This is a genomic window from Streptomyces sp. NPDC002935, from assembly GCF_040611295.1.
GTDB lineage: Bacteria > Actinomycetota > Actinomycetes > Streptomycetales > Streptomycetaceae > Streptomyces.
The window spans coordinates 1-113,588 of record NZ_JBEXNW010000030.1; the positions used below are offsets into that span (position 1 = coordinate 1).

Here is a 113,588-nt window from a genome sequence, read left to right on the forward strand (position 1 = left end):
CTTTCACACGGGTCACGCTGCTGCGCAACTATCGCAGCGGAGCTCAAGAACCCTGGACTGAGTGCGGTCTCCTACCGTCAAAGAGACAGGCTCTAACCCACTTTGGTGCCCACTCCGTAGCTCACCCGGTATGCCGGTCGGTGGAGAGTAGCCACTGCCAGCGTTGACGTTCCGTGACGAGCGTGGCGGCCACGAGGAGAGACACGAGGACTGCCGCATAGACGGGCCATACCAACCATGCGGCGATCGCGGCAGCAGTGAGCTGGAGCACCACTAGCAGGATCGTGACCGTACCCGAGACAGGGATGATCACCTGCGCCTTGTCTCCGGGAGTGGAGAAGACGGTCGGGAGGCCGATCAGTACCACCACCGCCAAGACGGCAAGCAGCCATGAGTACTTGGACAAGGCCCAGGGAGTGGCCACCCAGGCGACGAGTTCTGCGGCGAAGCGCAGGACGGATGCGATGCGGTCGTCCGGTCTCTCCATGTTCGCCCCCCGCAAGCTGTGTCGACCACCAGCGGGAGATCATACGACCACGGATGGGGCTGTGAACGCGGCTCGGTGATCCATGTCAAGGCGCGTTCACAGTCCTTTCCAGGGACTGTTCAAGAAGTCGACCCGACCGGCAGAGGGCGCCCCTCACCAGCCGAGCTGGGCGCCTCCCAGCACGGTGCTGCCGAGGTGTGCGGCGAGTTTCTCTGCCCGTGGAAGATCGCCCCACGTGCCGACGTGAACGAAGACGGTGTGGTGGTCAGCCGGCTGCAACCAGCTGACGTCGTCGCAGTTGAAGAGAACCTCCACGCCGTCGTACTTGGCAACGCCGTACGAATCCGTCTCTGTGTCGTCAGGCCACCTGCCGTGCCAGCCGATCGAGGCCATTCCCTTCCCCACGGCTCGCACGAACCGGTCCTCCACGGTGCCCGGTTGAACGTAATACAGGACGGCCAGAGGCAGTTCTGGCTCCAGTACGGAGTCCTCTGCGGCGGAGATGTCCATGCCGAACTCCAGAAAGTCACGTGTCACCGGGTCCACCCGGGGATCGGCGTAGTCGAACTCGGCCTCGGGCAGCACCGCCGCCATCCGCCGCGCGTCCTCGACGGTCAGCAGGTCGGCCATCAGGATCACCTCGCCGTCGCCCTCCTCCAGCAGAGCGTTCAGACGCAGTGCCTGAGTCCACGCCTCGACGGCGTCGGTGGTACGGAAGACGGGATACGCCCGCGAGTTACCCATGCGCCCCACCCTCACACGGGGCAAAGGGATGCGCTGCGAGCGGGCCTCTGTCCGGGGGTCCTGCCGGCTTCGGCCGTGGAAGGGGTTGATCTACCTGCGGCGCGATGGGCGCTGGTACCCGCACGGGGGTTGATGTCCATAGCGATGTCCATAGCCGCTCTGTCGGGATGAAGCGGCTACGGCGGAAACAGCCATTCCATCGCCGCAAGGCTCTTGTCGACGTACTTGCCTTGTTCTGTCTCGATGCCGTGTGCGAGGTCCTCGAAGACACTGCACCTTGCATAGAACACGGCGCGCTCGCTGAGAGCCGCGAGGTCGTTGGCGTCGGTTCGATAGCTGCTGACGGCGGCACGGGCAGCGGCAGGGCCGAGATCGCGGTAGAGCAGCCCGAAGTCGCAGGCCGGATCGACGACGGCTGCATCGCTCCAGTCGATGATGCCGGTCACCGTCCATGTGACCGGGTCGATGAGAACGTGCTCGATCCCCAGATCGTTGTGGGAGAACGTCGGGGTGCATCCATCGTGCGGTGGTGCGGCATCCAAGAACGCCTCGACGGGTCGGCGGTGCGCTTCCGGTACCTGCCCGGCTACCGTCACATAGTTCTCCGCGGCCTCATGCCGCCACTCGGCCGGCGGCTGGTGGTCAGCGTCCACCAGATCGGCCAGCCGATCGATCGGAACAGCATGCAGCGCACTGAGCAACTTGCCCAGCGTGGCGGCGATCGACGTGCCGTGGGCCGACCGCTGGTGCCGCGGCATATCCAACAGTGACGCACCCGGGAGCTTGTGGTAAGCCAGACATCCCTGCTCCGCGACCGTGAACGTCGGTTCGGGCACGGGCAGCGGCGAGATATCGGCGACGGCAGCAAGCACGCGGGCCTCGTGGCCCACCAGGGCGGTCCGCCGTGCCAGGTCGGGCTCCTTGCTGAAGCGCACGATCAGCTCACCGTTGACCTCGTACGCCAGGTTGTCCAGGCCCTCGCCAAGCGGCACAACGGACTCGATCCGATAGTCGATCATGTGCGCGACCACGACGCTGCGGACGTCTGCGACGCGGTCGCGGCTGCGACTGGTCATTGACCGACTTTATCAATCGATCGCACGAGGTCGGCGGCGTTCATCGGGTGGCAGCGCAGTCGCCGTCCAGGCATGATCCGGAAGGGGTGGTCCCGTCGATCGGGTGTTACCTCGCAGCTGCCGGACCCCGGCGTCAGCGCGTACTGCGAAACACCGCGGTTGATCCAGGGTGGCGCCAATCCCGCCGCCCTCAACGGGTACGGATCACTCGTCGTGAATCTTTCCCGTGCCGGCGTCGAGGACCGTGTTCGTCGGGTCGCAGCCGCCGCCGTCCTCGTCGGGCGTGCACCCCGTGTCGGTGACGCTCACGGACCACACCACGAGCCAAGGTCCCTGCCAGCCCTTTGCGCGTTCGGTCTTCAACACGTCGGCGTGGATCCGCAGGCCACGGGGATCGGCGCCGTTCCGTTGCTGCTCCTTGCGGACGATGTCCTCGGCTTGTTCGGCCGGGATCAGCCGCGCCGGGAGTTTCACGTGCCTGGGTCCGAGGTCGACCAGCATCTGGGAGACACGGCCCGAGCGGTTGATCTGCACGTCGAGGCTTCGTGGCATGGCCACCCCGCGTTCCTTGAATCTCCATGACGTGAGCCATCCGAACTCAGCTTTGCTGCCGACGGGTTGCGTCTCATGCCTGGAGGCAGTCGCCGCCCACGGGTAGTGGGTCTTCATGTAGGAGCGGGCGATGCGGTACGCGTCCCGGGCGTCATGGGGTGTGGTGGCGCCGGGGACGGGGAAGCTTGCCCGGGTCGGGTGCGTGGAGTCCTCGAAGCTCACGCTCAGTTGGCGCCCGCCTGGCCACATCAGCTGCGCGGGAAACGAGTCGGCGATCTGGATGGACATCCAGCCGTTGTAACCGTCGAGGCCGGGGCTGACTCGCACGGCATCGACGCGGTAGTGATCGCCGAAGGCCTGACGTATGGCACGCTCGGCGGCCTTCCGTTCGTCGCCCCGTGCGTCGTGACTGGTGGAGCCGTCCACGTGGTCAGCGGTGATCGCCGCCTGGAAAACGGTCGTCCCGGCCACGGCGAGCACTCCCGCCACGAGCAGCGTGGGCTTGGCCCATGAACACCAGTCGACGCGGCCCCGCACCAGCATGAGCGCGGCGGCCGCGCCCATTACGCCCCCGCTGACGTTCATCTCGACATCGGCGCTGTCGCAGATGCCGCTCACGAACGGGGCCAGGGCCTGGGCGAGCTCGATGGCACACGGCAACACGAGCACACCGGCAAGCACGGGTAGCGGACGCCGCAGTGCCAGAACACCGAACAGGCCGAGCGGGACGAACATGGCCAGGTTCCACAAGCCTTGCGTGGTGTTCAGCGGTTCGGTGATCTCATGGTTGATCACGCATGAGGCCGGCCCCGACTCGCCGCCCCGCAGTGCGAAGGTGACGCCGAAAACGCCGGTCAGGCAGAACACCAGGAGAAACCACCAGACCGCGTGATGCACTTCGCGGCGACGGGCGACAGCCGACGCGGTCAGCCCCACAACTGTGGCGACGACAGCGAGCCCGGCCAGGAACCACACGTCGTCACCGAAGACAGCGCCAAACAAATCCTTGCTCTTCTCTCGCTCGGTGCCCAAAGCGCCCCCGAGGCGGACCCGGGGGCGCACACGAAGTACCGTCAGGTCAGCACTTGGCGATAGGGGTCTGGCGCTTGTGGGGCGGGCCCGCCCTCCTGGCCCCGCTGCGGCAGGAGTCCGATCGACGAAGTGCACTCCAAGTTCATGCGACCGAAGTTCCAGGACTTCACCTTGGAATCACCGGACCTCATCGTGAAGTAGCTGCTCCAGTGCTCACTGCCGTTGCGGGTGTAGCCGAGTTTGAGCGAAACACTGCCACCGCCGCTCTTCTCGTAGCGGGTGTAAGCGCGTGTGCAGTTGTCGACGGTCTTCTTGCCGTGCACCATCCATCCGTTTTCCAGCTTCGTGCAACGTTCCCGCGGATCTCCGGTGTGCCCGCCATGATCGCAGTCAATGTGCTGCACGGAAGAAAGGCCCGACGGCTCTTCGGGCAAGGTGTCGACATCGTCGGTCCGGTCGGCATCGCTACCGGAGTCAACGGTCGTCGCAGTACTGGTCGGAACGCTGTCAGCGGCGTATCCGCTGGCCGGGGCCATGGCGAAAGTGAGCGAGATAAAGAGAACGGCGGATCTGCCGCCCTTACGCACGGAGCGCATCGAAGAATCCTCCCCTGAATTCCATTGGGACAGGTGACGCCCACGGCCGACACTGAAGTCGGGACGGAACGCGGGAAGTGGTCAAGGCCGATGGCATGCAGGAATGGCCGATCAAGCTGTACAAAAACGTACTCCCCCGAAAAGACGCCCCCGATGCCTTCGGTGGGCGCACGCTCCGATGGCCTGGTCAGGGCCCCGAGCATCATGTTGATGATAAATCATCAACAGGGCTATATCGAGGAGCTCTTGATCACACGTCAAATGCCGTTGTTGTAAAGTGGAGCCCTGAATTCCGCTCGGTAGTTGCGGAGGTATCCGCTTCTCTGTCAGAGGCCGGTCGGGGGGCTGGAGAGCCATTCGGGGTGCAGCGCGCGGAGTCGGTGTCGCTCCTCGGGCGTGGTGAGGATGACGTCTGCCCCGCCGTCGTAGGGATGGTGGATGCGTCGTAGTTCCGGTGAGGAACACTTCGACGAGTGTTTCGTCCGCGACGGCGCGCAATAGGTCATCGACGCAGCCGTGTTCCCACGGGCGCCGGTCGGCGTAGAGACGTGTGTGGGTGTGGAACACCGGGTCGGGGTCGTCCTCATCCGACTCGATCCACCGGCGAATGCCGTCGGGGTGGAGTGTCGGTCGTGGTGTCGGGTACCCGGCGGGCCCGGTCGGTGTGGCCGACCAGTCCATGGTCCCCACGAACACGTCCGTGCCCGCGAACAGTTCGTCGAGGATCGTGTTGTACCGGTTCAGCACGATCGCGTACTCGTCCTGGGACTCCGGGTAGCGCTTCGAACCGGGCAGGCTGTGGAAGCGTACCCAGAGGTCCGCGTACAAGGTGCGGAACGTGTGGGCGAGGGGAGGGCCCGACGGATGCCGGTTCCTCCACAGGGAAGCCAGAGGGTCAGGCACTACGCCGAGACTCATCCGGCGGCCGGCGCCACGCCGATCGGGCACGAGCCCCCCGTCCCGGCGAGCCTGTGCTGCCATGTGACCCGCCTGCTGTGCGGTCACCTGTCGGGTGAACCGGCCCGTCGTCCAAGGAGGTGGGCAAGAGGTTCGTCTCCGGCGGGATAAGGGCGTTCCTGGGGCAGCAGGCGGGTGGCGGAGTCCGAGTCACCGCTGCTGACGCGGGCGTGGATCTCGTGGGCGAGCGGGGTCACATCGCGGATGGCGACCGTCCACTCGTCCGCGTAGCGTCGTACGGCCTCACCGGGAGAGACCCAGTTGCCAGGACCGTTACGGCAAGGGCTGGAGGTGCAGGTCCCGCTCGGGGTCCCACTGCACGCGAGCGGACGCACGCTTCAACTGACGCTGCCAGGTAGCTCGGCCGGGGTGCACCCCGCGGACGTAGCTGGACAGACATGCGTTGCGCAGGGCCCATTCGAAGCCGTCGCGGGTGATCTCGACAGCGAGGACGTTCTCCTGCCCTTCCTTGGCGCCCCAGCCGCAGCGGTACATCATCCACAGGAACGACGGCTTGATCCATGTCAAGCCGCGTTCACAGACCTTTTTCGGGCTGGCATCACACATCCCTGGCCGCACACGAGGCCCGATGCCAATCCTGGGCGTCGTAGCCTTTGCCTCGTGACCAGCGAGAACCAGCAGACAGGCGATCTGACGCCTGATGAGCTGCCCCATCACCAGTCGTTGTTGGAGGGCACGGCTTGGGCCTCACTCGGCACCGCGAGAGGGAACGGCAGATTTCTGTCGGCCACGCTGCCCCGCCTCCTCGATGCCGACCCGACGGTTCAGATCAGGGCCATCAGCGAACTGGAGCCGGTATGTCATCAGAACAGCTTCTACGAAGCCACGCTCCCCGTGGCGCTGTACGTGGCCGCGATCCTCGCCCACCCCGCGACGGCGGCCGTCGGACCTGGCCGTCGGGCTGACTCTGAAAGAGACTGTCCGGTGAGGGCGGCCCTGCTGGACTGGCTTGGATCACTCGCCTACGACGCCGCCGACGAGTGCCTTGCCATCGCCGAGCGTCACTTCAACGGTGACGACCTAGACGACTATCCAGAAATGCGCGTTTTCCTGGACCACCGCCCCACGTTCTACCGTGCCGTTTCAGCTTTCCTGGGCCACGAAAACACTGCTGTTCATGAGGCCGCGATCGTTGCCGCCATCCCCTTGATCGAGCATCCCGCCCTTATTTGTCACAGAGACGAACTCGGACGCCGCGTCCACCGCCTCCTCGCCACCAGTACCAACCGCTACAACCGCAACCGCTGTCTGGACACACTCAAGAACTGGGGCTACGACATCGCTGCCCTGGAGAGCCCCGCCGACATTGCAGCACGCGCTCGATATATCCGTGATGTCTGGACTGGCGGTTGCACGAAGGAACCTCCGTTCTGACTCCGGACGCTACTTGGCCCGCACGGGCAACTGCCTGCCGCCCGCGTGCTCCGTCGGATCGGGCAACGGGTCGAAAATCGGTGGTCACCTGAGCTGACCGAGCCCACGCTGTACGCCATGGAAGAACCGCTCCGCAGGATCCGCGCGCTCCACACGGCGTCCACGATCACCGTCTACCAGGCGTACCGCCCGGAGATCGGCGGACCCGCCGCCCGCAAGGGTCGTTTCCCCGCCGCGTGGAAGCCTGACCGCATGACGTGGATTAAACCCAGCTTCATGTGGATGATGTACCGCTCCGGCTGGGGCACGAAGGAGGGTCAGGAGACCGTCCTCGCCGTCGAGATCACTCGCGACGGCTTCGACTGGGCGCTGCGTCATGCCTGCCTGTCGAGTTACGTTCGCGGCCTGCATCCCGATCGGGTCACCTGGCAGCGTGACCTCAAGCGCGCACCGGCCCGTGTGCAGTGGGATCCCGAACGGGATCTGCACCTGCGTCCCCTGCCTCACCGCTCGCTGCAACTGGGGCTCTCGGGTGAGGCATCGTCGCGTTACGCGGACGAGTGGATCGTGTCCATGAGCGACGTGACCCCGCTCGCCAACGAGATCCACGCACTCGTCAGAGACGGCGAACTGGACTCAGCTACCCAACTGCTTCCCCAGGAGCAGGAATACCCCGTCAGCGCAGAACTCCTGGCCCACCTGTGTCCCTGACCGGCGATCCGGACACAACCGCCGGCATCACTCGCGGGTCACCTGGCGGCGGCACAGGTCTGTGAACGCTGCTTGATGATCCATGTCAAGCCGCGTTCACAGACCTTGGGGACGTCTCGCTCGGCGGGGCCGGTCCACATGCCGCGGTCCGGGCCGTAACTGACGCACATGTGCTCGTCGGGTGCCATGGGCAGGTTCTCCAGCATCACGGGGCCATGATCCACGCCCCGGCAGGCCGGTCCCGAAGGTGACTCCGGTCCACCGCGCAGGCGCAGCTCGCATCCACCGTCATCGGGGTGGGCGCCAGTTTTCTTTGGAGGGGTGTACGTTCTGCACGGCCGGCGGCTACCACCAGCAGTATCTTGACCGCAACATCAACGGCCACGCCGGGACCCGCGTTTCCTGTCCGATCGGTGTGGCTCTGGCCAAGGGGTGAGTTTCGCCATCGACACTGCCCTCCTGGCGGCTTTGTGGAGGGAACGGCATCCGTCGGGCCCTCCCGTCGCTCACACATTCCGCACCAGGTACGCGGATCGCTGGGTGCGCTTCCACAGCCTCCCCGGCTCGAAGCGCTACCCGGAGTCCGAGGACGAGTACGCGATCGTGCTGGACCGGTACAACACGATCCTGGACGAGTTGTTCACGGGCACGGACGTGTTCGTAGTGACCATGGACTGGTCGGACACACCGACCGGTCCTGCGGGCTACCCGACACCACGACAGACACTGCACCCCGGCAGCATCCGCTGGTGGACCGAGTCGGACCAGGACGACCCCGACCCGGAGTTCCACACCCACACACGGCTGTATGCCGACCGGCGCCGGTGGAACCGCGGCTGCGTCGACGGGCTGTTGCGAGCCGTCGCGGACGAGGCGCTCGTCGAAGTCTTCATCGCCGACGGGGAACTGCGACGCATCTACCACCCCTACGACGGCGGCGCAGACGTCATCCTTGCCACGCCTGCAGAACGTGACGGTGTGCGTGACCGACACACAGACTGGCTTTCCAGCCACCCGGCCGGCCTCTGAGAGCCGGGCGGGCCCCCTTTCCCCGGCCGACCGCGCAAGAGTCCGTGAACGCTGCTTGACGACTCACGTCAAGCCTGGCTCACAGACCTCTTGAGACTGTTGGCCCGCGGCAGCCAGGGCACCGGAAGCCGATGTCCGGTCTCGTCCCGGGCAGCCCTTGGAAGGTGAGAGGGCCGGTAGGGTCGCTACAAAGCGTCGAACGGGGGAACGATGCGGACAATGATGATGAGTGGCTCGCGCGGGGCCACGAGGAAGTAGAACCATCCGCCAGCAGCGTCCATGCGACGCAGACCGCCCGGTCTTGGGCCGTTGCCGAGATCACTGACGTCGATTCCCGTACCGGCGAGCTCGACGAGTTGGGCGGCCAGGCGTTCGACTTCCGCCACGACGTGGGCTGGGAGGCCGCCTGCCACGTGGTCGTGATCAGGGTCGTACTCCCAGTGCCAGTCCGCGCTCACCGGGTCGAGAGACCGACGGCCGTGTGAGCTTCGTCGAGAAGTCGTCCGATCTCGGCGGCGGCCTGTCGTGCCTGCGTGGCGTCGCCGGCTTCGGCGGTGTTCTCCCAACGGAGGAAATCCGCTGCCAGGCCGGGCTGGCGTTGGATGTGGACGTAGACGGCCCACTGGGTGATGAATCGCCGGAGAGGGGCGAGATCGGAGCCCTGCCGGGACTGGTCGGCCGCCTGGTCCAGCTCCCGCGTGAAGGCGGGAAGCGAGGCAGGCGCGATCTGACTGATGGCCTGCCGTAGCGCGGCGACTGTTGCAGGCGGCTGAGGAATGAGCGGTTGCTCAGCGGCTGGGGTGGTCATGGCTGCTCCCATGGGCGCGATTCTGTCCCACGCCTCAGCCTAGCGGGCAGGAGCACTTTCGCTCCGCTCGAACGAGTGAGGGAGAAGCGATTCAGCTGTCGCCCGGACCGGCCCGAGGGCGGGAGACCAGGTGAGCCCGTTCCTCATTCCCGCAGGTGGGCGATGAGCTCGTCCTGTCCGGAGCAGGGGTCTTCCTGGGGCAGCAGCCGGGTGGCTGAGCCCAAGTCACCGCCCCTGACGAGGGCGTGGATCTCATGGGCGAGTGGGGTGACGTCTTCGATCGCGACGATCCATTCGTCCACGTAACGTCGCGCGGCTTCACCCGAGAGGCCGAGTTGCAGGGACCGGTACGGGAGGGGCTGCAGCCGCAAGTCCCGCTCGGGGTCCCACTGCACCCGTGTTGGCGCTCGCTTCAGTTCCCGCTGCCAGGTTGCCTGGTTCTCGTGCACCCCTCGTACGTAGTGCGACAGGCACGCGTTGCGCAGTGCCCACTCGAACCCGTCGCGGCTGATCTCGACGGCCAGAGCGGTCTCCTGGCCCTCCTTCGTGCCCCAGCCGCAGCGGTACATCATCCATAGGAACGACAGCTTGATCCATGTCATCCCGTCCCGCATCCACGCGGCAGGGAACCTGACCCTCGGTGGCAGGCGAGCCGCTGTTGATCTCGGTCGATCGGCACAACAAGCCTGCGCAGGCCACACCTTGATATCCGCTCGCTCCGAGCAGGCGGGCGTCCTACCCTCGCCCCATGAACAAGCCCCTCGTCGCCATCCTCAGTGGCGCCGGTATCTCGACCGACTCCGGAATCCCCGACTATCGCGGGCCCAACGGCCTGTGGCGGCGCGACCCCGAGGCCGAGAAGCTCGTCACGTACGAGTACTACATGGGCGATCCCGAGATCAGGCGCCGGGCGTGGCTGATGCGGCGGGAGACCCAGGAGCTCGGGGCCGAGCCCAACGCCGCGCACCGGGCGGTGGCCGAGCTGGAGCGGTCGGGCGTGCCCGTGCGGGTCATCACGCAGAACGTCGACGGACTCCACCAGCTCGCCGGCATGCCCGCACGCAAGGTCCTCGAACTCCACGGCACCGCAAGGAGTTTCGTGTGCACCGGATGCCATGCACGCGGGCCCATGGAGGACACCCTCGCACGCCTCGACGCCGGTGAGGACGACCCGGTCTGCCTGAAGTGCGGCGGCATCCTCAAGTCGGCGACCGTGATGTTCGGCGAACGCCTCGACCCCGTCGTCCTCGGCGAAGCCGCCGCCATCACCAAGGCCTGCCAGGTCTTCATCGCCGTCGGCAGCAGCCTCCAGGTCCAGCCCGCGGCCGGCCTCGCGGGCGTCGCCGCCGACCACGGGGCCCGGCTCATCATCGTCAACGCCGAACCCACCCCCTACGACGAGATCGCCGACGAGGTCGTACGGGAGCCGATCGGCACCGCCCTGCCCGAACTGCTAGGCCGACTGTGCGGGGACAGCGGTCAAGTGCGGTGACCTGAAGCGTTGTTCGCGGGACTGCTCGCGGGCGGCCCGCTAGGGGGTGTCCGGCGGATCAAGTCGGAGGAAACCTGCGGCGCCTGATCAGCGCACGTGAGCGGGGTCTGGTGCGTCCAACTGCAAGGCGGAGGAGGGCGTCGATGCGGAGCATCGGCAACCGACGACAACGCCGCAGGTGGGGGTGCCAGACCCCGCGTCTCCGGCATGATCCGCCGGACAGGCCCTAGGCACGGATCCCGTCGCAGGCGACGTGCAGCTGCCGCGGCCCGCGCAGCACGGCGTTCTTCCGGTACGGGGGCGGGTCCTCCAGCAGACGCGGGTTCTCCAGCCTCCGGGCCAGCTCCGACAGGGCGAACTGGGTCTCCAGCCGGGCGAGCGGTGCGCCGAAGCAGCTGTGGATGCCGCTGCCCAGGCCGAGGTGCTGGATGTCCGGGCGGTCCGGGTCGAAGCGGTCCGGGTTGTCGAAGCGCTGGGGGTCCCGGTTGCCCGACGCCAGGACCAGCCACAGGGTGGCTCCCTTGGGGATGGTGACCCCGCGGACCTCGATGTCGGCGAGGGTGGTGCGCTGCGGCACCAGTTGCACCGGCGGCTCGAACCGCAGCAGCTCCTCGACGATGGGCACGGCCAGCCGCGGATCGGCACGCAGCCGCTGGAGGACGCCGGGATTGCGCAGCAGGGTCAGCATGCCGTTGGTGATCAGGTTGACCGTGGTCTCGTGTCCCGCGATGAGCAGCAGCGCCGCGGTGCTGAGCAGTTCCATCGTGGTCATCGGGCCGTCCTCGCCCTTGGCCGTCGCCAGCTGGGAGAGCATGTCCTCCCCGGGGTTCTTGCGGCGCTCCTCGATCAGGCCTGCCAGATACATGCCCAGCTGCATTCGGGCGTCCTGCGCGCCCTTGCCCCGCTCGGCGGGATCGGCGTCCGGGTCGGGATCGAGGTTGGCGGCGAGGGTGTCCGCCCAGGTGTGGAAGCGCGCCTCGTCCTCGCGCGGCACCCCGAGCAGCCGGCAGATCACCGTCACCGGGAAGGGGTACGAGAACTGTTCCACCAGGTCGATCCGGTCCGGGTCGCCGATGCCGTCGATGAGGCCGGTGACGATGTCGCGGAGCTCTCCCCCCATCGCGTCGACCCGGTGGGGGGAGTGCGGCGGGCCGAAGGGGCGGTTCGTCATGCGCCGCAGCCGGTCGTGCTCCGGCGGGTCGAGCCGCAGGAAGCCCGGCGGCAGAGTGCTCTCCTCCCGCGGCGCCTCGGCCAGGGGGTCGGCGGCGTTCGAGGCCAGGTTGCGGGCGTCGGAGCTGATCCGGGGATCGTGCAGAAGGCTGCGGATCTCGTAGTACGTGCTGACCACGTACGGCCCGTCGGCCTCGTGGTGGACCGGAGTCCTCCGCAGCTCCTCGTAGATCGGGTACGGGTCGGCCCGGTTGGCGTAGTCCAGGATCTGGTGCAGCAGGGATTGCGTCATGGCGAGTCCTAGGGTCCTCGTGGCCTTGCGGTCAGTGCGCCGGGGTGAACGTCATCCGGCGGTCGGCCGGCGAGTATCCGCTGAGGGCCACGGTGGGGCCGTGGCTGGGGACCGAGGGGTCGGGGAAGTCCGCGTCGAGCGGCCGCTGTCCGTCCGGGCGCCGGTCGACCGTGGCGAACGGCGGCGGGAACGGCGCGGTGGTCTCGATCAGCCCTTGGTAGAACGGCAGCCACCGGCCCTGGTCGAAGGCGACGGCGCCGATGACACGCCCCTGGTACCCGTACACGCCGAGGAACCGGTGATCCGCCAGCGAGCCCTGGGAGATGAGGATCTCCGTCCCCATCGAGGGGATTCCGACGGACTTGATGTTGACTCCGAACTGCGAGGACCAGAAGGCCGGCACCTCCATGTGGGGCAGGCGGTCGGTGCTCTCGCTGAGCATGTTGTGCGCCGCGATCCGGGCCTGTGAGACGGCGTTGCCCCAGTGCTCCAGGGACAGGAACTGGTAGCCGAACAGGGGGTGCGGGCACCGGGCGACGTCGCCTGCCGCGTAGATGTCGTCGGTGACGATCCCGCGGATGTCGAAGGCGCGGCAGCCGGCGTCACAGGCGATGCCACGGGGACCCGCGCCGAGTCCGGACCCGGCGAGCCATTCGGTGTTGCGCAGGGCGCCGAGCGAGACGACCACCACGTCGGCCTCCACGGAGGAGCCGTCGGACAACTGGGCCGCGCGCACCCTTCCCGAGTCGTCGCCCTCCAGGGCGGTCACCATGACCCCGGTCCGAAGGTCCACGCCGTGCTCGCGCTGCATCTCGGCGGCGACCGCGCCGACCACTCCGCCGAGTGCGCCGACCAGGGGCGCGGCGCCGCGTTCGGTGACGGTGACGGGCAGGCCGCGCTCACGGCAGGCGGAGGCGATCTCCGAGCCGGTGAATCCGGCCCCGACGACCAGGACCCGCTTGGGGCCCGCCTCCAGCCGCCGCGCGAGCGCGGCACTGTCGTCCCGGCCGCGCAGCACGAAAACTCCGTCGAGGTCCGCCTCGGCCTCGTGCGGCCACGGCCGCGCCCGTACGCCGGTGGTGATCAGCAGCCGGTCGTACGGCACCTCGTCGCCGTCGGCCAGCCGCACCCGTCGGGCGGCCATGTCCAGGCCGGTGGCCGGGGTGCCGAGCCGCCAGGTCGCGTCGACGGACCGGAGCCTGGGCAGTGCGGTACGGTCGGCGCTCGCCCGGCCCAGCAGCACCTGCTTGGACAGCGGGGGCCGGTCGTACGGTTCGCAGGGCTCGTCGCCGATCATGGTCAGCGAACCCGCGAAGCCCTTTTCCCGCAAGGTCTCGGCGGCCCGCAGGCCGGCCAGCGAGGCGCCGACGACGACGATGCGGCCGTCGCGTTTGAGCCGGTCCAGGGATCCGTCACCCAGCATGGGACACCCCCTCGGCCGGTACGTCCACGGCGTCGGGTTCCACGCCGTCGGGTTCCACCGCATCGACGAGGACGGCCTGGACCGGGCAGGCCGCGGCGGCCCGGTCCAGCTTCTCGCGCGGCGCCTCGTCGGGCTCCGGGTCGTACAGCAGCGCCTCGTCGCCGTGCATGGTGAAGATCTCGGGAGCGAGGAACGCACACTGCGCGTACCCCTGACAGCGGTTCAGATCGACGGCAATCCTGACCACGGGATCGCTCCTCTCCAAGGGCCCGGTCAAGCCTCCTGCGACCACTCTCGGCGGCCGGGCGGGAAGCGGCGACGAGGAGCGGACCGTTCGAGTGAGCGGTGCGGCCGGATCAGGCCGGAGGGGCGGGCGGTGCGGTGGAGGGGCGACGGCCCCACAGGATGTTCAGGCTGAGGAGCAGCGCCCAGGCCGGGAAGACCAGCTCGGACCAGGGCACGCCTTTTCCCGCCACGAGCAGCGTCAGGCCCGCGAGATAGCCGACGACGACGAGCGGGCGCGGGAACACGCCGAGCCGGCGGCCGATGGTCGAGGTCGTGATGATGAACACCGCCGCCATCCGCATGGCGTACGTGGTCAGCAGGGCGTAGGCGAAGTGGCTGCCGAAGGAAGAGCTCTGCCGGCCTTCGCCGAGCACGGTCCCGGCCGCCGCGGCGGCGCCGAACAGCGTGGCGACGAAGACCACGCCGCTGCCCAGGAACACGGTGGCGACGAACCGGTCCTCGGCCCGGCCGGCCTGCTCGCGGAGGGCTCCCATGAACCACAGGAACGCGATCCCGGCGAACGGCACCAGCTCCAGCGCCGTCCGAACGCCGCTCCGCTGTCCGGCGTCGAGGGTCACGCCGTCCCCGCCGCCGGGCAGAGCGATGCGCACCAGAACGATCGCCGCGGCCATCAGGACCGCGAACACCACCCCGGCCGCCCCGGCGGCCCGGGGTGTCGCGAGGCGCTCGTGCTTCCGCTCCATGGTCTCCCGCTTTCTGCCGGCTCTCCCTTCGTCCAGACACCAGTGATCGCGGGGCTCACGCCACCGGGGTCACCCGGGAGGAAGACCGCGGTGCGCCATACAGGTCATGGCCGCCGGTCGAATCCGGGCCGCCCCTTACGATGAGCTGCCCGCACCTGGCCGACCCGTCGCGCCTAGAAGTGCGGCGGCGTCCTGAAATCGGCGACCGTGCTCTTCGGCGAGCGCCTCGACCCGTCGTCCTCGGCCAGGCCGCCGGACTCGCAGGCGTCGCCGCCGACCACGGGGCCCGGCTCATCATCGTCAACGCCGAACCCACCCCCTACGACGAGATCGCCGACGAGGTCGTACGGGAGCCGATCGGCACCGCCCTGCCCGAACTGCTAGGCCGGCTGGGCGACCAGGCGGAAGCCTGAGAGGGGTCAGAAGAGCGACGACCCGCTCTCGAAGTCGAGGAGTTGCCTCTTGCGGTCCAGGCCGCCGCCGTAGCCGGTGAGGCTGCCGCTCGCGCCGATCACGCGGTGGCAGGGCACGATGATGCCGATCGGGTTCTTGCCGTTGGCGAGGCCGACCGCGCGTGAGGCGCCCATGTTGCCCAGGGCTTCCGCGAGTTCGCCGTACGAACGGGTCTCGCCGTAGGGGATCTGCCGCAGTTGCTCCCACACGCTGCGCTGGAAGGGTGTTCCCGTCAGCCGCAGTTCGAGAGTGAACTCCTTCAACTCACCCTCGAAGTAGGCGTACAGCTGCTCCGTCGCCTCGTCGAAGAGTGTGTCGTCGCGCTCGCCGAAGCTCTCCTCCGCGGGGCGGTGACGCTGGCCGACCATGTGGAGGCCGCACAGGACGCCGTCGTCGTCCGCGACGAGCGTGAGCGGGTCGTAGGGGCTGTCGATGACCGTGTGCCGTTTCACTGAGGGTCCTTGATGCGTGGAGTGCGGAGAGTGTGGGGAGCGCGGGGAGTTCGTGGTGCGGGCTTCGTGGCGTGCGCGGTGTTCGGGGTGCCGGCCTGGGTGGGGAGGAAGTTGATCGGGTGGGTGTCCGTCGCCCACAGGTACTGGACCGCGTACGCCCGCCAGGGGCGCCAGGCCGCGGCGCGGGCCGTCAGGGCGGCGGGTGTGGACGGGAGCCCCAACTCCTGGGCCGCGCGCCGGATTCCGAGGTCGGTGGGGAGGAACGCGTCCGGGTCCCCGAGAGCGCGCATCGCGATCACGTCGGCGGTCCAGGGGCCGAAGCCGGGCAACGCGAGGAGCCTGGCCCTGGCCTGTGCCCAGTCGCTCTCCACTCCCAAGTGAAGTGTTCCTTCGGCGAGTTGGCCCACCAGCGTGGTGAAGGTGGTGCGTCGGGTGCGGGGCATCGCGAGCGACTCGGGGTCGAGTGCGGCGAGTGCCTCGGGCGAGGGGAAGAGATGTGTGAGGCCGCCTTCCGGGTCGTCCACCGCTTCACCGTGCGCGGTGACCAGGCGGGCGGCGTGGGTACGCGCGGCGGCCGTGGAGACCTGCTGCCCCAGTACGGCCCGCACGGCGAACTCGGCCTCGTCGACCGTGCGCGGCACCCGGCGGCCGGGGGCCTTGTCGACCAGTGGTGCCAGCAGCGGATCCGTACGCAGCTGGTCGTCGACCGCCACCGGATCGGCGTCCAGGTCCAGCAGGCGGCGGCAGCGGCTGATCGCGACGGACAGGTCGCGCAGGTCGCTGAGGGTCAGGCGGCACGCGATGTGGTCCGGCATCGGCGTCAGACCGGCGATCCCGTGCCCGTACGGCAGCCGCAGGGTCCGCCGGTACGCGCCGGCGCGCCACTCCTCCACCCCGGGTACGGCGGTCGCCGCGAGGTGTCCGAACAGGTTGTCGGGGTTGAGCGGGGCCCGGAAGGGGAGCCGGAGGTTCAGTACGCCGGGCGTGCCCGGGGTTCCTGCGGCGGCTCCGGCCCGGTTTCTGGGCAGGCGGGCGCGCAGCTCGCTCGGGGACAGCGCGAAGACCTCGCGGACGGTGTCATTGAAGGTGCGGATGGAGGAGAAGCCGGCGGCGAAGGCGATCTCCGCCATCGGGAGCGGTGTCGTCTCGATGAGCAGCCGGGCGGTCTGGGCCCGCTGGGCCCGGGCGAGCGCCAGGGGGCCCGCGCCCAGCTCCGCCAGGAGCTGCCGTTCGATCTGGCGGGTGCTGTAACCGAGCCGGGTGGCCAGGCCCGGGACGCCGTCGCGGTCGACGACGCCGTCGCCGATCAGCCGCATCGCGCGGGCCACCAGGTCGGCGCGGTGGTTCCATTCCGGTGAGCCGGGGCTGGTGTCCGGGCGGCACCGCTTGCAGGCCCGGAATCCGGCCTGCTGACAGGCGGCCGCGCTCGGGTAGAAGGTCATGTTCTGCGGCTTCGGCGGCACGACCGGGCAGCTGGGGCGGCAGTAGATCCTCGTGGTCGTCACCGCGGTGAAGAACCATCCGTCGAAGCGCGCGTCCTTCGACTGGACGGCACGCACGCAGCGCTCGGTGTCCGTGTGCATCCCGTTCTGCATGCCTCAAGCATCGGGTACCCCGCAGGACGGGGCTGGCGAGAATCCGACATCTACCTTGCCCGGCCTGCGACCGGGCCGCGCATATGCGTGCGCGAAGCCGTCAGCGGGGCTCCTCGCCCTGCGCGACCTCCACCTCATGGTGGAAGGCGAGCACACCCGCCCCCGAAGCACCGGCCGAGACGGCGGCGCAGGCGGCCAGGAGGAGGGCGATCCAGGCGGCGGCGCGCGGGCGGCGCTGGGGCGTGGAGAGAAGTGCGGCGACGCGCCGGGGGACGGGCCCCGTGGTGGCCGCGGGGGCGAAGTCGGGGCGGTCGGAGCGGGCGTCCCCGATGGCGAGGGCGGCGCGGGCGATGGCCCGGGCGGTCAGTCTCCGGTCCCCCACGGCTTCGGCGGCGACCTCGTCCGCGGCGCGCTCCGCCGCGAGCGCGACGCTCGCCCGGACCGTGCGCAGACCCGGGTGGCAGTGGGCCGCGAGTTCGGCCACGACGAGGAAACGGTGGTGGCCGCCGGCGTTGTGGGCCCGCTCGTGGGCGAAGAGGGCCTCGCGCTCGTCGGCTCCGAGGCTGCGCAGCATCGCGGTGGTGACGACGATGCGGTGCGGTCGACCCGGCAGCGCGTAGGCGTCCGGGTGCGGCGATTCGATGACGCACAGGTCGCCGGCGGCGGGGCGGCGGTCGGCCTGGATGCGCGCCGAGCGGAAGGCGCGGAGCTGGCGCAGGACCGAGCGGACGACGGTCCAGGCGCCGACGGTGAGCACCCCGGTCGCGGCGGCGGCCGCGGGCAGGACGACAAGGTCCGAGGCCGTACGCAGGGGGTGGACGAGGTCGCCGAGGCTCGCGAGGAAGGGCAGCTTGAGCAGCCCGGTCAGGACCAGCGCGCCCAGCGAGGCCACGGAGGCGCCGGCCAGCACCGTCATCGCGAGGGTCACCGACCACAGCGCGGTCACCGGGGTGAGCCGGTCGAGGCAGCGACGGGCCAGCGGCCCCAGCGCGAAGGGGACCAGCAGGGGAATCAGCAGCAGGAAGATCATCCCTCACCCGGTTCCGGACTCGCGTCGGGACCCGGCTCCAGCAGATCCCGCAGGAGCCGCTCGTCGTCGGGGCTCAGCTGGGCGACGAACCGGGCCAGCGCGGTCTCCCGGTCGTCGTCACGGTCGAGCTCGCTGTGCATGCGACGCGCGGTGAGGCCGTGCGGGTCCTGGACGGGGAAGTACGCGTAGCCCCGGCCCAGCCGCTCGCGGCCGACGATGCCCTTCTCGTGCAGCCGGGACAGGATCGTCGTCACGGTCGTCCGGGCCAGACCGGAGTCCAGCTCCCGTTGCACCAGTCCGGGCGTGAGCGGCACGCCGGCGGCCCAGAGAGCCGCCATCACACTGGCCTCCAGCTCACCCGCCGGTCGGCGTTCGTCCTTGTCACTGCTCATGGGAACGATCCTCACCCCACCATCGTCTACAGTTCAGTAGACCGTCTACAGAATTGTAGTCAGTCGGGTACGCGTTCTGGACCGTGCCCGCCCATCCAGTATGAGAGGGCCCGCGACGATGGCCGCATCATTGTTCACAGCGTCACAGCTCGCCGTGAACATTCTCAGCGCCCAGTCCCTGCTCGCCGCCTTCGGCGTACTGGGGGTGGGCGTGGTGATGTTCGCGGAGACCGGCCTGCTGATCGGCTTCTTCCTGCCCGGGGACTCACTGCTCTTCACGGCCGGTCTGCTCTGCACCGGCTCGGGGCCCGACGGCCTGAAGCTGTCGCTCGGCCCCTTGCTGGTCGCCGCCGCGGTGGGGGCGCTGGCCGGCGCGCAGACCGGCTTCCTGATCGGGCGGAAGGCGGGCGGCGCGCTCCTCTCCGGCGATTCCTCCCCACGGCTGCGGGCGGGCGCGCACCGCGCCGAGGAGCTGCTGGAGCGGTACGGCTACGCGAAGGCGATCGTGCTGGCCCGCTTCGTCCCCGTGGTGCGCACGGTGCTCAACCCGATGGCGGGCGCCCTGAACGTGCCCGTACGGACCTTCACCGTGTGGCAGGTGATCGGCGGCCTCGTCTGGAGCCTCGGCCTCACCCTCGGGGGGTACGCGCTGGGCTCCTCCATCCCGAACGTCGACCGCTATCTCCTCCCGATCATCGCGGTCATCGTCCTCGTCTCCCTGGCCCCCCTGGCCGCCGAGCTGTACCGCTCCCGCCGGAAGGGCGCCGCACGGAACGAGGTCCAGGAATGATCCTCGCTGTCGACGGCTCCTGGATCGACGGCTCCGCCTACCGGTATGTGGCCGATCTCGCCGAGGACTCACCCTCGTGGCTCGACACCCTGGTGTCCGCCTGGGCGACGTACGGCCTCTGGCTGTTCGCCGTGCTGATGGTGCTGGGCTGGTGGCGTGCGCGCCGCGAGGGACCGCGGGCCGCGCTGACCGCGCTCGCGGTGCCGGTCGTCGTGGTCATGGCGTACGGGGTGGATCTCGGCCTGAAACTGCTGGTGCGCGAGGACCGGCCCTGTCAGAGCCTGCGGGTGGCGACGCTGGAGGCGTGCCCCGCGCCGGGCGACTGGTCGTTCCCGAGCAACCACGCGGCGATCGCGGCCGCGGCGGCCGTCGCGCTGCTGTCCGTCTCACGCCGCCTCGGCGGCGTCGCCGTCGTGGCCGCCTGCGCGATGGCCGTCTCCCGGGTCTGGGTGGGGGTGCACTATCCGCACGACGTCGCGATCGGTGTGCTCGTCGGCACCCTGGTCGCGATGGCGACAATGGCGCTCCTGCGCAGGCTGCCCGACGTGTCGGGGCACCCGCTGGCCTCGTCGCGGCTCGGAGCCCTGCTGATCGCGCCCCGGCTCGCGAAGAGCAGGTGAGCGGGGAGCATGCGCCGTCGGATCCTGGTCGTCGAGGACGACCACGCCCTGCGTGACGTACTGCGGCGCGGGCTGCGGGACGAGGGCTTCGACACGGTCCCGGCCCAGGACGGCGCGACCGCGCTGCGGCTCGCCGGGGACGGCATCGACGCGGCCGTCCTCGACGTCGGCCTGCCCGACGCCGACGGACGGGACGTGTGCCAGGCGATCCGGGCGAACGGCTTCCTCTCCCCCGTGATCTTCCTGACGGCCCACCACCACCTCACCGACCGGCTGGCCGGCTTCTCGGCCGGGGGCGACGACTACCTGCCCAAGCCGTTCCATCTGACGGAGCTCGCGGCCCGGCTGCGGGCGGCCCTCAAGCGGTCCGGACCGGGTCCGGCCGGCACAGCCGGTGACCTGGCGCTGGACCCGGTCGCGCACAGCCTGACCGTACGGGGCCACCGCGTCGCCCTGACGCCGACGGAGTTCCGCCTGCTGGCGGCGCTGATGACGGCGTCCGGGGACATCGTGCGCCGACGGGAGCTGATCAGGGCCGGCTGGCCGGAGGGAGCCCAGGTCAGTGAGAACACGCTCGACCAGTATCTGACCCGGCTGCGCCGCAAGCTCCGGGACGGCGGGAGCGAGCTGACGGTCACGACCGCGCGCGGTATCGGGCACCGCCTCTCATGAGGCCGGGCCCTCCGAGCCGTTGGAGCCCTTGGAGCCCTCCGAGCCCCTCGCCCGTACGGCGGACCGCTGCGGCCAAGTGCGCGGCGCGTGGCAGGTGCCTATGAGGACGTTCACTTCACGGTGGCGGCCGCACACCCTGCGCGGCCGCCTCTCGTTGGTCGCGCTGACCACCGCCACCCTGCTGATGGTGATCCTCACGGTCGCGTTCAACACCGTCGTCCGCCGGCACCTCCAGCACCAGGCGGACGACGAACTGCGCACACGCGCCACCGCCGTCGCCGCGACGGTCGACACCAGCGGTGCCCGCGTGCGGGTCCTCGAGACGCCGGGCGAGGAACTGCTCGACACGAACGTGTGGATCTACGCGGGCGACCGGCTCCTGGAGAAGCCGCCCTCGGCCACCGCCACCGGCCCGTTGACCCGAGCGGCCGGCGAACTCGCCGCGCGGGGCGGGACGCGCTGCGCCACCGCGTGGGCTCACGGCCCGGTCCGGCTGTGCGCGCGACCGGTGCCGGGCGACGACACCGGCGCCGCGACCGTCGTCACCGCCCTGGACCTGTCCCCGTACCGCGGTTCGGCCGACACCCTGCTCCTCGCGTCGCTCGCCCTCGACGCCGCCATGCTCGCCTGTACGTACGCGCTGACCCGCCTCGCGGTCGGGCGCGCCCTGCGTCCCGTGCGCACCATGACCGACCACGCCACCCGGTGGAGCGCCGTGGCCTCCGACGAACGCTTCGGGAGCGTCGCCCGGCCCGCCGAACTCGCCCGGCTGGGCGGGTCGCTGGACGCGCTCCTGGACCGCATCCGGGCCCTGCTGCGGCATGAACGGCAGCTCACCCGGGAGTTGTCGCACGAGCTGCGCAATCCGCTCGCCCGGATCATCGCCGAGCTCGACTGGTGGCAGTCCCGGTCGCGCTCCGCCGAGGAGACCCGGGCCACGCACGAGGCCATCGCGGACGCGGCCCGGTCCATGCGCACGATCTGCGACACGCTCCTCGACGACGCCCGCGACAGCGCGTCCGCCGCACCGGGCACCAGCGAGGTCGTGCCCGTGCTGCGCCGGCTCGCGGACCGTGCCGGCGCAGCACGGCCGGAGGTGGAGGTGGAGGTCGTCGTCTCCGGCCCGGAATCGGATCTGGTGGCCGGGGTGCCGGACGCCCTGCTGGAGCGCATCGTCAGCCCCCTGCTCGACAACGCGCTGCGGCACGCGTGCGACCGGGTCCAGCTCCGGGCCCGCGCGCGGCCCGGTGGTGTCCGCGTGGAGGTCACGGACGACGGGCCCGGCGTACCCGCGTCGTTCGCGCCCCAGCTCTTCCAGCCGGGGCGCCGTGCCGATCCCGGGGACGGACACGGCGGAGCGGGCCTCGGGCTGCCACTCGCACGACGTCTGGCCCGCTCCGCCGGAGGCGAGGTGCGCCACGAGGAGGCGGGCGCTACGGGCGCTACGGGCGCTACGTTCGTGGTCGGCCTGCCGTCGGGGTGAAGGGGCGGGTCGGTCGGCCGTCTGAGTCGAAGGGCGGGGTCGGTCGGCCCGGCGGGGTGACGGTGACCCCGCCGCGATCCGGCCCGACTCACGCGTGATCCGTTCGGCGGTCGGCCCGCCGGTCAGTCGCCCCCGTCGGCCCCCGTCGCGAGCCCCCGAGCGAGCCGGCCGAGCGCCGGCCCACCTCGGAGTGAACCGGCCCGACACCGGCCCACCCTCCTCGTGAACCTGTCCGCGGTCAGCCCGCCCGAGGGGTGAGCCGGTCGTCCTCGCTGATGTCGCGGCGGGTGATCGAGAGGTACACGACCAGGCCGAGGATGACCGTCAGGAACAGCACGCTGGTGACGACGGTCCCGAAGCCCAGGCCACCGTCGCCGGTCGGCTGCGAGAGGTAGTCGCCGATCGACGCGCCCAGCGGACGGGTCAGGATGTACGCGATCCAGAAGCTCAGCACGGCGTCGAGTCCAAGTGCGAAGTGCGCGACGGCGACCGCGGCGATGGCGAGACCGAACAGGACGGCGGAGACCCAGTACCCGAGAGCCATACGCTCGGCGACCAGGTCACCGGCCGCCGTTCCGAGCGCGAAGGTGAACAGCACCGCCAGCCAGTAGTAGGCCTCGCGGGAGACCGTGTCGACACTGTGGATGGACAGGGTCCCCTCGCGGCGGTACCAGACGAAGAACGTCACGGCGAGGGCGACGGCGAACACGGCGGTGCTGGTCTCCAGCGGCACACCCAGGTTGTCGGTCAGGTTGTCGCTGATCAGGGTGCCCACGACGCTGATCAGCGCCACGGCGAGCCAGTACACGCCGGCGCGGTAGGCCGTCGTGCGGAACTGGACCACCAGGACCACTGCCAGCAGCGCGCTCATCAGCAGCGACACACCGGTCAGGCCGAGGCCCAGCTTCTCGTTCAGGAGGTCCGCGGCGGTCTCGCCGACCGTCGTGCACAGCACCTTGATGATCCAGAAGTACGCGGTGACTTCGGGCACCTTGTTCCAGCGCAGGCGTCCGGGGGAGGCCGGGGCACCGGTGCGGCCGTGCGCCTCGGGGGTCCCGGAGGTCTCTGTTGTCTCGTAGGTCATGAGGCCCGACGGTGTCAGCGGAATCCTGAACAGATCCTGACTGCCGTACGCCCCCGAGCACGCCGTATGCCCCAAGCACGCCGTACACCCCCGAGCGCATCGCTCGTTCACAGCACCCGGCGGCGGATCAGCATGCCCAGCGTCACCAGCCCCGGGAGCAGCGGAAGCCAGACGGTGAGCAGTCGGTAGCCGAGAACCGTGGAGGCCGCCGCGCCGCCCGGCGCCCCGGCGAACGTGAGGGCCAGCACGAGGGCGGCGTCCAGGGAGCCGAGGCCGCCCGGGGTGGGCAGCAGGACGGCGGCGCTGCTCGCGACGAGATAGGCGAGGGCCACCCGCGCCGGGGACACCGGCAGGCCGACGGCCTGCGCAACGGCGACGACCACGGCGGCGTGCAGCGCGGCGAAGGCCAGCGAGCCGCCCCACAACGCGGCTGCCCGCGCGGGAAGTTCGTGTACGGCGCGGACGTCCAGCAGTACGGAACGCAGCGCGCGCCGCAGCGGTCCCGCCAGGAGAACCGCGGCGACGGCGGTCACGACGACGGCCGTCGCCGAGGCGGTCACGGTCCAGGCCGTGAGTGTCCCGGCCGTCGCCGGCAGCGGCGGGAGGCGGAGCGCGCCGGGGCAGGTGAGGGCGAGCCCGCCGATCAGGCAACCGCGCACCGCGGTCCCGGCGCAGGCCTTGACCGCGAGCGCGGTCGCGGAGCGGGCGACGGGCAGTCCGCACCGGGTCAGGAAGCGCAGGTTGACGGCGCCCGCGCCGAGGCCCGAGGGCAGCACGTGGTTGGCGGCGGCGGCCGCGAACTGCACCGCCACCAGTCGCCCGGCGGGCAGCGGCTTCGCCACCGCGCCCTGTTGGGCGAGCGCCGAGCAGGCCCAGGTCGCCAGGGTGGCGGCGGTAGCGACCAACAGCCAGCCACGGTCGGCGTGGGCGAGCCGGCTCGCTCCCACCTCGATCACCGGCCAGTGCCGGCGGGCGAGAAACCCGGCGCACACCAGCACGAGCAGCGACACCCCGGCATGCCACGACACCCGCCCGTCCCCCACGGACAGCCGCCGCCCGACGGCCACCACGCGAGACGACACCCCACCATCCCCGGACACCGCTTCGAACGCCGCCACCCCACCACCGGAGACCGGCTCGGGCGCCGGGAACCCACGGCCGGACACCGGCTCGGTCACCGGCATCCCAGCACCGGTCGCCGACCCGAGGCCTAAGCCACCGCTGACGGCAGTCGCCGGTGCGTGGCCGGGCGGCCCGCCCGCAGCCGCTCCCGGCCCACCCGCGGCTGATCCCGGCCCACCCGGGGCCGATCCGCGCGCCGGGGCGCCCACCGGTTCGCTGTCGGGTGGCTGTCCGCGGCCGACCGTTCGCCCGCTGTGGGCCGTCTGTCCCCCGCTCGCCGGAGGGGGCGCGTCCGGCGGGACGGTCATGGTGTGCGGCTCCCCGCTCCCGGGGCGACATACACGTTCAGGTCACCGGCGCGGTGGGGTGCCCAGTCGTGGGCGTACCCGGGCGGCTTGATCCCCGGCCTGGTGACGACGGCGACCGGCATGTGCCGGGCGGCCCGCGTGATGCTCTCCCGGGTGGCGTTGCCGTTGTGGCCGCCGATCGCCGCGGAGGAACAGCCGGCGTAGAAGGCGATCGGGACGGCTTCATGGCCGATCAGCCGGCAGGGTGGCCGTACGCCGAGCCGGTGCAGCTCCGCCGCCGTCACCGCCCAGCCGCGGTGCCCGTCGGTGGTGCGCCGCACCGTGGCCTGGAGGACCGAGAACTGCACGGCCAGATGACCGGCGAGACCTAGGGCCACCAGGGTCACGATCACCGGCCGCCACGGTCGGCCGGGGACGGTGACCAGGTGGACGAGGGCGTCGGCGACGGGGATCGCGACGAGGGCGTAGAGGGGCAGCAGGAAGCGCGGGGCGGCGTATCCGATCATGAAGAGGTACGGGACCCCGGCCGTCGTGGCGCAGGCCAGGAGCAGCAGGGTGGCCGCCGGGCGACGGGCCTTGACCGCGATCACCAGGCCGAGGGCGGCGATCAGCGGCAGGACGAACCACCACGCCGTCACCGCGGGGCTCGGCATCCCGGCGGTGCACGGCCGACACAGCACGCGTCCGCCGAGGCTGCGCAGTTGGTCGCCGACGGCGATGTTCCAGCCGAGGCCGCCCTGGATGCGCGAACCGTCGGCGAGCCGTTGCCCCAGGCCGCCGTAGCCGACGTACGCCTCGACGATCCACTCGGCCGCCCCGGCCAGCAGGCCCACGACGAGGGCGAGCAGCGGCCGGGCCCTCCGCCACCGGGGGACGGCCACGGCGAGGACGAGGAGCGGCAGGGTCACCCAGACCGCGTCCGGGGGGCGCATCCACGCCATCAGCGCGGCACTCAGGCCGACTCCCCACAGTGCTGCCCGGTCGCGGCGGTCCGCCTGGGCGCGCAGGAAGCACCCGACGCAGACCAGGGCGCCGATCGCGACCCAGTAGTTGGGCATGGCCTGCGGGCCGTAGAAGAGGGTCACCCACAGCGTCGCGAACAGGGCGCCCGCCAGGGCGAGGACCCGCGCCGGGAACAGTGCGCGCCAGACGCGCAGGGCCACGAACAGGCCGAGTCCGGACAGCAGCGCGAGGTAGACCCGCAGCAGCGTGGTGGACGACGACCAGGAGGTGATCGGCGCCACGAGCAGGGAGACGCCGCGGGCACGCGGCGCGCTGAAGAACGCCGCAGGGGCATGCGGGGAGACCTGGCTGACGTACACCGTCTCGTCCCAGCCGAGGCCCATCGTGGGGTGCACGAGGAGCAGTTGAGCCAGGACGAAGGCGCCCGCGACAAAGGCGAGCAGGCGCGGGTCACCGGGGTGCCGGGACGAGCGGGCCGGCCGGGTCGGCGGCCCGTGGCGCCCGGCGCCGATGAGCGGGACGTTCAGTGTTCTGGCCATCGTCCACCCTTCAGCCCTACAAACTGTAGGGTTTCCTCACCCTACAAGACGTAGGGTGAGACGGGAGCCGGGGAATCGTGGACAAACTACCGCGCACCGCTACAAGACGCCGAGCTGGACGGGCATTCGAGGGAGTACCCCAGGGCGGTATGGGGAGCTTCACGCCGGGGGCGTGCGCCCTGCTTCGGCACCCTTCCCGGCCCCCCTACGCGCTGTAAGGTGACGGGCATGGCTGGCACAGGTCCCCAGGGAAGGGCGGAACGGCGCAGCGCGGGTGAGCTGGAGAGCGAAGTTCTCGCCGCCCTGTGGGCCACCGCCGACGCGATGACACCCGCCGAGATCCAGGCCGAGATCGGCGGCGGACTCGCCTACAACACCGTGCACACCATCCTCAAGCGTTTGTACGACAAGGGTCTGGTGCTCCGTGACGTTGACGGCCGGCGCGGTGCCTACCGGCCCGCCAAGAACGCGGCCGAGCTGACCGCCGAGGCCATGCACCAAGCGCTCGACCGCGGACCCGACCCGATCGCGGCCCTTCAGCAGTTCGTCACCGGGCTCAGCCGCCAGGAGGAGAAAGCCCTGCGCGACCTCCTCGGAGGGAACGGGCCATGAGGATCGACGTCTACCTTCCACTCGTACTGGCGTTGCTCCTCGCGGCAATCGCGCCGCAGGTCGGCCGGCGGGTGTCACCCGCTCTGGCGGCCCGCGTCCTCACGGCGGCGGCCGTGCTGACCGCTGCCGCCTCCGCCTGGGCACTGCTGCTGCTCGCGGCGACGCTGATCGACCAGACGCCGGCGGTGATAGCCGAGGCCAGTGAGGAGGGCCAGTCGCTGCCCGAGCCCGTCCCGGAGAGCGTCGCCGTCCTGGCGGTGGCCGCCCTCGCCGTGATCGCCCACCGGCTGTTTCATGTCGTACGAGCGCACATCGCGACCCGCCGCATGCTGCTCAGGCTCTGCGAGGGGCACCCGCCGGACAGTGAGCTCGTCGTCGCCGCCTCGCCGACCCCGCACGCCTTCACCATCCCCGGCAAGCCGGGCAGGATCCTGGTCACGGCCTCGATGCTCGGTGCGCTGGAGCCCGCCGAGCGGCGCGTTCTGCTCGCCCACGAACGTGCTCATCTCGCCCACCGGCACGCGGCGTTGTCGACCGCCGTGACCCTGGCCGCGGCGGCGAACCCCCTGCTCGTGCCCGTGCGCACCACCGTCACTTTCCTGCTGGAGCGCTGGGCCGACGAGGAGGCCGCGACCACGGTCGGCGACCGGCGCACGACGGCCCGCGCCCTGGCGCGTGCCGCCCTCGTCTCCCAGCGCGCCCGCCCGGGATGCGCCCTGCACTTCTCCGAGCACGCCGTCACCCGTCGGATCGCGGCCCTGCAGACCGCTCCGCCGCCCGTCGTCCGGTCCATCGGTGTGGCCGTCCTCGCGCTCGGTGTCCTGCCCGCGGTGGGCGCGGTCGACGCCACGGGCGATCTGCTGCGGCTGCTGGCCGAGACGCTGCCCGACCTGTAGGGAGACGAGGCCACCGCTCGCGGCTTCCGCTGGATACGGTCGCGGTCATGACTTCTCCCGAGTCGGCTCACCCCGGCCTCTCGCACTCCGGGCGGGTGCGGTTCGCGACCTTCAACGTGCTGCACGGCCGGCCGATGGTGGACGGCAGGCCCGTTTCCGTCCCGGCCGCGGGTGGCCCCGAGGCGCCGCTCGTCCGGGCCGTCGCGTCGCTGGACGCCGATGTACTGGCACTTCAGGAGCTGGACCGGCTGCAGGAACGGTCGGGCGGGGTGGACCAGGCGGCGGTCGCCGCCGCGGGGTCGGGCGCGCGCCACTGGCGTTACGCGTCGGCGTTCCACGGCACCGCGAAGGCAGGCGGCGGCTGGATCCCGGAGCCGTCCGAGCCGGGGCTACGGGTGTACAGCCCGGGCGAGGCCGACGCGATCGGCGGTGTCCCCTCGCACGGCATCGCTCTGCTGTCCCGGCTGCCCGTACAGCTCTGGAGGGCACGGCGGCTGGCCCCGGCGCCGCTTCCCATGCCGCTGCGGACGCCCGGGCGCCGCGGACTCACCGTGGCCAGGGACCAGCCGCGGGCAGCGCTGGCCGCCGTCCTGGAAGGGCCTCGCGGGCCGTTCACCGTGGTGGCACTGCATCTGTCGTTCGTGCCCGGCTGGAACATCCGTCAGTTGCTCACCGTCCGCGCCTGGATCGCCGACCTGCCCCGGCCCCAGGTGGTCCTCGGCGACTTCAACCTGACCGGCGTGCTTCCACGGGCGGTCCTCGACGCGCCCGGACCGACGGGGCGCCGCACCGGGCTCCGCCGGTCCCGACAGGGAAACACCCCGCCGCTGCCGCGCGGGTGGCGGGATCTGGCCCGCACGCCCACCTATCCGGCGCACCGTCCCCTGGTTCAGTTCGACCATGTCCTGGCGACCGGAATCGAGGCGCCCACGGCCAGTGCGGCGCACACCCCGAGGACCGCGATCTCGGATCACCGGCCCCTGGTGGTCGACCTATCCCTGTGACCGGACCGCACGGCCTCTGTCACAGGACCGCACGGCGCACTGCCCCTGTGGACCCCGACGGCCCCCCGGACGCGAACCGACCACCCCCGGACGGGTCAGCGCAGCTGCCCGGCGAACGCGTCGTACGCCCGCTCGTCGAAGAGGACGAACCGGACCTCCTCGACATCGGTCTTCGCGGCCCGGACGGTCTCCACCGCGATACGGGCCGCGTCGTCCATCGGCCAGCCGTAGATGCCCGCGGAGACGGCGGGGAAGGCGACGGTACGGGCGCCGAGCTCGTCGGCGACCCGCAGCGACTCCCGGTAGCAGGACGCCAGCAGCTCGGACCGGTCCTCTTCCTGGGCGTAGCGAGGACCCACGGTGTGGATGACCCAGCGGGCGTCGAGTTCGCCCGCGGTGGTGGCGATCGCCCGGCCGGTGGGCAGTCCCTTGCCGTAGTGGCCAGCGCGCAGCTTGCGGCATTCGGCGAGGATGGCGGGACCGCCGCGGCGGTGGATGGCCCCGTCGACGCCGCCGCCGCCGAGCAGCGAGGAGTTCGCGGCGTTGACGATGGCGTCGGTGCTCTGCCGGGTGATGTCGCCCTGGACCAGCGTGATCGTGGTCATGACTGTCTCAGCCTCCTCCAGACGGCCTTCGCGGCGTTGTGTCCCGACATTCCGTGCACTCCGGGTCCGGGCGGGGTGGCCGAGGAGCAGAGGAAGACGGAGGGGTGCGGAGTGCTGTACGGGAACAGGGACACCTTGGGGCGGAGCATGAGCTGGAGTCCGGAGGCGGCGCCGCAGGCGATGTCGCCGCCGACGTAGTTGGCGTTGCGGGCCGCGAGTTCGGGCGGGCCTGCGGTCGCGCGGGCCAGTACGCGGTCGCGGAAGCCCGGCGCGAACCGCTCCAGCTGCCGCTCGATCGCGTCGGTGAGGTCTCCGGTCCAGCCGCTCGGGACATGGCCGTACGCCCAGAAGACCTGTTTGCCCTCGGGGGCCCGGGACGGGTCCATGACGCTCGGCTGCACGGTGATCAGGAAGGGCGCGTCGGGTGCCCGGCCCTCGCGCGAGGCCGCCCGCAGCGCGGTGCCGATCTCCGCTCTGCTCGCCCCGACCTGCACCGTCCCGGCGACGCGGGCCTCCTCGGCGGTCCAGGGCACGGGCCCGTCCAGCGCGTAGTCGATCTTGAAGACGCCCGCCCCGTACCGGTAGCCCTCGTAGTAGCGGCCGAATCCCGCGATGCGGGCCAGCGCCGTGGGCGAGGTGTCGAAGACGTACGCGCGCGCGGGCGGCAGATCGTCCAGGCGCTTGACCTCGTAGTCGGTGTGGACGGTGCCGCCGAGGTCCTTGAGATACGCGGTGAGCGCGTCCGAGACGGTCTGGGAGCCGCCGCGTGCGACCGGCCAGCCACGGGCGTGCGCGGCCAGCGCGAAGACGAGGCCGACGGCGCTCGTGGCGATGCCCTCCAGCGGAGCGATGACGTGGGCCACGAGACCGGCGAACAGGGCTTTGGCCCGCTCGTCGCGGAAGCGGCGCATCAGCCAGGTCGACGGCGGCAGTCCGGCCAGGCCGAAGCGGGCGAGGGTGACGGGGTCCCGGGGCAGGGCGGTCAGCGGCAGCGACATGAAGTCGTGGGCGAGGGTGTCCCACTTGGTCAGGAAGGGTGCGACGAGCCTGCGGTACGCGCCCGCGTCGCGTGGCCCGAACGAGGCGGCCGTCTCGGCGACCGACCGCGAGAGCACCGCCGCCGAGCCGTCGAGGAACGGGTGTGCCATGGGGAGCTCGGCGTGCAGCCACTCCAGGCCGTACCGCTCCAGGGGCATCGCCCGGAACGCGGGTGAGTTGATTCCCAGCGGATGCGCCGCCGAACACGGGTCGTGCCGGAATCCGGGCAGGGTCAGCTCTTCGGTACGCGCTCCCCCGCCCACCGTGTCGCGCGCCTCGAACACGGCCACGGAGAAGCCCCTGCGGGCCAGCTCCACGGCAGCCGTCAGTCCGTTCGGCCCCGCACCCACCACGACGGCATCGAGCATCGACGGCACCTTCGGACTCCTTTGTCAGCCGACGGCCACTGAGGATCAGGATATGCCGGAGGACTGACAGCCTTGACGGCCCGGGGCGTTGGAAGGCGTACCCGCGGCACCGCGCGCCGGCCGCCGGACGGGAACCGGAACCCGCGCGCGGACCGCGGTGCTCCCGCTCAGGCCCCGGCCGGCACCTGTTCGGACCGTGCCGCCAGCAGGGCCACCACCCGGCGGGCCGTGGCCTCGTCGCGGGCGGCCGTGAACGGCAGCGCGTTGCCCCCCGTGATGCGGAACGGCTCGCCCCGCAGCGTCAGATGGGCGCCGCCCGCCTCCTCGACCAGCAGCAGTCCCGCCGCGTGATCCCATGCCGCCTCCCACGAGAAGGCGACCGCGTCCAACTCACCGCGGGCGATGGCCAGATATTCCAGGCCGGCCGAACCGCAGGGGCGCGGGACGACGCCCTCGACGCGCAGGCCGAGGAGGGCGCGCTTCTGCTCGTCCGTGGTGTAGTCCGGGTGGGAGGTCGCGATGTCGAGGTCGCGGCCGGACTCGGGCGATCCGGAGCGCAGCGGCACTCCGTCGAGCACGGCGCCCCGGCCCCGGATCGCGGTGGCGAACTCGTCGCGCGCGGGCGCGTACGTCCACGAGGCGTGCACCACCCCGTCCAGCGCGAGCGCGACCAGTGTGCAGAACCCGGAGTCGCCGTGCACGAACTGCCGGGTGCCGTCGACGGGGTCGACGATCCAGACCGGCCCGGTGCCGCGGATCGCCTCGTAGGTCGCCGGGTCGGCGTGCACCGCCTCCTCGCCGACCACGACCGAGCCGGGCAGCAGCTCGGTGAGGGCCCCGGTGAGGTATTCCTCAGCCAGCCGGTCGGCGTCCGTCACGAGGTCGTGCGGGCCGGACTTCTGGTCGATCTCGTGCGCGGAGAGCTGCCGGAAGCGGGGCATGATCTCGGCGGCGGCGGCCTTGCGGATGGCGTCTTCCACGTCGGACGCGCGGTGCGCGAGAAACTCGTCGATGGTTTCGATCATGGCTCCATGACAGCACGCGTCACTGACAATCCCCACCCCTCCGGGGTACTGCGGGTGGAATCACCATGAATTCCCGGGGCGGACGATCACTGCCGCAGGCCCGTGATCACTGGCCCTCCCCCGGGCCCGGGCGCCGGGCGGCGGCATCGGGCGGGCCGCCCTGCGCCGCCTCACGATGCCGGGCCGTACGTCACCGTCCGACCGCGTACCCCTGCATCCCGCGCGCGTTCGCCGCCGCCGACAGGACTCCCGTCCCGGGATTCCGGGCGACCGCGCACAGCCGCCCCTCGGACCAGGCCTCGGCGACCGTGACGTCGTGGCCCCGGCGGCGCAGTTCCTCGACGACCGCCTCGTCCGTGCGGGACTCGACGGTGAGGCTGCCGGGCCGCATGCCGCGCGGGTGGAAGGAGCTGGGGAAGCCGTCGTTGTGCCAGTTGGGGGCGTCGATCGCGCCCTGGAGGTCGAGCCCGCCGCGCACCTGCGGGCGCAGCGCCACGGACAGGAAGAAGTGCGTCTGCCACTGGTCCTGCTGGTCGCCGCCGGGTGTGCCGAACGCCATGACGGGCACGCCGTCGCGCAGTGCGAGGGACGGCGTCAGCGTGGTGCGCGGTCGGCGGCCGGGGGTCAGGGAGTTGGGCAGCCCCTCCTCCAGCCAGGCCATCTGGAGCCGGGTGCCGAGCGGGAAGCCCAGTTCGGGGACGACCGGGTTGGACTGGAGCCAGCCGCCGCTCGGGGTGGCGGCGACCATGTTGCCCCAGCGGTCGACGACGTCGAGGTGGCAGGTGTCGCCCCGGGTGCCGCCGTCCGGAGCCACCTCGGGTTCCGCGGCGGCCCGTGCCACGGTGGGTTCACCGGCGCCCGGTACGGCCAGCGCGTCGAAGCCTGACTCCCGGGCGGCCACCACGCGCGCGTGCCCGCTGATCCGCGGATCGCGGCCGCCCGGGCTGCCGGGGCGCAGCTCGTACGACGCCTTGTCCCCGACGAGCGTCCGCCGGGCGGCGTTGTAGGGCTCCGACAGCAGTTCGTCGAGCGGCACCCGGGCCGCGTCCCCGTACCAGGCCTCCCGGTCGGCCATGGCGAGCTTGCAGCCCTCGACGAGCAGGTGGACGTAGTCGGCGGAACCGTAGCGGGGCAGTTCGGGCGGGAGCAGCGCCAGTTGCTGAAGGAGGACAGGGCCCTGGCTCCAGGGGCCCGCCTTGCACAGGGTCCAGCCCCGCCAGTCGTACGTGGCCGGGGCCTCGTAGGCCGCGGACCAGCCGGCCAGGTCGGCGGCCGTCAAGGTGCCGCTGTGGCGTTCGCCGCTGGTGTCCATGGTGGGCCGCCGGGCCTGCCGGACCAACGCCTCGGCAATGAAGCCGGAGCGCCACACCTCGCGTGCCGCGTCGATCTCGGCCACCCGGTCCCCCGCGCCGGCGACCTCGGCGAGCAGTCGTCGCCAGGTCGCGGCGAGAGCCGGATTACGGAACAGCTCGCCGGGGCGCGGCGACCTGCCGCCCGGCAGATACACCTCGGCCGACGAGGTCCACTCCGTCTCGAACAGCTCGCGTACGGCCTCCACCGTCTCGCCGACGCGTTCCACGGGCGCGTGGCCGTCCTCCGCGTACCCGATGGCGTACTTCAGGACGTCGGCGAGCGGCCTGGTGCCGTGGTCGCGCAGCAGCATCATCCAGGCGTCGAACGCTCCCGGCACGGCGGCGGCGAGCGGGCCCGTACCGGGTACGAGGTCCAGTCCGAGTCCCCTGTAGCGGGCGATCGTCGCTCCGGCGGGCGCGACGCCCTGTCCGCACAGCACCCGCACGGCACCGTCCGCGGGGGCGAGGATGATCGGGACCTCGCCCGCGGGTCCATTGAGGTGGGGTTCGACGACGTGCAGGACGAAGCCGGCCGCGACCGCGGCATCGTAGGCGTTGCCGCCGTCCTCCAGCACGGCCATCGCGGACTGCGAGGCGAGCCAGTGCGTGGAGGACACCATGCCGAAGGTGCCCTGGAGGGTGGGTCGGGTCGTGAACATGCCTGCCACCTCACGGTACGGAGCGATCGGCCTCGGTCCGACTATGACATTTGCCCGCCGACGGCCCCCAGGGGGCGGGCGGTACGGGCGCGATCAGGTCACGCGCGTCCACGCCGTCGTGCCCAGCGTGTTCTCCGGACCGATGTCGAACGGGTCCGCCAGCGGCAGGGTGACAACGCCCTGCCCCTTGTGCGGCGCCACGCGCAGGTACGTGCCGTCCTCGGCGGCCATCCGCCAGTAGAGGCCCGCCCGGGCGCTGTCGCCCGGCCGGAGTGTGAAGGGCGAGGGGCCGGGATCCTCGGGCGCCATGGGCACCTTGTCCGTCCCGACGACGTCGTGGACGCCTGTGATCGGAGCGCCCTCCGGGCCGAGGACGCCGACGACATCCGGGTAGCCGTCCACCGCGTACGGCCGCTTGCCGCAGTTGGTGAGGACGAGTGTCGTGGCGCGCAGCCCCATGGCCGCGTTGACGGGGCCGGTGGCGAGGCGCAGCCCGGACCGTGGGCAGCCGCTGCCCTGCAGGCCCGGCACACTGCCCGACGGGGAGGGCACCGGCACGGACGACGGGAGTTCCGGCGGCTCGATGCGGAGAGGGTCTGACGCGTCGGTCCCGACCGCGCTCGGCACCGGAGCGGCCGTACGCTCGGGGTCGCGCTCACGGTCGAGTTCGGCGCCCAGTCCGCACCCGCTCGTGACCGTCACCATCAGGCAGGCGAGGACGACCGGGCGAACCCACCTGGCCTTCGCGCGCGAACTGCCGGCCGAGCGGGAGCCGGACCCTCGCGGACGAACGGCGGCGTCACCGCCGCGCGGCGGACGCGCGGCATCTGCCTCCGCGCCGGGCTTCTTCGGGCGTGTCGCGATCACCGGCAGATCATGGCACGGGCGTCCGGCGGACGGACTCACTCCGCCTGCCCTCGTGCCGTCACCAGGCCCGACTCGTAGGCGAAGACGACCAGTTGGGCCCGGTCGCGGGCGGCCAGCTTCGTCATCGCACGGCTGATGTGGGTCTTGGCCGTCAGGGGGCTGATGACCATGTGCGCGGCGATCTCCTCGTTGGTCAGGCCACGCGCGGCGAGCGCGGTGACCTCGCGTTCGCGGCGTGTGAGGCCCTCCAGGCCCGGCGCGGTGGCCCGGTCGGGGGGTCGGGCCACGAACTCCCCGATCAGGGTGCGCGTCACCGAAGGCGACAGCAACGCCTCCCCGTGCGCGACGACCTCGATGGCCTGGAGCAGATCGGCGGGCTCGGTGTCCTTGAGCAGAAAGCCGCTGGCCCCGGCCCGCAGCGCCTCGAAGACGTACTCGTCCAGGCCGTAGTTGGTGAGGATGACCACGCGTACCCCGGACAGCTCCGGGTCGGCGGCGATACGGCGGGTGGCCTCGATGCCCGTCATCACGGGCATCTGCACGTCGACCAGGGCGACATCCGGCACCGCGGCGCGGACCAGGGCCAGCCCCTGGGCCCCGTCGGCCGCCTCGCCCACCACCTCGATGCCCTCCTCCGCCTCCATCAGCGCGCGGAATCCGGCGCGCATGAGGGCTTGGTCGTCGACGAGGGCGACCCTGATCGGGCGGCCCGCCCCGGTCGGCCCGTCCAGGTCGCTCATCGCGCCTCCTCCGGTATGCCCAGGGGCAGTTCGGCCCGTACCGAGAAGCCGCCCTCCGCGCGCGGGGCGGCGTGCAGGGTGCCGCCGAGGGCGGTGACGCGTTCGCGCATGCCGGTGAGGCCGATGCCCGGAGTGGGCGGCCTGGACTCCTGGGCGATGCCGTCGTCGTGCACGCCGATCGTCAACCCGTCGGCCGCATAGCCGAGTTCGACCGTGACGCTGGCCGGGCCCGCGTGCCGGGCGGCGTTCGTCAGGGCTTCCTGGACGATGCGGTAGGCGGCCCGGTCCACGGTCGCAGTGAGCGGGCGCTCCTCGCCGCTCACCCGCAGATCGACGGCGAGCCCGGCGGCACGGGCCCGTTCCACCAGCAGCGCGGGTGTGCCGGTCGGCTCGTCGGTGCGCAACACCTCAAGTGTGGCGCGCAGTTCACGCATCGCCTCGCCGCCCGCCTCCTGGATGGCGAGCAGCGCGGGCGGCACCTCCTCGCCGCGTTTGCGCGCCAGATGGACGGCGACTCCCGCCTGGAGCTTGACGATGGAGATGCTGTGCGTGAGCGAGTCGTGCAACTCTCGTGCGATACGCAGGCGTTCCTCGCCCGCCCGGCGCAACGCCGCCTCCTCGCGGGTCCGTTCGGCCTCCAGGGCGCGCTGTTCCGTCTGGCGCAGATAGGCCTGCCAGTTGCGGTCGGCGAGGCCCGTGACCAGGGCGCACAGGAACCAGCCGGCGAGCAGCAGCGTCCGCTCCACGATCTCCCGCGTCTGCGGTCCCGTCGTCACGAATCCGGCCAGGAACACGGCGCTCGCGAGCGCCGCGACGCCCCGGTGGCCTGCTCGGGCGGACGTGTGCACGGCGCTCAGGACGGGAAGGGCGGACAGGGTGCCGGGGTGGGCGTGCACGACGTACCCGGTCGTGGCGGCGGTGGTGATCGCCAGTACGGCGCGCGGAGCGCCGCGATAGGCCGCGAGCGTCAGCGAACCGACGGCGATCAGGGCGTAGTCGAGGGCGGTCGTGCCGTCGTCGAACACGGCCGCGGTCAGCACGAGGGCGCCGACCACGACCGCGAGGGCCGCGTCGGTCAGGCGCCTGCGGACGGCCTGGTCGAGCTGCATGTCCGGCACTCTATGCGGCTGTGCCTGGCGCCGCGTCAGCCCTGTGGACGGATGCCCGGCTACTCCCGGTGGAGTAGTCGGGGCAGGGCACGGGACCGGCGGAGGTAGCCCGGATCGTCTTCCGCCGTACGACGCTCGCGATGCCCCGTCCGGGCCATGGTTGCCACTGGTTGCCGACCGCCCGGCCGCCACCCGTGAACTCTCAGGAGGCACCCCATGGCCATGTCCCTCCCCACCCCCTTCCGGTACACCGCTCCGCCGCCCCGGAAGTCCGCCACCGGCGCGACCGCCGAGGTCTACGCCCAGCTCGCCTCGGACTTCGGCATGGAACGCCCGGCCACCTTCGTCGTCCTGTCCTCCGCGCCCGAACTCCTCACCGCCACCTGGGCGTTGATGCGGGAGTCGTTGATCGCCGGAGAGGGCGACCGGACCGGGAAGGAACTCGCCGCGCTCGGGGTGTCGCTGGCCAACCGGTGCCCCTTCTGCGTGGACGCGCACACGATGCTGCTGCACGCGACCGGGGACCATTCCCTCGCCGAGGCGATCGCGCGCGGAGAGACACCGTCCGACGAGGGGCACGCGCGCGTGCTGGCCTGGGGCCGGGCGAGCCGGAACCCGGGGGCGCCGGAGCTGACGCCGTACCCGTTCCCCGCCGCGCACGCCCCCGCGTACATCGGCACCGCGCTCACCTTCCACTTCATCAACCGGATCGCGTCGGCGCTGCTGACCGAGAGCCTCCTTCCGGGCAATGCGCAGAGGTTCCGTGCGGTACGGAGCCTGGGCGGGCGATCACTGGCCAGGACGGTGCGCCGCCGGCCCGCCCCGGGTGCGGGTCTCACGCTGCTCGACGCTCCGGGGCCCGGGCCCGACTGGGCGCGGGGCACCACCGTCGGCCCGGCCTACGCCGCCCTGCGCGACGCCGCCACCACGGGCGAAGGCCTGCTCGACGAGGCGGACCGTGCCCTCGTACGGGAAACGCTCCAGGGATGGGACGGCGCGCATCCGTCGCTCGCGTGGGAGTGCCTCCCGGACCGTTCGCGCCCCGGTGCGCGGCTGGCACTGCTGGCCGCCCTCGCCCCGTACCGGATCACCGACGAGGACGTGGCGGCCTGGCGCAAACCCGACCATTCCGATCACTGTCTCGTGCATCTCGTGGCCTACGGGGCCTTCGCGGCCGTCGACCGCATCGAGCGGAGCCTCCCGGTCCGTACCGCGAAGTGGCGGCCGTGATCACGATGCGGCCGGCGACCGAGAAGGCGGTGATCAACGGGACGAACAAAACAGACATCTTGGCGCAGCATCGGCCAATCGACGCCAAGGTGAGTCACTGTCATCACACGGGCACGGAGCCGGTTGGCCCTTCCGCACCACAGCGTCACGTGTGACACTGGCGTCCCGTCCGCAGTGCGGACCATCTCCGCACCATCCCCCACGAGAAGTGCGCTTTGGGTTCTCTTCCTCTGCCGCTCGCGCTCGCCGCGCGCCTGTTGCCGGTCGCTCTGCTCGCCTCCGCGGGCTGGGCCCTGGCGACCGGCCCGTCCGCAGCGACCCCCACCGCCGAGGACAAATCGACGCAAAAGAAGACAACCGACTCGGCGTCGGCCCCGTCGACCTCGAAGGCCACCAAGACGTACAGCGCGTCGCCCGCCCCCTGCGACGGCGTACCTGACGCGACGATCAAGTCTTTGGTCCCCGGCGCCAAGACGGCCGGCCAGGAGATAGCGTCGACCGACAAGTCGGTGCGCCGTACCTGCTCGTGGAACGCGCTGAAGGGCTTCGACTACCGCTGGCTCGACGTCTCGTACGAGATAAAGGCGTCGGACGCCGCGGCGGAGAAGGCCTACAAGGAGCGCGTGGCGGACAAGAGCGGCGGCGGGGCGGTGCCCGGTCTCGGCGACTCCGGCTACTCCGTCGTCAATCTCAGCACCGAGGACAAGCAGCAGACCCGCGAAGGTGTGGTGATCGTCCAGGCGTCCAACGCCCTGGTGGTCATCACCTACAACGGCAGCGACTTCGAGACGAAGAAGGCGCCCGGCACCGACGAGATCAACAAGGGCGCCATCAAGGCGGCCAAGGAGGCGACGGCGGCGCTGGAGGACGGCCAGAAGAGCTGACCGTCCCCCGGAACAACCGCCGTCAGACCGCGGTCCTGCCCTTCCCGCGCAGCAGCATCAGCACCACGTAGAGCAGCATCGACGTGCCGAGCCCGACCGCCCACCCGTAGTCGGCGAGCGACTCCAGGGCGGGGACGGGCCGGCCGTCGATCAGCGGATGGAAGTCCGCGCCGCCGACGGCCAGGACGCCGCCGGTGACGAAGGCGACCACGGCCCGCCAGTTCCAGCCGCCGTCGTACCAGTAGCGGCCGCCCGTGCGATACAGGTCGGCGAGGTCGAGCTTGGTGCGGCGCAGGATCCAGTAGTCGGCGATGAGGATGCCGGCGACCGTTCCGAGCAGACCGCCGACCAGGCCGAGCCAGGTGAAGATGTAGCCCTGCGGGTCGGAGTACAGCTTCCACGGGAAGATCAGCACGCCGAGGACACAGGTGGCGAGCGCGCCGGTACGGAAATTGATCTTCCGGGGCGCGATGTTGGAGAAGTCGAAGGCCGGGGAGACCAGGTTGGCCGCGATGTTCACGGACAGCGTCGCGATCAGCACGGTGACCAGCGCGAAGAGGATGCCGAAGACGTTGTCCGCCTTGGCGGCCAGCTGGACCGGGTCCCAGATCGCCTCGCCGTACACCGCCTGCGAGCCCGAGGTGACCATGACGGACAGGAACGCGAAGAGCGTCATCGTGGTGGGCAGACCGAGCGCCTGACCCCAGGTCTGCGCCTTCTGGCTCTTGCCGTACCGGGTGAAGTCCGGGATGTTCAGCGACAGGGTGGACCAGAAGCCGATCATGCCCATCAGCGAGGGCCAGAACAGCTTCCAGAAGTCCGCGCCCCAGCCGAGCTTCGACGGCTGGTCGAGCAGCGGCCCGAAGCCGCCGGCCTTGCTGCTCATCCACCACAGCATCACGCCGGCACCGACGAGCACGAAGGGTGCCGCCCAGTTCTCGAACCGGCGGATGGTCTCCATGCCCCGGTAGATGATGGCGACTTGGAGCGCCCAGAAGATCGCGAACGACAGCCACATGGTCCAGGCGTGGCCGCCGACCTGCGAGGCGTTCTTCCAGCCGTCACCGAAGAGCTTGCCCGCGAGGAAGTAGATCGCCTCGCCGCCGATCCACGTCTGGATGCCGAACCAGCCGCACGCCACCAACGCCCTGACGACAGCGGGGAGGTTGGCCCCGCGCACCCCGAAGGAGGCGCGGGCGAAGACCGGGAAGGGGATGCCGTACTTCGGCCCCGCGTGCCCGGTGAGCAGCATCGGGACCAGCACGATCAGGTTGGCGAGCGCGATGGTGAGGACGGCCTGCTTCCAGTCCATGCCGACGGCTATCAGACCCGAAGCCAGCGTCCAGGAAGCGGTGTTGTGGGCCATGCCGACCCAGAGAGCCGAGAAGTTGTACGTGGTCCAGGTGCGCTTCTCGACCGGAACCGGGAGCAGGTCCTCGTTGGCGTAGGGACCGGTCGGCGCGGGCGCGTCGGGCGCGATCTCCACCCGGCCGTCGGGGAGGGTGACTTGTCTGGCCGGTGGGCTGTCCGGGGAGACGGTTTCTGTCATGAGCAGGCCAATCAATGAGGAGTGACGGGAGAGGCCGTGCGGGGACATCCTGGGGGGTGCGCGGGGAGCGCCCTGGTCCCCTTCCCGGGACGGCGGGAAGGGGAGAACTGGGGGACCTTCAGCTACTGTCCGTTGACACCCGGGATGACCTGCGTCCCGTACGCGTCGATGGTGGCCTCCTGCGCGTCGTGCATGTCGTAGACCGCGAACTGGTCGACGCCCAGCGCGCGCAGCGCGTTCAGCTTCTCGATGTGCCGCTCGGCCGTGCCGATCAGACAGAACCGGTCGACGATCTCGTCGGGGACGAACGCGGTGTCGGGGTTGTCGGCGCGTCCGTGGTGCGAGTAGTCGTAGCCCTCACGGGCCTTGATGTAGTCGGTGAGTTCGTCGGGTACGGCGGCCGAGTGCTCGCCGTACTTGGAGACCAGGTCGGCGACGTGGTTGCCGACCATGCCGCCGAACCAGCGGCACTGCTCGCGCGCGTGGGCGAGTGCCTCGGGCGAGTCGTCCTCGGTGATGTACGCGGGCGCGGCCACGCAGATCTTCACCTCGGAGGGGTCGCGCCCGGCCTCGGCCGCCGCGTCCTTGACGGCCTTGACCATGTATTCGGTGAGGTAGAGGTCGGCGAGCTGGAGGATGAAGCCGTCGGCCTCCTCGCCGGTCATCTTGAGGGCCTTCGGACCGTACGCGGCCATCCAGACCGGCAGTTCGGCACCCGGCTTGACCCACGGGAACCTGATGACCGTGCCGCCCAGGTCGGCCTCGTCGCCCCGGCCGAGGGCGCGGATGACCTTCATCGCACCGCTTATGCGGGCGAGCGTGTTGGGCTTGCGTCCGGCGACGCGCATCGCCGAGTCGCCGCGCCCGATCCCGCACACCGTGCGGTTGCCGTACATGTCGTTGAGAGTCGCGAAGGTGGAGGCGGTGACCTCCCAGGTGCGGGTGCCCGGGTTGGTGACCATCGGGCCGACCGTCAGCTTCTCGGTGTTGGCGAGAATCTGGCTGTAGATCACGAAGGGTTCCTGCCACAGCACGGCCGAGTCGAAGGTCCAGCCGTACGTGAAGCCGTTGGCCTCGGCCCGCTTCATCAGCTCGATGACGCGGGAGGCCGGGGGGTCTGTCTGCAGGACGAGTCCGAAGTCCATGGCGCCACTCCTGGTCGCTCAGAGAAGGTACTGACAGGTGGAACGGGGGGTGTAGACGCCGTGGCCCGCGCGCCCGGTGAACTCCCGCTCGGTGATGACCGGTTCACCGCGTGAGAGCACGGTCTCGACCCGTCCGGTGACCCGCTTGCCCTCGTACGCCGAGTAGTCGACGTTCATGTGGTGGGTCTCGACCGACATGATCTGCTCGGCGTGCGGGTCGTAGATGACGACGTCGGCGTCGGCGCCCGGCGCGATGGTGCCCTTCTTCGGGTACAGGCCGAACATCCGGGCCGGGGTGGCACAGGCGATCTCGATCCAGCGGCGGCGGGAGATGTGTCCGTCGACGACGGCCTGGTGGAGCAGGTCCATCCGGTTCTCGACGCCGGGAAGGCCGTTGGGGATCTTCGAGAAGTCGCCGCGGCCGAGCTCCTTCTGGCCGACGAAGCAGAACGGGCAGTGGTCCGTCGAGACGACCTGGAGGTCGTTGGTGCGCAGGCCGCGCCACAGGGCCGCCTGGTGCTCCTTGGGCCGAAGAGGCGTACTGCACACGTACTTCGCGCCCTCGAACTCCGGTTCCGCGAGGTTGTCGGTCGACAGGAAGAGGTACTGGGGGCAGGTCTCGCCGAAGACGTTCAGGCCCTCGTCACGCGCCCGGGCCAGTTCGGCGACCGCCTCCGTCGCCGAGACGTGCACGACGTAGAGCGGGGCGCCCGCGACCTGGGCGAGCTTGATGGCGCGGTGGGTGGCCTCGGCCTCCAGGAGCGCCTTGCGCACCTCTCCGTGGTAGCGCGGGTCGGTCTCGCCGCGGGCCAGTGCCTGTTCGACGAGCACGTCGATCGCGATGCCGTTCTCGGCGTGCATCATGATGAGGCCGCCGTTCTCGGCGGAGCGCTGCATGGCGCGCAGGATCTGGCCGTCGTCGCTGTAGAAGACGCCCGGGTAGGCCATGAACTGCTTGAAGGAGGTGACGCCCTCCTCGACCAGCAGGTCCATCTCCTTGAGCGTCTCCTGGTTGACGTCGGAGACGATCATGTGGAAGGCGTAGTCGATGGCGCACTTGCCGTCGGCCTTGGCGTTCCAGGCGTCGAGGCCTTCGCGCAGGGAGTGGCCGACGCTCTGGACGGCGAAGTCGATGATGGTGGTGGTGCCGCCCCAGGCGGCGGCCCGGGTGCCCGTCTCGAAGGTGTCGGAGGCGAAGGTGCCGCCGAAGGGCAGTTCCATGTGGGTGTGGGCGTCGACGCCGCCCGGAATGACGTACTTGCCGGTGGCGTCGATGGTCCGCTCGGCCGTCCACGACTCGGCCGCGGGGGTGCCCGTCGCGGCGAGGGCGGCGATCCGGCCGTCCTCGATCAGGACGTCGGCGTGGATCTCGTCGGACGCGGTGATGACGAGACCACCACGGATGACGGTACGGCTCATGCTCCCTCTCCTTCCGGTCGTGCGTGCACTGAGGGGACTCCGAGGTTGTCAGGGGCTGGGGTCAACGCTGTTTCCTGGCGAGGAAGCTCGTGGGGCGGTTCGCGGGAGGGGCCGTGCCGACCGCCGTGGCGCGGGTCCGGCCGGCTCCGGGCACCGCCGTCCGGCGCCCGGAGCCGGTCCGGGCCCGCTGCACGGGGTGCCCCTACGGCGCCGTCAGAGGCCCGTAGGTCCCCGGGGCGCGGTCGCGGTAGAACTGCCACCGGTCGCGGACCTCGCGGAGTTTGGCCATGTCCAGGTCGCGGACGACGAGTTCCGTCTCCTTGTCGCTCGCCACCTCGCCGACGAACTGGGCTTCGGGGTCCACGAAGTACGAGGTCCCGTAGAAGTCGTTGTCGCCGTACTCCTCGACGCCCACGCGGTTGATCGCGCCCACGAAGTACTCGTTGGCGACGGCCGCGGCCGGCTGCTCCAGCTGCCAGAGGTAGCCGGACAGTCCGCGTGAGGTGGCCGAGGGGTTGAAGACGATCTCGGCACCCCCGAGGCCGAGGGCCCGCCAGCCTTCCGGGAAGTGCCGGTCGTAGCAGATGTAGACACCGATGCGGCCGACGGCGGTGTCGAAGACGGGCCAGCCGGAGTTTCCGGGCCTGAAGTAGAACTTCTCCCAGAATCCGGGGACTTGGGGGATGTGGGTCTTGCGGTACTTGCCCAGGTAGGAGCCGTCGGCGTCGATCACGGCCGCGGTGTTGTAGAGGACGCCGGGCTGTTCCTCCTCGTACATCGGCAGGACGAGGACGAGGCCCAGTTCCTTGGCCAGCGCCTGGAAGCGCCGGACGATGGGGCCCTCGGGGATCTGCTCGGCGTACGCGTAGAACTCCTTGTCCTGGACCTGGCAGAAGTAGGGTCCGTAGAACAGCTCCTGGAAGCACAGGACTTGGGCGCCCTGCGCGGCCGCGTCGCGGGCCGCCTGCTCGTGGACCTGGATCATCGATTCCTTGTCGCCGGTCCATGCGGTCTGGAAGACGGCGGCGCGGATCACTCTGCTCATCGGGACCTCCGGTCGCTCGGTGTCCCAGGAGCCTAGAAAGCCCGGACCGGCTCTTTGAGTTGCACCGTGTCACGTCCGAAGCGCTGTGCCGTTCCACGGTGTCACCTCCGCGTTGTCCCGCGTTTCAGCCGAGTCGTCGTGTGTTTCACCGTGGTTGCCCATCGGGTCCTGCGCGTTGTTGCGCACCGGGTGGTCACCGTTGCCGCGCATCGGAATTCCCGTTGGTGCGCCGGGGGCCTCACCGTTGTTCTGCATGGAGCTTCACCGTTGTTGTGCGTCGTGCGCGAGCAGGGCGATGTGGACGGAGGCGGCTTGCTCGAAGTCGTCGAGATCGACGCCGAGGCGCACCTGTATGGCCTCCAGACGGCGGTAGAGCGCGGGCCGGCTGACGTGGTGGAGCTGGGCGGTGCGCGACTTGTTGCGGCCGGTGGCGAGGTAGGTCCGCAGGACGGGCAGCAGGTGCGGATCCGCCTGCGCCCCGCAGAGCAGCCCGTCGAGTTCCCGTTCCGCGAAGGACTGGACGTTCGGGTCGTCCCGGAGCAGCCGGACGAGGCCGCGCAGGTGGACGTCGCGCAGGCGCACCAGCGCCGGCTGGTCCTGGTCGGCGGGTGTGTCGGCGGCGGCCTCGGCGACGTGCAGGGCTTCGCGCAGTCCGGCGGGGACGTCGTCCCAGGCGGTACGGGGTCCCGCCGCGGCAACGGTGGTGGGGACGCCGGTCTCGTGCCGCAGCCGCAGGGCGAAGTGCGCGGCCAGGGCGTCCGCGTCCTGGTCGCGGGCGAGGCTGAGCAGCAGGGCGGTGGCTCCGTCCGACAGTTCGGCGACGAGCCCCGGCAGCCCCAGCAGCCGCAGTACGCGGTCGAGTTGGGCCGGGTCGCCGTTGCGTACCACCAGGGGTACGAAGGTGCGGCGGTTGACGGGCAGTCCGGCGGCCCGCGCTCGCGGCAGGAGCTGGCGGGCCGGTACGACACCGCTCACCAGGTCGGTCAGCAGGCCTTGCGCGGACTCCTCCTCCCAGGTGTGGGCGGAGCCGCCGAGCATGCGGTGCAGGACCAGGGCCTCGGCGGCGCGGTCGGCGAGCAGCCGCCCGGTTCCCGCGTCCCCCCGGTGGCCGCACAGCACGATGCGGCCCCATCGCTCCCCCCGTCCGCCCAGTTCGGCGCGGATCCAGCCGTCGCCCTCGCTGCCGCCCGCCTGCCGGGCGATGCGGTCCCAGTCGCGCAGGACGTCGTCGACGGCGGAGCGTTCGCCGGCGGTGGCGAGGACCCGGTGGGCGAGATTGGTGACGACGACGGGGCAGGCGGCGTGCACGGCGATCTCGTCGAGCATGCGCTGGAGCGGGGCGCCGGTGGTGATGAGTCCGGTGAGGGCGGTCCGTACGGCCTCGGAGAGACTCACGGCGGCGAACTTGCTGCGCACCAGCCGGGACTGCACCTCCTCCGTCAACTCGGCGAAGGGGAAGGGCCGGTGGAGCACCACCATCGGCAGTCCGCAGCGCTCGGCGGCCCGGCGCATCACCTCCGGGGGCGCGGGGAACGCGCGCCCGAGTCCGAGGACGACCGCCGCGGCCTCGGCGCGGTGGAGCGAGCGGATGTACTCGGCCTGGGCGTCGGGGTCGCCCGCGAGCAACACCCCTGTGGTGAGGACCATTTCACCGCCGCTGAGCATGACGCCCACGTCGGCGGCCTCGGCGACGTGCACCCAGCGGACGGACCGGTCCAGGTGGCCGGCACCGGCCACCACCTCGGGCTCTCCGGCGAGCACCCGGTCCAGGGCGAGGACCTGGCGTACCGACAGAGCGGGTTCCAAGGCGGTGGTCATGGCGGTGTTCCCCTTTGTCCGTGGCTCGGTTCGCCTCCGGAGCGCTGCGGTCGGTGTCGAGGATCCGACGCGTATCCAGCCCTTCGGGCCTCGCACACCGGGGTCTTCGACACCGCGCTCCCCTTCGGCTCGCTCGCCCTTGCTCGCGATCCGTTACTGGGCCCGCCTCAGGGCGCGTTCCAGGATCGCCGCGCCCTCCTCCGCCTCCGCGACGGTGAGGGAGAGCGGCGGTGCGATCCGCAGCACGCTGGTGTTGTGTCCGCCGCCCTTGCCGATCAACAGGCCTTCCTCGCGGGCCGCTTCGAGTACGGCCGCGGCTGCTTCGGGGTTCGCCCGGTCGGTGCCGGGCTGGACCAGCTCGATGCCGATCATCAGTCCGCGTCCGCGTACCTCGCGTACGCCGTCGAACTGCGCGGTGACCGCGCGTAGCCGTTCGATGAGCAGGCCGCCGACGCGCCGGGCGTTGCCCTGGAGGTCGTGTTCGAGGAGGTAGGTGAGGTTCGCGAGACCCGCCGCCATCGTGACCGGTGAACCGCCGAAGGTCGAGATGGAGTTGGAGTCGAGGCAGTTCATGATCTCGGCGCGGGCGACGACGCCGCCGATGGACATGCCGTTGCCGATGCCCTTGGCGAAGGTGAGTATGTCGGGAGGGCCGGAGGCGGCGTGGGCCTGCCAGCCCCAGAAGTGCTCGCCGGTGCGTCCCCAGCCCGTCTGCACCTCGTCGGCGATCCAGAGGACGCCGTGCTGCTGGAGGACTTCTCGGAAGGCCGCGTACAGGCCGTCGGGCGGTGCGGTGAAGCCGCCGACTCCCTGGACGGGTTCGGCGATCAGTGCGGCGGGCGGGCGTCCGTGGCCGAGCAGGTCCTTGAGGTCCTCGACACAGGCGGCGATGAACTCGGCGTCGCCCAGGTCGGCGTAGGGGCCGCGGGTGCGAACTCCGCCGTGCACGTACAGCGTCTGGAGCGGTGACAGGGAGGTCGGGGACCATCCCTTGTTGCCGGTGATCCCGACCGCGCTGAAGGAACGGCCGTGGTAGCTGTTGCGCATGGCCAGGATCTGGTTGCTCTGCCGGTGGGCGGTGGCGAGCATCAGGGCGGTGTCGTTGGCCTCGGTGCCGGAGGTGGTGAAGAAGACGCGGGCGTCGGGGATGCCGGACAACTGGGCGATGCGTTCGGCCAGTTCGACCATCGGCCGGTTGAGGTAGAGCGTCGAGGTGTGGATGATCCGGCCGGCCTGCTCGCTGACCGCCTTCGTCACCTCGGGCAGGGCGTGTGCGGTCATCGTGGTGAGGATGCCGCCGAAGAAGTCCAGGTACTTGTTGCCGTCGGCGTCCCAGACGTGGCGGCCCTCGCCGTGGGTGATCTCGATCGGGTCCTCGTAGTAGAGGGCGAGCCAGTCGGGCAGGACGGCCTGGTGGCGGGTGTACAGGTCGGTCATGGCTGCACCAGCCCTTCGTAGGCGTCGGGGCGCCGGTCGCGGTAGAACGCCCACTGTTGGCGTACTTCCTCGATGAGGTCGAAGTCCAGGTCGCGGACGATGAGTTCCTCGGCCTTGTCGCTCGCCCTCTCGCCGACGAACTGTCCGCGCGGGTCGACGAAGTACGAGGTTCCGTAGAAGTCGTTGTCGCCGTACTCCTCCTGCCCGACCCGGTTGATCGCGGCGATGAAGTACTCGTTGGCGACGGCCGCGGCGGGCTGCTCCAGCTGCCAGAGATGGGCGGAGAGGCCGCGGGAGGTGGCGGAGGGGTTGTAGACGAGCTGGGCGCCGTTCAGGCCGAGCTGCCGCCAGCCTTCGGGGAAGTGGCGGTCGTAGCAGATGTAGACGCCGATCCGGCCGACGGCCGTGTCGAAGACGGGCCAGCCGAGGTTGCCGGGCTTGAAGTAGTACTTCTCCCAGAAGCCCTTCACCTGCGGGATGTGGTGCTTGCGGTACTTGCCGAGGTAGGTGCCGTCGGCGTCGATCACGGCCGCGGTGTTGAAGTAGAAGCCGGACTGCTCGACCTCGAACACAGGTACGACGATCACCATGCCGGTCTCGCGCGCGAGCTCCCGCATACGGGTGACGGTGGGCCCGTCGGGGACCGGTTCCGCCCAGCTGTAGTGCTCGGGCTCCTGGACCTGGCAGAAGTAGGGGGCGTTGAAGACTTCCTGGAATCCGATGACCTTGGCACCCTGCCGGGCCGCCTCGCGGGCGTGTTCCTCGTGCTTGGCGACCATGGATGCGGTGTCACCGGTCCAGGTGGCCTGGACCAGGGCGGCACGTACGACGTTGGCCATGAGCTGCTCCTTCGACGGGACGTCAGAGAGCCTCTACGCCCGTAGACAAAGGCTGTAGAGGCTCGAAAGTAAGCCCCCCGGACAGCCTTGCCAAGACCATCGTCGTTAACCCGCTGAGTCGATCACGTTTCTGACCCCCACGGGTGAGTGACGTGGCCGGTGGACCCGGGCGGTGCGGCCGATCGGGGGACGGTGCGCTCCCCGGCGCCACCCGCCCGCCCTAGCGGGTGGGCGGGTGGCGTGGCCGCCTTCCGGGGCGAGCGGTCACGCCGTGAGGCCGGCCACACGCAGGGCGTGGACCAGGTCCCAGTGGCATTCGTCGGACACGCTCCGGGCCGCCTCCAGGAGGAGCGGTACGAGGCGCTGGGGGTCCGCTTCGGCGCTGCGGGCGGCCTCCTCCGGGGAGCGCATGCGGACGTACGCGTCGAGGAGCGCGCCGGCCTCGCGCAGGCGGCCCTTGTCGGCGAGGTCGAGTACGGCGGCCCCGATCTCGGACGAGGGCCGGGTGACACCCTGGCGCAGCATCTGCCGGCCGTCGGCGGTGCGGCCGGCGGCAGTGAGCGCGTCGGCGGCGGCGACCAGCCGGTCCGCGGGCAGCGAGGCCGCCTCCCACAGCAGGGTGGCCCAGTCGGCGTCGAGGCCGGCGCGGTGCAGTTCGGCGGCGAGCAGCGGGAAGCGTGCGGGGGGCCAGTACGCCGCTTCGACGAGCAGGGCGTGCGCCTCGCCGCTGCGGCCCTCGCTCCGCAGTCGGGTGAGGGTCCCGACGGTGTCCGCGGTGAGCCGTCGCGTGTCCTCGTCCGGTGGCTCCGTCACCGTCCGCGGGCGCACGGGTTCTTCGGCGGCCCCGGCGAAGCGTGCGCCGCGCGGTGTTCGTCTGCCGGGCGCGGCCGGGGCGGGCGGCATCGGTGCCGCCTCGGGCAGGACCGTGGGTGCCGTGTCCGGCTCCGTCATCCCGGCGAAGCGTGCGCTGCCCCGGGGGCGGCGCTTGGAGCGTTGCTTCGGGGCGGGAGGCGCGGCGGGCGCGGTTCGCTCGGAGGTGGGGCGGGCGTGGTCGGCGTGGTCAGCGGGCGCGTAGGCGTCGTCACGGCGTGGGGTCGGGTCGCTCGCGCCCCCTTGCTGTTGCGGGACCCGGGGCGCGCTCCCGCTGTCACGCCCGCCGTCCCCGACGTCACTCCCGGATCCTGCGCCGCCCCGCCCGGTCCCCCTGCCGTCCTGCCCGGCGTACGGCCCTTCGCGCCCGGCGTACGGGGCATGCGGGTCGGCGTACGGGGCGTGCGCGGCGGCGCCGGAGCTCGGGGCGGGTCGCTCGGCCGGGGCGTATGCGCCGGGGCGCGGCGGGGTCCAGTCGCCCACCGGGGCGGGCGCGGCGGCTTGGGTGTACGCCCGCTCGGCGCCCGGGGCGTGGTCCGCCAGCGGGGACCGGGGCCCCGCCTGTTCAGGGACCGTCGGGTGGGGGCCGGGGCCGGGGTCCGGGGGGCGCTCCGGGTAGCTTGCGCCGGTGTCGTTCACGCCCGCTCGCGCGCCGGAGTGCATGCCTGGAGCGCCCGCGTCGGGGCCGCTCGGGGCCCCTCGCGTTCCGTACGGGTCCGCCCAGCTCTCCGGCTGCCGGGGCCATACGCCGTCCCCGGGGGCAGGGGCCGGGAAACTCAGCGCGCCCTGCGCGCGGGTGCGCGGGGCGCGACGGTCGACGTTGTCCATGCGGTGGCGCAGTTCGGTGCAGCGGGCGGTGGCGCGTTCGTGATCGTCGTGCGCCCAGGCGAGGTCCAGGCGGATCGCCTCGGCCTCTTCCCGGGAGGCCGCCGAGGGGAGCAGCCTGCTCAGTTCGGCCTGGCGTTCGGCGGCGTACCGCTGCTCGCGGAGCATGACGTCGAGTCGGTCACCGAGGGCGTCCCGGCCGCCCGGTCGGGCGTCGTACGCGGCCAGTGAGGCGTCGTGCAGGGCGCGGGCCCGTTGCGCCTCCTGAGCGGCGGCGCGCTCCCCGTATTCCGCGACGACGTCCTGGAGGATGGCCTCCACGACGTCCCAGGGCGGCACCTCCCAGCCGTCGAGGCAGGCCCGCATGCCGTCGGGGTCTCGTTGCCAGAAGACTCCGCACCAGCCGCCGCTCTGGTCGAGTCGTCCCATCAGCCCGTTCAGATACCTGGCGAACTCCAGTACCTGTCCCGGGAGTTGTTCTACCGCCATCACCCAACTCCCCGCCCGATATGAGTCCTCCGGTCCGATAGAAAACACCAGCCGTGTTACGGATCGGCTACAGGGAGTTTTCGGCGCTGACGCGGAGCCCTCAGGGATGGACACATCGGCGTGCTCCCGTTCGGGCGCGCCGAATGCCAGGGACCCTACTCCCCTCCCCCATCTGCTTGTTGAAAGGCGACCTACCACGCCCGGCGCGAAGGCCCGACTCCCGGCACACGCGACAGGCCGCGCGCCGCAGACATGAAGGCCCGCGCCCTGCCCACACGAAAGCCGACACACGCGCAGGCACCCGCGCGCGTTCACCGCCTGCGGGTCGGCAACCCCCGCGCACATGGGTCGCGCGACCCGCCGGGCAGGGTCGCCCATCGGGCCTTCCGGCAGCCCGCGCGCAGGGGCCGCGCCCACGCGCGTGGGCGCCGCGGCCCGAACTCGCCCGGGAACGGCGGGCCTTGAGGCACTCTCAGATGCGGCAGGCCTCCCCCGCCGCCGTGCGGGGCAGGACGAGCCGGATCAGGGCGGCGACGCCTTCGTCGTCGTTGCTGGGCAGCACGATGTCGGCGGCTCGCAGGGTGTCCTCGTGGGCGTTGGCGACGGCGGCGGCGAGCCCGGCCAGGCGCAGCATCGGAATGTCGTTGGGCATGTCGCCCACGGCGGCGGTGTGTTCCAAGGGGAGTCCACGCCGCTCGGCGAGCAGGCGCAGCGCCTCCCCCTTGTCGACGCCGGGGGCGGACAGTTCGAGGAAGTCGCCGGTGGACCTGGTGATCACCGCGCGGTCGCCGACGACAGTGGCGAGCACGGTGGCGAGTTCGTCGACGAGCAGCATCGGGTGCGCGGCGAGGATCTTGACCACCGGATCTCCCTCCACCGGTGCGGACACGTCCTCCAGGGGCAGGTGGAACCAGGGGTTCGGCACCAGTCGCGCGAAGGCCTCCTCCAGACGGAGTCCGGACACGGAGTCGACGCCCACCGCGACCCCGGGCATCGCCTCCCGCACCGCGCGCAGGATCTCCGCCGCGTCGCCGGGGCCGAACCCCCGGCAGTCCAGCAACCGCCCCGACGCGACGTCGACGGTGACGGCGCCGTTGCTGCACACCACGGGCCCGGTGAGCCCGTAGCGCCGGGTCAGGTCCAGGGTGTCCCGGACGGGCCGTCCGGTCACCCCTACCACCGCGAGGCCGGCCCGCCCCGCCTCCGCGAGCGTGCTCAGGGTGCGCTCGCGGATGGCGCCGGCCGAGTCGAGCAGGGTGCCGTCGAGGTCGGTGCAGACGAGACGCACGACCGTGCGCGTGCGGCGTCCGCGCCCGGTCGCGGGCTCCGGACCGGTGGCTGGCTGCGCCGCGCCGAGCGGCGGCTCCTGCGAAGTCGCCACGCCGGAGCGGGCGTTGGTGTTCGACATGGCCGGAGGCTAATGACTACGCGCGTAGACGACAAGGGGTTATTCCATGAATTCAACAATTCCGCGATCGCGCCCGGCCTACGACCTCAGACACACGACGAGCAGCCGACGGGGACGACGGGAACGACGAGGGCAACGCGGTACCGCCCCACACGGCGCGAGGCGGTACCGCCGCCGGTCGGCGCGACGCGCGGACGGCACGCGGAGGCCACTCCGGGCACTCCGCCGGGCCATCGGGCCGGTACCGGCGGCGTGGGCACCGGCCGTCAGACCACCGGCACGAACTCGCATCGCACGACGAGGTCGTCCATCGAGAGCCCGAGGGCCCGCGCCAGCGCCGCGACCGTGAAGAAGGCGGGCGTGGGCGCCCGCCCGGTCTCGATCTTGCGGAGGGTCTCCGCGGAGATCCCGGCCACCCCCGCGATGTCCGCCATGCTGCGGCCGCCGCGGGCCTCGCGCAGCAATCGCCCGAGACGCTCGCCGCGTTCGCGCTCTTCGGGGGTCAGGGGGGTTCGCACCATGACCCCATTCTAATACCGGTATAGTAATTGGAATGGTGGAACTGAAGACGGACACATCGATCGACGAGATGTACACGGCCGGCCAGGTCGTGGGCAGGGCTCTCACGGCGGTGCGGGAGGCGGCCGACGTCGGCGTCTCCCTCCTGGAGCTGGACGAGGTGGCACACCAGGTCCTGCGCGAGGCGGGCGCGAGTTCACCCTTCCTCGGCTATCACCCCTCCTTCGCGCCCACGCCCTTCCCCGCGGTCATCTGCGCCTCCGTGAACGAGGCGATCGTGCACGGCATCCCGACGGGCCTTCGACTGCGCGACGGTGACCTGGTCTCCATCGACTTCGGCGCCGAACTGGGCGGCTGGGTGGGCGACTCGGCGATCAGCTTCATCGTCGGCGAGCCGCGCGCCGCCGATGTGCGGCTCGTGGAGACCGCCGAGCGCGCCCTCGCCGCCGGTATCGAGGCTGCCGTCGTCGGCAACCGCATCGGGGACATCGCGCACGCCGTCGGCACGGTCTGCCGCGCGGCGGGGTACGGAATCCCGGACGGCTTCGGCGGGCACGGCGTGGGCCGCCGGATGCACGAGGACCCGGCCGTCCCGAACGAGGGCCGCCCGGGCCGCGGACTGCCCCTGCGGCACGGCATGGTCCTCGCCATCGAGCCCATGCTCATCGGCGGCGGCACGGACGGCTACCACGCGGCCCGCGACGGCTGGACGCTGCGCACCGACGACGGCTCCCGAGCGGCCCACGCGGAGCACACGGTGGCCATCACGGATGCGGGGCCCCGCATCCTGACGGCACGCTGACCGCTCGGGGCATCGGCCGCCGCGGGGCGAGGGGACCTTCCCGCCTCCCCGCGGCACGACCGCTACGGCGTGGGCCGCACCACCATCGCCGATCCTCCGCCCCGCCGTACCTTCTCGGCCGCGGCCAGCCACGTGCCGTTCGACAGGCGCTGGACGCCCGTTGCCGCTCCGATCTCCGGGTTCGCCTTGAAGGAGTGGCCGATGGCTTCGAGCTGCGCCTTCAACGGGCTGTCGTACAGGCCGGGTTCGAGCTCCGTCTGGGCGGCGTTGCGCTGGCTGGCGCGTGGTGTGGCGATGGCGTCGACCAGCGGGAGACCGCGGTCGACGAACTCGGTCAGGGTCTGCAGAACGGTCGTGATGATGCTCGCGCCGCCCGGCGAACCGAGCGCCACGACGGGCCGGTCGTGCCGGTCGAGCACGATGGTCGGCGAGATCGACGAGCGCGGGCGCTTGCCGGGTCCCGGCAGGTTGGGGTCGTGCACGGCCGGGTTGGCCGGCGCGAAGGAGAAGTCCGTCAGTTCGTTGTTGAGGAGGAAGCCGCGCCCCGGGACGGTGATGCCGCTGCCGCCGGTCTGTTCGATGGTCAGCGTGTAGGCGACGACGTTGCCCCACTTGTCGGCCACCGTCAGATGGGTCGTGTTCTCACCCTCGTACGTCGTCGGGGCGGCGATCCCGGCGGTGGCGCAGGCGGCGGGACGGCTCGGGTCGCCCGGCGCGAGCGGGCTCGTCAGCACGGCGTCGTCCTTGACGAGGCAGGCCCGCGCGTCCGCGTACTTCTGTGAGAGCAGGCCCTTGGCGGGTACGTCCTCGAAGGCCGGGTCGCCCACCCAGCGGCCCCGGTCCGCGAACGCGATCCGGCTCGCCTCGATGTAGTGGTGCAGGTACTGCGCCTCGCTCGCCTTCGAAAGGTCCGTCTTCTCCAGGATGTTGAGCGCTTCTCCGACGGTGGTGCCGCCGGAGGAGGAGGGTGCGATCGAGTAGACCTTCAGGCCGCGGTACGAGACCTTGGTGGGCGCCTGACGCTTCGCCCTGTACGCCGCCAGGTCGTTCAGGGACAACTTGCCGGGGCGGGCGTTGTAGCCGGACGCCGGGTCCACGGGCGGCTTGTTGACGGTGTCGACGATCTCCGGGCCAAGGTCGCCGTCGTAGATCGCGTCCGTCCCCTTCCTTCCCAACTCTTCGTACGTGCGAGCCAGATCGGTGTTCTTGAAGCTCGATCCGACGACCGGCAGCGAGCCGCCCGGAAGGAAGAGCTTCGCGGTGTCGGGGAAGTTCTTGAAGCGGGCCTGGTTCGACTCCGTCTGCGAACGGAAGGTCGCGTCGACCGTGAACCCGGCCCGGGCGATGCGCTCGGCCGGCTTCAGGACACTGCCCAGACGCTCGCTGCCCCACTCGTCCAGGGCCCTCTGCCAGGTGGCGGGTGTGCCCGGTGTGCCCACGCCCAGCCCGCTGGTGACCGCGTCCGCGAAGGCGAGCGGCTTGCCGTTCTCCAGGAAGAGACCGGAGTCGGCGGTCAGGGGTGCCGTCTCGCGCCCGTCGATCGTGTGCACCGTACGGGACTTGGCGTCGTAGTAGACGAAGTAGCCGCCCCCGCCGATGCCGGACGAGTAGGGCTCGGTGACGCCGAGGGCCGCCGCGGTGGCGACGGCGGCGTCGACGGCGTTGCCGCCCTTCCTCAGCACCTCGATGCCGGCGGCGGAGGCGTCCGCGTCGACGCTCGCCACGGCGCCTCCGGAGCCGACCGCGACGGGCACCTTGGCGGCGGGCGTTCTCGCGGCCGCGCCCGCGGCCGGTGCCCCGGGTGGCGCCGCCGCACCGACCAACACCGTCGCGGCCGAAACCGCCAGGACCGTCAGATTCCGCGCAAGAGGGCGACGCATCCGTACCTCCAGTCAACAGGTGTCTGCGCAGCGTAACTTCACCGCCATGCGCGCGTCAGGCCCCCTCGAACGTCGTTTCGTGAGCCCGCTAGCATGCGCGCCCATGACTGACGACGTCCGCAACATCGTCCTCGGCGTCCTGGCGGCCGGCATCAGTGCCGCGCTCGGCTGGCTCGCCCGTACCTATCTGTGGAGGCGCAAGCTCCGTCGCAAGCAGGCGTTCTTCGGACTGCCCGACAACTCCGAGTCCCTGCTGGTGGTGAACCGCGAGGCGGGTGGCCCCGAGCTCACGGTGATGCGCCACGACGTGTTCGCGCTCCTCGAACTGTCCGCGTTGATCAAGGACTGCGGTGCGCACGCCCAGGTCATAGCGCACGACGCGACGCAGCAGGGCTTCGGGGAGCGGACGGAGTTCTGTGTGGGCGGTCCGGCGTCGAACCGGCGGATGGCCGCGCATCTGCACTCCCTGCTGCCCGGCATACGCGTCAACGTCGACTCCGAACCGGGGCCCGACCGGGGCGCCTTCCAGATCGGCAGCGAGCGCTACCGCATGGAATCGGGCAAGGCCGAGTACGTGATCCTCGCCCGGCTCACCGCGGGCCAGAGCCGAGACGTGAGACCGGTCTTCCTCTTCTGCGGCCAGCGCGCGATCACCAACCAGGCGGCGACCCGCTATCTCGCCCGCAACCACGCGCGGCTCGCCCGCAAGCACGGCGGCAGCAGTTTCGCCCTGCTCCTGAAGGTCGTGAACTCGCAGGCGTACGGCCCCGATGTCGTCGAAGTCGTCGCGGACATCACCCGCGCCGCCCAGACCCCGCTGCCGACCCTGACGGTGCCGGACCCCGAACCGGACGCGGAGCCCCCCGCGAAGGCGACCACACCTCGGCCCCGTCGGCGCACATGACGCGTGTCGCACAGATGGCCGGGCCAGCACGGCACCGAAGTTTTCCCGCTGTCCGCGGGCACAGGCCGACGGCGTCCCAGCCAGCGGATATGAACACTTCAACAATCGTTACCCGCACGTAACTTACCGACGGGTTACTTAAGGTAAGTCACTGAGGTTACCGTCGGGTCACTTTGCACTGACCGAGTGAGGAGTGACCCGTTGGGAAACGGTCGCAATCCCCTGCGCACATCGGCCGTCGGTGCCGTCTCCGCGACACTGATCGCCGCCGCGGGCCTGGGCCTCGCCCCCGCCGCCCAGGCCGCCGGCGGCACGAGCGGCGTCCGCTTCGTCGACATCTCCGGAGACGGAGGCACGACCCTCAAGGCCAACGTCGTCACCCCCGCGGAAAGCGACGGCACCCGCGCCTACCCGCTCATCGTGCTGCCCACGAGCTGGGGCCTGCCGCAGGTCGAGTACCTCGCACAGGCCCAGAAGCTCGCGAACTCCGGCTACGTGGTGGTCGGTTACAACGTCCGCGGCTTCTGGCAGTCGGGCGGGGAGATCGAGGTCGCCGGACCACGCGACACGGCCGACGTGTCCAAGGTGATCGACTGGGCGCTCGCCAACACCCCGGCCGATCCCCGCAAGGTCGGCGTGGCGGGCGTCTCCTACGGCGCCGGGATCAGCCTCCTCGCCGCCGCGCACGACAAGCGCATCAAGGCGGTCGCGGCGCTGAGCGGCTGGGCGGACCTGACCGATTCGATCTACTCCGGCCGCACCGAGCACGTCCAGGCGGCCGCCCTGCTGGACGGCGTCGGACATATCACCGGCCGTCCCGGCGCCGAGACCCAGCAGGTGTTCAAGGACTTCTTCGCCTCGAACCTCTCGAAGGAGCAGGATCTGATCGACTGGGGGAAGAAACGTTCCCCCGAGACGTATGTCGATCAGCTCAACAAGAACGGCGCCGCCGTCTTCATGGCCAACGCCTGGGGCGACACGGTGTTCTCACCCAACCAGTACGCCACGTTCTACGAGAAGCTGACCGGGCCCAAGCGGCTGGAGTTCCGCCCCGGCGACCACGCCACCGCCGAACTGACCGGCCTGTTCGGGCTTCCCAACGACGTATGGACCGACACCGGCCGCTGGTTCGACCACTATCTGGCGGGCGAGGACAACGGCATCGACCGTGAACAGCCGGTCCAGCTCACATCCCGTTCCACGGGCGGCTACGAGGGCTACCCGGACTGGAAGTCGGTCGGCGCGACGACGAGGAAGATCGCTCTCGGGGGCACCACCAGGATCCACACGAACGTCGACTCGGGCGCGGACGGCGGGGTCATCTTCCTGTCCAGCATTCTCGACCAGCTCACCCGGATTCCGCCGATGGCCTCGATCCCGCTGCTGCCGCGCTGGTGGGCGGCCGTGTGGCAGTCGGAGCAGTACCCGAGCGCCCAGCACGTGCGCGGCACCGCCAGGCTGCACACCACGGTCACCGGCACCAAGGAGAGCGGCACCCTCGTCGCCTACCTCTACGACGTGGGCCCGCTCGGCCTCGGCAAGCTGGTCAGCAACGCGCCGTACACCTTCCACGGGCAGACGCCCGGCAAGCCGTTCGCTGTGGACCTGGACTTGTTCTCCACGGCCTACGACGTCCCGGCAGGGCATCGTCTCGCCCTGGTCGTCGACACGGTCGACCCGCTCTACATCGAGCACAACCCGTCCGGCGCGCAGCTGACCTTCTCCTCGCCGGAGCACGACCCGTCCTATGTGTCGGTGCCCCTGCGCGAGCAGTGATCTCCGGCTGGCGCCGGCCGGGCCTGGCCCTGTGAGCTGCTGCTCCCCCTACAGTGTCGGGGCTGTGGGGGGAACCCCACCCGGCAGCAGCGTCCCTGGTGCGGCCGGAGCCACGTCCACGGCCTCGGTCTCGGGACTGCGCCGCTCCCACCGGGACGCCCACGGGGCGACCCAGGAGAACAGCACGCACATCCCGATGCAGATCGGCAAGATCACCGTCACCACGGGGATGAACGGCAAATCGTAGTCGAGGTTCGACACGATCAGCTTCCCGGTGGGAAGGAACTCTTCGTGGGTGAAGGGCGCGGGCAGTCGCCGCGCCTCGCATGCCAGGAGGATCAGCACCAGTACGAGCCCCGGCGGCAGCGACTGGACGGCGGGGCCCGGCACGTTGCCCCCACGCGGGACGCGGATGCCGTACGGCCGGGCCTTCTTGCTCCCGGCGGTGAGGCGTTCGCGTCTCCACGCCCGCCTCCGGGCAGGTGAGTCCAGGTGCTGAATCCTGTGCTCCACTCGGCAGTTGGGGATCTGTTCGACAGGTCCCCGGACGGGCGGGCGGTCCGGTGCGCCGCACGCGGTGGTCGCGGCGGGCGGCGCGGTGAGCGCTCGCGGGCGGGCGGGCACACGTGAGGTACGGATCATGCGCTGTGCTCCCCCGGTCAGTGCTTGAGGATCTTGGAGAGAAAATCCTTGGCACGGTCGCTGCGCGGGTTGATGAAGAACTCCTCCGGGGTGCGATCCTCGATGATGCGACCGTCCGACATGAAGACGACGCGGTTGGCGGCGGAGCGCGCGAAGCCCATCTCGTGCGTGACGACGAGCATGGTCATGCCGTCGCGCGCGAGTTGCTGCATCACCTCCAGGACTTCGTTGATCATCTCGGGGTCGAGGGCCGAAGTCGGTTCGTCGAACAGCATCGCTTTGGGGTCCATGGCGAGCGCGCGGGCGATGGCCACACGCTGCTGCTGTCCGCCCGAGAGCTGGGCGGGGTACTTGGGTGCCTGTGAGGCGAGGCCCACGCGGTCCAGGAGTTCGCGCGAGCGCCTGTCGGCCTCCGGCTTCTTGCGACCGCGGACCTTCGTCTGGCCGAGCGAGACGTTCTGCAGCACCGTCTTGTGCGCGAAGAGGTTGAATGACTGGAAGACCATCCCCACTTCGGCTCGGAGCCGCGTGAGGGACCTTCCCTCGTCAGGGAGCAACTGCCCGTCGAGCTTGATCGTCCCCGACTCGATGGTCTCCAGCCGGTTGATCGTCCTGCACAACGTCGATTTACCGGACCCCGAAGGGCCGATGATCACGACCACCTCCCCCTTGCCGACGGTGAGGTTGATGTCCTGCAGAACATGCAGCTCCCCGAAATACTTGTTCACGTCGTGCAGCTCGATCAACGGATCGACGGCCATCCCGGTCCTGCCCACTCTCGGCTGTGTCGGTCAGCGCAAACTATCGACGCAAATCGGCACGAAAGGGGCGACACGCACGCAGGGTAATTAACCGTATTTGAGGCTGCATGACGAGCACATCACGACACTCCGGCGACCTCTTGCATACCGGGACCGCCATGATCGCGCCCACGCCGTGGCCATCGGTACGTGGTCGGCGACGGCGCCGGCTCCCTAGGCCTCCGATGCTTCGGCGTACATCTGGGACAGCTCGGGGACACCCTGCACGGCCCAGTCGAGTCCGGCCTCGACGACCTGGATCTCGCGGCCCGAGGCGAGCCGGACCGCCGGACTGCCACCGGGCCAGACATGCCAGGCGGCGCCCGGCACCGTGCGCACCACGACCGTACCGAGGTAGAGGCCGGCGTCGTTGCCGAGCCAGGGCAGCGCCTCGGGGTCTTCGCGCCACAGCGGCAGGAGCTGGTCGAGCGCCGCCAACGAGGCCGGAGTGTCGTCCAGTTCGAGGCCGACAGCCGCGGCGTGCGAGCGGAGCAGTTCGCATTCCGAGAGCAACTCGGCGACGCCTGCCGGATCGTCCTCGAAGGCGGCGGCGAGGGCCCGGTCCCGCCGTACCGGATGCCGCTTGAGCCACTTGTCCAAGAAGGGGATGTTCATGACCGGCCTCTCCGTCGGGTGCGATCGCCGAAGCTCCGCGTTCCCGGCATTTGACAAGAATGTATCTTGCGGCAGTTGATCACGGAATCAGGCGAATCCCGATGCCGCTCGAACCACCTCCCCGACCTCGCCGGACGCCTTCCCCGGCCGGACGGGCCTCACCCTTGCCGTATCCGATCGAGGCCGCAGGATCAGACCCGGCGTCGACGCGCAATCGGGTCAACGAGGGGGCACGGTCGCCGAGTTCGGCGAAGAGGTCCGCGGCGGACTCCATGGCCGCCCGGCGGGTACCGGGTGTGCCCGTGGTTTCGGGCACGGCGGCGGTACCGAGCGGATCGACTCCGATCCACTCGGCTCGGCGACAGGGCCGCCCTGCGGATCTCGGGTGGCCCGGGGGACCCGGCACGCAGTGTGGCCGGGCGACGTCCTTCCGGACGTCGCCCGGCCACGGGGCGCTGCGAGCGGACAGGTCCTAGACGTCGAGGTCCACGACGACCGGTGCGTGGTCCGAGGCGCCCTTGCCCTTGCGCTCCTCGCGGTCGACGTACGCGTCCTTGACCGCCGTCGAGAAAGCTTCGTTGCCGTAGACGAGGTCGATGCGCATCCCGCGGTTCTTCGGGAAGCGGAGCTGGCGGTAGTCCCAGTACGTGAACGGGTGCTCGTACTTGAGGGGACGCGGGACCACGTCCGTCAGGCCCGTCTCGCGCAGGGCGGCCAGGGCGGCGCGCTCGGCCGGTGTGACATGGGTCAGGCCCTCGAACGCGGCCACGTCGTAGACGTCGTCGTCCGTCGGCGCCACGTTGTAGTCGCCCAGCACCGCGAACGGCCGGCTGCCCGCCGCGTCGCCCGCGACCGCGGCACGCAGGGCCTCGAACCACTGGAGTTTGTAGGCGTAGTGGGCGTGCCCCACCTCGCGGCCGTTCGGTACGTACACCGACCAGACGCGGACCGGCCCGCAGGTCGCGGAGACCGCCCGGGGCTCCTCCGCACCTTCGTACCCGGGGTCACCGGGCAGGCCCTTGACCACGTCCTCCAGGCCGACTCGGGAGATCACCGCCACGCCGTTCCACCGCCCCGTGGCGTGTACCGCCGCCTCGTAGCCCAGCTCGCGCAACGGCTCGGTCGGGAACTGCTCGGCGGCGACCTTGGCCTCCTGGAGGCACAGCACGTCCGTGCCGCTGCTCTCCAGCCAGGCCAGCAGCCTCGGCAGACGGGCGGTGATCGAGTTCACGTTCCAGGTGGCGATGCGCATGCCTCACAACCTACCGGGCGGGTACGACAACGGGTCCGCCGGCGACACCCGGGCGCCGTGAGGACAGCGCGGGAGCACCACGGGTCCCCTCATGGGCGGCTCAGACCTCCGCCGACGCCCCCGGGGTGAGCCGCAGGTGTTCGGAGCCACCGAGGGCGCCGATCTGGCGGTCGTAGATCGGCCGGGCGAGGTCCGTGAGCAGGGCGTCGTGGATGTCGTACGCGCGCTGCGGCTTGACCTCGCGGACGTACTCGATGACCTCGGAGATCTTGTTCCACGGGGCCATCACCGGGAGCATCAGCGTCTCGACCGGCCGGTCCGGGACGGTGAGGGCGTCGCCGGGGTGGAAGACGCGGCCACCGTCGACGAGATAGCCGACGTTGGTGATGCGCGGGATGTCCGGGTGGATCACGGCGTGCAGTTCGCCGTGCACCTGGACGTCGAAGCCCGCGGCCGTGAACGTGTCGCCGTGGCCGACGGTGTGCACCCGGCCGGGGAAGGCGGCGGAGATCTTCTCCGCCACCGACCGGAGCGTCCAGATCTCGGCCGCCGGATCGGCCTCCATGGCCGCCCGCAGCCGTCCCTCGTCGAAGTGGTCGGGGTGCTCGTGCGTGACGAGGAGGACGTCCGCGCCCAGGGCGGCGTCCTCCTCGCTGAAACCGCCGGGATCGATGACGAGCGTCCGCCCGTCCTTTTCGAGACGGACGCAGGCATGCGACTTCTTCGTGAGTTTCATGAGTCCATCGTGCCCCCGCAGCCGCGCGGGGCGCAGGACCGCGGATGTCTCCGCCCGCTCACTCCTCCGGGGTCGTCTCCTCCCGGATGACCTGCTGCGCCACCTTGAACGCACTGTTCGCGGCCGGTACACCGCAGTAGACGGCCGTCTGGAGCAGCACTTCCTTGATCTCCACCGGGGTGAGACCGTTGCGCAGGGCGGCGCGGGTGTGGAAGGCCAGCTCGTCGAGGTGGCCGCCCGCGACCAGGGCGGTGAGCGTGACACAGCTGCGCGAGCGCCGGTCGAGCCCGGGCCGGTCCCAGATCTCGCCCCACGCGTACCGCGTGATGAACTCCTGGAAATCCCCGGAGAACTCGTCCGCCGAGGCCAGCGCCCGGTCGACGTGCGCGTCCCCCAGCACCTCGCGGCGCACCTTGATCCCGGCGTCGTAGGGGTCCGGCCGCCCCATGATCTCGGGCGGTACGGCGGCCGGGGCGATCTCGGCGAAGGGGCCGACCGGCGGCGGGGCGGCCTGCACGACGTGCACCGGCGCGGACTGGATCGCCATCTGGCCGGTGGACGAGTCGAACGCGGGCTGCCAGGCGCCGGAGAAGTGCCGTACGAGCAGATCCGTGACGGCGGCGGGCTGCTCCACGGGAACCAGGTGGGAGGCACCGGGCACGACCGCGAGGCGGGCGTCCGGTATCCCGGCGACCAGCGTGCGCGCCTCCGCCGGCCCGGTGACCTGGTCGTCGGAGCCGGCCAGGACGAGCGTGGGCACACCGACCATGCCCAGTTCCGCCCGCACGTCGAAGGCGGCGAGCGCCTCGCAGGCCGCGATGTAGCAGCCGGGGTCGGTGGTGCGCACCATCTGCACGGCCCACTCGGTGATCGCGGGCTGGGCCGCGGCGAAGCCGCTCGTGAACCAGCGCTCGGGCGAGGTGCGGGCGATCGGGTCGAGCCCGTTCGTCCTCACGATCACTCCGCGCTGCCGGAACTCGTCGGCCGTACCGAAGCGGGGCGAGGCGGCGATCAGCGCGAGGGAGGCGACCCTCTCCGGGCTGCGCAGCGCCAGCTCGATACCGAGAGCCCCGCCGAACGCGCAGCCCGCGTAGCCGAAGCGCTGGATACCGAGTTGGTCGAGCGTGGCGAGCAGCCGCCCCGCGAGTTCGGCCACCGATCCGGCCGGATAGGCGGGCGCTCCGCCATGTCCCGGCAGGTCGAAACGGAAGACCCGCCAGCTCTTCGCGAGCTCCGGGACCTGCCTGTCCCACATGTGCCAGGTGGTGCCGAGCGAGGGGCCGAGTATGAGGACCGGGGCATCTTCCGGGCCGTCGAGGCGGTACTGGAGGGCAGGGGTCTTCGTCTCACTCACCGTCCCACGCTAACTTCTGCGCCTGTCCGGGCGGAAATGGGGCCCGTTCGTCCACCGCGCCCACACGGGTCCGCCACATATGTCCAAGCCTTGTTCGGACCACGCGGGGCGGGTCCGACGGGTCGGCTCGGCACGGCCCGGGAGTCCGGTCCGCGTCAGAACTCGCCCGGCGCGCCGAGGCCCGTCAGGGCGCCGACCGGGTCGAGGTCGGGAGTGCCCCGGGGCCACCAGTCGTCGTGCCCCGGCTCGGACTCGTAGGCGTACCACAAGCCGTTGCGGCCGAGGCGGAGCTGGGCGTGACCGCGGGGGTGGGTGAGGTGGTTGCGCCACGGGCGGAACGCCGGGAAGTCGGCGGCCAGCAGCAGCGGCCGGGCCCGGTCGAACCGCCCCGCCGGAGGGTCCCACGTCTCTTCGAGCACGCTGAGCGCCTCGAACCCGCCCTGCCGCCAGGCCGCGACCGCCCGCGCCAGATCGGCCGGGGTCCGGCCGGTCGCGGAGGCGAGCGAGGAGTAGAGCGCGCGGGTGGCGGCCGTGAGACCCGAGCCGGGGCGGGCCGCGGCGATACGCACCGCGTCCTGCCAGAGCGTCAGGTCCGCGACCGGGTCGCGGCCCGCGGTCAGCAGTATGTGCGCACGGGCGGCGGCATCCGTGGCCAACTGGTCCAGCGCGAACGGGTCCGGGCCGCCCGGCGCGCCCGGGTAGGTAGGCGGCTGTTCGGGATGCGCGGGCGGCGGCAGCGGAGCGGGGAGGGGTGGCAGCACGCGTCGCGCGAGGGCGTCGCGGGCGCGTACTCCGGGCAGCGGTGCGGGTTCCCTCTCCTGGGCGGCGCGGGCCGCGCGGGCGGCGTTGCGCCGGGACAGCGCGTCGAGCAGCTCGCGTTCGCCACGGCCGCGCAACAGGAGCAGGACGAACGGGTCCTGGTCCAGCAGACGCGCCATCTGATAGCAGAGCGCGGCCGCGTGCTTGCAGGGGTGCCCGAAGTCGGGGCAGCTGCAGTGCGGTTCGAGTTCACCGGGGCCCGGGAGCAGTTCGACGCCGCAGTCGGCGAGCGACTTGGGCATCTCCTTGTCGAGCAGCGCGGCGATGTGTCCGGGCCGCTCGGCCGCGGCGTCGAGAAAGCGGTCCCAGTCGTCATCGGCCAGCGTCCGCACCCTGACCTGGACGCGGTACGGCCGCGGCCGGCTTCCGTGCACATACGCGAGCACCAGACCCGGAGTGACGGTGATGGCGTCGACGTACCCCTGCCCCGCATACGTCCGCCCGCGCGCCAGCCGCGCCGCGTCCAGCGCCCCCTCCTCCAACGCCGTGACCCACGCATTCCCCCACCACGTCTCCGCGAACGCGCCTGCTCCTGGTACCCGCGCGGAAAAGGCGGGGAACGTACGGCGCAACTCACCGTCACGGCCGGGGGATGCCATGGAGCGAGGGAGCCGCTCGGCGGGGAGGGCGGTGGCCGGTCTGCCGGCGGGCTCGAACGGGTTGTGGGCGTCGGTCGGCGCGTGGCGGGCGCGGGACTCCGGGTGGAGGGTCCCAGGGCTGAGGGCCTCAAAGGGCTCAAAGGGCTCAGCGAAGGGTTCGGCGGTGAGGGGCACGGGGTCGGGAGAGCCGGGGGTGAAGGGCTCGGTGTCCGCCGGTGCCTCCTCCTCGGACACGGGGTGCGCCGGGTGCGCGGGGGGCGCGGGTTCCGCGGGTCGGCCGTGGTCCCGGTCGCGCGTCGTCTCGCCGGTGTCGTCGGCCGGATGCGTCGGGTGGCCGGTGATGGCGGCCACGTCGGGAGGCAACTGGAAAGCACCCGCGAGCAGATCGCGCAGGTCGCGCTCCCGGGATGCCTGATCCGTCTTCACAGGGTGCGCGGGACTCCGCCGTCCCCGGGAGCCCGCAGGTGACGTCCTCGCGGACCGGCGCCCCGGGCCAATTCCCTTGCCCTCAGCCTCTGTTGTCCGCTCCCCGCTGCCGTCCGTCCCCTCGGTCCGAAGCCGCCTCGCCTCGTCCCGCGCGGCGCGCAACGCCTCGCGGGCGATGTCACCAGGACGTGCGCCTACTGTGGTCTCCTCACCGGAACGGCCGGTCGCGGCAGGCTCCTTCGCCTCCGCGGTCGCCCAACGCAGGGCCTCGCGGGCCACGTCACTCGGCCTCGCTCCCGGGGCGGCCGCCCTTGGCGGCACCTCGGGCACCTCGGGCGCCATGGACGAAGGGGACGGCGTGGACGAAGTCGACGGCGTGGACGACGCGGACGACGCGGACGACTTACCGGTCGCCGCCTCCCGCTCAGCACCCGCAACCGCATGCGCATCCGCACCCGCATTCGGGCCCGAATGCTCGTCGGCCGCCGCCGCCGCCCGCGCTGCGCGCAACGCCCGTCGGGCCTCGTCGGCGGGGCGGTCTCCGGTCGCGGGGCGAGGCCGATCGGAGCCTTCGGCCGGTTCGCCGACCCCGGGTTCCGCCACGCGGCGCTCCTCCCCCTCGGTCCCGCTCACGTCGGCCTCCGCAGCGACACGAGGTCCGACAGCTCGCGGTCGGTCAGCTCCGTCAGGGACGCCTCGCCGGAGCCGAGGATCGCGTCGGCGAGGGCCCGCTTCGCTTCGAGCATCTCGGCGATGCGGTCCTCCACCGTGCCCTCGGTGATTAGGCGGTGCACCTGGACGGGCTGGGTCTGGCCGATGCGGTAGGCGCGGTCGGTGGCCTGCTCCTCGACCGCGGGGTTCCACCAGCGGTCGAAGTGGACGACATGGCCCGCGCGGGTGAGGTTGAGGCCGGTGCCGGCGGCTTTGAGGGACAGCACCAGGACCGGGGTCGCCCCGCTCTGGAAGCGGTCCACCATGTGTTCGCGCTCGGGGACCGGTGTGCCACCGTGCAGGAGCTCCACCGGGACGGCGCGGGCGGTCAGGTGTGCCGTGATGAGGCGGGCCATGCCCACGTACTGCGTGAAGACCAGTGCGGAGCCGTCCTCGGCGAGCAGGGTGTCCAACAGCTCGTCGAGCAGGGCCAGTTTGCCGGAGCGGGCGGAGGGCCCGTGCGCGGCGGCCTGCGCGTCCTCCTTCAAGAACAGGGCTGGATGGTTGCAGATCTGCTTGAGGGAGGTCAGGAGCTTGAGGACCAGTCCCCTTCGGGCGATGCCGTCGGTGGTCTCGATCGCGAGCAGGGATTCGCGGACCACGGCCTCGTAGAGAGACGCCTGTTCGCGGGTCAGCGGAACGGGGTGGTCCGTCTCCGTCTTGGGCGGGAGCTCGGGGACGATTCCGGGGTCGGACTTCTTGCGGCGGAGCAGGAACGGGCGGATCAGCCGGGCCAGTCGGGCCACGGCCTCCTCGTCCTCGCCGTTCTCGACAGCGCGCGCGTGCCGGGCGCGGAAGGACTTGAGGGGGCCGAGCAGCCCGGGGGTCGTCCAGTCCAGCAGCGCCCACAGTTCGGAGAGGTTGTTCTCCACGGGGGTGCCGGTGAGTGCGACGCGCGCGGGGGCCGGGATCGTCCGCAGGGCCTTCGCCGTCGCCGAGTAGGGGTTCTTGACGTGCTGCGCCTCGTCGGCGACGACCATGCCCCAGGGCTGGTCGGCGAGGTGGGCGGCGGCGGACCGCATCGTGCCGTAGGTGGTGAGGACGAAGCCGCCGTCGAGACCGTCGAGGGTGCGGTCGGGGCCGTGGAAGCGGCGCACGGGGACGCCGGGCGCGAAACGGGTGATCTCCCGCTGCCAGTTGCCGAGGAGCGACGCGGGGCAGATCACCAGGGTCGGTTCGCTGCGGGCCCGGCGCAGGTGGAGCGCGATGAGCGTGACGGTCTTGCCGAGCCCCATGTCGTCGGCGAGGCAACCGCCGAGACCGAGGGAGGTCATGAGGTCGAGCCAGGCGAGGCCGCGGAGCTGGTAGTCCCGCAGGCGGGCGTCCAGGCCGGGCGGCGGCTCGACGGGTGTCACGCCCGCCGTGAGACGGTCGCGCAGCGTGGCCAGCGCGCCGACCGGCACCGCCTCGACGGTCTCGCCGTCGACCTCGGCGGTTCCGGTGAGCGCGACGGAGAGGGCGTCGACGGGGTCGAGCAGGCCCAGTTCGCGCTTGCGGGCCTTGCGGACGAGCGCCGGGTCGACCAGCACCCACTGGTCGCGCAGCCGGACGACCGGCCGGTGGGCCTCGGCCAGGGCGTCCATCTCGGCCTCACTGAGCGGATCTCCGCCGAGGGCCAACTGCCAGCGGAACTGGAGGAGTTCCTCACTCTCGAAGAATCCGGTCCCGTCCGTCGCCGACCCGGGCGCCGGGCGCACCACCGCGGCGGCGCTGAGGTCGTGAGCCAGGTCCCGGGGCCAGTGCACGGCGACACCGGCCGCGCCGAGCCGGGTGGCCGCGACCCCGAGCAGATCGGACAGCTCCTCCTCGGAGAGGGCGAGCACATCGGGCACGTCCTGTTCGGACAGGCGGTCCAGGGGCGGCCAGACCCGGGCGGCGCGGCGGACGGCGAGGGCGGCGTCGACGCGCGCGCGGGGGCCGAAGACCGCGTCGGCGTCCCCCGCCCACAGGGCGGCCGCGTCGGTGACGAGCGTGGGGTCGGCGAGGCTGTGCACCTGGACTACGGCGGCGCCCGCGCGGCGCGCTCCTTCGCCGTCGTCGAAGAGCTGGTGGGCGGACAGGTCCAGGCGCAGCGAGATCCGTACACCCGCGTCCATGCCCGCGGCGACCTCGGCGGCCCAGTCGTGGGCACCGGTCAGCCGCTGCGGCTCACGCGCCGCGAAGGGTTTGCCGGAGGTGTAGGGCGCGGCCGGGGTACGCGGCAGTGTGTCGGCGACCGCGTCCAGGAAGGACCGCATCAGCGCTTCCGGCTCGGGCAGCCGGATCGGCCCCTTGCCGGGCAGCGGTACGGCGTGTCCTTCGTACGGGAGGGCCGCGGCGACCGACCTCAGGTGGGCGATGTCGTCCTGGTCCAGCGGGCCCGCGCGCCAGGAGTCGAAGCCGTCGGGGGTGAGCCCGGGCAGCAGTCGCCCGCGCGCGACGAGGCGAAGCGCGTGCAGCGCGGCGGCGCCCCAGCAGGCGGTGGCGGGATGCGCGGCGGGGTCACGGCGGGCCCCCGCGAGCAGGGGCAGGGCCTCGCCGACGGAGAGGGTCAGCGCGGGCACGGTGCCCCTGCGGACTCCTGAGCCGTGCGGCCGCACGACCGTCAGCTCGGTGTGCTCCCGCACGGACACGCCTGCGCGGGGTGCGGCCGAGGGCGCGCCTTCGGGGTGCTGCGCCGTCGGCGGGCTCTCCTCCCGCTCCTCGGCGGGCAGGAGGTCGCCGTCCGGGTCCCAGAAGGCGATCCGTCCCTCGCGGGGCAGTGGCGCCGGGAGGAAGACGGCGGCGAGCCGCACGGAGGGCGGCCGGCCGGGAAGCGGCTGCGCGGAGAACTCTCGGGCCGAGGGATCGGCCGCGGACACGGAACGCACCCGTGCCGGGGGCGCCCCCGCGGAAGGCAGCCGCTCGGCCACCGCGTCCACCCCGTCCCGCATACGCCCGGTCACCTCCCGCCCCTCGGTCGAATCAGTCGAATCAGTTGTCTTCGACTCTACGGGCGGGGTCTGACAACCGGCTCCCAGGCCCCACGCGGGGGGCGCGGGCCGTCGGGGGCGGGCCGGGCTAGGGGATGGTGCGGGAGACGACGTACACCATGGGGTGTCCGGGCTCGGAGCCGTTCACGACGATGTCCTGGGTGGGCGAGGGGTCCTTCTGTTTGTGGACCAGCCCCCACCAGGGGCCGGGTCCCGTGAACTCCCAGCCGACGACCTTCTGGTTGCGGTCGCTGATGGTGATGTCGTCCTTCTTCAGGGCGTCGCGGGTGGTGCCGACGCCCTTGAGGAACTGGTCGAGGCCGGCCTCGGTGGTGCCGAACTGGACGTACAGCCGGCTGGTCTTCCAGTTGTTCGTCTCGTAGTACGCGACGTCGGTGGAATAGCCGGGGATGGGCACCTGGTAGAGGCGGCGCTGCACGCGCGAGGGCCAGCCCGAGGTGAGGCCGGTCGCCGAGTACTTCTCCTCCTTGTCCTTGCCGCTGTTGCGGCTCTGGTTGGCGGAGATCACCAGGTAACCGGCCGGAACGCCGATGAGCAGCACGATGATCAGCAGCGTCAGGGCGCGGCGGCGGAACTTGTGGCGCGGGTCCTCGGGCGGCCGCTGCGGCTCGTCCGGGGGCGACGCCTGGCGTGGCAGCGAGGCCGTCACAGCGACTCCTGGGTGGTGCGACGGGACTCGGCGTAACGTTCGTAGCGCTCGTACCGCTCCACACGGCGCCGCTTGGCGCGACGGAAGCGTCGGGCGACGAGGCGCGCGAGGTCGGCGGCGCCGACCATGCCGGCCTCGGGGCCGAGCTGGGCGCGCGCGATCCGTGCCTCGGGGCGGTAGCCGCGGCCGGTGAGGTGCCGGCGGAAGGCGTCGCGCGCGGGGCCGATCAGCAGGTCGTCGGCGGCGCTGACGCCGCCGCCGATGACGAAGCAGGAGGGGTCGAGGGCGGCGGCCAGGTTGGCGATGCCGACGCCGAGCCACTGGCCGATGTCCTGCAGGAGTTCGATGCACATGGCGTCGCCCTCGCGGGCCAGCTCGGTGATCATCGGGCCGGTGATGTCCGCGATGTTGCCCTTGACGTGCTCGATGATCCCGTACGCCACCGGGGAGTCGGCGGCGGCGAGCTCGCGGGCCTCGCGGACCAGCGCGTTGCCGGAGCTGTACTGCTCCCAGCAGCCGCGGTTGCCGCACGGGCAGCGGTGGCCGCCGGGCACGACCTGCATATGGCCGAACTCGCCGGCGACACCGAACTTGCCGCGCTTGACCTGGCCGTCCTCCAGGATCGCGCCGCCGATGCCGGTACCGAGCGTGATCATCACGAGGTGGTCCTCGCCGCGCCCAGCGCCGAAGCGCCACTCGGCCCAGGCGGCGGCGTTGGCGTCGTTGTCGACCAGCACGGGCACGGCGAGCCGCCCCGCGAGGCGGTCGCGCAGCGGCTCGTTGCGCCAGGACAGGTGGGGGGCGAACAGGATGCGGTTGCGCTCGGCGTCGACCCAGCCGGCCGCGCCGATGCCGACGGCGTGCACGTCGTGCCGGTCGGAGAGGTCCAGCACCAGTTCGACGATGGTGTCCTCGACGACCTTGGGGCTCTTGGACTTGTCCGGCGTCTCGGCGCGGACCTTCTCCAGGATGTTGCCGTCGGCGTCCACGACGCCCGCCATCACCTTCGTGCCGCCGATGTCGATGCCGACGGTGGGGACGCGGGGTGCCGTCAGGTGGGAACGGCGCTCGCGTGTGCCCACGGTCCGCAGGACGGTGGCCCGCGCGGAGCCGATGGGGGTGCCCCCTGCTCGAGCGGAGCCGAGAGCTCGGGGCAGCGCGTCGCGGTAGGTGCTCATCGGGCCGATTCTGCCCTACCGCGCACCAGGGTCGCACCGTGGAAGCGCTGGGACGCGCGTGACCCGTGGGCCGCCCGTGGCCGCTCCCGGCCGGTCGGCGGAGCCGTTCGGGTCACGGTCCCACGCCCCTCACACGGCGCGGTTCTCCAGTTCGTGCCGCAGGTCGTCCAGCTCGCTGCCGCCCGCCATCTGGCGCGTCAGCTCGTCCAGCGTGATCCCGTCCCGGGTGTAGCTGCCTGACATGGTGCCGCGCTTCAGCAGGACGAAACGGTCGCCCACGAGGTACGCGTGATGCGGATTGTGGGTGATGAACACGACACCTAGTCCGGCGTCCCGTGCGGCGGCCACATATTTGAGGACCACACCGGACTGCTTCACACCGAGGGCGGCGGTGGGCTCGTCGAGAACGAGGACCTTGGCGCCGAAATGGACGGCGCGGGCGATCGCCACGCACTGGCGCTCGCCTCCGGAGAGGGTGCCGATCGGCTGGTCGACGTCACGGAGGTCGATGCCCATGCGCAGGAGTTCCGCGTGGGTCGTGCGCCGCATGAGGTCGACGTCGAGGTGCTTGAACGGGCCGAAGCCCTTGCGCGGCTCGGAGCCGAGGAAGAAGTTCCGCCAGACCGGCATCAGCGGGACGACGGCGAGGTCCTGGTAGACGGTGGCGATGCCGCGGTCCAGTGCCTCGCGCGGGGACGCCAGCCGTGTCTCCTCGCCCTCGATGCGCAGCGTGCCCGCGTCGTGCTGGTGCCGGCCCGCGATGATCTTGATGAGGGTGGACTTGCCCGCGCCGTTGTCGCCGAGCACACAGGTGATCTCCCCCGCGTGGACCTCCAGCGAGACACCTTCGAGGGCGCGGATGTTGCCGTAGTACTTGCTGACGTCGTCGAGCTCGACGAGCGCGCTGTGTTGCGCGGCGGCGGGTTCCTTGGTCGTGTTCGTGTCCGTCGTCACTTCGTCGCCTCCGCGCGCTTGCGGACCCAGTGGTTGAGCAGGGTCGCGAGGAGCAGCATCACTCCCAGGAAGAACTTGAACCAGTCCGGGTTCCACTCGGCGAAGACGATGCCCTTGCTGACCATGCCGAAGATCAGCGCGCCGACGGCCGCCCCGACCGCGGAGCCGTAGCCGCCGGTGATCAGACAGCCGCCGATGACGGCCGCGATGATGTAGATCAGCTCGTTGCCGACGCCTTCACCGGACTGCACGACGTCGAACGAGAACAGCAGGTGCTGGCCGGAGATCCAGGCGCCGAAGGCGACGCCCATGTAGAGGCCGATCTTGGTCTTGTCGACCGGGACGCCGACCGCGCGGGCCGCCTCCTCGCCGCCGCCGACGGCGTAGATCCAGTTCCCGACGCGGGTGCGCAGCAGGATCCAGGTGGCGACGGCGACCAGGGCCAGCCACCATAGGATGGTGATCTTGAAGTCGACACCGCCGATGGTGATCGTCGACGCGAAGACGTCCTTGGCGGAGGAGAACCCCTCCATGTCGGAGATCGACTTGGTGGAGACCGTGCCGCTGATCAGCTTGGTGAAACCGAGGTTCATGCCGGTCAGCATCAGGAAGGTGCCGAGCGTGATGATGAAGCTCGGCGGGTCGGTACGGGTCAGCATGACGCCGTTGAAGACACCGATCGCGAGGGTGGCGAACAGCGAGACGAACACGCCGACCCAGACGTTCGCCGTCATCTGGTAGCTGAACATCGACGAGATCAGCGCGGAGCTGGTCACCATGACGCCCGCGGAGAGGTCGAACTCGCCGCCGATCATCAGCAGCGCGACCGGGACGGCCATGATGCCGATGGTCGAGGCGGCGTACAGGACGGTGCTGAGGCTCGCGGCCCGTACGAAACTGTCCGCGAAGATCGCGAAGAAGAGGAAGACCGCGACCGCGCCGACCACGGACCCGAGCTCCGGGCGGCTCAGCAGCTTGCGCAGCGGCGAGGTCTTCAGGAGGCGCTCGTCGGTCTCGGGGCCGGGCGTCGGCGCGGGTGCCGTGGCGGTCATCGGGTCCCCCGATCCGCGTAACGCTCCAGCTCGGAGGCCTGGTCCTTGGTGATGATCTGCGGGCCGGTGAGGACGGGCCGGCCGCCGCCCAGGACATCCGCGTTGTACTTGTACAGCCAGAGCAGGTCCACGGCCTCGTAGCCCTGGAGGTAGGGCTGCTGGTCGACGGCGAAGCCGAGGGTGCCGTTCTTGAGCTCGGCGGCAACCTTGGCGTTCAGGTCGAAGGTGTCGATCTCGGCCTTGCTGCCCGCGTCAGCCTTGGCCTTGACCGCGGTGTCCGCGAACGGCGCGCCGAGCGTGACGACCGAGTCGATGGACCCGTCGGCCTGGAGCTTGGCGCCGATGGAGGACTGCACGTCGGGCATGTTGGTGCCCGTCACGTAGAGGTTCTGCACGGTGCCGTCGAAGGTCTTCCTGATGCCGGCGCAGCGCTGCTCGTGACCGACGTTGCCCTGCTCGTGCAGGACACACAGGGCCTTCTTGCGGCCCCGCTTGTTCAGCTCCTCGCCGACCGCCTCGCCGGCGACCGCCTCGTCCTGGCCGATGTGGGTGAGCGCGCCGAAGGCCTTCGACTCCTCGGAGCCGGAGTTCACCGTGATCACCGGGATGCCCGCCTTGCGGGCGCGCGCGACCGCCGCCTTCATGGCGTCCGGCTTGGCCAGCGTGACGATGACGCCGTCGACGTTCTTGTCGACCGCGGCGTCGACGAGCTGCGCCTGCTGCTGGGCCTCGTCGTCGTGCGAGTAGAGGAAGTTGATGTTGTCCTTGACGGCGGCCTGCTTGGCGCCGTTCTGCACGATGTCCCAGAAGGTGTCGCCATCGCCCGAGTGGGTGATCATCGCGAAGGTCCACCTGGGCGTGTTCACCGCGGCCCTGCCCTGGGCCGCCGCGGCCTTGCGGGCGTCCTCGGCCCGCTTCCCGCCGGTGTTGCTGCATCCCGCGAGGGACACCGTCAGCGCCCCTGCCAGCGCGATGCCTACCCAGGTCCGAGTCCGTGCCACGAGGCCGTGCCCTTCTTGCCGTGCTCCTTGGTGTGCCGGGCCGTGCGGACCGGCCCGGGGGCCCTCCCGCGGGCCCTTTGGGACCGGTGTCGTACCGGCCCAAACGACCAAGTATCGACCACGGGGATCATCAACCCGACCAGCGGGTCCCCCGCACGGTGTGCTTCAGCGGCGCGGCAGGACCGTTCCGGTGGCGGCCTCGGAGCCGCACGGGGAACCGCACGCCTCGGGGTCGTACAAGGAGCGAGCGGCTCAGGGTCGTACGACGAGCGCACGGATCAGGGTCGTACAAGGAGCAGGCGGCTCAGGGTCGTACGAGGAGCTGGAACTCGAAGGAGTAGCGCGAGGCGCGGTAGATGTGCGAGCCGAACTCGACGGCGCGGCCGGTGTCGTCGAACGTGGTGCGCTGCATGGTGAGCAGCGGAGCCCCGACCGGCTCGCCGAGCCGCTCGCCCTCCTCCGCGCTGGCCGCGCGGGCGCCGACGGACTGGCGGGCGCTGTGGAGGGTGATGCCGGCGCCGCGCATCAGCCGGTACAGACCGGTGGCCTCCATCCGGTCACTGTCGAGTTCCAGCAGGTCGGGGGGCAGGAAGTTGCAGAGGTACGCCATCGGCTCGCCGTGCGCGAGACGGAGCCGCTCGACACGGTGGACCTCGCTGTCCTCGGCCACTCCGAGGGCGGCCGCGACCTCGGTGGAGGCCGGTTCGACGGTGTTGACGACCACCTGGGTCGCGGGGCGCTGACCGGCCGATTCCAGGTCGTCGTAGAGGCTGCTGAGTTCCAGGGGGCGTTTGACCTGGCTGTGCACGACCTGGGTACCGACGCCGCGGCGCCGTACGAGCAGGCCCTTGTCGACGAGGGACTGGATGGCCTGGCGGACCGTGGGGCGGGACAGGCCGAGCCGCGCGGCGAGCTCGATCTCGTTGCCGAGCAGGCTGCCCGGGGTCAGTGCTCCGTGCTCGATGGCGGCCTCGAGTTGTTGCGACAGCTGGAAGTAGAGCGGGACCGGGCTGCTGCGGTCGACGCTGAGCTGGAGCGACACGGTCGGATCCACATCTGGTTTGGGCACGGCCCGAGCGTAGCTCCGGGAGATGTTGACGGGAAGTTGTGAAGTTCGATTGTCCGGACAAAGCATTGACAGCACGGCGGGTCGGCCCTCACTTTGTTCCCATGCGCATCGGACTTATCGGAGCGGGTCGTATTGGTACATTTCATGCGGCCACTCTCAGCCGTCACCGTGAGGTCGGCGGCTCCCTCATCGTCACGGACGCGGACCCCGCTCGGGCTCAGCGACTGGCGGACCGGCTGGGCGCGACGGCGGCGCCCAGCGTGGACGAGATCTTCACCTGGGGCGTGGACGCGGTGGTCATCACCGCCGCCACTTCGGCCCACTCCGAACTGATCGGTCGGGCAGCACGCTCCGGGCTCCCGGTCTTCTGCGAGAAGCCCATAGCGCTCGATCTGGCGGCCACGCTGGCCGCGCTCGCCGAGGTCGACGCGGCCGGAACGGTTCTGCAGATGGGCTTCCAGCGCCGCTTCGACGTGGGCTACACGGTCGCCCGCGAGGCGGTCCGGTCGGGCCGGCTCGGGCGGCTGCACACCGTACGCGCGATGACGTCGGACCAGTCGCCGCCCCCGGCCGGGTACCTCCCGCTCTCCGGCGGGCTCTACCGCGACTGTCTGATCCACGACTTCGACATGCTGCGCTGGGTCACCGGCCGCGAGGTCGTCCAGGTGTACGCGACCGGCTCCGACGCGGGGCCCGCGATGTTCCGCGAGGCGGGCGACATCGACACCGGCGCGGCCGTCCTCACCTTCGACGACGGCATGCTCGCGACGGCGACGGCCACCCGGATGAACGGCGCGGGCTACGACGTCCGCATGGAGCTCTCCGGCGAACTGGACCAGATCGCCGTGGGCCTGGACGACCGTACGCCGATCGCCTCGACCGAGCAGGCCGGGCCGCCGCCCGCGGACAAGCCCTGGACGGGCTTCCTGGAGCGCTTCGGCCCCGCGTACGAGGCGGAGCTCGCCGCCTTCGTCGAGGTGGTCCGCGGCGAACGCGCCAACCCCTGCGACGGCCGCGAGGCACTGGAGGCGCTGCGCATCGCCGAGGCCTGCGAGCTGTCGCGGCGCGAGCGACGCGCGGTCTCACCGGCGGAGATCCCGGGCGGCAGGGACTGAGACGAGCGCACCCCGCGCCCGGTATCACGGCCGCGAGGCCCAGGAGCACGACGGCGGAACCCAGAAGGCCCCGGACAGCCCCGGACAGCCCCGACAGTCCCGACAGTCCCGACAGTCCCGACAGCCTGGAAGGACGACGAGGCGGAAGGCGGCCTACGGCCGCCCATGACGGCCCATGACGACCCATGACCGCCCATGACCATCGGCCGCGTCACGAGCCCTGGCCGTGCGGCACCTCATCCGAGGAGCCGCACGGCCGGGGCCTCCTGGTCGACGCCGAGCAGCCGGTCGCAGTGCTTGCAGGTCAGGCGATACGGCCTGACCAGGTTGGTCTGGATGCTGCCGGTGCCGGATTCCTTCGCGTCCGGGCAGTGATAGGCGAGCTGGAGCCGCACCCATGGGTGACTGGTGGGCGCCGCGGCCTTATGGCCTACCCGGGTGTCGGTGAAGGGAGCCCACCAGAAGTCGAGGAGGACCCGGACCGCCAGCCGCTCCCGGCCGCTCGTCGTGTCGAACCCCGCGACCCGGGCGGCGGTGTGGTGGCGCTTGAATCCACTGCGGCTGCCGGAGCACAGCGCCTGCTCGGCGCCGCGCTCGAACACCGTCGTCCGCCCGATCCGCTCGCAGATGAAGCAGTCGAGACTGAACTCCACCTGGGAGCGCCAGTAGAGCTTGTGGGAATCCTCCAGGCCGGTCAGCTCCGCGGTGATCTCCGCCGTACGCAGCACGGTCGACGCTCCTTACGCGGCCCCGGGCCGCTCACCAGCGCACCGGCATACGGCGCACGCCTCGCATCAGCATGCCGGGCAGCCAGCCGCTCGGCGGTCCGCCGAGCGTCAGGTCCGGGCACCGCTCCAGCAGGGAGCGGAGCGCCACACCGGCTTCGAGCCGGGCCAGCGGCGCGCCCAGACAGTAGTGGATGCCGTGCCCGAAGGCGAGATGTCCGCGGGCCTCGCGCCGGATGTCGAAACGGTCGGGTGCCGGATAGCGCACCCCGTCGCGGTCGGCCGCGGTGAGGCCGATCATCACCGCTTCGCCGGACGCGATCGCCGTGCCGCCGATGTCGAGGGGCTCCGCCGCATACCGGAAGGTCGCGTTCTCGACCGGCCCCTCGTAGCGCAGCGCCTCCTCGACGGTGCCGTCGAGGAGCGTCATGTCGGCGCGCAGGGCGGTGAGTTGGTCGGGGTGAGTGAGCAGGGCGTGGACCGCTCCGGAGATGAGGTTGACCGTCGTCTCGTGCCCGGCGACGAGGAGCACGAACGCCATGCCGCGCAACTCCTGCGGCGAGAGGCGGTCTCCGTCCTCCGCGGTGGTGCGGATGAGGCCGCTGAGCAGGTCGTCCGCGGGACCCGCGCTCCGTTTGTCCTCGATCAAGTCGCCCAGATAGGCGGCGAGTTGGACGAAGGCCGCGTACTCGCTCTCGGCACTGGTGGGCGCGACCGCCTCCGTGGACATCGCACGGAAGGCCGCCCGGTCCAGCTCGGGCACCCCGAGCAGCTCGCAGATGACCGTCAGCGGGAGCGGATAGGCGAACGACTCGACGAGGTCGGCGCGTCCGTGCGGGAGCATCGCGTCGAGCAGCTCGTCGGTGATCTCCTGGACCCGCGGGCGCAGCGCCGCCACCCGCCGAGGGGTGAACTCACGTGCGATCAGCGCCCGCAGCCGGGTGTGCTGCGGCGGGTCGGCGACCAGCAGATACTTGCCGATCAGCTCCTCGTCGAGGAACGTGATCCCGATCTTGTCCGCGTCCTTGGCCAGCCGTGGGTCGGCGAGCGCGGCCCGCGCCTCCTCGTACCCGACGACGAGCCAGGTCTCGTGGTGCGCGTCCGGCGACGGCAGGCGCACCCGGTGCACCGGACCGAGCGCACGCAACTCGGCGTAGACCGGGTGCGGGTCCTCGGTGAACCGCGCCCCGTACTCCCCCAGATCGATCACGACTCCCCCCTCTCGTCTCACCGCTCAACGCGCGAGGCCCGCGGTCAGTGCCCGTCCTCCTCCAACAGCCCGGCGTCGTACGCCAACAGAGCGATCTGCACACGGTTGTTGAGGTCGAGCTTGGCGAGGATGCGCGAAACGTGGGTCTTGACCGTGGCGATGCTCATGAACAGCCCGGCGGCGATCTCCGCGTTCGAACTGCCCCGGCCGACGGCGACGGCGACCTCGCGTTCACGCTCGTTCAGGGCCGCCATCCGCGAACGCGCCCCGGACCTGCGGGTGTCGAGGGCGGAACCCGCGGCGTGTTCCATCAACTGGCGGGTGACGGTGGGCGACAGCACCGGGTCTCCGGCGGCGACCCGGCGTACCGCCGCGAGAATCTCCGCGGGCGGTGTGTCCTTGAGGACGAAGCCGGCCGCGCCCGCTCGCAGGGCGCGCAGCACCTGGTCGTCGGCGTGAAAGGTCGTCAGGACCACGACCTGGGGCGCCTCCTTGCGTCCGCGCAGCCGCTCGGTGGCGGTCAGTCCGTCGACCGTCGGCATCCTGATGTCCATCAGGACGACGTCGGGCCGGGTGCGGTCGACGAGTGCCTCCACCTCGCTGCCGTCGGCGGCCTCACCGACGATCTCGACGTCCTCGGCGCCGCCGATCATGAGGGCCAGCCCCGCTCTCACCAAGGGATCGTCGTCGACGAGCACCAGTCGAATCGCAGTCATGCCCCCCACCTAACCAGCTCCCAACAGTCCATCGCCCCCGCCGCCCCTACCCTTCCCATACCTGGGGCTCCGCCCCAGACCCCGCTCCTCAAACGCCGGAGGGGCTGAATTTTCCCGGCCGGGGCTGAAATTTCCCGCAGCCGAAATCGCGCGGGAGCAACGGGGCCCCCACCACGATGCACCCGCGGCCGTCGACGCACGGAAGGGGCCGTGCCGGTACATCACATGCCCGTCGCTTACGTCCGGATCGAGCAGCGGCTCCCTCGGAAACCCACGTCTGATCCAACGGCGACGGGCGGATGTACCGGCACGGCCCCGACCCCCCACGCACCGGGCACCCTGACGCGAGCGCAAGCGAACCCGCATCCCACCCCTGACAGCCCCCAGGCGCCTTCCAACAGGTGACGCACGACGAACCCGCGTGACCCACGACGAACCCGCCCCCGCACCCCCGTGCCCGCCTGCCCCCCGTGCCACAGTGCCCGCATGCTGATCGCCCGCTCCGCCGCCCTCTTCGTCCTCGCCGCACTCCTCGAGATCGGCGGCGCCTGGCTGGTCTGGCAAGGCGTACGCGAACACCGCGGCGCGCTCTGGATCGGTGCCGGCGTGATGGCCCTCGGCCTGTACGGCTTCGTGGCCACGCTCCAGCCGGACGCCGAGTTCGGCCGCATCCTCGCCGCGTACGGCGGAGTCTTCGTGGCCGGCTCCCTCGCCTGGGGCGTGGTCGCGGACGGCTACCGCCCCGACCGCTGGGACATCACCGGCGCCCTGATCTGCCTGGCCGGAATGGCCGTGATCATGTACGCCCCACGCGGCGGCAACTGACCCGCCACCGACCGCCCCGCCACCTCCGCCCTCACCCACCTATCCTTGCCGGAGACACCCCAGCCACCGCCGGCCACCGCCAAGGAGCAGCCGTATGACCCCCGCCGCCGCATCCCGTATCGCCGTCATCACCGGTGCAAGCAGCGGAATCGGCGCCGCGACGGCCCGGCAGCTCGCGGCCGAGGGCTACCGCGTCGTCCTCACCGCCCGCCGCAAGGACCGCATCGAAGCGCTGGCGGAGGAGATCACCGCGGCGGGCGGCCAGGCGACCGCGTACGCCCTGGACGTCACGGACCGCACCGCCGTCGACGAGTTCGCGACGGCGTTCAGCACGGTCGGCGTGCTGGTCAACAACGCCGGCGGCGCACTCGGCGCCGACACGATCGCGACGGCCGACCCGGCCCAGTGGCGCCAGATGTACGAGACGAACGTCATCGGCACCCTGAACATCACCCAGGCCCTCCTCCCGGCGCTCACCGCCAGCGGCGACGGCACGGTCGTCGTCCTCTCCTCCACCGCGGGCCACGGCACGTACGAGGGCGGCGGTGGCTACGTCGCCGCCAAGCACGCCGAGCACGTCCTCGCGGAGACGCTGCGCCTGGAGATCGTCGGGACGCCCGTCCGGGTCATCGAGGTCGCCCCCGGCATGGTCAAGACCGACGAGTTCGCCCTGACCCGCTTCGGCGGCGACGCCGAGAAGGCCGCCAAGGTCTACACGGGCGTGGCCCAGCCCCTCACCGCCGACGACGTCGCCGACACCATCACGTGGGCCGTCACCCGACCCAGCCACGTGAACATCGACCTCCTCGTCGTCCGCCCCCGCGCGCAGGCGTCCAATACGAAGGTCCACAGGGAACTGTGATGCCCGATCCCGCGTCACCCGCGCAGCCGACCCCGGAGCCGACCCCGCAGCCGACGTCCACGGACGGCGAGCAGGCACGCCTCGCCCTGGAGAAGAAGCGCGAACGCTATGTCTGGTACTACCTCGCGTACTTCCTCTTCGGCATCCACATCGTGGCCTTCGTCATGATCTACGCGGTCCTGCACGCCAAGTGACCCCCGCGCGCGAACGGACCGCCCGGAGGCCACGCCGTCGAGCACCCACGCCGAAGGGCCCGAGCCACCAACGGCTCGGGCCCTTCGGGCAGTTCGGCCGGCCGGTTCCGCGGCGGACAGTTCAGCGGCGGCCCGTTCGGCTTCGGGCGGCTCAACCCTTCACGCAGACGACCTGCTTCAGCTTCGCCACGACCTCCACGAGGTCGCGCTGCTGCTCGATGACCTGCTCGATCGGCTTGTAGGCGCCCGGGATCTCGTCCACGACGCCGGAGTCCTTGCGGCACTCCACGCCCTGCGTCTGGTCCTCCAGGTCCTTCGTCGAGAAGCGCCGCTTCGCCGCGTTGCGGCTCATGCGCCGACCCGCGCCGTGCGAGGCCGAGTTGAAGGACTTCTCGTTGCCGAGGCCCTTCACGATGTACGACCCCGTCCCCATCGAGCCCGGGATGATGCCGAACTCTCCGGCCCGTGCGCTGATGGCCCCCTTGCGCGTGACCAGCAGGTCCATGCCGTCGTAGCGCTCGATGTTGACGTAGTTGTGGTGGCAGCTGACCTCGGGCTCGAAGGTCGGCTTCGCCTTCTTGAACTCCTTGCGGACCACGTCCTTCAGGAGCGCCATCATGAGCGCGCGGTTGTGCTTCGCGTACTCCTGGGCCCAGAAGAGGTCGTTGCGGTACGCCGCCATCTGGGGCGTGTCCGCGACGAAGACGGCGAGGTCACGGTCGACCAGGCCCTGGTTGTGCGGGAGCTTCTGGGCCACACCGATGTGGTGCTCGGCCAACTCCTTGCCGATGTTCCGCGAACCGGAGTGCAGCATGAGCCAGACAGAACCGGACGTATCGGTGCATACCTCTACGAAGTGGTTTCCCCCGCCCAGGGTCCCCATCTGCTTCACAGCCCGGTCCTGACGGAACTTGACCGCGTCGGCCACCCCGTCGAACCGTCCCCAGAAGTCGTCCCACCCCGCGGTCGCCAGCCCGTGGAAGCGGTCCGGAGCGACCGGGGAGTCGTGCATCCCCCGGCCCACCGGAATCGCCTGCTCGATCTTCGACCGGAGCCGCGAGAGGTCGCCCGGCAGATCGTTGGCCGTGAGCGACGTCCTGACCGCGGACATTCCGCAGCCGATGTCGACACCCACCGCCGCCGGGCACACCGCGTCCCGCATCGCGATGACGGAGCCGACCGTCGCGCCCTTGCCGTAGTGAACGTCCGGCATGACGGCGAGCCCCTTGATCCAGGGGAGGGTCGCCACGTTCTGGAGCTGGCGGAGTGCGACATCCTCGACCGACGCCGGGTCGGTCCACATGCGGATGGGAACCTTCGCCCCCGGCACCTCTACGTACGACATATCGCCCTCAATCCCCAGAAAAACAACAGAAGTCTTAAATCGCAAAACCGGCGCCTAGGTCGACGTATAGGACAACGGACCGGCGTCCACGGCTGTGCGTGCGATACACATTGTCTCCAGGGGTCGCCCCCGTGCGGCAACCGAATAACCACAGGACACCCGGGCCGAAGCGCCGTCGGGAACCGTCGAGAGGAGCCTGACCGTGCAGCGGAAGGCGTACGTATCAGGCGCCGCCGTGCTCCTCGCGGCATTGCTCGCGGGCTGCACAGGGGGTTCGGGCGAGGCGAGTTCGGCCCCGGACTCCAAGGGCGGCGACTCCGGCACGACGGCCCCCGCGGCCCAGCCGGGCAAGTACCGCACCCTCCCCGAGGCGTGCAGCGCGGCCGATCACGACACGCTCGACACCCTGCTGCCCGGCATCCAGCAGACCGCCGACGAGAAGCAGCGGGAGAAGGCGTACGAGGGCGAGGCCACGCTCACGTACAACACGGACCGGCGTGACGGCTGCAACTGGAAGGTGGAGTCCACCTCCGCCACCGATCACCTCTTCGTCGACTTCGAGCGCGTGGTCTCGTACGACAACGCCGTGAGCGACGACAGCAAGGCCGAGGAGCTGTACACCGTCAAGGAGACGGCGGCCGACCTTCCCGAACCCGCCACGTCCGCTTCCGGTGACGACGCCAGTCCGAGTCCGAGCGACAGCGCGGGCACCCCGACAGGCGACGGTGGTGCCGGCGACGGGAACGGCGACAAGGGCGCCGCCTCCGGCGCTCCTTCCGCCCCCAGCGGCTCCGCCTCCCCCTCGGAGACCCCCGCCGCGCTCCAGCCGCGCGTCCTCGACGGTCTGGGCGACCAGGCGTTCCTCGACGACAAGCTGAACACCGGCTCGTCGACGGCTCGGCAGCGCACGGTGACTGTGGTGTTCCGCACGTCGAACGTGATCGTGACGATCGAATACACCGAGCGGCCGACGGCTTCCACGGACGCCCCGGACAGTGAGGAAATGCAGGACAGGGCGTGGAAACTGGCCCAGAAGCTGGCCGACGAGCTCAACGGCTAGCGGCCGCGCACCACCTGGGGCACCCCGGCGCAAACCCCCCGAACGGGAACCGCCCAGGCGCCTCACCGCGTACCGTGGCCCCTCGGACCCGACCGGTCGCACGTTCCATGTGCGGCCGTACCACGAGCGCCACGAGTGAAGGAACCATGCACCGACCAGTACAGCGAGTAGGCCGAGCACCGCGACTCACCCGCATCCTTGTCAGCGCAGCCGCCGTCCCGGTGATGCTCGTCGCCGCGGGCTGTTCCTCGGACTCCGACTCCGGTGAGGACGCGCAGAAGAACGCGAGCGCGACCCCGGACGCGAAGGTGTCCTCCAGTGCCCCGGCCGATGTCGTTGCGCCCGCCGCGTACGCGACGCTTCCCGATCCCTGCTCGGTGCTGTCGAAGAAGACACTGGGCGAACTGGTCCCCAAGGGTGACAAGTCGGGCAAGAAGGGCGCTTCGGACGACGTGGCGCAGCGCGGCAACTGCAACTGGAGCAGCCTCGACAACAACGGGGTGAAGGGCTCTCAGTTCCGCTGGCTGAACGTGGCGCTGCTGCGTTTCGATTCGGACGCGCGCGGTGCGGGCGACGAGCAGGCGCACACGTACTTCGAGAAGCAGGTCGCGGGCGCGCAGGCGGTGACGGGCGCGAAGGGCACCAAGTCGGAGCCGGTCGCCGGGACGGGCGACGAGGCCACGGCCGTGCGCTACGACCTGAAGAAGAAGGAAGGCTCCTTCAAGCAGCAGACGATCGTGACCCGCGTCGAGAACGTGGTCGTCACGATCGACTACAACGGTGCCGGTCTCGCGGGCGAGAAGACCCCGGACGCCGCCGGCCTGCTGAAGGCCGCCGAGAAGGCCGCCAAGGAGGCGGTCGCCTCGGTGAAGGCCGCGAACAAGGACGGCGGAGCAGCGGGCACGTCCTCGTCGGAGCCGGGCTCCTCCTCGAAGGACTCGAAGGCTCCGTCGGCCTCGCCGTCCGGGAGCGCCTCGAAGGGCGCCTCCAAGAGTGCTTCACCGTCGCGGTCCGCGGCGAAGAGCGGCTGACCCGGTTCCGACCGGATTGGGGGCTCAACTCATGGCTCCGGCAAGACAGTTGTAGGGGTCCGGTTCCCTCGGGGACCGGGCTCCTCCCATACCGCGCATCCGTACGCCACACACATGTGCCACTCTGTTGCGCGCAACAACACGCAAGGGGAGGGGAGTACAGGTGGCCGCACCCATACAGCTGACACGGATGCACAAAATTCTCATCGGCGTGGTCGTCGCCGGTGCGCTCGTCATCGCCGGAATCGGCTTCGCCGGTTCGTACGCGGCGGTCCGTGAGCTGGCCATCCAGAAGGGGTTCGGGAACTTCAGCTACGTCTTCCCGATCGGCATCGACGCGGGTATCTGCGTCCTGCTCTCGCTGGACCTGCTGCTGACCTGGATCCGCATCCCGTTCCCCCTGCTGCGCCAGACGGCGTGGCTGCTGACGGTGGCGACGATCGCCTTCAACGGCGCGGCGGCCTGGCCGGACCCGCTGGGTGTCGGCATGCACGCCGTCATCCCGATCCTGTTCGTGGTCTCGGTCGAGGCGGCCCGGCACGCGATCGGCCGAATAGCCGACATCACGGCCGACAAGCACATGGAAGGCGTCCGCCTCACCCGCTGGCTGCTCTCCCCCCTCCCGACCTTCCTGCTGTGGCGCCGGATGAAGCTGTGGGAGCTGCGTTCCTACGAGCAGGTCATCAAGCTGGAGCAGGAGCGCCTGGTCTACCAGGCCCGGCTCCGTTCCCGTTTCGGCCGCGCGTGGCGCCGCAAGGCCCCGGTGGAGTCGCTGATGCCGCTGCGTCTGGCGCGCTACGGCGTCCCGCTGGCGGAGACGGCCCCCGCCGGTCTGGCGGCGGCGGGCATCGAGCCCGCGCTGCTGCCGCCGGCGCCCACGCCGGTTCAGGTGTCCGTCCCGGTCGCCGCCGGTCCGGGGCCCGAGCACCGGGAGCTGGAGTCGAACGGGGGCGACGGGCGGCAGCGGCCGCCCGAGTACGGTCAGCAGGGCGGCCAGTCCCAGGGGCAGCAAGGCGGTCAGTACCAGGGTCAGTACGAGGACCAGCGCCAGGGCCAGTACCAGGGTCAGGCGGAGGAGCCGGTCAGGAGCCCGTGGTTCGCCGCCCCCGATCCCCAGGAGATCCCGTACGACGGCGGCTACGACCCGTCGTACGCGCAGGAGGAGCAGTACCAGCAGTGGTACGCCGAGCAGGAGTCACAGGCGTACGAGCCCGGTCCGGAGGAGACCGGCACTTTCCCTATCCCGGCGGGGCCCGGCCGCACGCGCCAGCTCGGTGAGGGCGGCGCTCCGGAGCAGCTGCCCATCCCGTCCCCGCGGGAGGAGCAGTCGCCGCTGGCCGACGAGAAGTCCCGCGAGGAGAGCTTCTACCAGGTGTTCCGCCAGTCGATAATGCCTGGCCAGGGTCTGCCGACGAAGGGTGAGTTCGGCGGCAACGTCGAGGCCACGTTCGGTGTGACGCTCACGGACAGCGAGCTGAGGCGCTACATGGGCCGCTTCCAGAACCGTTTCAACACGGAGCTGGAGGAGGACCACATCGCCTAGGCACCTCCGCGCGTGAGCGTGTACGAGGTGCGTGAGCGCTGTACGAGGAAGGGGCGCCCGGTGATCACCGGGCGCCCCTTCCTCGTAGAACCGTGTCCGGCTAGGCGGCGAGCAGCTTGCGCACCCGGTCCTGTCCGACGGCGAGCAGCAGCGTGGGCAGGCGCGGCCCGGTGTCGCGTCCGACGAGCAGGTGGTAGAGCAGCGCGAAGAACGTGCGCTGGGCGACCTTGATCTCGGCCGGGAGTTCCTTGGCGGTCGCGTCGGCGGGGAAGCCGGCCTGGACCTTGGGAACGCCGTAGACGAGGTGGGTGAGGCCGTCCAGGGACCAGTTCTTGTCCAGGCCCTCCAGGAGCAGTCGCAGCGACTCGCGGCCCTGGTCGTCGAGGGACGTGAGCAGCTCGGCGTCGGGCTCGTCGCGCACGACGGTGCGCTCCTCGGCGGGGACCTGGGTGTTGATCCAGGTCTCGGCCTTGTCGAGCCGGGGCCGGACCTCGTCGAGAGAGGTGAGCGGGTTCTCGGGGTCGAGTTCGCTCAGGATGCGCAGGGTCTGGTCCTCGGCGCCGGCGGTGATGTCGGCGACGGAGGCGAGGGTGCGGTACGCCATCGGGCGGGGGGTCCTGGGCAGTTCCCCGGCGGCGGTGCCGACCGCGCGGGTGTACGCGGCGGCGTCGGCCGGGAGGACCGAGCCCTCGGTGACCTTGCCCGCGAGCTTGTCCCACTCGTCGTACAGCCGCTGGATCTCCTGGTCGAAGGCGATCTTGAACGACTGGTTGGGGCGACGGCGGGCGTACAGCCAGCGCAGCAGCTGCGGCTCCATGATCTGGAGGGCGTCCGCCGCGGTGGGGACACCGCCCTTGCTGCTGGACATCTTGGCCATGCCGGAGATGCCGACGAAGGCGTACATCGGTCCGATGGGCTGCTTGCCGCCGAAGAGCCCGACGATCTGCCCTCCGACCTGGAAGGAGGATCCCGGGGAGGAGTGGTCGACGCCGCTCGGCTCGAAGACGACGCCTTCGTAGGCCCAGCGCATGGGCCAGTCGACCTTCCAGACGAGCTTGCCGCGATTGAACTCGCTCAGCCGGACGGTCTCGGAGAACCCGCAGGCGGAGCAGGTGTACGTCAGCTCCGTCGTCTCGTCGTCGTAGGCCGTGACGGTGGTGAGGTCCTTCTCGCACTGCCCGCAGTAGGGCTTGTACGGGTAGTACCCGGAGGTGGAGCTGCCGTCGTCCTCGGCGGCGGCACCCGATCCCTCGGCGGCTTCGAGTTCGGCCTCGTCGACCGGCTTCTGGCCCTGCTGCTTCTTGGCGGGGGCCTTCTTGGTCCGGTACTGGTCGAGGATCGCGTCGATGTCGCCGCGGTGCTTCATCGCGAACAGGATCTGCTCGCGGTAGGTGCCCGCGGTGTACTGCTCGGTCTGGCTGATCCCGTCGTACTCGACGCCGAGCTCGGCCAGCGCGGCGGTCATCGCGGCCTTGAAGTGCTCGGCCCAGTTCGGGTACTCCGAGCCCTTGGGGGCCGGGACGGAGGTCAGCGGCTTGCCGATGTGCTCGGCCCACGACTCGTCGACGCCCGCGACGCCCGCCGGAACCTTGCGGTAACGGTCGTAGTCGTCCCAGGAGATCAGGTGGCGCACGGTGTACCCACGGCGGCGGATCTCGTCGGCGACGAGGTGCGGGGTCATGACCTCGCGGAGGTTGCCGAGGTGGATCGGGCCGGAGGGGGAGAGCCCGGACGCGACGACGACCGGTGCGGCGCCAGAGTCTTTCGCGCCCGGGGCCCGACGCTCCGACTCCTCGATGACCTCATCCGCGAAACGGGAGACCCAGTCGGTGGTCTCGGTGCTCTGAGCCACGATCGGCACGTCCTTCTTTCTCATACGCGAGTACGGCTGACGCGACCATTCTCCCAGCTCGGACCCCAACCGCGAAAACGGCTTTTCACCGCGTGGGATACTGGCTTTCCTTGTAGTCACCTTGTACTCACCTTGTACGCGGAAACTCCGGAACCCGAGCAGAACGGCAGCCACCCCATGGCCTCGGTCACGTCCCTCACCGCTTCCGTCCATCAGCGCCTCGCGGACGCCCTCTCGGCAGCCCTGCCGGAGGCCGGTTCCGCGGACCCGCTGCTGCGCCGAAGCGACCGGGCCGACTTCCAGGCCAACGGGATCCTGGCCCTCGCCAAGAAGGCGAAGGCGAACCCGCGGGAGCTGGCGACACAGGTCGTGTCCCGGGTCGAGTCGGGCGATCTGATCCAGGACATCGAGGTCTCCGGGCCCGGCTTCCTGAACATCACGGTCACCGACCGGGCGATCGTCGCGAACCTGGCGGAGCGGTACGCGGACGGCGACCGTCTCGGCGTGCCCCTCGCGGAGCACCCGGGCACGACGGTGATCGACTACGCGCAGCCGAACGTGGCGAAGGAGATGCACGTCGGGCATCTGCGGTCCGCAGTGATCGGTGACGCGGTGGTGCAGATCCTGGAGTTCACCGGCGAGTCCGTCGTGCGCCGGCACCACATCGGCGACTGGGGCACCCAGTTCGGCATGCTCATCCAGTACCTGATCGAGCACCCGCACGAGCTGGACCACAAGGGCGGCGAGGTCTCCGGCGAGGAGGCCATGTCGAACCTGAACCGGCTCTACAAGGCGGCGCGGACGGTCTTCGACTCCGACGAGGAGTTCAAGACGCGGGCGCGGCGCCGGGTGGTGGACCTCCAGGCGGGTGAACCCGAGACGCTGGCCATGTGGCAGAAGTTCGTGGACGAGTCGAAGATCTACTTCTACTCGGTCTTCGACAAGCTGGACATGGAGATCCAGGACGCCGACGTGGTGGGCGAGTCCGGCTACAACGACATGCTGGACGAGACGTGCCGCCTCCTGGAGGAGTCGGGCGTGGCGGTCCGCTCGGACGGCGCGCTCTGCGTGTTCTTCGACGACGTGAAGGGCCCGGACGGCAACCCGGTCCCGCTGATCGTGAAGAAGTCGGACGGCGGCTACGGCTACGCGGCCACCGACCTGTCGGCGATCCGCGACCGTGTCTTCAACCTGAAGGCCGACAGCCTGATCTACGTCGTGGACGCCCGGCAGTCCCTGCACTTCAAGATGGTCTTCGAGACCGCCCGCAGGGCCGGCTGGCTGAACGACGACGTCAAGGCCCACCAGCTCGCCTTCGGCACGGTGCTGGGCAAGGACGGCAAGCCGTTCAAGACGCGTGAGGGCGAGACGGTCCGGCTGGTCGACCTCCTCGACGAGGCGATCGACCGGGCGACGGCCGTCGTGCGGGAGAAGGCCGAGAAGGTGGGCCTGAGCGAGCGGGAGATCGAGGAGAACGGCCGGTACGTCGGCATCGGCGCCGTGAAGTACGCGGACCTCTCCACCTCCGCCGTCCGGGACTACAAGTTCGACCTGGACCAGATGGTGTCGCTGAACGGCGACACGTCGGTGTACCTCCAGTACGCGTACGCCCGTATCCGGTCGATCTTCGGCAAGGCCGGCGACCGTACGCCGCTGGCCCACCCGGAGCTCGAACTGGCCCCGGCGGAGCGGGCGCTGGGCCTGCACCTGGACCGGTTCGGCGAGACGCTGGAAGAGGTCGCCGCCGAGTACGCCCCGCACAAGCTGGCGGCGTACCTGTACCAACTGGCCTCTCTCTACACGACGTTCTACGACCAGTGCCCGGTCATCAAGCCGGCGCCGCCGCAGGAGATCGCGGAGAACCGCCTGTTCCTCTGCGACCTCACCGCCCGGACGCTCCACCAGGGCATGTCCCTGCTGGGCATCAGGACGCCCGAGCGGCTCTGACCACGTGCTCGTGAACGCGGCCCACGCCTCGAAGTAGGTGTGGGCCGCTTTCCTGTCTGCGCCCGGGTACCGCGCCACGGGCGATGTCAGTGCCGGCCCCTACAGTCTCCGGCATGGCGACACTTCCCAATCCGCTGCCGCGGCTGACGGCAGACCCGAGCGGGCGCGCGCTCGGGCTTGAACTCCCGCCCGGGAGACTGATCGACGCGACACCCAACGGGCCGTGGCACGAGCCGCTGCTGTGGCATGCCGAGGACGGGTCGGCTCCCGGGGCCTGGGCGGCGCTGGCCGCCCCCGCCCGGGTGTCCGGTCTGCTGCCGGTGCTGGTCGACGTGGGCGGCTCGCAGAACGGCCCGGAGGACTGGGAGTTGATGCCCGACGAGGTGTCGTACCCCGGGGACCACGACGCCGACGAGGTGCTGGCCGAGTTCTGGGAGGACTACGCGGCCGACGAACTCGGCGCGGACCAGGACTACCCCGGCAAGGAGAGGGTGATCGAGATCTTCGGGGAGCAGCCGGCCCTCGACGAGACGATCGCGCCGTACGGGCCGCTCTGGCCGGGCCTGGCCGCCGCCACCGCGCTCGAAGCGGATCCGGACGTCCGCGCCGCCGAGATCGCCGACCACCTCGCGGGCCACGGCTCGTGGCTGAAGCAGCCCCGGCTCGCGCTGGTCCCGGCGCGCCGCAGCGCCGACATCCCGGCCGCCCTCGGCTGGTCGGGCCCCCTGAACTACGAGGGTGACGTGGCGCGTCTGTGCGCCGTGCTCCGCTCCTGGGAGGACCGCTTCGGCATACGCGTGGTGGCCCTCACCTTCGACCAGTTGGTGCTGTCCGTGGCGGCTCCGCCCACCACCATGGCGGAGGCCGAGGCGGTCGCGGCGGAGCACTTCGCCTTCTGCCCGGACAACATCACGCAGGGCCACCACACGGCGCTGCGGACGTATGCCGAGCAGGAGGTGCTGGACGAGCGGGTGTGGTCGTTCTGGTGGGACTGACCGGCGTCGGGGCGTGCCCCTGACGGGGACCGGCCGGGGTCAGCCGCGCAGCCCCGTTCCCAGGCGGCGCAGCCCTTCCGCGATCTCGTCCGGGGTCTGCGTGACGAAGCACAGGCGCAGCGTCGACGTCTCCGGGGTGCCCGCGTAGAAGGGCGCGCCGGGCACGTACGCCACACCCTGTTCCACCACCGGACGGAGCAGGGCCGTGGTGTCGTACGGCTCGGGCAGGCGCGCCCAGAGGAACATGCCGCCCTCCGGCCGGGTCCACGTCGACCCGGCCGGGAGGGCCGCGCCGATTCCCGCGAGCATGGCGTCGCGCCGCTCGCGGTAGACGGCCGCGACCCGTGCCACGTGGGCGTCCAGGTCGCGGTCGGCCAGATAGCGGGCGGCGGCGAGCTGGTTGACGGTCGGGGTGTGCAGATCGGCGGCCTGCTTGGCGACGGCGCACGCGCGCCGCAGCGCCGCGGGCGCCCGCAGCCAGCCCAGCCGCATGCCGGGAGCCATCACCTTGGAGAAGGAGCCGAGCAGCACAGTCCGGTCCCCGGCGCCGTCGCGGGAGGCGATCCACGGGACCCGTTCGCCCTCGAAGCGCAGCTCTCCGTACGGGTCGTCCTCGACTATCCACAGCCCGCGCGCGGCGGCGACACGGGCGATGGCGGCCCGCCGCTCGCCCGGCAGGGTACGCCCGGTCGGATTCTGGAAGGTGGGCACGGTGTAGAGCAGCTTCGGCCGTTCCCGGGCCACCAGCGCGTCGAGTGCGTCGGGGTCGATGCCGTCGTCGTCGCCGGGCACGGCCAGCACGCGCGCCCCCGCGAAGGCGAACGCCTGAAGTGCCGCCAGATAGCAGGGGCTTTCGACCAGGACGGTGTCGCCGGGTTCCAGCAGGGCGGTGGCGAGCAGCGACAGCGCCTGCTGCGAGCCGGTGGTGACGAGGATGTCGTCGGGTCCGGTCGGGAGTCCGCGCGCGCTCGTCCGCTCGGCGAGGGCCGCCCGCAGCGCCGGTTCGCCCTCGGTCGTCGAGTACTGCAGGGCCCGTTCGGGTTCCTCGGCGAGGACGTCGCGGAACGCCGCCGCGATGCCGTCCGCGTCGAACAGTTCCGGGGCGGGCAGTCCGCCCGCGAAGTTGATCACCTCGGGGCGTGCCGTGACCGCGAGGATGTCCCGTACCGGCGAGCCGCCGATGGCGGTGGCCCGGGCTGCGAGCGGGGGCACGGGGGCGGTCGCGGCTGCGGGATCGGTGAGGGTCACGGTGACGGCTCCTTGTCGTTGCGGGCGGCGGCCCCGGCGCGCCGGGGCCGGCCCGTGCCGGCACCCTAGGCCGGTGCGTGTCGTCTACACCCGTCAATTCCGGGATACGGACATGCGGAGGGACAACAACTCGCCGACGGCGTCCAGGGTTTGACGCCGACATCTCCCTGGAGAGTCGCGTCGTGCAACGGGCAACAACCTAGCTCCTGAGGCGACTTGATGCCGCCGGTCACCCAGGAGGCGGAGCCGTCTGCCACTCGCTGCCGCCCAGCGGATAGTTGTACGCGGGCCGCCCCACGTTCCCGCTGGTCCGGAACGGCTTGCCGTGGTCGTCGACGCGCACGGTGCCGCTCTTCGTCCCGCTGGACCAGTCGAGTTCCAGGTACCAACTCACGTTGTGGGCCTGCGCGTCCGCGAACACGTAGAAGACCTCGGGGTCGGATTCGCTGACCTTGTAGGGGAAGTTCCGCTGTCCGCCCTTGACCGCGATCGCCGGCCGTCCCGCGTCGAGGTCCACGGTGAACGACTTCGTCTCCACTCCGCCGCCGCAGCCCACGCCCATCGCGTAGTCGTTCCAGGCGAGCGGAGCGCTCTTGTCCAGCACCCGCACGTGCAGCGCCTTCAGGACGACGGTCGCCTTCCCAATGCCCTGCACGGTGAGCGCGAGCATCTGCTCCCCGCTCGGGACGCCGCCGAGCGCGGTGACCCAGCCGCGCGCGTCCGACTCGTTCGGCGGCGGGGGCACCTGCGGGGCGGGCCGGTTCACCAGGTAGTGCTGGCTGCACGGGTCCTCGAACTTGTACGGGTCGACGGCGACGGTCGGCGGGCCGGCGCCGGCCGCTCCCTCTCCGACCGCTCCCTCTCCGGCCGCTCCGTTTTCGGCGGCCCCGTCCTGGTCGACCGACCCGCCGATGGACGAGTGGGACGCCTCGGGGCTGCCGCCGCGCGAGGCGGACGGCGAGGCCGAACCGTGGCGCGCGTCCGGGGTTGCACCGGTCTCGCGCGCGCCCGTGGCGGTCGGTGTGCCGAGGGACACGGCCCCGCCCTTGGCATCGTCGTCACCGCCGCCGGACCCCAACCGCACGGCCAGCGTGCTGGACACGACCGCCGTCACGACGACCGCACCCACCCCGGCGAGCACCAGAGCCCTCCGGCTCCGCAGCCGACTCCGCTTCACCGGCGCGGGATCCCCGGCCGCCTCCGGGCCACCGTCCGCCAGCCCCTCCGGACCGACGGCAGACCCCGCGACTCCCGCGCCGGACTCGTCTTCCGGTGCCTTCGCGTCGGTCGCCGAGACATCGGGTCCCGCGCCCGGAGCAGTACCCGGGCCCGGCCCCTTCTTCCCCCGCAGCGCGTCGGCCAGGAGCCACCGCCGGTGCAGCTCCACCAGCTCGTCCGGAGTGGCCCGGCATGCGCGCGCGAGCCGCTCGACGGGCGCGTAGTCCGCCGGTACGGCGTCCCCGTTGACGTACCGGTGCAGTGTGGACGTACTCACGTGCAGCCGTTTGGCGAGCACCCCGTAGCTGAGACCGGACCGCTCCTTCAGCTCCCGGAGCAGTCCCGCGAACTCGTCCCCCGCCAACGTTCCTCCATCCCCCGTGTCCCGGACCGCGTTCCAGGGGGATGCCGTTCCCCCAGGTCAGACCCTGTGCCGGCGTTCCGGCGTCCCGTTTCCCCCGCCGGGTGTGGCGGCCGGGACGGATCACCGCACAAGCTGTGGCCATCCAAGCACGCCGCTCTCCTCGACCGGTCGAGCGGCCGTTCCATCAGCGACACCACAGGGGGATCACCCATGTCCGCACGCACCGCACGCACCCGTCTGCTCGCCGCCTCCACGATCGCGCTCACCGCGTTCGCCCTCACGGCGTGCGGCAACGGAAACGGCGTCCGCGACGAGGGGCCGTCCGCCGCGGCCCGCTCCTCGGCGCGGCCGAGCGACCCGGCGGCCGACTCGGGCACGACGGCGAAGCCCGCGGGCACCGGCACCACCACGGGCTCGACGAACGGTTCGAAGGGCTCCGGCACCACCACCGGCTCCACGGGCGGCTCCGCCGGAAAGAACGGCACGGGCTCGACGGGCGGTTCGGGCGGCTCCGCCGGGAAGACCGGCACCGGCACCGGCACCAGGAATGTGGCGTGCGACGGCGCCAACACCCGTACGTCCGCGACGGTCGTCTCGCGCCCGCTCAACCACCTGCTGCTCACCGTCACCAACACGGGTTCGAAGAACTGCGACCTGACGGGCTATCCGATCGCCCGCTTCGGCGAGGCCCAGTCCGTCCCGCCGGTCGCGGAGGAGACCCACCCGCAGGCGGTCGTCACCCTCGCTCCCGGCGAGTCCGGCTATGCGGGCGTGCTGCTGTCGGCGGCCGACGGCAGCGGCGGCAACGGCTACACGGCCAAGACCCTGGAGATCGGCTTCGCCGCCCAGGGCAGGACCGCCCGCCCCGCCCTCCCCGCGAAGGGCGTGTACGTCGACGACAAGCTCACGGTGACGTACTGGCAGCAGGACCTGGACGACGCGCTCGCGTACTGAGCGGGCCGGTCCCCGACCGGGGTCGCCAGAACCGCCGGAGGGCTAACGCAGGTTCCGGGCGACCTCGGTCGCCCAGTACGTGAGGATGTTCTGCGCGCCGGCCCGCTTGATGCCGGTCAAGGTCTCCAGGATCGCCTTGTCGCGGTCGATCCAGCCCTTCTCCGCCGCGGCCTCGATCATCGAGTACTCGCCGGAGATCTGGTACGCGGCGACCGGCACGTCCGACGCGTCGGCGACGCGGGCGAGGATGTCGAGGTAGGGGCCCGCGGGCTTCACCATGACCATGTCGGCGCCCTCCTCCAGGTCGAGCGCCAACTCCCGCAGGGACTCCCGCGCGTTGGCCGGGTCCTGCTGGTACGTCTTGCGGTCGCCCTTGAGCGAGGAGCCGACGGCCTCCCGGAAGGGGCCGAAGAATGCGGAGGAGTACTTGACGGTGTAGGCCAAGATGGCCACGTCCTCGCGGCCGATCTGGTCGAGGGCGTCACGGATGACGCCGATCTGCCCGTCCATCATCCCGCTGGGGCCCACGATGTGGGCGCCCGCGTCGGCCTGCACCTGGGCCATCTCGGCGTACCGCTCCAGGGTCGCGTCGTTGTCGACCCGGCCCTGGTCGTCGAGCACACCGCAGTGCCCGTGGTCGGTGGTCTCGTCGAGGCACAGGTCGGACATCACGAGCAGCTCGTCGCCGACCTCGGCGCGCACATCGCGCAGCGCGACCTGGAGGATCCCGTCCGGATCGGTGCCGGGCGTCCCGACGGCGTCCTTCTTCGCTTCGTCGGGAACCCCGAACAGCATGATCCCGGAGACCCCGGCCTCCAGCGCCTCCACGGCAGCCTTCTTCAGGCTGTCCCGCGTGTGCTGCACGACCCCGGGCATCGAGCTGATCGGCACCGGCTCGCTCACACCCTCGCGGACGAACGCGGGGAGGATGAAGTCGGCCGGGTGCAGCCGGGTCTCGGCGACCATCCGGCGCAGGGCGGGGGTGGTACGCAGCCGCCGCGGACGCGTACCGGGGAAGGATCCGTACTTCGTCATGGCATCTACGCTACGCCCGCCCCAGGCGCACCTTTACCGACTCGGCGTCGGCGCCGGCCGGGGCCCAGGGCGCCAACGTCGTTCCTCTCGGAAGACTTCGGACGAGGGCTGTGACGACCGATGGGGCCACGGGAGCTTCCCCGGGTCTGGCGGCGCGGCAGTCACGGCACCACGCTCCCCGGAACGGCGCCCTGAAGACCCTGTTGCAGCCGCCTTCGCAGTCCACCATGACGGACGGACGGGACGGCTGCCGATTCAGGAGCGGCCCGCCCTCACCGGCCCCCGGAGAGGACGGCAGCTCCGGTGGAAGCGAATCCAACAGGCGGTTACGAAGAAAGCCGGCCGGGTGCCGCACATGGAGAGGGAGACCCTCAGTCAGAGCGTGGATCACCGACGCTCTGCCGAGACCGTTCTCGAACCAGGCGACAACCAGGGGAGCCAGACGCCGCACCTCCCGCCCGGACAGCGTCAGCCGGATGTCGGTCCGACGCAGCCCGGCGAGCAGCGCTTCGGCCTTGTCGCGGTGCTCGTTGCGGGGCGGCCCTGACTCGACGGGGGCGGAGGTCGGTTCGGGAGGCTCGGCGTCGGTGATTGTTCCGCCTACATGTGCGACGTCGGCTGCAACAACCGGCTCGGGCACAGCGCCGGTTTCGGCCTCGAAGGGCGGGCCGCCGGGGGCGGTGAGGTCCTGGACCGGGAGGGCCGAGGTCGGCGCAGTCGTGATCGTCGGGGATGTCCGGGGTGCCGGGGCCACCGGGGTGGCGGTCGTTTCCGGCTCTCCCTCCCGCCGGGCCCGGGTGAGCGCGGGGGCGTGGTAGGCGTACGTACGCGTGACCATCTGCCCGGAGGGGAGCCGTTCCCGGACCCGCTCGACATAGCCGCGCGTCTCCAACTCCCGCAGCGCGCAGCCGATTCGGGCCCGCCCTTCGGGGAACCGCTCGGCGAGGCTGCGGATGTCGACCCGCGCGCCCTCGGGCAGCGACAGGATGTGCACGGCGATCCCGATCGCGGTCGCGGAGAGCCCTCGGTGCTGGGCGAGGTGGTTGCCGACGATCGTGTACCGGTCGGGCTGGTACTCACGTACGTGGGCGACACCGGAGGGGGTGGCGTTGCGCCGTACTCCCTGACTCGGGCGCAGGGCATCGATAAGCTTGGTGACAGCCATGGGGAAGGGGGCTTTCTTCCTCTTTGGTCAGGCCCTCGCACTGGGATTGCCGTCCCGGCGGGGGCCGAAGCATGTGTGGGGATGTGGAGTTGTGGGCGTTACCTGCGGCGAGCGTGCATGCCCGAACCGCCCACGCGCCACCCGTACCAGCCGGTTTCACCCGCCCGTGTGACATGAGCGAGGTTTGGCTGGTTGGAGGGTTTTCTCCCCAGGTCCTTTGTCTTTTATCGCCCGCCGCCCCGAAGCTCCCGCCACCGAAGTACTCCTCGCCGGGCTCCGGTTCGGGCGTCATCGGCTGGGCCCGAGATCGAGTTCCGCCCACACCGTCTTGCACGGCACCGGCCCCGAACGAACACCCCAGCGGTCCGCGAACTCCTCCACGAGCAGCAGCCCGTAGCCGGACTCGGCGTGCCTCCCGGCGCCGTCCCGCACCCGGGTGGGCCACCGTTCACCCCGGGCGTCGGCGACCTCCACGCACAGCGTCCGAGAAGCGAGGACGGACAGGGTGAGACGGAAACTCCGGCCAGGGACGCGGCCGTGCAGGGCGGCGTTCGCGGCGAGTTCGGCGACGACGAGCCGGGCCGGGTCCAACGGCAGCCCCCAGTCGTGCAGTTGCTCGGCCGCGAGCAGTCGGGCCAGGCGCGCACCGCGCCGGGTGGCGGAGAGCGGCACCGAGAAGTGGTGGAGCGGGGGGCGCACAGTTCGCTGATTCACGTCACTCAGCGTGTTCTTGCGTACGTAACCTGTGAAGAACCGCAGCCCGTGCGGACGGTGTCTGTCCGGGTGGAGTCCGGTTCTGTCCGGGCTGTACGGGGTGACCGGGGAGCGGGCGTCCGGGTTGGGCAGGGAAGCGCGTGACGGGAGGGCGGCGGACTTGAGCGAGTGGGACGCGGGGCTGGAGGACGACGAAGAGGCCGGGGCCGTGATGAGGACCGTCCAGCGTCAGCTGAAGCTGTGGCGGGAGTCGGCCGGGCTCACCCAGGCCGAGTTCGGGGCGGCCATCGGGTACGGGGAGGAGCAGGTCTCCTCCGTGGAACGGGGGCGACGGATCCCCCGGCCCGAGTATCTGGACCGCGCGGACGAGATCCTGTCGGCGGGCGGCAGACTCGCGGCGCTGAAGGAGGACTTGGTCGAGGTCCGGTACCCGAAGAAGGTACGGGACTTGAAGCGCCTGGAGTCGGATGCGATCGAGCTGTGCGCGTACAACAACTCGGTGATTCATGGGTTGTTGCAGACCGTGGAGTACGCGGCTTCGGTCTTCGGCGCGCGCCGACCGCCGTTCAGCGCGGACGAGCTGGAGCAGAGGCTGTCAGCCCGAGTGTCCCGTCAGAAGATCGTCGACGGCACGGCGGCACGGCCGTTCTTCAGTTTCGTCCAGTGCGAGTCGACTCTTCGACGGCCCATCGGAGGCGTCACGGTCATGCGGCGCCAGCTCGAAAGCCTGTTGGAGATCGCCGAGTTCCGGAACGTCGACCTCCAGGTGCTCCCGCTGAGTCGCGAGGTGAACTCCGGCTTGGCCGGTTCCTTCAGACTGCTCAGACTCAAGGACGGCGGCACCGTCGGACACGTCGAAGTGCAGCACATCAGCCGTGTGATCACCGATCCGAAAGAGGTCCAGCTGCTCGACATGCGCTATGGGACCATCCGGGCACAAGCTCTCGACCCGCGAGAGTCAACAGCCTTCATCGAGAGAGTGCTTGGAGAGACATGCCCCTGAAGCCAGGCAGCGAAGCGAGCATCGCACCGGAGTGGATAAGGAGCAGCTACAGCACGGACGAGGGCCCCGACTGCGTCGAAGCCGCCGCCGTCCCGGACCGCATCCTCGTCCGGGACTCCAAGGACCCCGGGGGCCCCCGCCTCGTCCTCACCCCGGCAGCCTGGGCGGCCTTCCTGCCGTCCGCCTGACCGGCCGCACAACGAAGCACGCCCCGCCGTCTCCGGTAAGAGACGGCGGGGCGTGTGCGCTTCGAGGGCGCGGGGCGTCAGGTGGTCCGGCGTCGCCTGGACCCGGGACGGCGCTCGCTCGGCCGGGTCACGGGATCCCCCGCGTCCAGCGCGGCGGCGCGCCGCCGCAGCCCGAAGTCCGCCAGCGCCTCCGCCAGCTTGTGCACGGAGGGCTCCGGAGCCATCACGTCGACCCGCAGCCCGTGCTCCTCGGCCGTCTTGGCCGTCGCGGGACCGATGCAGGCGATCACCGTCACGTTGTGCGGCTTGCCGGCGATACCCACGAGGTTCCGCACGGTCGACGACGAGGTGAAGAGCACCGCGTCGAAGCCGCCGCCCTTGATCGCCTCCCGGGTGTCCGCCGGCGGCGGCGACGCGCGCACGGTGCGGTACGCCGTGACGTCGTCGACCTCCCAGCCCAGCTCGATGAGCCCTGCCACCAGCGTCTCGGTGGCGATGTCGGCACGCGGCAGGAACACCCGGTCGATCGGGTCGAAGACCGGGTCGTAGGGCGGCCAGTCGTCCAGGAGGCCCGCGGCCGACTGCTCGCCGCTCGGCACCAGGTCCGGCTTCACGCCGAAGGCGATCAGCGCCTTCGCGGTCGACTCGCCGACCGCCGCGACCTTGATGCCCGCGAAGGCACGGGCGTCGAGCCCGTACTCCTCGAACTTCTCGCGCACGGCCTTGACCGCGTTCACCGAGGTGAAGGCGATCCACTCGTAGCGGCCCGTCACCAGGCCCTTGACCGCGCGCTCCATCTGCTGGGGCGTGCGCGGCGGTTCGACGGCGATCGTCGGGACCTCGTGCGGCACGGCCCCGTACGACCGCAGCTGGTCGGAGAGCGACGCCGCCTGCTCCTTCGTCCGCGGCACGAGCACCTTCCAGCCGAACAGCGGCTTGGACTCGAACCACGACAACTGGTCGCGCTGGGCGGCGGCGGAACGCTCACCGACCACGGCTATCACCGGGCGGCCGCCGTCCGGGGACGGCAGCACCTTCGCCTGCTTCAGCGTCTGCGCGATCGTGCCGAGGGTGGCCGACCAGGTGCGCTGGCGGGTCGTCGTACCGGCGATCGTCACCGACATCGGGGTGTCGGGCTTGCGGCCGGAGGCCACGAGTTCGCCCGCGGCGGCGGCCACGGAGTCGAGCGTCGCCGACACGACGACGGTTCCGTCGGAGGCGCCGACCTCGGTCCAGCAGCGGTTCGACGCGGTCCGCGCGTCGACGAACCGTACGTCCGCGCCCTGTGCGTCCCGCAGCGGCACACCCGCGTAGGCGGGCACACCGAGAGCGGCCGCGATGCCGGGCACGACCTCGAACGGAACGCCCGCGCGGGCGCAGGCCAGCATCTCCTCGGCGGCGTACGTGTCGAGCCCGGGGTCACCGGACACCGCACGCACGACCCGCTTGCCGCCCCGTGCGGCCGTCATGACAAGATTGGCAGCGTCCCTCGACGCGGGGTCACCAACGGTTGTTGACGCGCTGTCAACAACCGTCAGCTGAGGCGTGCCTGTGCTCTGGTACGTATCCGGCGAAGTGTCCGGATCCGTGCTCAGAACGGCGACGCCTTGTCTGGCGTGTACGCGTACCACGTCGAGCACATCGTGCTCGGCGACGAGGACGTCCGCGTTCGCCAGCGCCTCTACGGCGCGCAGTGTCAGCAGCCCTGGATCTCCGGGTCCGGCACCCAGGAAGGTGACGTGCCCGTGGTCCGGACCGGCGGGAAGGTTGGTGGGGCTCAAAGTGCTCGCTCCCCCATCAGACCGGCCGCGCCCTTGGCAAGCATCTCGGCAGCGAGTTCACGGCCGAGCGACATCGCTTGGTCATGTGTCTCGGGCACGGGACCGGTGGTGGACAGCTGCACCAGCGTCGAGCCGTCGGTCGTGCCGACGACGCCGCGCAGGCGCATCTCCTTGACAATCTGCCCGTCGGCCAGCAGGTCGGCCAGCGCGCCCACAGGGGCGCTGCAGCCGGCCTCCAGGGCGGCAAGCAGAGATCGCTCGGCGGTCACGGCGGCCCGGGTGAACGGGTCGTCGAGCTCTCCGAGCGCTGCGACGAGGTCCGCGTTGTCCGCGGCACACTCGATCGCGAGGGCCCCCTGGCCGGGGGCGGGCAAAACGGTGTCGACCGGCAGGAAGTCGGTGACCTCGTCGATCCGGCCGATCCGGTTGAGTCCGGCGGCGGCGAGCACGACGGCGTCGAGCTCCCCGGCGTGGACGTACCCGATTCGGGTGTCGATGTTCCCGCGGATGGCGACCGTCTCGATCGTCATGCCGTGGCTGCGCGCGTACGCGTTCAGCTGGGCCATGCGGCGCGGCGAGCCGGTACCGACGCGCGCGCCGTCCGGCAGCTCCGCGAAGGTCAGTCCGTCGCGGGCGACGAGAACATCGCGCACGTCCTCACGCACCGGTACGGCGGCCAGCACGAGGTCCTCGGGCTGCGCGGTCGGCAGATCCTTGAGGGAGTGCACGGCGAAGTCGACCTCCCCGCGCACCAGTGCCTCGCGCAGCGCGGTCACGAAGACGCCCGTGCCGCCGATCTGCGCGAGGTTCTCGCGGGAAACGTCGCCGTACGTCGTGATCTCGACGAGCTCGACGGGCCGTCCCGTCACCTGGCTCACGGCATCCGCCACCTGCCCGGACTGGGCCATGGCGAGTTTGCTGCGCCTGGTCCCGAGTCTCAAAGCCTGCTCACTCATGCTCGCCCTCGGTTCTTGGCGTTCTCGGTGTTGTTCTCGGCCCGCGAGACGGCGGCGACCGTCTCCGGGTCCAGGTCGAACAGGGTCCGCAGCGCGTCCGCGTACCCGGCACCGCCGGGCTCGGCGGCGAGTTGCTTGACCCGTACGGTCGGCGCGTGCAGCAGCTTGTCTACGACGCGCCGCACGGTCTGGGTGATCTCGCCGCGCTGCTTGTCGTCGAGGTCCGGCAGCCGCCCGTCCAGCCGCGCGATCTCGTTCGCGACGACATCGGCGGCCATGGCGCGCAGCGCCACGACGGTGGGGGTGATGTGCGCGGCCCGCTGGGCGGCGCCGAACGCGGCCACCTCGTCGGAGACGATCCGGCGCACCTGGTCCACGTCGGCGGCCATCGGCGCGTCCGCGGAGGCCTCCGCCAGCGACTCCAGGTCGACGAGCCGCACACCGAGCAGCCGGTGCACGGCCGCGTCGATGTCACGGGGCATCGCGAGGTCGAGCAGCGCGAGCACCGGCGCGGGGCGGGGGGCCGTGACAACGGCTTCGGGCCTGCGGCGCTCGGGGATGCGGCCGATCGTGGCGGCGGTCGCGGCCAGCGCGGTGATGACGTCCGCGTCGGCGGCGGCATCCTCATCGGGCGTACGACGGCTGTCGCGGCGCTCGACGGTTCCGGTGCCCTTGTCCACCCAGGCCGCGTGCTGCTCCAGGGTGGCGGCGTCCATGCCGGCGACGGCCGCCTCGCCCATGACGGAGAAGCCGGTGGCGCCCTGCACGGCGGACAGGTCCAGCGGGCAGCCGTCCTCGGTGCCGGCACCGGTGGGCGCGAGGTGCCCCGCCGCACCGGCCGACGCGTCGTCGCGTACGGCCGCGGGTGTTCCCGTACGGCCTTCGACGGCGGCCGCGACGGTCTCGGCCGTCAGGACGAGCCCGGTCGCACCGGTGCAGGAAACGGCGATGTCGGCACGTGTCAGCTCGACCGGCACCGCGTCCATCGATACCGCGCGGGCCAGCACGTCCGTGGCGTCGCCGCCGGTGAGGATCTCGGCGAGGCGCTCGGCGCGGTCGTGGGTGCGGTTGGCGATCACGATCTCGCCGACGCCGACGCGCGCGAGCGTCGCGGCGGCCAGCGAGGACATCGAGCCGGCGCCGATGACGAGGGCCCGCTTGCCCTTGGCCCAGTCCTCGACGGGCCGCCCGGCGGACAGCTGCTCCAGGCCGAAGGTGACCAGGGACTGTCCGGCGCGGTCGATGCCGGTCTCGGAGTGGGCGCGCTTGCCGACCCGCAGGGCCTGCTGGAAGAGATCGTTGAGGAGGCGGCCCGCGGTGTGCAGTTCCTGCCCGGTGGCGAGCGCGTCCTTGATCTGGCCGAGGATCTGGCCCTCGCCGACGACCATCGAGTCCAGGCCGCAGGCCACCGAGAAGAGGTGGTGGACGGCCCGGTCCTCGTAGTGCACGTACAGATGGGGAGTGAGCTCCTCGAGCCCGACCCCGCTGTGCTGGGCGAGCAGCGTGGACAGCTCGGCGACGCCCGCGTGGAACTTGTCCACGTCGGCGTACAGCTCGATGCGGTTGCAGGTGGCGAGCACCGCACCCTCGGCGGCCGGCTCGGCGGCGAGGGTGTCCTGGAGCAGCTTGACCTGCGCGTCCGCGGACAGCGCGGCCCGTTCCAGGACGCTGACGGGAGCGCTGCGGTGGCTCAGTCCGACGACGAGGAGACTCATGCCGGCATCACGGCGGGAACATCCCCGTCGGGCCCTTTGCGGTTGTTCTCCTGCGCGGCGGTGGCGGTGGCGATGGCACCGGCCTGCGCCTCGGCCTCCTCGCCGGCCTTGCGCTGCTCGTGGAAGGCGAGGATCTGCAGCTCGATGGAGAGATCGACCTTGCGCACGTCGACGCCGTCCGGGACGGTCAGGACGGTCGGCGCGAAGTTCAGGATGGAGGTGACTCCGGCGGCCACCAGGCGGTCGCAGACCTGCTGGGCGGCTCCGGCCGGGGTGGCGATGACACCGATCGAGACACCGTTCTCGTCGATGATCTTTTCCAGCTCGTCCGTGTGCTGGACCGGAATCCCGGCGACGGGCTTCCCGGCCATCGCGGGATCGGCGTCGATGAGCGCCGCCACGCGGAATCCGCGGGAGGCGAACCCTCCGTAATTGGCCAGTGCCGCACCGAGGTTGCCGATACCAACGATCACTACCGGCCAGTCCTGGGTGAGCCCCAGTTCACGGGAGATCTGGTACACGAGATACTCGACGTCGTAGCCCACACCACGCGTCCCGTAGGAGCCGAGGTAGGAGAAGTCCTTGCGCAGCTTCGCGGAGTTGACCCCCGCCGCGGCCGCGAGTTCCTCGGATGAGACCGTGGGTACCGAGCGCTCCGACAGTGCGGTGAGGGCTCGGAGGTACAGCGGAAGCCGGGCGACGGTGGCCTCGGGAATCCCTCGGCTGCGGGTCGCCGGTCGGTGAGTTCGGCCAGTTGCCACGGTGCTCCTGCGGGTAGAGCGGGGCTTTAGGCGGTCACACGTACCTAGACCGCCCCGTCGAATGCAGGCTATGTCTTTGTGAACGCGTGCACAAAGACGGTGTCCGATTTGCCCGGCCAACGTGACCGGGGTCACGCGCGCCCGGCGCGCACGTATGGAACCGGTGCGCGGACGGCTTCGTTCCGCACTTGAAGGGGGCAAAACCGCACACTCTCCTCAACGAATCCCGCCCCCGAGACCAATCGCCGTCGATCCTAGGCGACGTTCCCGGCCACTTGGACTACTCAGTCAGGTCACAAGTCGGGGCACATCACGGGCGCGGTCGGCGTCCCCGCACGCGGTTCACTGTGCGAGGGCTTTGCGAAGGCGTTCCTCGTTCACACGCCAGAAGGTGTGCTGGGCGCCGTCCACCAGCACGACAGGGATCTGTTCCCAGTACTGACGGTGCAGCTCCTCGTCCTCGGTGATGTCCTTCTTCTCCCAGGGGACCCCGAGATCGGCACACACCTTCTCGATCACTTCCTGTGCGTCATCACACAGATGGCACCCGGGCTTCCTGATCAACGTGACCAGACGCTCCTCGGGCGCCTTCCTCTCCGTACGGCGGTCGCTGCGCCGGAACATGGGGCTCATATGCGCCATTCTCCCGCCCCGGACGCCCCGATGGGCTCGCTCCGCGCTTTACGCGACAACCGGCCCTCGCACAGGGCCGACGCGCCGCGCCGACAACGGATCGGACCGGTTGTTTAACGGCATGGTCGCGGAGAGTTCACAGCGTCGAATCCTCTCGACTCCGGAAGCACCTAACAGACTGGCTATGCTCACGACATGGCCGCTCTCGGATGGCTCACTCCCCGTAGGCGTTCCGCCACGGCGCGGAGCGTGTTGGCAGGCGAGGCCTCTGCGGAGGCAGCGCGCAAGTCCTCGCAGGAACTGGAAGAACTGGCACAACCGGACGCCGTGGAGGAACCCGACTTCCCGGTGCTCGGCGACGACAAGGCCGCCGCGTTCTTCGATCTCGACAACACCGTGATGCAAGGTGCTGCCCTCTTCCACTTCGGACGGGGCCTGTACAAGCGGAAGTTCTTCGAGACCCGCGATCTCGCCCGGTTCGCCTGGCAGCAGGCGTGGTTCAGGCTGGCCGGCATCGAGGACCCGGAACACATGCAGGACGCGCGCGACTCCGCGCTGTCGATCGTGAAGGGTCATCGGGTCTCCGAGCTGATGTCGATCGGCGAGGAGATCTACGACGAATACATGGCCGAGCGGATCTGGCCCGGGACACGCGCGCTCGCCCAGGCGCACCTGGACGCCGGACAGAAGGTGTGGCTCGTCACGGCGGCGCCGGTGGAGATCGCCACGGTGATCGCGCGGCGGCTCGGCCTCACGGGCGCCCTGGGTACGGTCGCGGAATCGGTCGACGGGGTCTACACCGGCAAGCTGGTCGGCGAGCCCCTGCACGGTCCGGCGAAGGCGGAGGCCGTGCGGGCACTGGCGTCCGCGGAGAGCCTGGACCTGTCCCGCTGCGCCGCGTACAGCGACTCGCACAACGACATTCCGATGCTCTCGCTGGTCGGGCACCCGTACGCGATCAACCCGGACGCGAAACTGCGCAAGCACGCGCGGGACTTCGACTGGCGGCTGCGGGACTACCGCACGGCGCGGAAGGCCGCGAAGGTCGGGATTCCCGCCGCGGCCGGGGTGGGCGCGGTGGCCGGCGGCACGGCCGCCGCGATCGCCCTGCACCGCCGCCGCCGCTGAGCGGTCACCGCCGGTTCGTTGAGGGAAGGGCCGTGTCGGCACATCAGGAGATGTGCCGACACGGCCCTTCCGTGCTGTGCGGCTGAATTCCGGCCCGTCCGGCGTTCGAGGAGCGGGGTCCGGGGCGGAGCCCCAGGAACGGGAAAAGCAGGGGCGGAGGGGGCGAAAACCTGTCCGGACCTGGGACGGGACCGTCGGCCGCGGGGGCAATCAGCGTGTCCTACCCACGCCGTGGGCGGCCCAGTCATGTTCATCACAGGCGGGCACAACACGCCCTGGACTCAGACGGAACACGAACCGACTCGATCAACAAGCGGTCACCGTCCAGTACTTGAACAGGCATCGAACCGCATCAGAAGCGACGTAATCGATGATTTTAGCAACTGGGTGTAGTGCTGCCTGTACGAAGCGTTATTCTCCTCAAACGCAAACCGGTACCCCTCCGTCGCTACGACGGGTGAAAGGTCCCGCACTGCACGTGATGGAAGCTCTGCCTCTGGGAGTCCCGTGTACTCACACGTCGGGGTTGACGCCTCGGGCCTGGCTACGCTGCGCGCAACGGTCCTGGACCGTCTGCGCGGCTTCGTCCCCACCGCGTACGCCGTCCCCGCCTTCGCCCTCCCCGCGCCCGTCGGACCTTGCTATGCCCTGGCCGACGGCAACGCGGCGGTCGGCAGGCGGGGCCGCTCAGGCTCGGCCACCACCGCACGCCGTCCGGCCGCGGACAGTGACAGCGCCCGGATGATGGATCTCGTGGAGCGCGCCCAGGCCGGCGAGGCCGACGCCTTCGGACGGCTCTACGACCAGTACAGCGACACCGTGTACCGCTACATCTACTACCGGGTGGGAGGCAAGGCGACAGCCGAGGACCTCACCAGTGAGACCTTTCTGCGGGCGCTGCGACGGATCGGCACCTTCACCTGGCAGGGGCGCGACTTCGGCGCCTGGCTCGTGACCATCGCCAGGAATCTGGTCGCCGACCACTTCAAGTCCAGCCGGTTCCGGCTGGAAGTGACCACCGGCGAAATGCTCGACGCCAACGAGGTCGAGCGCTCTCCCGAGGACTCCGTCCTGGAGTCCCTTTCCAATGCCGCGCTCCTTGACGCCGTGCGACGGCTCAACCCTCAGCAGCAGGAGTGTGTGACGCTCCGCTTCCTCCAGGGGCTCTCGGTCGCCGAGACCGCCCGGGTGATGGGCAAGAACGAGGGTGCCATCAAGACCCTCCAGTACCGGGCCGTCCGCACGCTGGCCCGGCTCCTGCCCGACGACGTCCGCTGAACCCGCTTCGACCGCAGTGATCCCACACGTTCAGCGACGTCCAACTCACCATCTGTAAAAGTCTGTTGACTTCGCGGTCCGATCATCCGTCGTCCGTAACCCAAGTGCCGTGACGCTCGTTGTGCGGGATACAGGCTCCCTGTGGTCACGCCTTGGCCATCGCCGATCACCCGATCGTGTGGATACGGCCAGGGGGTGCAACCCTCAGGACCCCCTGGGGAGCCGACCGTCATGACGAGAGGAGGTGCCGCCAGTGATCGCGAACGTATCGGCACACCGGCGGGCGAACGCCTTCGCCCAGGCCCTGGAGGAATCCGACCAGGGCACGGCGGCCGAGCAGCCCGATGGGTCGGCACCGTCCCGGGCTGCTGCGGAACAGACCGAGCAAGGGCTGCTGTTGGCCCTCGCCACCGGTCTCGGCGAGCTGCCCCAACCGGAGCTGGATCCCGAGGTCAAGATCGTGCAGCGAGCCCAGCTCGTCGCCGCGATGGAGGCCATGCTGCTGGAAGGCACCGCCGCCGGAGGCGAGGGTTTGGACCGTGCCGTGCCCGAGCAGCGGTCCCATCGGGCCAAGGGCGCGCACCGGGCGACCGGACTGGGGAAGCTGCGGCCCCGGTCCCGGCTGTCCAAAGGGCTCGCAGCGGGTGGGCTCACCGTCGGGGTGGCCGCCGGAGCCTTCGGCGGTGTGGCCGCCGCGAGCTCCGACGCCCTGCCCGGCGACTCGCTCTACGGACTCAAGCGCGGGATGGAGGACGTGAAACTGGGCCTGGCCCACGGCGACAGCGACCGGGGCGAGCTCTACCTCGACCAGGCCTCGACCCGCCTGAGCGAGGCACGCCGGCTGATGGAGCGCGGTCGCTCGGGAAATCTCGACCACGAGTCCCTGGGCGAGGTCCGCCGCGCCCTGTTCGGCATGCAGCACGACGCCGCCGAGGGCCACCGCCTGCTGCACGAAGCGTACGAACGGGACGGCTCACTGGGCCCCATCCAGACCCTGTCCGCCTTCTCCCAGTCGCACCGCGAGGCCTGGGGCGCGCTGCGCGACCGGCTTCCCGTGCAGCTCGGCGACGTCAGCGACCAGGTCTCGTCGGTCTTCGAGGCCATAGACGACGAGGTCGACCCGCTGCGCTCGCTGCTGCCCAGGACGCCCGCCCCCGAGGGCACCGGCCGTCACCGGGGCAGGAGCGAGGAGTCCACCGGCTCGCCCGGTACGGACACCCCGGCGCCCAGCGCCACCAGCGGCTCGGCGAGCGGAAGCCACAGCAGCGGCAAGCCCAAGCCCTCCAGCTCGGGCAGCAGCGGCGACGGCCTGCTCGGCGGCAACACCGGCGGCCTGCTCGACCCGCCGCAGGACGACACCAGCTCCTCCCCGTCGTCCAACAGCAGCAAGGGCAGCGCGACGAGCGAACCCGACGTGACACTGCCGCCCCTGCTGCCCGGCCTCCTGCCGGGCCTCGGCATCGACACGGAGGACAGCCACTAACCCCGCCACGCGGCTACGTCGATGGGGGCGCCCTTCTCGGGAAGGGCGCCCCCATCGACGTACAGGCATATCAGGACATGATCAGCAGAACCGTAACTGCATGATCAGAAGAACACGGACCTGCGCTGCACCAGCAGCTTGTACAGGGTGTGCTGGATCTGCTCCCGGACCTGGTCGGTCAGGTTGAACATCAGCATCGGATCCTCGGCCGCCTCCGCCGGATAGCCGTCCGTGCGGATCGGCTCGCCGAACTGGATCGTCCACTTGGTGGGGAGCGGGATCGCGCCGAGCGGACCCAGCCACGGGAACGTCGGGGTGATCGGGAAGTACGGGAATCCCAGCAGCCGCGCGAGGGTCTTCGCGTTGCCGATCATCGGGTAGATCTCCTCCGCGCCGACGATCGAGCACGGGATGATCGGGGTGCCCGCGCGCAGTGCCGTCGAGACGAAGCCGCCCCGGCCGAACCGCTGAAGCTTGTAGCGCTCGCTGAACGGCTTGCCGATGCCCTTGAAGCCCTCCGGCATCACACCGACCAGTTCGCCGCGTTCCAGCAGCCGCTCGGCGTCCTCCGCGCAGGCCAGTGTGTGACCGGCCTTGCGGGCCAGCTCGTTGACGACCGGCAGCATGAAGACCAGGTCGGCGGCGAGCAGGCGGAGATGGCGGTTCGCGGGGTGGTTGTCGTGGACGGCGACCTGCATCATCAGGCCGTCCAGCGGAAGGGTGCCCGAGTGGTTGGCGACGATCAGGGCGCCGCCCTCCGACGGGATGTTCTCGATGCCCTTCACCTCGACGCGGAAGTACTTCTCGTAAAGCGGCCGGATGAGCGACATCAGGACCTGGTCCGTCAGCTCCTGGTCGTACCCGAAGTCGTCGATCTCGTAGTCACCCGTGAGCCGGCGGCGCAGGAAGGCCAGGCCCCCCGCGATGCGCTGCTCCAGGCTGGCACCGCCCTGCTGGGGCTGCTGCTGGGGCGGCTGTTCCTCGTGCGTCACAGGAACATCATCCTGCGGGACGGTCCGCCCGGGCAGGGGCTGGACCTCGCGTACCACCACGGGCTCGCCCTTGCGCCGGCTCCCCGCGGCCCGGCGCCGCGGCGGGCGCTGCGCAGCGGCCCCGCGCGACCGGTCGTCGTCGAAAGGAATGACCTTGGCGTCCGCCATCGTTGATGCGCTCCTCAGTTGGCGCTCTGCGTCGGGGGGTGGCCGCCGCCCAGAAGAGGCAGTGCGGCGATCCGGTCCACGGCCCCCGCAAGGGCCTCCGGGGGCAGGAGTCCGGGACCCCGGCTGTGGGCGAAGTCCGCGAAGGTCTCCGCCGTCGTGTACTTCGGCTGGTAACCCAGGGTTTCGCGCATCTGGATCGTCGCGACCACCCTGCCGTGTGTGAGCAGCCGCAACTGCTCGGGCGAGAAGTCCGTCACACCCAGGGTACGCACGGCCGTGCCGGCCCAGCTGAGGGCCGGCAGCAGCAGCGGGACCGTGGGCCGGCCCAGGCGCCGCGCGCACTGCGAGAGCAGCAGGACGCCGTCGCCGGCGATGTTGAACGTGCCGCTGTTGAGCGTGCCCCGCTGCGGATCGTGCGAGGCGATCCGCAGCACCTCGATGACGTCGCCCTCGTGGACGAACTGGAGCCGCGGGTCGTAGCCGAACACCGTCGGCAGGACCGGCAGCGAGAAGTACGAGGCGAGCGGCGAGTCCGCGCTCGGGCCGAGGATGTTGGCGAACCGCAGCACGCACACGGCGACATCGGGCCTGCGGCGCGCGAAGCCGCGTACGTACCCCTCGACCTCCACCGTGTCCTTCGCGAAGCCGCCGCTGGGCAGCGACTTGGGCGAGGTGGTCTCGGTGAAGACGGCGGGGTCGCGCGGCGCCGAGCCGTAAACGTTCGTACTGGACTTCACGACGAGCCGCTTGACCGTCGGGGACTTCTGGCAGGCACCGAGCAGCTGCATGGTGCCGATGACGTTGGTCTCCTTGACCGTGGTCCGGCTGCCGGAGCCCAGCGCCGTGCCCGTCACATCCATGTGCACGACCGTGTCGACGGAGTACTCGGCGAGCACCCGCGCGATCGTGGGCTGCCGGATGTCGGCCTGCACGAAATCGGCGCCGCCGATGTGGTGCTCGGGCGGCACCGCGTCCACGGCGATCACCCGGTCCACCTGTGGGTCACGCTGGATCCGTCGTACGAACCGGCCCCCCAGCTGTCGGGCCACCCCGGTCACGAGCACGACCTTCCCCAAGATCAGCGCCTTCCTTCCAGAACTGGACGTAGCTCCCGCTCGTACCTGCCGCGTTCCCCGTGTGCGGCCAACTTAGCGGGTCGATGTTGCGCTGTGATGACCGCCCGATGCACGAAGTGACGACAGCCATGGACGTACGACCAGACCAAGCCATTCGGCCCACAGTCGTACGCGGCGCGCGTGGCTGAAGACATTCGATGTTCGAGCGGCTTTTCGGGGGTTCTTCCTCTCGGGTGCCCTCTTGTGCCCTCTCGGGCACCGCCGCCCCGGCCCGGCTGTGCGCCGACCCGGCGCGCCGCCGCGGGCGACCCTTGCGCGGCGCTTCGGGGGGCTTTCAGCCGTCTCGCGGCCGGATATGCGTGTGGCCCCCCACCTGCTGGCGGGGGGCCACAGCACGCGTTTACGCGGCGCCGCTTACTTCTTGTTGCGACGCTGAACGCGAGTGCGCTTGAGCAGCTTGCGGTGCTTCTTCTTCGCCATCCGCTTGCGCCGCTTCTTGATAACAGAGCCCACGACTACCCTCGCTCACTTCTTTTTACTCGGTGCTGGGCTGCATGGGCCCACACGACCTATGAGGGGCCAGCCTACCCGTCCGAGAGCCAAGGTCGTAATCGAGGTGTTTCCGGGAGATCGCGAACGGTCTCCCGGAACGCCGTCAGGCGGTCTCCACCCCCACATAGCTCTCACGGAGGTACTCGTGAACCGCTTGCTCCGGTACCCGGAAGGACCTCCCCACCCGGATCGCCGGCAGATGACCACTGTGCACCAAGCGGTACACGGTCATCTTCGACACTCGCATCACCGAGGCGACTTCCGCCACGGTAAGGAACTGAACCTCGTTCAGAGGCCTCTCGCCTGCAGCCATGACACACCTGAACCTTCCGCACTCGACGGCCACCGGCTTCCCCTTCCGGTGACTCTTCGTCGTTGCGTGCTCACTCCCCAATGTAGGGGCGGGTGATGCGAGTGGGGAAGAGGGGATGCCATCGGCCGCCTACTGTGACAGACACGCTCGATTGAGTACATAGCGAGTAAGCGGTCGGTAGTAATCAGACCGCACAGCGTCATCAAGCGGAACGACGACGGACACGCGCCCCTCCGCCTCTCCGACGAACAGCGCGGGATCGTCCGTATCGGCGAGACCGATGGCCTCGAACCCCAGCTGACCTGCCCCGCAGACCCATCCGTGGTCTCCGATGACCAGTTCCGGCAGGGGCCCTCCGGACTCGGCCGCGGCCGCCAGAACGGTCCGAACCGGCAGCGGCGAGTGGGTGTGTGCGCCGGTCGCGCGACCGGCGGCTCCCCCTCCGGGTTCGCGCACCAGCGCGACACCTTGTACGTAGTCGAGGTTGTACGTGCGTAGACCGAACCGGGTCGTTATGTCGATAGAGCTACCCTGCGCGGGGGTGAGGACGGCACATCCCGCCGCCGACAGGGCGTCCGCGAGAGCGGCGTAGAAGGCGATCAGCCGGTGCGGGTGACCCGTGCCGAGAAGCACAGGGTGACGATGACGGGCGGCTTCCGCGAGCCGCTCCGCGAAGGCGTCGAGAGCCGCCAGGGTCCGCTCCGGGTCGATCACATCATGCCCCGAAGTGTGCGAGGGATCGGCCGAGACTCCGCACTTGTCGGCCATCAGCTCGATCAAGTCCCGCTGGTGCCAGGTCCATTCGGGATCGAGTCCGAGCAGCAGGCGGGGGTCGCGGGCGGCGAAGAGCCGATAGCTGCGCAGACTCTCCTCGCGCGACGTGGCCACGGGCCCGGCCAGCCGGGCGGCCAGCAGATGTGCACGCAAAGCTCCGGTGCTCAACACGTCAGCGATGCTGACGCATCCGCCGATACGGTATGCGCAAAACGCGGGATATCACCCACAGTTGGCCTAATAGCCCATCGTGACGCCGGTGACGGCACAACAGCCGAGGGGCCGCCGTCGTCATCTGGGCCCCAGCATCACAACAACGCCCAGGAGGCGAGCGTCAGTTGACCTCGGCGCCGACCACCGCCCGATGGGACACGCCGCCAGGACACCGAGGCGGGTGTTCCGTCCCGCCGCGGACCTACGGCAGCATCCCCCGCAGCGGGAACACGGCCCGGCGCGTCGCCACGATCGCCTGGTCGAGGCGGTCCGCCGGGTCGTACCCCGACTCCCAGTCCTTCCAGGACACCGGCCAACGCCCGTCCGTCATCCGCATCGGCGCCAACTGCCGTGTGCGCGCGAAGACTTCCTGCCGCCAGCTCTCCGGGATCACCGTCTCGGGCTCGATGGGACGGCCCGCCGCCACGGCCACGAGATGCGTCCACGAACGCGGCACCACCTCCACCACCGCGTACCCGCCGCCGCCCAGCGCGACCCAGCGCCCGTCGGCGTACGTGTGCGCCAGGTCGTGACAGGCGACCTGCACGGCCCGCTGCGCGTCGAGCGAGACGGCCAGGTGCGCGAGCGGGTCCTCGAAGTGGGTGTCCGCGCCGTGCTGGGTGACCAGCACCTGCGGCCGGAAGTCCGCGATCAGCTCGGGCACCACGGAGTGGAAGGCCCGCAGCCAGCCCGCGTCCCCGGTGCCGGCCGGCAGCGCGACGTTGACGGCCGTGCCCTCCGCGCTGTCGGCACCGGTCTCCTCGGGCCACCCGGTCCCCGGGAACAGCGTCCGCGGATGCTCGTGCAGTGAGATCGTCAGAACCCGCGGGTCCTCCCAGAACGCCGCCTGGACGCCGTCACCGTGGTGCACGTCGACGTCGATGTACGCGACCCTCTCCGCACCCAGCTCCAGCAGACGGGCGATCGCCAGCGCGGCGTCGTTGTAGATGCAGAACCCGGAGGCGCCGCCGGGCATCGCGTGGTGCAGCCCGCCCGCGAAGTTCACCGCGTGCAGCGCCTCCCCGCGCCACACGGCCTCCGCGGCCCCCACGGACTGCCCGGCGATCATCGCGGACACCTCGTGCATCCCTGCGAACGCGGGGTCGTCCATGGTTCCGAGGCCGTACGACGGGTCGGCCGACTCCGGATCGGCGGACGCGGCCCTGACCGCCTCCACATAGTCCTCGCGGTGCACCAGCCGCAGGGTCGAACCCCCGGCGGGCTTCGCCGAGACGACGTCGACGACCCGGTCGAGCCCGAAGGCGTCGACGAGCCCCCGGGTCAGGGCGAGCCGGACCGGATCCATCGGATGGTCCGGACCGAAGTCATATCCCGTTACTGCCTCGTCCCACATCAGCTGTGCGCGGCCGCTCATGCACGTCACCGTATCGGTCCGGTTCAGGAGCGAACGAGCGGGCGTACCCCAAGGTCGCGAGGACCAGCACCATCGGGACGAGCATCGCCCCGCGGTAGTTCCAGGCGTCGCCCAGCGCGCCCACCAACGGGGACCCGATCAGGAACCCGACGTAGTTGAAGATGTTCAGCCGCGCGATCGCCGTGTCCGACGCCCCCGGGAAGAGCCTCCCGGCGGCCGCGAAGGTCTGCGGCACGATCACACACAGCCCGAGCCCCAGCAGCGTGAACCCCAGCATGCCCACCCAGGCCCCCGGCGCGAGGGCCACCACCCCGAACCCCAGCGCGGCGACCACGGCGCCCAGCCGCACCACCGCCACGGCCCCGAACCGCCGCACCCCGAAGTCCCCGACAGCCCGCCCCACCAGCGTCATCACCATGTAGACGTTGTACGGAACCGTCGCCAGCTGCTCCGAACTGCCCAGCACGTCCTGCAGATACTTCGCGCTCCAGTTGGAGACCGTCGAGTCCCCGATGTACGCGAACGTCATCACCAGACACAGCGGCAGCAGCAGCTTGAAGACGAGAGGCCCGGCACCGTCCCCGGCCGCCGCGTCCTTCCCGGCCTCCGGGACCGCGCCGCCGTCGACGTACCACCGGCTCCCCAGCAGAGCGAGCGGAAGCAGCATCAGCACGACCGGCAGATACGACACGAAGAGCGACATGTGCCAGTGCGCACCGGCCCACGCGAGCGAGGCACCCACGATCCCGCCCAGGCTGTACGCGGCATGGAATCCGAGCATGATGCTGCGCCCGTACGACCGCTGGAGACTCACCCCGAGCATGTTCATCGAGGCGTCCAGACCGCCGACCGCGAGGCCGAAGGCGGCCAGGGCGACCGCCA

At 71.0% G+C, this 113,588-nt stretch carries 104 protein-coding genes and 5 pseudogenes (1 of these 109 running past the window's edge); 33 read left to right on the forward strand and 76 right to left on the reverse strand.

Annotation, left to right across the window (positions count from 1 at the left end; all coding sequences use genetic code 11):
- Positions 1-121 precede the first annotated feature (121 nt).
- The 6 genes and pseudogenes from ABZX90_RS31880 to ABZX90_RS31905 form a co-directional block, all read right to left on the reverse strand.
- On the reverse strand, positions 122-487 hold the full coding sequence (locus ABZX90_RS31880) for a hypothetical protein (RefSeq protein ID WP_355210673.1): 366 nt from the start codon (positions 485-487) through the stop codon (positions 122-124).
- A 153-nt stretch (positions 488-640) separates the two neighbouring features.
- The gene (locus ABZX90_RS31885; protein WP_355210676.1) at positions 641-1,231 is read right to left on the reverse strand and encodes a hypothetical protein; all 591 of its coding nucleotides are present in this window, start codon (positions 1,229-1,231) and stop codon (positions 641-643) included.
- 176 nt (positions 1,232-1,407) lie between these two features.
- Positions 1,408-2,307: a phosphotransferase gene (locus ABZX90_RS31890; protein ID WP_355210679.1), complete on the reverse strand. Its 900-nt coding sequence runs from the start codon at positions 2,305-2,307 to the stop codon at positions 1,408-1,410.
- Positions 2,308-2,511: 204 nt separating this feature from the next.
- Positions 2,512-4,026, reverse strand: a complete 1,515-nt coding sequence (locus ABZX90_RS31895; RefSeq protein ID WP_355210682.1) for a VanZ family protein — start codon at positions 4,024-4,026, stop codon at positions 2,512-2,514.
- A complete protein-coding gene (locus ABZX90_RS31900) occupies positions 3,933-4,487 on the reverse strand; it encodes a hypothetical protein (protein ID WP_355210685.1) in 555 nt (184 codons plus the stop codon). Before ABZX90_RS31900 ends, ABZX90_RS31895 begins: the two co-directional genes overlap by 94 nt.
- Positions 4,488-5,488: 1,001 nt before the next feature.
- Positions 5,489-6,011 (reverse strand): annotated as a pseudogene (locus ABZX90_RS31905) (DUF4291 domain-containing protein).
- Positions 6,012-6,065: 54 nt separating this feature from the next.
- On the opposite strand from ABZX90_RS31905, the gene ABZX90_RS31910 reads away from it, so the two are divergent.
- Entirely contained in the window at positions 6,066-6,839 is a 774-nt protein-coding gene (locus ABZX90_RS31910; RefSeq protein ID WP_355210688.1) for a hypothetical protein, read from the forward strand.
- Between the two features lie 117 nt (positions 6,840-6,956).
- Complete coding sequence (locus tag ABZX90_RS31915; RefSeq protein ID WP_355210691.1) at positions 6,957-7,550, forward strand: DUF4291 domain-containing protein; 594 nt, start codon at positions 6,957-6,959, stop codon at positions 7,548-7,550.
- Between the two features lie 38 nt (positions 7,551-7,588).
- Here ABZX90_RS31915 and ABZX90_RS31920 read toward each other — a convergent pair whose 3' ends face one another.
- Entirely contained in the window at positions 7,589-7,759 is a 171-nt protein-coding gene (locus tag ABZX90_RS31920; protein ID WP_355210694.1) for a hypothetical protein, read from the reverse strand.
- Between the two features lie 137 nt (positions 7,760-7,896).
- On the opposite strand from ABZX90_RS31920, the pseudogene ABZX90_RS31925 reads away from it, so the two are divergent.
- Together ABZX90_RS31925 and ABZX90_RS31930 are read left to right on the forward strand one after the other, a co-directional pair.
- Positions 7,897-7,986, forward strand: a pseudogene (locus ABZX90_RS31925) (peptide-methionine (S)-S-oxide reductase); the annotation flags it as partial.
- A gap of 104 nt (positions 7,987-8,090) precedes the next feature.
- Positions 8,091-8,579, forward strand: a complete 489-nt coding sequence (locus ABZX90_RS31930; protein WP_355210697.1) for a hypothetical protein — start codon at positions 8,091-8,093, stop codon at positions 8,577-8,579.
- A gap of 185 nt (positions 8,580-8,764) precedes the next feature.
- On the opposite strand, the gene ABZX90_RS31935 is transcribed toward ABZX90_RS31930, so the two are convergent.
- From ABZX90_RS31935 to ABZX90_RS31945, 3 genes and pseudogenes are all read right to left on the reverse strand, one after another.
- Positions 8,765-9,037 carry a hypothetical protein gene (locus ABZX90_RS31935; RefSeq protein WP_355210700.1) on the reverse strand — a complete coding sequence of 91 codons (273 nt, stop codon included), beginning with the start codon at positions 9,035-9,037 and terminating at the stop codon, positions 8,765-8,767.
- Entirely contained in the window at positions 9,034-9,387 is a 354-nt protein-coding gene (locus ABZX90_RS31940; protein WP_355210703.1) for a DUF6247 family protein, read from the reverse strand. The genes ABZX90_RS31935 and ABZX90_RS31940 overlap by 4 nt, the downstream gene beginning before the upstream one ends.
- Positions 9,388-9,530: 143 nt before the next feature.
- A pseudogene (locus ABZX90_RS31945) lies at positions 9,531-10,019 on the reverse strand (DUF4291 domain-containing protein); the annotation flags it as partial.
- Positions 10,020-10,135: 116 nt separating this feature from the next.
- Between ABZX90_RS31945 and ABZX90_RS31950 the strand changes: the two are divergent.
- A complete protein-coding gene (locus ABZX90_RS31950) occupies positions 10,136-10,879 on the forward strand; it encodes a Sir2 family NAD-dependent protein deacetylase (RefSeq protein WP_355210706.1) in 744 nt (247 codons plus the stop codon).
- Positions 10,880-11,105: 226 nt separating this feature from the next.
- Here ABZX90_RS31950 and ABZX90_RS31955 read toward each other — a convergent pair whose 3' ends face one another.
- From ABZX90_RS31955 to ABZX90_RS31970, 4 genes are all read right to left on the reverse strand, one after another.
- Positions 11,106-12,341 (reverse strand): cytochrome P450, encoded by a 1,236-nt coding sequence (locus ABZX90_RS31955; protein ID WP_355210709.1) that lies wholly within the window; start codon positions 12,339-12,341, stop codon positions 11,106-11,108.
- Positions 12,342-12,372: 31 nt separating this feature from the next.
- Positions 12,373-13,764: an FAD-dependent oxidoreductase gene (locus ABZX90_RS31960; protein WP_355210712.1), complete on the reverse strand. Its 1,392-nt coding sequence runs from the start codon at positions 13,762-13,764 to the stop codon at positions 12,373-12,375.
- Complete coding sequence (locus ABZX90_RS31965) at positions 13,754-14,011, reverse strand: ferredoxin (protein WP_351125846.1); 258 nt, start codon at positions 14,009-14,011, stop codon at positions 13,754-13,756. Before ABZX90_RS31965 ends, ABZX90_RS31960 begins: the two co-directional genes overlap by 11 nt.
- A gap of 109 nt (positions 14,012-14,120) precedes the next feature.
- Complete coding sequence (locus ABZX90_RS31970; RefSeq protein ID WP_351125848.1) at positions 14,121-14,753, reverse strand: hypothetical protein; 633 nt, start codon at positions 14,751-14,753, stop codon at positions 14,121-14,123.
- Positions 14,754-14,930: 177 nt separating this feature from the next.
- Here ABZX90_RS31970 and ABZX90_RS31975 point away from each other — a divergent pair.
- Positions 14,931-15,166 (forward strand): annotated as a pseudogene (locus ABZX90_RS31975) (NAD-dependent deacetylase); the annotation flags it as partial.
- Positions 15,167-15,172: 6 nt separating this feature from the next.
- Here the strand turns inward: ABZX90_RS31975 and ABZX90_RS31980 are convergent.
- From ABZX90_RS31980 to ABZX90_RS31995, 4 genes are all read right to left on the reverse strand, one after another.
- Complete coding sequence (locus ABZX90_RS31980) at positions 15,173-15,658, reverse strand: methylated-DNA--[protein]-cysteine S-methyltransferase (RefSeq protein WP_351125849.1); 486 nt, start codon at positions 15,656-15,658, stop codon at positions 15,173-15,175.
- Positions 15,655-17,253: an AlkA N-terminal domain-containing protein gene (locus tag ABZX90_RS31985; protein WP_355210717.1), complete on the reverse strand. Its 1,599-nt coding sequence runs from the start codon at positions 17,251-17,253 to the stop codon at positions 15,655-15,657. The genes ABZX90_RS31980 and ABZX90_RS31985 overlap by 4 nt, the downstream gene beginning before the upstream one ends.
- 100 nt (positions 17,254-17,353) lie before the next feature.
- Entirely contained in the window at positions 17,354-18,283 is a 930-nt protein-coding gene (locus ABZX90_RS31990) for a M48 family metalloprotease (RefSeq protein WP_351125853.1), read from the reverse strand.
- Positions 18,280-18,675, reverse strand: a complete 396-nt coding sequence (locus ABZX90_RS31995; RefSeq protein WP_351125855.1) for a BlaI/MecI/CopY family transcriptional regulator — start codon at positions 18,673-18,675, stop codon at positions 18,280-18,282. Before ABZX90_RS31995 ends, ABZX90_RS31990 begins: the two co-directional genes overlap by 4 nt.
- A gap of 100 nt (positions 18,676-18,775) precedes the next feature.
- Between ABZX90_RS31995 and ABZX90_RS32000 the strand changes: the two genes are divergently transcribed.
- From ABZX90_RS32000 to ABZX90_RS32015, 4 genes are all read left to right on the forward strand, one after another.
- Entirely contained in the window at positions 18,776-19,465 is a 690-nt protein-coding gene (locus ABZX90_RS32000) for a DedA family protein (RefSeq protein ID WP_351125857.1), read from the forward strand.
- A complete protein-coding gene (locus ABZX90_RS32005; RefSeq protein ID WP_351125859.1) occupies positions 19,462-20,085 on the forward strand; it encodes a phosphatase PAP2 family protein in 624 nt (207 codons plus the stop codon). The genes ABZX90_RS32000 and ABZX90_RS32005 overlap by 4 nt, the downstream gene beginning before the upstream one ends.
- Positions 20,086-20,094: 9 nt before the next feature.
- Positions 20,095-20,757 carry a response regulator transcription factor gene (locus ABZX90_RS32010; protein ID WP_351125861.1) on the forward strand — a complete coding sequence of 221 codons (663 nt, stop codon included), beginning with the start codon at positions 20,095-20,097 and terminating at the stop codon, positions 20,755-20,757.
- 100 nt (positions 20,758-20,857) lie between these two features.
- The gene (locus ABZX90_RS32015) at positions 20,858-22,240 is read left to right on the forward strand and encodes a HAMP domain-containing sensor histidine kinase (RefSeq protein WP_355210723.1); all 1,383 of its coding nucleotides are present in this window, start codon (positions 20,858-20,860) and stop codon (positions 22,238-22,240) included.
- Positions 22,241-22,478: 238 nt separating this feature from the next.
- On the opposite strand, the gene ABZX90_RS32020 is transcribed toward ABZX90_RS32015, so the two are convergent.
- The 3 genes from ABZX90_RS32020 to ABZX90_RS32030 form a co-directional block, all read right to left on the reverse strand.
- Complete coding sequence (locus ABZX90_RS32020; protein ID WP_355210726.1) at positions 22,479-23,324, reverse strand: hypothetical protein; 846 nt, start codon at positions 23,322-23,324, stop codon at positions 22,479-22,481.
- A 107-nt stretch (positions 23,325-23,431) separates the two neighbouring features.
- Complete coding sequence (locus tag ABZX90_RS32025) at positions 23,432-24,352, reverse strand: lysylphosphatidylglycerol synthase domain-containing protein (protein ID WP_355210847.1); 921 nt, start codon at positions 24,350-24,352, stop codon at positions 23,432-23,434.
- A gap of 398 nt (positions 24,353-24,750) precedes the next feature.
- Positions 24,751-26,256 (reverse strand): hypothetical protein, encoded by a 1,506-nt coding sequence (locus tag ABZX90_RS32030; RefSeq protein WP_355210729.1) that lies wholly within the window; start codon positions 26,254-26,256, stop codon positions 24,751-24,753.
- Positions 26,257-26,484: 228 nt separating this feature from the next.
- Here ABZX90_RS32030 and ABZX90_RS32035 point away from each other — a divergent pair, with 228 nt between their 5' ends.
- The 3 genes from ABZX90_RS32035 to ABZX90_RS32045 are packed head-to-tail and all read left to right on the forward strand — an operon-like array spanning position 26,485 to position 28,768.
- A complete protein-coding gene (locus ABZX90_RS32035) occupies positions 26,485-26,868 on the forward strand; it encodes a BlaI/MecI/CopY family transcriptional regulator (protein ID WP_351125869.1) in 384 nt (127 codons plus the stop codon).
- Positions 26,865-27,764: a M56 family metallopeptidase gene (locus ABZX90_RS32040; protein ID WP_351125871.1), complete on the forward strand. Its 900-nt coding sequence runs from the start codon at positions 26,865-26,867 to the stop codon at positions 27,762-27,764. Before ABZX90_RS32035 ends, ABZX90_RS32040 begins: the two co-directional genes overlap by 4 nt.
- A gap of 47 nt (positions 27,765-27,811) precedes the next feature.
- Entirely contained in the window at positions 27,812-28,768 is a 957-nt protein-coding gene (locus tag ABZX90_RS32045; RefSeq protein WP_355210733.1) for an endonuclease/exonuclease/phosphatase family protein, read from the forward strand.
- A gap of 95 nt (positions 28,769-28,863) precedes the next feature.
- Here the strand turns inward: ABZX90_RS32045 and ABZX90_RS32050 are convergent, their stop codons facing one another.
- From ABZX90_RS32050 to ABZX90_RS32080, 7 genes are all read right to left on the reverse strand, one after another.
- Positions 28,864-29,373, reverse strand: coding sequence for an O-acetyl-ADP-ribose deacetylase (locus tag ABZX90_RS32050; RefSeq protein ID WP_351125875.1), 510 nt, complete (start codon positions 29,371-29,373; stop codon positions 28,864-28,866).
- Positions 29,370-30,779 carry an NAD(P)/FAD-dependent oxidoreductase gene (locus ABZX90_RS32055; protein WP_351125877.1) on the reverse strand — a complete coding sequence of 470 codons (1,410 nt, stop codon included), beginning with the start codon at positions 30,777-30,779 and terminating at the stop codon, positions 29,370-29,372. The genes ABZX90_RS32050 and ABZX90_RS32055 overlap by 4 nt, the downstream gene beginning before the upstream one ends.
- A gap of 167 nt (positions 30,780-30,946) precedes the next feature.
- Positions 30,947-31,804: an inositol monophosphatase family protein gene (locus tag ABZX90_RS32060; RefSeq protein ID WP_355210737.1), complete on the reverse strand. Its 858-nt coding sequence runs from the start codon at positions 31,802-31,804 to the stop codon at positions 30,947-30,949.
- A 190-nt stretch (positions 31,805-31,994) separates the two neighbouring features.
- A complete protein-coding gene (locus ABZX90_RS32065; protein ID WP_355210740.1) occupies positions 31,995-33,815 on the reverse strand; it encodes a gamma-glutamyltransferase in 1,821 nt (606 codons plus the stop codon).
- 93 nt (positions 33,816-33,908) lie between these two features.
- A complete protein-coding gene (locus tag ABZX90_RS32070; protein WP_351125883.1) occupies positions 33,909-34,682 on the reverse strand; it encodes a DUF4232 domain-containing protein in 774 nt (257 codons plus the stop codon).
- 35 nt (positions 34,683-34,717) lie between these two features.
- Complete coding sequence (locus ABZX90_RS32075; RefSeq protein WP_355210743.1) at positions 34,718-35,422, reverse strand: response regulator transcription factor; 705 nt, start codon at positions 35,420-35,422, stop codon at positions 34,718-34,720.
- Positions 35,419-36,531, reverse strand: coding sequence for a sensor histidine kinase (locus ABZX90_RS32080; RefSeq protein WP_351125887.1), 1,113 nt, complete (start codon positions 36,529-36,531; stop codon positions 35,419-35,421). Before ABZX90_RS32080 ends, ABZX90_RS32075 begins: the two co-directional genes overlap by 4 nt.
- Positions 36,532-36,747: 216 nt before the next feature.
- On the opposite strand from ABZX90_RS32080, the gene ABZX90_RS32085 reads away from it, so the two are divergent.
- Together ABZX90_RS32085 and ABZX90_RS32090 are read left to right on the forward strand one after the other, a co-directional pair.
- A complete protein-coding gene (locus ABZX90_RS32085) occupies positions 36,748-37,761 on the forward strand; it encodes a carboxymuconolactone decarboxylase family protein (RefSeq protein WP_355210746.1) in 1,014 nt (337 codons plus the stop codon).
- A gap of 215 nt (positions 37,762-37,976) precedes the next feature.
- Positions 37,977-38,645 (forward strand): hypothetical protein, encoded by a 669-nt coding sequence (locus ABZX90_RS32090; protein ID WP_351125891.1) that lies wholly within the window; start codon positions 37,977-37,979, stop codon positions 38,643-38,645.
- A 22-nt stretch (positions 38,646-38,667) separates the two neighbouring features.
- On the opposite strand, the gene ABZX90_RS32095 is transcribed toward ABZX90_RS32090, so the two are convergent.
- From ABZX90_RS32095 to ABZX90_RS32145, 11 genes are all read right to left on the reverse strand, one after another.
- Entirely contained in the window at positions 38,668-40,194 is a 1,527-nt protein-coding gene (locus ABZX90_RS32095) for an NCS1 family nucleobase:cation symporter-1 (RefSeq protein WP_355210750.1), read from the reverse strand.
- 122 nt (positions 40,195-40,316) lie between these two features.
- Complete coding sequence (locus ABZX90_RS32100) at positions 40,317-41,339, reverse strand: TIGR03842 family LLM class F420-dependent oxidoreductase (RefSeq protein WP_351125895.1); 1,023 nt, start codon at positions 41,337-41,339, stop codon at positions 40,317-40,319.
- A gap of 18 nt (positions 41,340-41,357) precedes the next feature.
- Entirely contained in the window at positions 41,358-42,758 is a 1,401-nt protein-coding gene (gene hydA / locus ABZX90_RS32105; protein WP_351125897.1) for a dihydropyrimidinase, read from the reverse strand.
- Between the two features lie 202 nt (positions 42,759-42,960).
- The gene (locus ABZX90_RS32110) at positions 42,961-43,803 is read right to left on the reverse strand and encodes a nitrilase-related carbon-nitrogen hydrolase (RefSeq protein WP_355210755.1); all 843 of its coding nucleotides are present in this window, start codon (positions 43,801-43,803) and stop codon (positions 42,961-42,963) included.
- Between the two features lie 69 nt (positions 43,804-43,872).
- A complete protein-coding gene (locus ABZX90_RS32115) occupies positions 43,873-44,058 on the reverse strand; it encodes a hypothetical protein (RefSeq protein ID WP_355210758.1) in 186 nt (61 codons plus the stop codon).
- Between the two features lie 6 nt (positions 44,059-44,064).
- Positions 44,065-45,621, reverse strand: coding sequence for a PucR family transcriptional regulator ligand-binding domain-containing protein (locus tag ABZX90_RS32120; RefSeq protein ID WP_351125901.1), 1,557 nt, complete (start codon positions 45,619-45,621; stop codon positions 44,065-44,067).
- A 153-nt stretch (positions 45,622-45,774) separates the two neighbouring features.
- Positions 45,775-47,058 carry an aspartate aminotransferase family protein gene (locus tag ABZX90_RS32125; RefSeq protein ID WP_351125903.1) on the reverse strand — a complete coding sequence of 428 codons (1,284 nt, stop codon included), beginning with the start codon at positions 47,056-47,058 and terminating at the stop codon, positions 45,775-45,777.
- The gene (locus ABZX90_RS32130; protein WP_351125905.1) at positions 47,055-47,897 is read right to left on the reverse strand and encodes a nitrilase-related carbon-nitrogen hydrolase; all 843 of its coding nucleotides are present in this window, start codon (positions 47,895-47,897) and stop codon (positions 47,055-47,057) included. Before ABZX90_RS32130 ends, ABZX90_RS32125 begins: the two co-directional genes overlap by 4 nt.
- A gap of 264 nt (positions 47,898-48,161) precedes the next feature.
- Positions 48,162-50,081 carry a hypothetical protein gene (locus tag ABZX90_RS32135; protein WP_355210763.1) on the reverse strand — a complete coding sequence of 640 codons (1,920 nt, stop codon included), beginning with the start codon at positions 50,079-50,081 and terminating at the stop codon, positions 48,162-48,164.
- Positions 50,082-50,553: 472 nt separating this feature from the next.
- On the reverse strand, positions 50,554-51,489 hold the full coding sequence (locus ABZX90_RS32140) for an HAD family hydrolase (RefSeq protein WP_355210766.1): 936 nt from the start codon (positions 51,487-51,489) through the stop codon (positions 50,554-50,556).
- 266 nt (positions 51,490-51,755) lie between these two features.
- The gene (locus ABZX90_RS32145) at positions 51,756-52,010 is read right to left on the reverse strand and encodes a helix-turn-helix transcriptional regulator (protein WP_355210769.1); all 255 of its coding nucleotides are present in this window, start codon (positions 52,008-52,010) and stop codon (positions 51,756-51,758) included.
- 32 nt (positions 52,011-52,042) lie between these two features.
- Here ABZX90_RS32145 and map point away from each other — a divergent pair, with 32 nt between their 5' ends.
- Positions 52,043-52,810 (forward strand): type I methionyl aminopeptidase, encoded by a 768-nt coding sequence (gene map / locus ABZX90_RS32150; RefSeq protein ID WP_351125912.1) that lies wholly within the window; start codon positions 52,043-52,045, stop codon positions 52,808-52,810.
- A gap of 62 nt (positions 52,811-52,872) precedes the next feature.
- Here the strand turns inward: map and ggt are convergent, their stop codons facing one another.
- Positions 52,873-54,690, reverse strand: coding sequence for a gamma-glutamyltransferase (gene ggt, locus ABZX90_RS32155; RefSeq protein ID WP_355210773.1), 1,818 nt, complete (start codon positions 54,688-54,690; stop codon positions 52,873-52,875).
- 103 nt (positions 54,691-54,793) lie between these two features.
- Here ggt and ABZX90_RS32160 point away from each other — a divergent pair, with 103 nt between their 5' ends.
- On the forward strand, positions 54,794-55,594 hold the full coding sequence (locus tag ABZX90_RS32160; protein ID WP_351125916.1) for a hypothetical protein: 801 nt from the start codon (positions 54,794-54,796) through the stop codon (positions 55,592-55,594).
- Between the two features lie 201 nt (positions 55,595-55,795).
- The gene (locus ABZX90_RS32165) at positions 55,796-57,370 is read left to right on the forward strand and encodes a CocE/NonD family hydrolase (RefSeq protein ID WP_351125917.1); all 1,575 of its coding nucleotides are present in this window, start codon (positions 55,796-55,798) and stop codon (positions 57,368-57,370) included.
- A gap of 48 nt (positions 57,371-57,418) precedes the next feature.
- On the opposite strand, the pseudogene ABZX90_RS32170 reads toward ABZX90_RS32165, so the two are convergent.
- The 14 genes and pseudogenes from ABZX90_RS32170 to ABZX90_RS32235 form a co-directional block, all read right to left on the reverse strand.
- Positions 57,419-57,748: pseudogene (locus ABZX90_RS32170) on the reverse strand (amino acid ABC transporter permease); the annotation flags it as partial.
- A gap of 281 nt (positions 57,749-58,029) precedes the next feature.
- Complete coding sequence (locus tag ABZX90_RS32175; protein WP_355210850.1) at positions 58,030-58,773, reverse strand: amino acid ABC transporter ATP-binding protein; 744 nt, start codon at positions 58,771-58,773, stop codon at positions 58,030-58,032.
- A 213-nt stretch (positions 58,774-58,986) separates the two neighbouring features.
- Entirely contained in the window at positions 58,987-59,427 is a 441-nt protein-coding gene (locus tag ABZX90_RS32180; RefSeq protein ID WP_351125921.1) for a DUF6278 family protein, read from the reverse strand.
- A gap of 472 nt (positions 59,428-59,899) precedes the next feature.
- Entirely contained in the window at positions 59,900-60,679 is a 780-nt protein-coding gene (locus ABZX90_RS32185; protein WP_355210778.1) for an exodeoxyribonuclease III, read from the reverse strand.
- Positions 60,680-60,779: 100 nt separating this feature from the next.
- Positions 60,780-61,415: an MBL fold metallo-hydrolase gene (locus ABZX90_RS32190; protein WP_351134831.1), complete on the reverse strand. Its 636-nt coding sequence runs from the start codon at positions 61,413-61,415 to the stop codon at positions 60,780-60,782.
- Positions 61,416-61,473: 58 nt separating this feature from the next.
- Positions 61,474-62,769 carry a 4-carboxymuconolactone decarboxylase gene (gene pcaC / locus ABZX90_RS32195; RefSeq protein WP_355210782.1) on the reverse strand — a complete coding sequence of 432 codons (1,296 nt, stop codon included), beginning with the start codon at positions 62,767-62,769 and terminating at the stop codon, positions 61,474-61,476.
- 155 nt (positions 62,770-62,924) lie between these two features.
- Positions 62,925-64,955 carry an SWIM zinc finger family protein gene (locus ABZX90_RS32200; protein ID WP_355210785.1) on the reverse strand — a complete coding sequence of 677 codons (2,031 nt, stop codon included), beginning with the start codon at positions 64,953-64,955 and terminating at the stop codon, positions 62,925-62,927.
- 287 nt (positions 64,956-65,242) lie between these two features.
- Positions 65,243-68,236, reverse strand: coding sequence for an SNF2-related protein (locus ABZX90_RS32205; protein WP_355210853.1), 2,994 nt, complete (start codon positions 68,234-68,236; stop codon positions 65,243-65,245).
- Between the two features lie 127 nt (positions 68,237-68,363).
- The gene (locus ABZX90_RS32210; RefSeq protein WP_351134825.1) at positions 68,364-68,945 is read right to left on the reverse strand and encodes a sugar kinase; all 582 of its coding nucleotides are present in this window, start codon (positions 68,943-68,945) and stop codon (positions 68,364-68,366) included.
- On the reverse strand, positions 68,942-70,123 hold the full coding sequence (locus ABZX90_RS32215) for an ROK family glucokinase (RefSeq protein ID WP_351134823.1): 1,182 nt from the start codon (positions 70,121-70,123) through the stop codon (positions 68,942-68,944). The genes ABZX90_RS32210 and ABZX90_RS32215 overlap by 4 nt, the downstream gene beginning before the upstream one ends.
- Positions 70,124-70,252: 129 nt before the next feature.
- Positions 70,253-71,077: an ATP-binding cassette domain-containing protein gene (locus ABZX90_RS32220; protein WP_351134821.1), complete on the reverse strand. Its 825-nt coding sequence runs from the start codon at positions 71,075-71,077 to the stop codon at positions 70,253-70,255.
- Positions 71,074-72,129 carry an ABC transporter permease gene (locus ABZX90_RS32225; RefSeq protein ID WP_351134820.1) on the reverse strand — a complete coding sequence of 352 codons (1,056 nt, stop codon included), beginning with the start codon at positions 72,127-72,129 and terminating at the stop codon, positions 71,074-71,076. The genes ABZX90_RS32220 and ABZX90_RS32225 overlap by 4 nt, the downstream gene beginning before the upstream one ends.
- Positions 72,126-73,130, reverse strand: a complete 1,005-nt coding sequence (locus tag ABZX90_RS32230; protein WP_355210790.1) for a sugar ABC transporter substrate-binding protein — start codon at positions 73,128-73,130, stop codon at positions 72,126-72,128. Before ABZX90_RS32230 ends, ABZX90_RS32225 begins: the two co-directional genes overlap by 4 nt.
- A gap of 304 nt (positions 73,131-73,434) precedes the next feature.
- Positions 73,435-74,172 carry a GntR family transcriptional regulator gene (locus ABZX90_RS32235; protein WP_351134833.1) on the reverse strand — a complete coding sequence of 246 codons (738 nt, stop codon included), beginning with the start codon at positions 74,170-74,172 and terminating at the stop codon, positions 73,435-73,437.
- A 128-nt stretch (positions 74,173-74,300) separates the two neighbouring features.
- Between ABZX90_RS32235 and ABZX90_RS32240 the strand changes: the two genes are divergently transcribed.
- The gene (locus tag ABZX90_RS32240) at positions 74,301-75,314 is read left to right on the forward strand and encodes a Gfo/Idh/MocA family oxidoreductase (RefSeq protein ID WP_351134816.1); all 1,014 of its coding nucleotides are present in this window, start codon (positions 74,301-74,303) and stop codon (positions 75,312-75,314) included.
- 236 nt (positions 75,315-75,550) lie between these two features.
- Here ABZX90_RS32240 and ABZX90_RS32245 read toward each other — a convergent pair whose 3' ends face one another.
- From ABZX90_RS32245 to ABZX90_RS32255, 3 genes are read right to left on the reverse strand one after another with little or no spacing between them, the layout of a single operon-like run.
- Positions 75,551-76,042 carry a hypothetical protein gene (locus ABZX90_RS32245; protein ID WP_355210793.1) on the reverse strand — a complete coding sequence of 164 codons (492 nt, stop codon included), beginning with the start codon at positions 76,040-76,042 and terminating at the stop codon, positions 75,551-75,553.
- 31 nt (positions 76,043-76,073) lie between these two features.
- On the reverse strand, positions 76,074-77,249 hold the full coding sequence (locus tag ABZX90_RS32250) for a cytochrome P450 (protein WP_355210796.1): 1,176 nt from the start codon (positions 77,247-77,249) through the stop codon (positions 76,074-76,076).
- 44 nt (positions 77,250-77,293) lie between these two features.
- On the reverse strand, positions 77,294-77,965 hold the full coding sequence (locus ABZX90_RS32255; protein ID WP_351134810.1) for a response regulator transcription factor: 672 nt from the start codon (positions 77,963-77,965) through the stop codon (positions 77,294-77,296).
- Positions 77,966-78,451: 486 nt separating this feature from the next.
- Here ABZX90_RS32255 and ABZX90_RS32260 point away from each other — a divergent pair, with 486 nt between their 5' ends.
- The 3 genes from ABZX90_RS32260 to ABZX90_RS32270 all read left to right on the forward strand — a co-directional run bounded on the left by ABZX90_RS32260 (position 78,452) and on the right by ABZX90_RS32270 (position 79,846).
- On the forward strand, positions 78,452-78,790 hold the full coding sequence (locus ABZX90_RS32260) for a YnfA family protein (protein ID WP_351128281.1): 339 nt from the start codon (positions 78,452-78,454) through the stop codon (positions 78,788-78,790).
- 94 nt (positions 78,791-78,884) lie between these two features.
- Positions 78,885-79,652: an SDR family oxidoreductase gene (locus ABZX90_RS32265; protein ID WP_351128283.1), complete on the forward strand. Its 768-nt coding sequence runs from the start codon at positions 78,885-78,887 to the stop codon at positions 79,650-79,652.
- A complete protein-coding gene (locus ABZX90_RS32270; RefSeq protein WP_355210801.1) occupies positions 79,652-79,846 on the forward strand; it encodes a hypothetical protein in 195 nt (64 codons plus the stop codon). The genes ABZX90_RS32265 and ABZX90_RS32270 overlap by 1 nt, the downstream gene beginning before the upstream one ends.
- A 151-nt stretch (positions 79,847-79,997) precedes the next feature.
- Here ABZX90_RS32270 and ABZX90_RS32275 read toward each other — a convergent pair whose 3' ends face one another.
- Positions 79,998-81,191 carry an RtcB family protein gene (locus ABZX90_RS32275; protein WP_351128287.1) on the reverse strand — a complete coding sequence of 398 codons (1,194 nt, stop codon included), beginning with the start codon at positions 81,189-81,191 and terminating at the stop codon, positions 79,998-80,000.
- Between the two features lie 202 nt (positions 81,192-81,393).
- Between ABZX90_RS32275 and ABZX90_RS32280 the strand changes: the two genes are divergently transcribed.
- The 3 genes from ABZX90_RS32280 (at position 81,394) to ABZX90_RS32290 (ending at position 84,825) form a co-directional block, all read left to right on the forward strand.
- Entirely contained in the window at positions 81,394-82,251 is an 858-nt protein-coding gene (locus tag ABZX90_RS32280) for a DUF3558 domain-containing protein (protein ID WP_351128289.1), read from the forward strand.
- A 146-nt stretch (positions 82,252-82,397) separates the two neighbouring features.
- A complete protein-coding gene (locus ABZX90_RS32285; protein WP_355210805.1) occupies positions 82,398-83,282 on the forward strand; it encodes a DUF3558 family protein in 885 nt (294 codons plus the stop codon).
- A gap of 163 nt (positions 83,283-83,445) precedes the next feature.
- Positions 83,446-84,825: a DUF2637 domain-containing protein gene (locus ABZX90_RS32290; protein WP_351128293.1), complete on the forward strand. Its 1,380-nt coding sequence runs from the start codon at positions 83,446-83,448 to the stop codon at positions 84,823-84,825.
- A gap of 100 nt (positions 84,826-84,925) precedes the next feature.
- Here ABZX90_RS32290 and lysS read toward each other — a convergent pair whose 3' ends face one another.
- Positions 84,926-86,686, reverse strand: a complete 1,761-nt coding sequence (gene lysS / locus ABZX90_RS32295; RefSeq protein WP_355210857.1) for a lysine--tRNA ligase — start codon at positions 86,684-86,686, stop codon at positions 84,926-84,928.
- 168 nt (positions 86,687-86,854) lie between these two features.
- Here lysS and argS point away from each other — a divergent pair, with 168 nt between their 5' ends.
- Positions 86,855-88,624 carry an arginine--tRNA ligase gene (argS, locus tag ABZX90_RS32300; protein WP_355210860.1) on the forward strand — a complete coding sequence of 590 codons (1,770 nt, stop codon included), beginning with the start codon at positions 86,855-86,857 and terminating at the stop codon, positions 88,622-88,624.
- A 113-nt stretch (positions 88,625-88,737) separates the two neighbouring features.
- Positions 88,738-89,619: a DUF4253 domain-containing protein gene (locus tag ABZX90_RS32305; protein WP_351128295.1), complete on the forward strand. Its 882-nt coding sequence runs from the start codon at positions 88,738-88,740 to the stop codon at positions 89,617-89,619.
- Between the two features lie 39 nt (positions 89,620-89,658).
- Here the strand turns inward: ABZX90_RS32305 and ABZX90_RS32310 are convergent, their stop codons facing one another.
- A complete protein-coding gene (locus ABZX90_RS32310; RefSeq protein WP_351128297.1) occupies positions 89,659-90,867 on the reverse strand; it encodes a PLP-dependent aminotransferase family protein in 1,209 nt (402 codons plus the stop codon).
- A gap of 229 nt (positions 90,868-91,096) precedes the next feature.
- On the reverse strand, positions 91,097-92,449 hold the full coding sequence (locus ABZX90_RS32315) for a helix-turn-helix transcriptional regulator (protein ID WP_355210810.1): 1,353 nt from the start codon (positions 92,447-92,449) through the stop codon (positions 91,097-91,099).
- A gap of 210 nt (positions 92,450-92,659) precedes the next feature.
- Here ABZX90_RS32315 and ABZX90_RS32320 point away from each other — a divergent pair, with 210 nt between their 5' ends.
- Positions 92,660-93,403 carry a DUF4232 domain-containing protein gene (locus tag ABZX90_RS32320; RefSeq protein WP_355210812.1) on the forward strand — a complete coding sequence of 248 codons (744 nt, stop codon included), beginning with the start codon at positions 92,660-92,662 and terminating at the stop codon, positions 93,401-93,403.
- Between the two features lie 42 nt (positions 93,404-93,445).
- Here ABZX90_RS32320 and hemB read toward each other — a convergent pair whose 3' ends face one another.
- The 3 genes from hemB to ABZX90_RS32335 all read right to left on the reverse strand — a co-directional run bounded on the left by hemB (position 93,446) and on the right by ABZX90_RS32335 (position 96,317).
- Complete coding sequence (gene hemB / locus ABZX90_RS32325) at positions 93,446-94,438, reverse strand: porphobilinogen synthase (RefSeq protein ID WP_355210815.1); 993 nt, start codon at positions 94,436-94,438, stop codon at positions 93,446-93,448.
- A gap of 10 nt (positions 94,439-94,448) precedes the next feature.
- Positions 94,449-95,603, reverse strand: a complete 1,155-nt coding sequence (locus tag ABZX90_RS32330; RefSeq protein ID WP_355210818.1) for a helix-turn-helix domain-containing protein — start codon at positions 95,601-95,603, stop codon at positions 94,449-94,451.
- A 288-nt stretch (positions 95,604-95,891) separates the two neighbouring features.
- On the reverse strand, positions 95,892-96,317 hold the full coding sequence (locus ABZX90_RS32335) for an ATP-binding protein (RefSeq protein WP_355210821.1): 426 nt from the start codon (positions 96,315-96,317) through the stop codon (positions 95,892-95,894).
- A gap of 160 nt (positions 96,318-96,477) precedes the next feature.
- On the opposite strand from ABZX90_RS32335, the gene ABZX90_RS32340 reads away from it, so the two are divergent.
- Positions 96,478-97,320 carry a helix-turn-helix transcriptional regulator gene (locus tag ABZX90_RS32340; protein ID WP_355210824.1) on the forward strand — a complete coding sequence of 281 codons (843 nt, stop codon included), beginning with the start codon at positions 96,478-96,480 and terminating at the stop codon, positions 97,318-97,320.
- Positions 97,311-97,508 (forward strand): DUF397 domain-containing protein, encoded by a 198-nt coding sequence (locus ABZX90_RS32345; protein WP_355210826.1) that lies wholly within the window; start codon positions 97,311-97,313, stop codon positions 97,506-97,508. The genes ABZX90_RS32340 and ABZX90_RS32345 overlap by 10 nt, the downstream gene beginning before the upstream one ends.
- Positions 97,509-97,585: 77 nt before the next feature.
- Here the strand turns inward: ABZX90_RS32345 and ABZX90_RS32350 are convergent, their stop codons facing one another.
- The 5 genes from ABZX90_RS32350 to ABZX90_RS32370 all read right to left on the reverse strand — a co-directional run bounded on the left by ABZX90_RS32350 (position 97,586) and on the right by ABZX90_RS32370 (position 103,363).
- On the reverse strand, positions 97,586-99,289 hold the full coding sequence (locus ABZX90_RS32350; protein WP_351128311.1) for a bifunctional uroporphyrinogen-III C-methyltransferase/uroporphyrinogen-III synthase: 1,704 nt from the start codon (positions 99,287-99,289) through the stop codon (positions 97,586-97,588).
- A complete protein-coding gene (gene hemC / locus ABZX90_RS32355; protein WP_351128313.1) occupies positions 99,286-100,245 on the reverse strand; it encodes a hydroxymethylbilane synthase in 960 nt (319 codons plus the stop codon). The genes ABZX90_RS32350 and hemC overlap by 4 nt, the downstream gene beginning before the upstream one ends.
- Positions 100,242-101,960: a glutamyl-tRNA reductase gene (locus ABZX90_RS32360; RefSeq protein WP_355210830.1), complete on the reverse strand. Its 1,719-nt coding sequence runs from the start codon at positions 101,958-101,960 to the stop codon at positions 100,242-100,244. Before ABZX90_RS32360 ends, hemC begins: the two co-directional genes overlap by 4 nt.
- Positions 101,957-102,721 carry a redox-sensing transcriptional repressor Rex gene (locus tag ABZX90_RS32365; protein WP_351128317.1) on the reverse strand — a complete coding sequence of 255 codons (765 nt, stop codon included), beginning with the start codon at positions 102,719-102,721 and terminating at the stop codon, positions 101,957-101,959. The genes ABZX90_RS32360 and ABZX90_RS32365 overlap by 4 nt, the downstream gene beginning before the upstream one ends.
- Positions 102,722-103,063: 342 nt before the next feature.
- Complete coding sequence (locus ABZX90_RS32370; protein WP_351128319.1) at positions 103,064-103,363, reverse strand: glutaredoxin family protein; 300 nt, start codon at positions 103,361-103,363, stop codon at positions 103,064-103,066.
- A 186-nt stretch (positions 103,364-103,549) separates the two neighbouring features.
- On the opposite strand from ABZX90_RS32370, the gene ABZX90_RS32375 reads away from it, so the two are divergent.
- From ABZX90_RS32375 to ABZX90_RS32385, 3 genes are all read left to right on the forward strand, one after another.
- A complete protein-coding gene (locus ABZX90_RS32375; RefSeq protein WP_351128321.1) occupies positions 103,550-104,482 on the forward strand; it encodes an HAD-IB family hydrolase in 933 nt (310 codons plus the stop codon).
- 507 nt (positions 104,483-104,989) lie between these two features.
- Positions 104,990-105,760 (forward strand): ECF subfamily RNA polymerase sigma factor, BldN family, encoded by a 771-nt coding sequence (locus ABZX90_RS32380; RefSeq protein ID WP_037627370.1) that lies wholly within the window; start codon positions 104,990-104,992, stop codon positions 105,758-105,760.
- Between the two features lie 253 nt (positions 105,761-106,013).
- On the forward strand, positions 106,014-107,243 hold the full coding sequence (locus tag ABZX90_RS32385) for a DUF5667 domain-containing protein (protein WP_351135094.1): 1,230 nt from the start codon (positions 106,014-106,016) through the stop codon (positions 107,241-107,243).
- Between the two features lie 104 nt (positions 107,244-107,347).
- Here the strand turns inward: ABZX90_RS32385 and ABZX90_RS32390 are convergent, their stop codons facing one another.
- The 7 genes from ABZX90_RS32390 to ABZX90_RS32420 all read right to left on the reverse strand — a co-directional run.
- Complete coding sequence (locus tag ABZX90_RS32390; RefSeq protein ID WP_351135096.1) at positions 107,348-108,403, reverse strand: lysophospholipid acyltransferase family protein; 1,056 nt, start codon at positions 108,401-108,403, stop codon at positions 107,348-107,350.
- A 14-nt stretch (positions 108,404-108,417) separates the two neighbouring features.
- Positions 108,418-109,479 carry an NAD-dependent epimerase/dehydratase family protein gene (locus ABZX90_RS32395; RefSeq protein WP_351135098.1) on the reverse strand — a complete coding sequence of 354 codons (1,062 nt, stop codon included), beginning with the start codon at positions 109,477-109,479 and terminating at the stop codon, positions 108,418-108,420.
- Between the two features lie 414 nt (positions 109,480-109,893).
- Positions 109,894-109,992 (reverse strand): AURKAIP1/COX24 domain-containing protein, encoded by a 99-nt coding sequence (locus ABZX90_RS32400; RefSeq protein ID WP_003948845.1) that lies wholly within the window; start codon positions 109,990-109,992, stop codon positions 109,894-109,896.
- Between the two features lie 142 nt (positions 109,993-110,134).
- Positions 110,135-110,344, reverse strand: coding sequence for a helix-turn-helix domain-containing protein (locus tag ABZX90_RS32405; RefSeq protein WP_093781815.1), 210 nt, complete (start codon positions 110,342-110,344; stop codon positions 110,135-110,137).
- 129 nt (positions 110,345-110,473) lie between these two features.
- A complete protein-coding gene (locus ABZX90_RS32410; protein ID WP_351135100.1) occupies positions 110,474-111,289 on the reverse strand; it encodes a phosphatase in 816 nt (271 codons plus the stop codon).
- A gap of 244 nt (positions 111,290-111,533) precedes the next feature.
- Complete coding sequence (locus ABZX90_RS32415; RefSeq protein ID WP_351135102.1) at positions 111,534-112,706, reverse strand: acetoin utilization protein AcuC; 1,173 nt, start codon at positions 112,704-112,706, stop codon at positions 111,534-111,536.
- A protein-coding gene (locus ABZX90_RS32420) for an MFS transporter (protein ID WP_355210838.1) crosses the window boundary here: on the reverse strand, positions 112,657-113,588 show its 3' portion. Its footprint extends 292 nt past the window's final position; 932 of the gene's 1,224 nt are visible here — the last part of the coding sequence; its start codon lies off the right edge, out of view; its stop codon occupies positions 112,657-112,659. Before ABZX90_RS32420 ends, ABZX90_RS32415 begins: the two co-directional genes overlap by 50 nt.

Bases quoted from the DNA above. Each gene is read 5' to 3' on its own strand.
- ABZX90_RS31880 (WP_355210673.1), bottom strand. From the start codon at position 487: ATGGAGAGACCGGACGACCGCATCGCATCCGTCCTGCGCTTCGCCGCA.
- ABZX90_RS31885 (WP_355210676.1), bottom strand. From the start codon at position 1,231: ATGGGTAACTCGCGGGCGTATCCCGTCTTCCGTACCACCGACGCCGTC.
- ABZX90_RS31890 (WP_355210679.1), bottom strand. From the start codon at position 2,307: ATGACCAGTCGCAGCCGCGACCGCGTCGCAGACGTCCGCAGCGTCGTG.
- ABZX90_RS31900 (WP_355210685.1), bottom strand. From the start codon at position 4,487: ATGCGCTCCGTGCGTAAGGGCGGCAGATCCGCCGTTCTCTTTATCTCG.
- ABZX90_RS31915 (WP_355210691.1), top strand. From the start codon at position 6,957: ATGGAAGAACCGCTCCGCAGGATCCGCGCGCTCCACACGGCGTCCACG.
- ABZX90_RS31940 (WP_355210703.1), bottom strand. From the start codon at position 9,387: ATGACCACCCCAGCCGCTGAGCAACCGCTCATTCCTCAGCCGCCTGCA.
- ABZX90_RS31950 (WP_355210706.1), top strand. From the start codon at position 10,136: ATGAACAAGCCCCTCGTCGCCATCCTCAGTGGCGCCGGTATCTCGACC.
- ABZX90_RS31955 (WP_355210709.1), bottom strand. From the start codon at position 12,341: ATGACGCAATCCCTGCTGCACCAGATCCTGGACTACGCCAACCGGGCC.
- ABZX90_RS31960 (WP_355210712.1), bottom strand. From the start codon at position 13,764: ATGCTGGGTGACGGATCCCTGGACCGGCTCAAACGCGACGGCCGCATC.
- ABZX90_RS31970 (WP_351125848.1), bottom strand. From the start codon at position 14,753: ATGGAGCGGAAGCACGAGCGCCTCGCGACACCCCGGGCCGCCGGGGCG.
- ABZX90_RS31985 (WP_355210717.1), bottom strand. From the start codon at position 17,253: ATGCAGAACGGGATGCACACGGACACCGAGCGCTGCGTGCGTGCCGTC.
- ABZX90_RS31990 (WP_351125853.1), bottom strand. From the start codon at position 18,283: ATGATCTTCCTGCTGCTGATTCCCCTGCTGGTCCCCTTCGCGCTGGGG.
- ABZX90_RS31995 (WP_351125855.1), bottom strand. From the start codon at position 18,675: ATGAGCAGTGACAAGGACGAACGCCGACCGGCGGGTGAGCTGGAGGCC.
- ABZX90_RS32000 (WP_351125857.1), top strand. From the start codon at position 18,776: ATGAGAGGGCCCGCGACGATGGCCGCATCATTGTTCACAGCGTCACAG.
- ABZX90_RS32005 (WP_351125859.1), top strand. From the start codon at position 19,462: ATGATCCTCGCTGTCGACGGCTCCTGGATCGACGGCTCCGCCTACCGG.
- ABZX90_RS32010 (WP_351125861.1), top strand. From the start codon at position 20,095: ATGCGCCGTCGGATCCTGGTCGTCGAGGACGACCACGCCCTGCGTGAC.
- ABZX90_RS32015 (WP_355210723.1), top strand. From the start codon at position 20,858: ATGAGGACGTTCACTTCACGGTGGCGGCCGCACACCCTGCGCGGCCGC.
- ABZX90_RS32020 (WP_355210726.1), bottom strand. From the start codon at position 23,324: ATGACCTACGAGACAACAGAGACCTCCGGGACCCCCGAGGCGCACGGC.
- ABZX90_RS32030 (WP_355210729.1), bottom strand. From the start codon at position 26,256: ATGGCCAGAACACTGAACGTCCCGCTCATCGGCGCCGGGCGCCACGGG.
- ABZX90_RS32035 (WP_351125869.1), top strand. From the start codon at position 26,485: ATGGCTGGCACAGGTCCCCAGGGAAGGGCGGAACGGCGCAGCGCGGGT.
- ABZX90_RS32040 (WP_351125871.1), top strand. From the start codon at position 26,865: ATGAGGATCGACGTCTACCTTCCACTCGTACTGGCGTTGCTCCTCGCG.
- ABZX90_RS32045 (WP_355210733.1), top strand. From the start codon at position 27,812: ATGACTTCTCCCGAGTCGGCTCACCCCGGCCTCTCGCACTCCGGGCGG.
- ABZX90_RS32050 (WP_351125875.1), bottom strand. From the start codon at position 29,373: ATGACCACGATCACGCTGGTCCAGGGCGACATCACCCGGCAGAGCACC.
- ABZX90_RS32055 (WP_351125877.1), bottom strand. From the start codon at position 30,779: ATGCTCGATGCCGTCGTGGTGGGTGCGGGGCCGAACGGACTGACGGCT.
- ABZX90_RS32060 (WP_355210737.1), bottom strand. From the start codon at position 31,804: ATGATCGAAACCATCGACGAGTTTCTCGCGCACCGCGCGTCCGACGTG.
- ABZX90_RS32065 (WP_355210740.1), bottom strand. From the start codon at position 33,815: ATGTTCACGACCCGACCCACCCTCCAGGGCACCTTCGGCATGGTGTCC.
- ABZX90_RS32075 (WP_355210743.1), bottom strand. From the start codon at position 35,422: ATGAGCGACCTGGACGGGCCGACCGGGGCGGGCCGCCCGATCAGGGTC.
- ABZX90_RS32080 (WP_351125887.1), bottom strand. From the start codon at position 36,531: ATGCAGCTCGACCAGGCCGTCCGCAGGCGCCTGACCGACGCGGCCCTC.
- ABZX90_RS32085 (WP_355210746.1), top strand. From the start codon at position 36,748: ATGGCCATGTCCCTCCCCACCCCCTTCCGGTACACCGCTCCGCCGCCC.
- ABZX90_RS32095 (WP_355210750.1), bottom strand. From the start codon at position 40,194: ATGACAGAAACCGTCTCCCCGGACAGCCCACCGGCCAGACAAGTCACC.
- ABZX90_RS32100 (WP_351125895.1), bottom strand. From the start codon at position 41,339: ATGGACTTCGGACTCGTCCTGCAGACAGACCCCCCGGCCTCCCGCGTC.
- hydA (WP_351125897.1), bottom strand. From the start codon at position 42,758: ATGAGCCGTACCGTCATCCGTGGTGGTCTCGTCATCACCGCGTCCGAC.
- ABZX90_RS32110 (WP_355210755.1), bottom strand. From the start codon at position 43,803: ATGAGCAGAGTGATCCGCGCCGCCGTCTTCCAGACCGCATGGACCGGC.
- ABZX90_RS32115 (WP_355210758.1), bottom strand. From the start codon at position 44,058: ATGCAGAACAACGGTGAGGCCCCCGGCGCACCAACGGGAATTCCGATG.
- ABZX90_RS32120 (WP_351125901.1), bottom strand. From the start codon at position 45,621: ATGACCACCGCCTTGGAACCCGCTCTGTCGGTACGCCAGGTCCTCGCC.
- ABZX90_RS32125 (WP_351125903.1), bottom strand. From the start codon at position 47,058: ATGACCGACCTGTACACCCGCCACCAGGCCGTCCTGCCCGACTGGCTC.
- ABZX90_RS32130 (WP_351125905.1), bottom strand. From the start codon at position 47,897: ATGGCCAACGTCGTACGTGCCGCCCTGGTCCAGGCCACCTGGACCGGT.
- ABZX90_RS32135 (WP_355210763.1), bottom strand. From the start codon at position 50,081: ATGGCGGTAGAACAACTCCCGGGACAGGTACTGGAGTTCGCCAGGTAT.
- ABZX90_RS32140 (WP_355210766.1), bottom strand. From the start codon at position 51,489: ATGTCGAACACCAACGCCCGCTCCGGCGTGGCGACTTCGCAGGAGCCG.
- ABZX90_RS32145 (WP_355210769.1), bottom strand. From the start codon at position 52,010: ATGGTGCGAACCCCCCTGACCCCCGAAGAGCGCGAACGCGGCGAGCGT.
- map (WP_351125912.1), top strand. From the start codon at position 52,043: ATGGTGGAACTGAAGACGGACACATCGATCGACGAGATGTACACGGCC.
- ggt (WP_355210773.1), bottom strand. From the start codon at position 54,690: ATGCGTCGCCCTCTTGCGCGGAATCTGACGGTCCTGGCGGTTTCGGCC.
- ABZX90_RS32160 (WP_351125916.1), top strand. From the start codon at position 54,794: ATGACTGACGACGTCCGCAACATCGTCCTCGGCGTCCTGGCGGCCGGC.
- ABZX90_RS32175 (WP_355210850.1), bottom strand. From the start codon at position 58,773: ATGGCCGTCGATCCGTTGATCGAGCTGCACGACGTGAACAAGTATTTC.
- ABZX90_RS32180 (WP_351125921.1), bottom strand. From the start codon at position 59,427: ATGAACATCCCCTTCTTGGACAAGTGGCTCAAGCGGCATCCGGTACGG.
- ABZX90_RS32185 (WP_355210778.1), bottom strand. From the start codon at position 60,679: ATGCGCATCGCCACCTGGAACGTGAACTCGATCACCGCCCGTCTGCCG.
- ABZX90_RS32190 (WP_351134831.1), bottom strand. From the start codon at position 61,415: ATGAAACTCACGAAGAAGTCGCATGCCTGCGTCCGTCTCGAAAAGGAC.
- ABZX90_RS32200 (WP_355210785.1), bottom strand. From the start codon at position 64,955: ATGGCGCCCGAGGTGCCCGAGGTGCCGCCAAGGGCGGCCGCCCCGGGA.
- ABZX90_RS32205 (WP_355210853.1), bottom strand. From the start codon at position 68,236: ATGCGGGACGGGGTGGACGCGGTGGCCGAGCGGCTGCCTTCCGCGGGG.
- ABZX90_RS32215 (WP_351134823.1), bottom strand. From the start codon at position 70,123: ATGAGCACCTACCGCGACGCGCTGCCCCGAGCTCTCGGCTCCGCTCGA.
- ABZX90_RS32225 (WP_351134820.1), bottom strand. From the start codon at position 72,129: ATGACCGCCACGGCACCCGCGCCGACGCCCGGCCCCGAGACCGACGAG.
- ABZX90_RS32240 (WP_351134816.1), top strand. From the start codon at position 74,301: ATGCGCATCGGACTTATCGGAGCGGGTCGTATTGGTACATTTCATGCG.
- ABZX90_RS32255 (WP_351134810.1), bottom strand. From the start codon at position 77,965: ATGACTGCGATTCGACTGGTGCTCGTCGACGACGATCCCTTGGTGAGA.
- ABZX90_RS32260 (WP_351128281.1), top strand. From the start codon at position 78,452: ATGCTGATCGCCCGCTCCGCCGCCCTCTTCGTCCTCGCCGCACTCCTC.
- ABZX90_RS32265 (WP_351128283.1), top strand. From the start codon at position 78,885: ATGACCCCCGCCGCCGCATCCCGTATCGCCGTCATCACCGGTGCAAGC.
- ABZX90_RS32270 (WP_355210801.1), top strand. From the start codon at position 79,652: ATGCCCGATCCCGCGTCACCCGCGCAGCCGACCCCGGAGCCGACCCCG.
- ABZX90_RS32275 (WP_351128287.1), bottom strand. From the start codon at position 81,191: ATGTCGTACGTAGAGGTGCCGGGGGCGAAGGTTCCCATCCGCATGTGG.
- ABZX90_RS32285 (WP_355210805.1), top strand. From the start codon at position 82,398: ATGCACCGACCAGTACAGCGAGTAGGCCGAGCACCGCGACTCACCCGC.
- argS (WP_355210860.1), top strand. From the start codon at position 86,855: ATGGCCTCGGTCACGTCCCTCACCGCTTCCGTCCATCAGCGCCTCGCG.
- ABZX90_RS32305 (WP_351128295.1), top strand. From the start codon at position 88,738: ATGGCGACACTTCCCAATCCGCTGCCGCGGCTGACGGCAGACCCGAGC.
- ABZX90_RS32320 (WP_355210812.1), top strand. From the start codon at position 92,660: ATGTCCGCACGCACCGCACGCACCCGTCTGCTCGCCGCCTCCACGATC.
- hemB (WP_355210815.1), bottom strand. From the start codon at position 94,438: ATGACGAAGTACGGATCCTTCCCCGGTACGCGTCCGCGGCGGCTGCGT.
- ABZX90_RS32330 (WP_355210818.1), bottom strand. From the start codon at position 95,603: ATGGCTGTCACCAAGCTTATCGATGCCCTGCGCCCGAGTCAGGGAGTA.
- ABZX90_RS32345 (WP_355210826.1), top strand. From the start codon at position 97,311: ATGCCCCTGAAGCCAGGCAGCGAAGCGAGCATCGCACCGGAGTGGATA.
- hemC (WP_351128313.1), bottom strand. From the start codon at position 100,245: ATGAGTGAGCAGGCTTTGAGACTCGGGACCAGGCGCAGCAAACTCGCC.
- ABZX90_RS32360 (WP_355210830.1), bottom strand. From the start codon at position 101,960: ATGAGTCTCCTCGTCGTCGGACTGAGCCACCGCAGCGCTCCCGTCAGC.
- ABZX90_RS32370 (WP_351128319.1), bottom strand. From the start codon at position 103,363: ATGGCGCATATGAGCCCCATGTTCCGGCGCAGCGACCGCCGTACGGAG.
- ABZX90_RS32375 (WP_351128321.1), top strand. From the start codon at position 103,550: ATGGCCGCTCTCGGATGGCTCACTCCCCGTAGGCGTTCCGCCACGGCG.
- ABZX90_RS32390 (WP_351135096.1), bottom strand. From the start codon at position 108,403: ATGGCGGACGCCAAGGTCATTCCTTTCGACGACGACCGGTCGCGCGGG.
- ABZX90_RS32405 (WP_093781815.1), bottom strand. From the start codon at position 110,344: ATGGCTGCAGGCGAGAGGCCTCTGAACGAGGTTCAGTTCCTTACCGTG.
- ABZX90_RS32415 (WP_351135102.1), bottom strand. From the start codon at position 112,706: ATGAGCGGCCGCGCACAGCTGATGTGGGACGAGGCAGTAACGGGATAT.